105 protein-coding genes (2 of these 105 cut by a window edge) are annotated in these 113846 nt (G+C 63.3%); 37 read left to right on the forward strand and 68 right to left on the reverse strand.

Annotated elements, in window-relative coordinates; translation table 11 throughout:
- From JVX98_RS01525 to JVX98_RS01555, 7 genes are all read left to right on the forward strand, one after another.
- Nucleotides 1–763 carry the 3' portion of an alpha-D-ribose 1-methylphosphonate 5-triphosphate diphosphatase gene (locus JVX98_RS01525; protein WP_205236633.1) on the forward strand. 377 nt of this gene lie to the left of the window's left edge, so 763 of the gene's 1140 nt are visible here — the last part of the coding sequence; its start codon lies beyond the left edge, outside the window; its stop codon occupies nt 761–763.
- A complete protein-coding gene (gene phnN / locus JVX98_RS01530; RefSeq protein WP_205236634.1) occupies nt 760–1344 on the forward strand; it encodes a phosphonate metabolism protein/1,5-bisphosphokinase (PRPP-forming) PhnN in 585 nt (194 codons plus the stop codon). Before JVX98_RS01525 ends, phnN begins: the two co-directional genes overlap by 4 nt.
- A gap of 298 nt (nt 1345–1642) precedes the next feature.
- Nucleotides 1643–2887: an imidazolonepropionase gene (gene hutI / locus JVX98_RS01535; protein WP_205236635.1), complete on the forward strand. Its 1245-nt coding sequence runs from the start codon at nt 1643–1645 to the stop codon at nt 2885–2887.
- Nucleotides 2884–4419: a histidine ammonia-lyase gene (gene hutH / locus JVX98_RS01540; RefSeq protein ID WP_205236636.1), complete on the forward strand. Its 1536-nt coding sequence runs from the start codon at nt 2884–2886 to the stop codon at nt 4417–4419. Before hutI ends, hutH begins: the two co-directional genes overlap by 4 nt.
- 1 nt (nt 4420) lies before the next feature.
- Entirely contained in the window at nt 4421–5239 is an 819-nt protein-coding gene (hutG, locus tag JVX98_RS01545; protein WP_205236637.1) for an N-formylglutamate deformylase, read from the forward strand.
- A 2-nt stretch (nt 5240–5241) separates the two neighbouring features.
- Nucleotides 5242–6915 carry a urocanate hydratase gene (gene hutU / locus JVX98_RS01550; protein ID WP_205236952.1) on the forward strand — a complete coding sequence of 558 codons (1674 nt, stop codon included), beginning with the start codon at nt 5242–5244 and terminating at the stop codon, nt 6913–6915.
- Between the two features lie 267 nt (nt 6916–7182).
- Nucleotides 7183–7821, forward strand: a complete 639-nt coding sequence (locus JVX98_RS01555; protein ID WP_205236638.1) for a hypothetical protein — start codon at nt 7183–7185, stop codon at nt 7819–7821.
- Between the two features lies 1 nt (nt 7822).
- On the opposite strand, the gene JVX98_RS01560 is transcribed toward JVX98_RS01555, so the two are convergent.
- The 6 genes from JVX98_RS01560 to JVX98_RS01585 form a co-directional block, all read right to left on the reverse strand.
- A complete protein-coding gene (locus tag JVX98_RS01560; protein WP_192449709.1) occupies nt 7823–9043 on the reverse strand; it encodes an MFS transporter in 1221 nt (406 codons plus the stop codon).
- Between the two features lie 178 nt (nt 9044–9221).
- Nucleotides 9222–10664 carry a M81 family metallopeptidase gene (locus tag JVX98_RS01565; protein WP_205236639.1) on the reverse strand — a complete coding sequence of 481 codons (1443 nt, stop codon included), beginning with the start codon at nt 10662–10664 and terminating at the stop codon, nt 9222–9224.
- Between the two features lie 11 nt (nt 10665–10675).
- Entirely contained in the window at nt 10676–12595 is a 1920-nt protein-coding gene (locus JVX98_RS01570) for a beta-N-acetylhexosaminidase (protein WP_205236640.1), read from the reverse strand.
- Nucleotides 12596–12618: 23 nt separating this feature from the next.
- Complete coding sequence (locus JVX98_RS01575) at nt 12619–13395, reverse strand: SDR family oxidoreductase (RefSeq protein ID WP_205236641.1); 777 nt, start codon at nt 13393–13395, stop codon at nt 12619–12621.
- Nucleotides 13396–13416: 21 nt separating this feature from the next.
- Nucleotides 13417–14280, reverse strand: coding sequence for a MurR/RpiR family transcriptional regulator (locus tag JVX98_RS01580; protein WP_043613460.1), 864 nt, complete (start codon nt 14278–14280; stop codon nt 13417–13419).
- Between the two features lie 71 nt (nt 14281–14351).
- Complete coding sequence (locus JVX98_RS01585) at nt 14352–14741, reverse strand: RidA family protein (RefSeq protein WP_205236642.1); 390 nt, start codon at nt 14739–14741, stop codon at nt 14352–14354.
- Nucleotides 14742–14855: 114 nt separating this feature from the next.
- Between JVX98_RS01585 and JVX98_RS01590 the strand changes: the two genes are divergently transcribed.
- Together JVX98_RS01590 and JVX98_RS01595 are read left to right on the forward strand one after the other, a co-directional pair.
- A complete protein-coding gene (locus JVX98_RS01590; RefSeq protein ID WP_205236643.1) occupies nt 14856–15353 on the forward strand; it encodes a hypothetical protein in 498 nt (165 codons plus the stop codon).
- Between the two features lie 122 nt (nt 15354–15475).
- Nucleotides 15476–16951, forward strand: a complete 1476-nt coding sequence (locus JVX98_RS01595; RefSeq protein ID WP_205236644.1) for a M81 family metallopeptidase — start codon at nt 15476–15478, stop codon at nt 16949–16951.
- A gap of 36 nt (nt 16952–16987) precedes the next feature.
- Here JVX98_RS01595 and JVX98_RS01600 read toward each other — a convergent pair whose 3' ends face one another.
- The 14 genes from JVX98_RS01600 to JVX98_RS01665 all read right to left on the reverse strand — a co-directional run bounded on the left by JVX98_RS01600 (nt 16988) and on the right by JVX98_RS01665 (nt 29604).
- Nucleotides 16988–17344, reverse strand: coding sequence for a DUF1801 domain-containing protein (locus tag JVX98_RS01600; RefSeq protein WP_205236645.1), 357 nt, complete (start codon nt 17342–17344; stop codon nt 16988–16990).
- Nucleotides 17341–17745 (reverse strand): VOC family protein, encoded by a 405-nt coding sequence (locus JVX98_RS01605; protein ID WP_205236646.1) that lies wholly within the window; start codon nt 17743–17745, stop codon nt 17341–17343. Before JVX98_RS01605 ends, JVX98_RS01600 begins: the two co-directional genes overlap by 4 nt.
- A 55-nt stretch (nt 17746–17800) precedes the next feature.
- The gene (locus JVX98_RS01610) at nt 17801–18190 is read right to left on the reverse strand and encodes a VOC family protein (RefSeq protein ID WP_205236953.1); all 390 of its coding nucleotides are present in this window, start codon (nt 18188–18190) and stop codon (nt 17801–17803) included.
- Between the two features lie 95 nt (nt 18191–18285).
- On the reverse strand, nt 18286–19062 hold the full coding sequence (locus JVX98_RS01615; RefSeq protein WP_205236647.1) for a helix-turn-helix transcriptional regulator: 777 nt from the start codon (nt 19060–19062) through the stop codon (nt 18286–18288).
- A gap of 155 nt (nt 19063–19217) precedes the next feature.
- Nucleotides 19218–20351: an ABC transporter ATP-binding protein gene (locus tag JVX98_RS01620; RefSeq protein ID WP_192449698.1), complete on the reverse strand. Its 1134-nt coding sequence runs from the start codon at nt 20349–20351 to the stop codon at nt 19218–19220.
- Between the two features lie 92 nt (nt 20352–20443).
- Nucleotides 20444–21673: an ABC transporter substrate-binding protein gene (locus JVX98_RS01625; RefSeq protein WP_205236648.1), complete on the reverse strand. Its 1230-nt coding sequence runs from the start codon at nt 21671–21673 to the stop codon at nt 20444–20446.
- Between the two features lie 38 nt (nt 21674–21711).
- Entirely contained in the window at nt 21712–22569 is an 858-nt protein-coding gene (locus tag JVX98_RS01630; protein ID WP_192449696.1) for a carbohydrate ABC transporter permease, read from the reverse strand.
- Nucleotides 22566–23450 carry a carbohydrate ABC transporter permease gene (locus JVX98_RS01635; RefSeq protein WP_192449695.1) on the reverse strand — a complete coding sequence of 295 codons (885 nt, stop codon included), beginning with the start codon at nt 23448–23450 and terminating at the stop codon, nt 22566–22568. The genes JVX98_RS01630 and JVX98_RS01635 overlap by 4 nt, the downstream gene beginning before the upstream one ends.
- Before the next feature lie 13 nt (nt 23451–23463).
- On the reverse strand, nt 23464–24621 hold the full coding sequence (locus tag JVX98_RS01640) for a Gfo/Idh/MocA family protein (RefSeq protein WP_205236649.1): 1158 nt from the start codon (nt 24619–24621) through the stop codon (nt 23464–23466).
- 241 nt (nt 24622–24862) lie between these two features.
- Complete coding sequence (locus JVX98_RS01645) at nt 24863–25675, reverse strand: pirin family protein (RefSeq protein ID WP_205236650.1); 813 nt, start codon at nt 25673–25675, stop codon at nt 24863–24865.
- Nucleotides 25676–25753: 78 nt separating this feature from the next.
- Nucleotides 25754–26491, reverse strand: coding sequence for an ABC transporter permease (locus JVX98_RS01650; protein ID WP_205236651.1), 738 nt, complete (start codon nt 26489–26491; stop codon nt 25754–25756).
- Nucleotides 26491–27429, reverse strand: coding sequence for an ABC transporter ATP-binding protein (locus JVX98_RS01655; RefSeq protein WP_205236652.1), 939 nt, complete (start codon nt 27427–27429; stop codon nt 26491–26493). The genes JVX98_RS01650 and JVX98_RS01655 overlap by 1 nt, the downstream gene beginning before the upstream one ends.
- On the reverse strand, nt 27426–28595 hold the full coding sequence (locus JVX98_RS01660; protein WP_205236653.1) for an ABC transporter permease: 1170 nt from the start codon (nt 28593–28595) through the stop codon (nt 27426–27428). Before JVX98_RS01660 ends, JVX98_RS01655 begins: the two co-directional genes overlap by 4 nt.
- Nucleotides 28596–28692: 97 nt before the next feature.
- Nucleotides 28693–29604 carry an ABC transporter substrate-binding protein gene (locus JVX98_RS01665; RefSeq protein ID WP_205236654.1) on the reverse strand — a complete coding sequence of 304 codons (912 nt, stop codon included), beginning with the start codon at nt 29602–29604 and terminating at the stop codon, nt 28693–28695.
- A 333-nt stretch (nt 29605–29937) separates the two neighbouring features.
- On the opposite strand from JVX98_RS01665, the gene JVX98_RS01670 reads away from it, so the two are divergent.
- Both JVX98_RS01670 and JVX98_RS01675 read left to right on the forward strand, forming a co-directional pair.
- Nucleotides 29938–30405, forward strand: coding sequence for a DUF4126 domain-containing protein (locus JVX98_RS01670; RefSeq protein WP_205236655.1), 468 nt, complete (start codon nt 29938–29940; stop codon nt 30403–30405).
- Nucleotides 30402–31778, forward strand: a complete 1377-nt coding sequence (locus tag JVX98_RS01675) for an FAD-containing oxidoreductase (protein WP_205236656.1) — start codon at nt 30402–30404, stop codon at nt 31776–31778. The genes JVX98_RS01670 and JVX98_RS01675 overlap by 4 nt, the downstream gene beginning before the upstream one ends.
- Before the next feature lie 26 nt (nt 31779–31804).
- Here the strand turns inward: JVX98_RS01675 and JVX98_RS01680 are convergent, their stop codons facing one another.
- The 8 genes from JVX98_RS01680 to JVX98_RS01715 all read right to left on the reverse strand — a co-directional run bounded on the left by JVX98_RS01680 (nt 31805) and on the right by JVX98_RS01715 (nt 39066).
- The gene (locus tag JVX98_RS01680; RefSeq protein ID WP_205236657.1) at nt 31805–32956 is read right to left on the reverse strand and encodes a M20 aminoacylase family protein; all 1152 of its coding nucleotides are present in this window, start codon (nt 32954–32956) and stop codon (nt 31805–31807) included.
- A gap of 10 nt (nt 32957–32966) precedes the next feature.
- Nucleotides 32967–33731: an ABC transporter ATP-binding protein gene (locus JVX98_RS01685; protein WP_192449686.1), complete on the reverse strand. Its 765-nt coding sequence runs from the start codon at nt 33729–33731 to the stop codon at nt 32967–32969.
- Between the two features lie 36 nt (nt 33732–33767).
- Nucleotides 33768–34469: an ABC transporter permease gene (locus JVX98_RS01690; RefSeq protein WP_192449685.1), complete on the reverse strand. Its 702-nt coding sequence runs from the start codon at nt 34467–34469 to the stop codon at nt 33768–33770.
- Nucleotides 34469–35182: an ABC transporter permease gene (locus tag JVX98_RS01695; RefSeq protein WP_043613509.1), complete on the reverse strand. Its 714-nt coding sequence runs from the start codon at nt 35180–35182 to the stop codon at nt 34469–34471. Before JVX98_RS01695 ends, JVX98_RS01690 begins: the two co-directional genes overlap by 1 nt.
- Nucleotides 35183–35346: 164 nt before the next feature.
- Entirely contained in the window at nt 35347–36147 is an 801-nt protein-coding gene (locus JVX98_RS01700) for a transporter substrate-binding domain-containing protein (RefSeq protein WP_077964471.1), read from the reverse strand.
- Between the two features lie 28 nt (nt 36148–36175).
- The gene (locus JVX98_RS01705; protein WP_043613513.1) at nt 36176–36979 is read right to left on the reverse strand and encodes a dimethylarginine dimethylaminohydrolase family protein; all 804 of its coding nucleotides are present in this window, start codon (nt 36977–36979) and stop codon (nt 36176–36178) included.
- 31 nt (nt 36980–37010) lie between these two features.
- Nucleotides 37011–37982: a citrulline utilization hydrolase CtlX gene (gene ctlX / locus JVX98_RS01710; RefSeq protein WP_192449684.1), complete on the reverse strand. Its 972-nt coding sequence runs from the start codon at nt 37980–37982 to the stop codon at nt 37011–37013.
- Between the two features lies 1 nt (nt 37983).
- Entirely contained in the window at nt 37984–39066 is a 1083-nt protein-coding gene (locus tag JVX98_RS01715) for an ornithine cyclodeaminase (RefSeq protein WP_246764885.1), read from the reverse strand.
- A gap of 92 nt (nt 39067–39158) precedes the next feature.
- Between JVX98_RS01715 and JVX98_RS01720 the strand changes: the two genes are divergently transcribed.
- The 5 genes from JVX98_RS01720 (at nt 39159) to JVX98_RS01740 (ending at nt 42643) form a co-directional block, all read left to right on the forward strand.
- Nucleotides 39159–39584, forward strand: coding sequence for an Lrp/AsnC family transcriptional regulator (locus JVX98_RS01720; RefSeq protein WP_043613515.1), 426 nt, complete (start codon nt 39159–39161; stop codon nt 39582–39584).
- 50 nt (nt 39585–39634) lie between these two features.
- On the forward strand, nt 39635–40156 hold the full coding sequence (locus JVX98_RS01725; RefSeq protein ID WP_205236659.1) for a hypothetical protein: 522 nt from the start codon (nt 39635–39637) through the stop codon (nt 40154–40156).
- A gap of 106 nt (nt 40157–40262) precedes the next feature.
- The gene (locus JVX98_RS01730) at nt 40263–40697 is read left to right on the forward strand and encodes a GNAT family N-acetyltransferase (protein WP_371826516.1); all 435 of its coding nucleotides are present in this window, start codon (nt 40263–40265) and stop codon (nt 40695–40697) included.
- Between the two features lie 69 nt (nt 40698–40766).
- Nucleotides 40767–41162: a MarR family winged helix-turn-helix transcriptional regulator gene (locus tag JVX98_RS01735; protein WP_205236954.1), complete on the forward strand. Its 396-nt coding sequence runs from the start codon at nt 40767–40769 to the stop codon at nt 41160–41162.
- 185 nt (nt 41163–41347) lie between these two features.
- Nucleotides 41348–42643: an MFS transporter gene (locus JVX98_RS01740; RefSeq protein WP_205236660.1), complete on the forward strand. Its 1296-nt coding sequence runs from the start codon at nt 41348–41350 to the stop codon at nt 42641–42643.
- 86 nt (nt 42644–42729) lie between these two features.
- On the opposite strand, the gene JVX98_RS01745 is transcribed toward JVX98_RS01740, so the two are convergent.
- From JVX98_RS01745 to JVX98_RS01755, 3 genes are all read right to left on the reverse strand, one after another.
- Nucleotides 42730–43158, reverse strand: a complete 429-nt coding sequence (locus tag JVX98_RS01745; RefSeq protein WP_043613516.1) for an OsmC family protein — start codon at nt 43156–43158, stop codon at nt 42730–42732.
- A 125-nt stretch (nt 43159–43283) separates the two neighbouring features.
- Nucleotides 43284–44873, reverse strand: coding sequence for an ABC transporter substrate-binding protein (locus JVX98_RS01750; protein ID WP_205236661.1), 1590 nt, complete (start codon nt 44871–44873; stop codon nt 43284–43286).
- 10 nt (nt 44874–44883) lie between these two features.
- Nucleotides 44884–45567 (reverse strand): helix-turn-helix domain-containing protein, encoded by a 684-nt coding sequence (locus tag JVX98_RS01755; RefSeq protein ID WP_246764847.1) that lies wholly within the window; start codon nt 45565–45567, stop codon nt 44884–44886.
- A gap of 212 nt (nt 45568–45779) precedes the next feature.
- Between JVX98_RS01755 and JVX98_RS01760 the strand changes: the two genes are divergently transcribed.
- From JVX98_RS01760 to JVX98_RS01780, 5 genes are all read left to right on the forward strand, one after another.
- Nucleotides 45780–46769: an ABC transporter permease gene (locus tag JVX98_RS01760; protein ID WP_205236955.1), complete on the forward strand. Its 990-nt coding sequence runs from the start codon at nt 45780–45782 to the stop codon at nt 46767–46769.
- A 13-nt stretch (nt 46770–46782) separates the two neighbouring features.
- Nucleotides 46783–47688 (forward strand): ABC transporter permease, encoded by a 906-nt coding sequence (locus JVX98_RS01765; protein ID WP_192449678.1) that lies wholly within the window; start codon nt 46783–46785, stop codon nt 47686–47688.
- On the forward strand, nt 47688–48521 hold the full coding sequence (locus JVX98_RS01770) for an ABC transporter ATP-binding protein (protein ID WP_192449677.1): 834 nt from the start codon (nt 47688–47690) through the stop codon (nt 48519–48521). Before JVX98_RS01765 ends, JVX98_RS01770 begins: the two co-directional genes overlap by 1 nt.
- A complete protein-coding gene (locus JVX98_RS01775) occupies nt 48518–49258 on the forward strand; it encodes an ABC transporter ATP-binding protein (protein ID WP_192449676.1) in 741 nt (246 codons plus the stop codon). Before JVX98_RS01770 ends, JVX98_RS01775 begins: the two co-directional genes overlap by 4 nt.
- A gap of 67 nt (nt 49259–49325) precedes the next feature.
- On the forward strand, nt 49326–49832 hold the full coding sequence (locus tag JVX98_RS01780) for a GAF domain-containing protein (RefSeq protein ID WP_192449675.1): 507 nt from the start codon (nt 49326–49328) through the stop codon (nt 49830–49832).
- A 42-nt stretch (nt 49833–49874) separates the two neighbouring features.
- Here the strand turns inward: JVX98_RS01780 and JVX98_RS01785 are convergent, their stop codons facing one another.
- The 15 genes from JVX98_RS01785 to JVX98_RS01855 form a co-directional block, all read right to left on the reverse strand.
- Nucleotides 49875–50966, reverse strand: coding sequence for an ABC transporter ATP-binding protein (locus JVX98_RS01785; RefSeq protein WP_205236662.1), 1092 nt, complete (start codon nt 50964–50966; stop codon nt 49875–49877).
- Between the two features lie 86 nt (nt 50967–51052).
- On the reverse strand, nt 51053–52510 hold the full coding sequence (locus JVX98_RS01790) for an extracellular solute-binding protein (protein WP_205236663.1): 1458 nt from the start codon (nt 52508–52510) through the stop codon (nt 51053–51055).
- Nucleotides 52511–52550: 40 nt separating this feature from the next.
- Complete coding sequence (locus JVX98_RS01795) at nt 52551–53579, reverse strand: carbohydrate ABC transporter permease (RefSeq protein WP_205236664.1); 1029 nt, start codon at nt 53577–53579, stop codon at nt 52551–52553.
- Complete coding sequence (locus JVX98_RS01800; protein ID WP_192449671.1) at nt 53576–54451, reverse strand: carbohydrate ABC transporter permease; 876 nt, start codon at nt 54449–54451, stop codon at nt 53576–53578. Before JVX98_RS01800 ends, JVX98_RS01795 begins: the two co-directional genes overlap by 4 nt.
- A complete protein-coding gene (rbsK, locus tag JVX98_RS01805; RefSeq protein ID WP_205236665.1) occupies nt 54448–55380 on the reverse strand; it encodes a ribokinase in 933 nt (310 codons plus the stop codon). The genes JVX98_RS01800 and rbsK overlap by 4 nt, the downstream gene beginning before the upstream one ends.
- Before the next feature lie 101 nt (nt 55381–55481).
- Nucleotides 55482–55934 carry an RbsD/FucU family protein gene (locus JVX98_RS01810; protein ID WP_192449669.1) on the reverse strand — a complete coding sequence of 151 codons (453 nt, stop codon included), beginning with the start codon at nt 55932–55934 and terminating at the stop codon, nt 55482–55484.
- A gap of 135 nt (nt 55935–56069) precedes the next feature.
- Complete coding sequence (locus JVX98_RS01815) at nt 56070–58454, reverse strand: aldehyde dehydrogenase family protein (protein WP_205236666.1); 2385 nt, start codon at nt 58452–58454, stop codon at nt 56070–56072.
- A 5-nt stretch (nt 58455–58459) separates the two neighbouring features.
- Complete coding sequence (gene deoC, locus JVX98_RS01820; protein WP_192449667.1) at nt 58460–59473, reverse strand: deoxyribose-phosphate aldolase; 1014 nt, start codon at nt 59471–59473, stop codon at nt 58460–58462.
- A gap of 173 nt (nt 59474–59646) precedes the next feature.
- A complete protein-coding gene (locus tag JVX98_RS01825; RefSeq protein WP_205236956.1) occupies nt 59647–60378 on the reverse strand; it encodes a DeoR family transcriptional regulator in 732 nt (243 codons plus the stop codon).
- A 227-nt stretch (nt 60379–60605) separates the two neighbouring features.
- Nucleotides 60606–62408: an aminopeptidase P family protein gene (locus JVX98_RS01830; protein WP_205236667.1), complete on the reverse strand. Its 1803-nt coding sequence runs from the start codon at nt 62406–62408 to the stop codon at nt 60606–60608.
- A 24-nt stretch (nt 62409–62432) separates the two neighbouring features.
- Complete coding sequence (locus JVX98_RS01835) at nt 62433–63446, reverse strand: ABC transporter ATP-binding protein (protein ID WP_205236668.1); 1014 nt, start codon at nt 63444–63446, stop codon at nt 62433–62435.
- The gene (locus tag JVX98_RS01840) at nt 63443–64456 is read right to left on the reverse strand and encodes an ABC transporter ATP-binding protein (RefSeq protein ID WP_205236669.1); all 1014 of its coding nucleotides are present in this window, start codon (nt 64454–64456) and stop codon (nt 63443–63445) included. Before JVX98_RS01840 ends, JVX98_RS01835 begins: the two co-directional genes overlap by 4 nt.
- 1 nt (nt 64457) lies before the next feature.
- Entirely contained in the window at nt 64458–65327 is an 870-nt protein-coding gene (locus JVX98_RS01845) for an ABC transporter permease (RefSeq protein WP_246764848.1), read from the reverse strand.
- The gene (locus JVX98_RS01850) at nt 65324–66265 is read right to left on the reverse strand and encodes an ABC transporter permease (protein WP_205236670.1); all 942 of its coding nucleotides are present in this window, start codon (nt 66263–66265) and stop codon (nt 65324–65326) included. The genes JVX98_RS01845 and JVX98_RS01850 overlap by 4 nt, the downstream gene beginning before the upstream one ends.
- A 63-nt stretch (nt 66266–66328) precedes the next feature.
- Complete coding sequence (locus tag JVX98_RS01855; protein WP_205236671.1) at nt 66329–67906, reverse strand: ABC transporter substrate-binding protein; 1578 nt, start codon at nt 67904–67906, stop codon at nt 66329–66331.
- A gap of 227 nt (nt 67907–68133) precedes the next feature.
- On the opposite strand from JVX98_RS01855, the gene JVX98_RS01860 reads away from it, so the two are divergent.
- Nucleotides 68134–68754 (forward strand): helix-turn-helix domain-containing protein, encoded by a 621-nt coding sequence (locus JVX98_RS01860; RefSeq protein ID WP_205236672.1) that lies wholly within the window; start codon nt 68134–68136, stop codon nt 68752–68754.
- A 70-nt stretch (nt 68755–68824) separates the two neighbouring features.
- On the opposite strand, the gene JVX98_RS01865 is transcribed toward JVX98_RS01860, so the two are convergent.
- Nucleotides 68825–69856 (reverse strand): proline racemase family protein, encoded by a 1032-nt coding sequence (locus JVX98_RS01865; RefSeq protein WP_205236673.1) that lies wholly within the window; start codon nt 69854–69856, stop codon nt 68825–68827.
- 290 nt (nt 69857–70146) lie between these two features.
- On the opposite strand from JVX98_RS01865, the gene JVX98_RS01870 reads away from it, so the two are divergent.
- From JVX98_RS01870 to pbpC, 3 genes are all read left to right on the forward strand, one after another.
- On the forward strand, nt 70147–70812 hold the full coding sequence (locus JVX98_RS01870; RefSeq protein ID WP_052201650.1) for a GntR family transcriptional regulator: 666 nt from the start codon (nt 70147–70149) through the stop codon (nt 70810–70812).
- A gap of 217 nt (nt 70813–71029) precedes the next feature.
- Nucleotides 71030–76480, forward strand: coding sequence for an alpha-2-macroglobulin family protein (locus JVX98_RS01875; protein ID WP_205236958.1), 5451 nt, complete (start codon nt 71030–71032; stop codon nt 76478–76480).
- 8 nt (nt 76481–76488) lie between these two features.
- Complete coding sequence (pbpC, locus tag JVX98_RS01880) at nt 76489–78570, forward strand: penicillin-binding protein 1C (RefSeq protein WP_205236674.1); 2082 nt, start codon at nt 76489–76491, stop codon at nt 78568–78570.
- Here the strand turns inward: pbpC and JVX98_RS01885 are convergent.
- Entirely contained in the window at nt 78560–80266 is a 1707-nt protein-coding gene (locus JVX98_RS01885; RefSeq protein ID WP_246764849.1) for a hybrid sensor histidine kinase/response regulator, read from the reverse strand. The two genes, pbpC and JVX98_RS01885, sit on opposite strands and share 11 nt — an antisense overlap.
- Before the next feature lie 160 nt (nt 80267–80426).
- Here JVX98_RS01885 and JVX98_RS01890 point away from each other — a divergent pair, with 160 nt between their 5' ends.
- The 3 genes from JVX98_RS01890 (at nt 80427) to hpaH (ending at nt 82784) form a co-directional block, all read left to right on the forward strand.
- Complete coding sequence (locus JVX98_RS01890; RefSeq protein WP_205236676.1) at nt 80427–81086, forward strand: response regulator transcription factor; 660 nt, start codon at nt 80427–80429, stop codon at nt 81084–81086.
- 207 nt (nt 81087–81293) lie between these two features.
- On the forward strand, nt 81294–81908 hold the full coding sequence (locus tag JVX98_RS01895) for a LysE family translocator (RefSeq protein ID WP_205236677.1): 615 nt from the start codon (nt 81294–81296) through the stop codon (nt 81906–81908).
- Nucleotides 81909–81980: 72 nt separating this feature from the next.
- A complete protein-coding gene (hpaH, locus tag JVX98_RS01900) occupies nt 81981–82784 on the forward strand; it encodes a 2-oxo-hept-4-ene-1,7-dioate hydratase (RefSeq protein WP_205236678.1) in 804 nt (267 codons plus the stop codon).
- 39 nt (nt 82785–82823) lie between these two features.
- On the opposite strand, the gene JVX98_RS01905 is transcribed toward hpaH, so the two are convergent.
- The 4 genes from JVX98_RS01905 to gcl all read right to left on the reverse strand — a co-directional run bounded on the left by JVX98_RS01905 (nt 82824) and on the right by gcl (nt 87833).
- Nucleotides 82824–84092: a glycerate kinase gene (locus JVX98_RS01905; protein ID WP_205236679.1), complete on the reverse strand. Its 1269-nt coding sequence runs from the start codon at nt 84090–84092 to the stop codon at nt 82824–82826.
- Nucleotides 84093–84265: 173 nt separating this feature from the next.
- The gene (locus JVX98_RS01910; protein ID WP_205236680.1) at nt 84266–85150 is read right to left on the reverse strand and encodes a 2-hydroxy-3-oxopropionate reductase; all 885 of its coding nucleotides are present in this window, start codon (nt 85148–85150) and stop codon (nt 84266–84268) included.
- Nucleotides 85151–85155: 5 nt separating this feature from the next.
- Nucleotides 85156–85971 (reverse strand): hydroxypyruvate isomerase, encoded by an 816-nt coding sequence (hyi, locus tag JVX98_RS01915; RefSeq protein WP_060530281.1) that lies wholly within the window; start codon nt 85969–85971, stop codon nt 85156–85158.
- A gap of 77 nt (nt 85972–86048) precedes the next feature.
- The gene (gene gcl / locus JVX98_RS01920; protein ID WP_205236681.1) at nt 86049–87833 is read right to left on the reverse strand and encodes a glyoxylate carboligase; all 1785 of its coding nucleotides are present in this window, start codon (nt 87831–87833) and stop codon (nt 86049–86051) included.
- A 170-nt stretch (nt 87834–88003) separates the two neighbouring features.
- On the opposite strand from gcl, the gene JVX98_RS01925 reads away from it, so the two are divergent.
- Entirely contained in the window at nt 88004–88825 is an 822-nt protein-coding gene (locus tag JVX98_RS01925) for an IclR family transcriptional regulator (RefSeq protein ID WP_192449647.1), read from the forward strand.
- A 92-nt stretch (nt 88826–88917) separates the two neighbouring features.
- Here the strand turns inward: JVX98_RS01925 and guaD are convergent, their stop codons facing one another.
- Nucleotides 88918–90270, reverse strand: coding sequence for a guanine deaminase (gene guaD, locus JVX98_RS01930; RefSeq protein WP_205236682.1), 1353 nt, complete (start codon nt 90268–90270; stop codon nt 88918–88920).
- A complete protein-coding gene (locus JVX98_RS01935) occupies nt 90267–91505 on the reverse strand; it encodes a urate hydroxylase PuuD (RefSeq protein WP_192449645.1) in 1239 nt (412 codons plus the stop codon). Before JVX98_RS01935 ends, guaD begins: the two co-directional genes overlap by 4 nt.
- A 147-nt stretch (nt 91506–91652) precedes the next feature.
- Between JVX98_RS01935 and JVX98_RS01940 the strand changes: the two genes are divergently transcribed.
- A complete protein-coding gene (locus tag JVX98_RS01940; protein ID WP_192449644.1) occupies nt 91653–92567 on the forward strand; it encodes a LysR family transcriptional regulator in 915 nt (304 codons plus the stop codon).
- A 187-nt stretch (nt 92568–92754) separates the two neighbouring features.
- On the opposite strand, the gene JVX98_RS01945 is transcribed toward JVX98_RS01940, so the two are convergent.
- Nucleotides 92755–93354: a hypothetical protein gene (locus tag JVX98_RS01945; protein ID WP_205236683.1), complete on the reverse strand. Its 600-nt coding sequence runs from the start codon at nt 93352–93354 to the stop codon at nt 92755–92757.
- 269 nt (nt 93355–93623) lie between these two features.
- A complete protein-coding gene (locus tag JVX98_RS01950; protein ID WP_205236684.1) occupies nt 93624–94550 on the reverse strand; it encodes a LysR family transcriptional regulator in 927 nt (308 codons plus the stop codon).
- 95 nt (nt 94551–94645) lie between these two features.
- Between JVX98_RS01950 and JVX98_RS01955 the strand changes: the two genes are divergently transcribed.
- Entirely contained in the window at nt 94646–95455 is an 810-nt protein-coding gene (locus JVX98_RS01955; protein ID WP_205236685.1) for an NAD(P)H-dependent oxidoreductase, read from the forward strand.
- A gap of 12 nt (nt 95456–95467) precedes the next feature.
- Here JVX98_RS01955 and xdhC read toward each other — a convergent pair whose 3' ends face one another.
- From xdhC to uraH, 4 genes are read right to left on the reverse strand one after another with little or no spacing between them, the layout of a single operon-like run.
- Nucleotides 95468–96334 (reverse strand): xanthine dehydrogenase accessory protein XdhC, encoded by an 867-nt coding sequence (xdhC, locus tag JVX98_RS01960; protein ID WP_205236959.1) that lies wholly within the window; start codon nt 96332–96334, stop codon nt 95468–95470.
- Between the two features lie 18 nt (nt 96335–96352).
- The gene (gene xdhB / locus JVX98_RS01965) at nt 96353–98692 is read right to left on the reverse strand and encodes a xanthine dehydrogenase molybdopterin binding subunit (RefSeq protein ID WP_205236686.1); all 2340 of its coding nucleotides are present in this window, start codon (nt 98690–98692) and stop codon (nt 96353–96355) included.
- An 11-nt stretch (nt 98693–98703) separates the two neighbouring features.
- Nucleotides 98704–100185, reverse strand: coding sequence for a xanthine dehydrogenase small subunit (gene xdhA, locus JVX98_RS01970; protein WP_205236687.1), 1482 nt, complete (start codon nt 100183–100185; stop codon nt 98704–98706).
- Nucleotides 100186–100188: 3 nt separating this feature from the next.
- Nucleotides 100189–100560 carry a hydroxyisourate hydrolase gene (gene uraH, locus JVX98_RS01975; protein ID WP_205236688.1) on the reverse strand — a complete coding sequence of 124 codons (372 nt, stop codon included), beginning with the start codon at nt 100558–100560 and terminating at the stop codon, nt 100189–100191.
- Between the two features lie 172 nt (nt 100561–100732).
- On the opposite strand from uraH, the gene puuE reads away from it, so the two are divergent.
- The 3 genes from puuE (at nt 100733) to JVX98_RS01990 (ending at nt 103734) form a co-directional block, all read left to right on the forward strand.
- Complete coding sequence (puuE, locus tag JVX98_RS01980) at nt 100733–102148, forward strand: allantoinase PuuE (protein WP_205236689.1); 1416 nt, start codon at nt 100733–100735, stop codon at nt 102146–102148.
- Between the two features lie 10 nt (nt 102149–102158).
- Nucleotides 102159–103178 (forward strand): allantoicase, encoded by a 1020-nt coding sequence (gene alc, locus JVX98_RS01985; protein WP_192449638.1) that lies wholly within the window; start codon nt 102159–102161, stop codon nt 103176–103178.
- A 70-nt stretch (nt 103179–103248) separates the two neighbouring features.
- Entirely contained in the window at nt 103249–103734 is a 486-nt protein-coding gene (locus JVX98_RS01990) for an ureidoglycolate lyase (protein ID WP_034799348.1), read from the forward strand.
- An 86-nt stretch (nt 103735–103820) separates the two neighbouring features.
- Here the strand turns inward: JVX98_RS01990 and JVX98_RS01995 are convergent, their stop codons facing one another.
- Nucleotides 103821–104669 carry an AraC family transcriptional regulator gene (locus JVX98_RS01995; RefSeq protein ID WP_205236690.1) on the reverse strand — a complete coding sequence of 283 codons (849 nt, stop codon included), beginning with the start codon at nt 104667–104669 and terminating at the stop codon, nt 103821–103823.
- A gap of 111 nt (nt 104670–104780) precedes the next feature.
- On the opposite strand from JVX98_RS01995, the gene JVX98_RS02000 reads away from it, so the two are divergent.
- Complete coding sequence (locus tag JVX98_RS02000; RefSeq protein WP_205236691.1) at nt 104781–106034, forward strand: cytochrome P450; 1254 nt, start codon at nt 104781–104783, stop codon at nt 106032–106034.
- A 42-nt stretch (nt 106035–106076) separates the two neighbouring features.
- Nucleotides 106077–106397 (forward strand): 2Fe-2S iron-sulfur cluster-binding protein, encoded by a 321-nt coding sequence (locus JVX98_RS02005; RefSeq protein ID WP_192449635.1) that lies wholly within the window; start codon nt 106077–106079, stop codon nt 106395–106397.
- A 99-nt stretch (nt 106398–106496) separates the two neighbouring features.
- Here the strand turns inward: JVX98_RS02005 and JVX98_RS02010 are convergent, their stop codons facing one another.
- A complete protein-coding gene (locus tag JVX98_RS02010) occupies nt 106497–107789 on the reverse strand; it encodes an NCS2 family permease (protein ID WP_192449634.1) in 1293 nt (430 codons plus the stop codon).
- Between the two features lie 422 nt (nt 107790–108211).
- Between JVX98_RS02010 and JVX98_RS02015 the strand changes: the two genes are divergently transcribed.
- A complete protein-coding gene (locus tag JVX98_RS02015) occupies nt 108212–108409 on the forward strand; it encodes a heavy-metal-associated domain-containing protein (protein WP_034799336.1) in 198 nt (65 codons plus the stop codon).
- 69 nt (nt 108410–108478) lie between these two features.
- Here JVX98_RS02015 and JVX98_RS02020 read toward each other — a convergent pair whose 3' ends face one another.
- The 6 genes in view from JVX98_RS02020 to JVX98_RS02045 are tightly spaced (at most 9 nt apart) and all read right to left on the reverse strand, a layout consistent with a single transcriptional unit that may run on beyond the window.
- Entirely contained in the window at nt 108479–110149 is a 1671-nt protein-coding gene (locus tag JVX98_RS02020) for a dihydroxyacetone kinase subunit DhaK (RefSeq protein ID WP_205236692.1), read from the reverse strand.
- A gap of 9 nt (nt 110150–110158) precedes the next feature.
- Nucleotides 110159–111154, reverse strand: coding sequence for an ABC transporter ATP-binding protein (locus JVX98_RS02025; RefSeq protein WP_205236693.1), 996 nt, complete (start codon nt 111152–111154; stop codon nt 110159–110161).
- On the reverse strand, nt 111147–112244 hold the full coding sequence (locus JVX98_RS02030; RefSeq protein ID WP_192449631.1) for an ABC transporter ATP-binding protein: 1098 nt from the start codon (nt 112242–112244) through the stop codon (nt 111147–111149). Before JVX98_RS02030 ends, JVX98_RS02025 begins: the two co-directional genes overlap by 8 nt.
- Before the next feature lie 3 nt (nt 112245–112247).
- Complete coding sequence (locus JVX98_RS02035) at nt 112248–112436, reverse strand: hypothetical protein (RefSeq protein WP_034799314.1); 189 nt, start codon at nt 112434–112436, stop codon at nt 112248–112250.
- Entirely contained in the window at nt 112433–113374 is a 942-nt protein-coding gene (locus JVX98_RS02040; RefSeq protein ID WP_205236694.1) for a carbohydrate ABC transporter permease, read from the reverse strand. The genes JVX98_RS02035 and JVX98_RS02040 overlap by 4 nt, the downstream gene beginning before the upstream one ends.
- Nucleotides 113371–113846: the 3' portion of a carbohydrate ABC transporter permease gene (locus tag JVX98_RS02045; protein WP_205236695.1), read on the reverse strand. The gene runs 472 nt beyond the window's last position; only the last 476 of its 948 coding nucleotides appear in the window; the start codon falls outside the window, past its right edge; it ends in the stop codon at nt 113371–113373. Before JVX98_RS02045 ends, JVX98_RS02040 begins: the two co-directional genes overlap by 4 nt.

Below are 113846 nucleotides of genomic sequence, written 5' to 3' on the forward strand. Positions count from 1 at the left end.
GGGTCGCCTTCGCGCCGATCACCTGATCCACCTGCGCTGCGAGGTCTCGACCTCCGACGTGCTCGATCACTACGAGGACTTCCAGAACGACCCGCAGGTCAAGCTCGTCTCGCTGATGGACCATGCGCCGGGTCAGCGGCAGTTCCAGACGATGGACCAGTACACGCTCTACTACAAAGCCAAGCGCGGCTTCTCGGACGAGGAATTCGCGCGCTTCGTCGAGCGGCAGCAGGCATTGTCGGCAAAGTATGCCGGTCCGCACCGCACCGCGCTCGCCGAGGCCTGTGCGGCCCGCGGTATCACCATCGCCAGCCATGACGACGCGACCGTCGACCACGTCGAGGAATCGATCGGCTTCGGTATCAAGCTTGCGGAGTTCCCGACGAGCTTCGAGGCCGCCGAGGCGTCGCACCGCGCGGGCCTCAGCGTGCTCATGGGCGCGCCGAACATCGTGCGTGGCAAGTCGCACTCCGGCAACATCGCCGCCCGCGATCTCGCCGAGCGCGGCGTGCTCGACGTGCTGTCGTCGGACTATGTGCCCTTCAGCCTGATCCACGCCCCCTTCGTGCTCTCCGATGAACTCGACGCCGTCGATTTGCCAAAGGCAATCGCCATGGTGACGTCGACGCCGGCGCGCACCGTCGGTCTCGATGACCGCGGTCGCATCGCGGTTGGCCTTCGCGCCGATATCGCCCGCGTGCACCGCAAGGAAGGCATCCCGGTCGTGCGCTCCGTCTGGCGCGAAGGACGGCGTGTCGCATGAGCGCGACCGAAAAGGGCGGCGCGCTCGTCGTCGTTGTCGGGCCGAGCGGCGCCGGCAAGGACAGCGTCATGGGCTTTGCCGCCCGGCACTTTGCCGATTGTCACGACGTGCATTTCGTCCGCCGCGTCATCACCCGTCCGTCGGATGCCGGCAGTGAAGTGCATGAAAGCGTCTCGGAAGACGAGTTCGTCGAGATGCAGAAGGACGGCGCCTTCGCCGTCTTCTGGGATGCGCATGGGCTGCGATACGGCATCCCCGCCGTCGTGCTCAGGAATGTCAGGGACGGCATGACGGCGATCGTCAATGGCAGCCGCGGTGCCCTGCCGGCGTTCCGCGAAGCCTTCGGTGAGATCGCCGTCGTCGTTGTTACAGCCGAGACGCCGGTGCTTGCAAAACGACTTGCCGAGCGCGGTCGCGAGAGTGAAGAGGAAGTTTTGCGGCGCCTCAGCCGCCAGGCGCCTGACGTCACCTCAGGCCCCGATGTCAACGTGATCGACAACAGCGGGCGCCTCGACATTGCCGGAAACCGCTTTGTCGAGGTGGTCGAGCGGCTGCGCGCAAAGGCGGATCACGCGGTTTAGCGTGATCCACGTTCGCGGCCCGGCAGGCTTGCGAGTCGCAGGCACGCATCGCGATCTCCATTACAAGGACAGGCGAAGGCTCCGAACCTCAGGGTTCGGAGCCTTTTCTTTTTACCTGCCGTGATGACGAACCCACGAGAAGAAATTCCAGCGAAGTCAGAGTTCTACGGCCATTTTCTCAAAGCTCCCGCTCTGCTTCACTCGGCCGATCGCCCTTTCCTTTTCCGCAGGCTCCATAAATTTCCTCTTGTGAAGCAAGTTAATATGTATATACATTATATCCAGTGGAGGCGACCTGATGAACGAACTCTCGACCCGCAAGCCAGCATCCGGCATTTGGCGCAATGCGCGTCTCGTGACGCTTGGCGAATCCGTTGACGGTCTTGGCCTCGTCGAGAATGCGGCCGTGGCGGTCGTCGATGGGCGGATCGCCTATGCCGGGCCGGAGAACGGGGTGCCCGCCGAACTCGCACGCAGCCTCGAAGCTGCGGACTGCCAGGGCCGCGTAATGACGCCCGCGCTGATCGACTGCCACACCCATCTCGTTCACGGCGGCAACCGCGCCCGCGAATTCCAGATGCGGCTGGAAGGCGCGACCTACGAAGAGATCGCGCGCGCCGGCGGCGGCATCGTCTCGTCGGTCAAGGCGACCAATGCGCTGACGGTCGACCAACTGGTCGAAACCGCGCTGCCGCGGCTCGACACGCTACTTGCCGAGGGCGTCTCGACCGTCGAAATCAAATCCGGCTACGGCCTCAACGTCACGGCCGAGCTCAACATGCTGCGCGCCGCCCGCAAGCTCGAAACACTGCGGCCGGTGCGCGTTGTCACGAGCTATCTCGCCGCACACGCAACGCCTGCGGACTACAAGGGCCGCAACGGTGACTACATCACCGACGTCGTGCTGCCTGGACTAGACGCCGCCCATGCCGAGGGCCTGGTCGATGCGGTCGACGGTTTCTGCGAGGGCATTGCCTTTTCGACCACCGAGATCGCCCGCGTCTTCGACCGCGCCAAGGCACTTGGCCTGCCGGTCAAACTGCACGCAGAACAGCTTTCCAATCTCGGCGGCGCAAAGCTCGCGGCCTCTTACGGCGCGCTTTCGGCGGACCACCTCGAATATCTCGACGCAGAAGGCGCTGTAGCCCTTGCGAAGTCAGGCACGGTCGCCGTGCTCTTGCCGGGCGCCTTCTATGCGCTACGCGAAGAGCGCCTGCCGCCGGTCCAGGCTTTGCGTGACGCTGGCGCGCGGATCGCGATCGCCACCGACTGCAATCCCGGTACCTCGCCGCTGACCTCGCTGCTTCTCACGATGAACATGTCGGCGACGTTCTTCCGACTGACGGTTGCCGAATGCCTTGCCGGTGCAACGCGCGAAGCCGCCCGCGCGCTTGGCCTGCTGGCCGAAACCGGCACGGTCGAAGTCGGCAAGTCCGCCGATCTGGCAATCTGGAACATCGAGGATCCGGCCGAACTCGTCTACCGCATCGGCTTCAATCCGCTTCATGAACGCATCTTTAGAGGGCAAAGGACCGGTCAATGACCATCACTCTACACCCGGGCTCCGTGCCCCTCCGCGACCTCGAAACCATCTACTGGACCGGCGAGCCGGCCCGTCTCGATCCGTCTTTTGATGCCGGCATCGACAAGGCCGCGCGCCGCATTGCCGAAATCGTCGCCGGCAACGCCCCGGTTTACGGCATCAACACGGGCTTCGGCAAACTCGCCTCGATCAAGATCGACAGTGCCGATGTCGCAACGCTGCAGCGCAACCTGATCCTGTCGCATTGCTGCGGCGTCGGTGAGCCGCTTGCCGAAAATATCGTGCGCCTCATCCTGTCGCTGAAGCTCGTCTCGCTTGGCCGCGGCGCCTCCGGCGTCCGCCTCGAACTCGTACGCCTGATCGAAGCCATGCTCGAAAAGGGCGTCATCCCGGTCATCCCCGAAAAGGGCTCGGTCGGCGCCTCCGGCGACCTCGCGCCACTCGCCCATATGGCCGCCGTCATGATGGGCCACGGCGAAGCTTACTTCGAGGGCCGCCGCCTGGCCGGCGCCGAAGCGCTGACCGCCGCCGGCCTCAAGCCTGTGGTGCTTGCCGCCAAGGAAGGCCTGGCGCTGATCAACGGCACCCAAACCTCGACGGCGCTGGCGCTCGCCGGCCTCTTCCGTGCCCACCGTGCCGCACAGGCAGCGCTCATCACCGGCGCCATGTCGACGGACGCAGCCATGGGTTCGTCCGCGCCCTTCCATCCAGATATCCATACGTTGCGCGGCCATCGTGGCCAGATCGACACGGCCGCGGCTCTGCGCGCTCTGCTCGCGGGTTCCGCGATCCGCGAAAGCCATATCGAAGGCGACGAGCGCGTGCAGGATCCCTACTGCATCCGCTGCCAGCCGCAGGTCGATGGCGCCTGCCTCGATCTCCTGCGCTCAGTCGCACGCGTGCTCGAAACCGAAGCCAACGCCGTCACCGACAACCCGCTGGTTCTTTCGGACAATTCCGTTGTTTCCGGTGGCAATTTCCATGCCGAGCCGGTCGCCTTTGCCGCCGATCAGATCGCCCTTGCCGTCTGCGAGATCGGCGCGATCTCGCAGCGCCGCATCGCGCTGCTCGTCGATCCTGCCCTTTCCTACGGCCTGCCGGCCTTCCTCGCCAAGAAGCCGGGCCTGAACTCCGGTCTGATGATCGCCGAGGTCACCTCGGCGGCCCTGATGTCCGAGAACAAGCAACTCTCGCATCCCGCCTCTGTCGACTCGACGCCGACGTCGGCCAACCAGGAAGACCACGTTTCCATGGCATGCCACGGCGCGCGCCGCCTGCTGCAGATGACCGAAAACCTGTTCTCGATCGTCGGCATCGAAGCACTGACCGCCGTCCAGGGCGTCGAATTCCGCGCCCCGCTCGCCACCAGCCCCGAATTGCAGAAGGCCGCCGCCGCCCTTCGCGCCGTCTCGCCGACGATCGAAGAAGATCGCTACATGGCCAACGACCTCAAAGCCGCCGGCGACCTCATCGCCTCGGGCCGACTGAACGCCGCCGTCGCTGCCGGCATCCTGCCAAGCCTGGAGGCTTGAGATGGCTGTCGTCGAAGTCAAAAGAGGCAACTCGCCGATCATTCTCGGCTTTCCGCATACCGGCACCGACGTGCCAGCGGCGATCCGGGATCGGCTGAACGACAACGGCCGGATCCTCGCCGATACCGATTGGCATATCCATCAGCTCTATGATGGTCTTCTGCCGGAGGTGACCGTCGTTCGCGCCACCTTCCATCGCTATGTGATCGACGCCAACCGGGATCCCGAAGGCGTGAGCCTCTACCCCGGTCAGAACACGACCGGGCTGATCCCGGAAACGGATTTCGACGGCAAGTCGATCTGGAAGGATGGAGAGTCACCGACCGAAGCCGATATCGCCGAACGTCTCCAGGGGTTCCATGCACCCTATCACGCGGCCCTTGCCGCCGAGATCGAGCGGGTGAAAGCGATCCATGGCGTGGTCGTGCTTTATGATTGCCACTCGATCCGCTCGCACATCCCGTTCCTGTTCGAAGGCAAGCTGCCGGATCTCAACATCGGCACCGACATGGGCAAGACCTGCGCGCCCCAGATCGAGAAGGCGACGGCCGAAATCGCCGCCGGTGCCGAAGGTTACAGCAGCATTCTCAACGGCCGCTTCAAGGGCGGCTGGACCACCCGCCACTATGGTCGCCCGGAAACCGGCGTGCATGCCATTCAGATGGAGCTCGCGCAATCGACCCATCTCGCCGCCGAAGAACCGCCTTTCGCGCTCGACGCCACACGATCCGCCCTGTTGCGAAAGCCGCTGGGAGCGATCCTGAACCGCATCGAAACCATCGCATTTGACCTCAAGACACTGACAGGGAGCGAGGCATGACCATCAACAATCCGCGCCACAACATTCGCGACGTGCGCGCCCCTCAGGGCACCACGCTCAACGCCAAGAGCTGGCTGACCGAAGCGCCGCTGCGCATGCTGATGAACAATCTGGACCCGAACGTCGCGGAAAACCCGCACGAGCTGGTCGTCTATGGCGGTATCGGTCGCGCGGCGCGCACCTGGGCTGACTTCGACAAGATCGTCGAGACGCTGAAGGACCTCAACGACGACGAAACCCTGATGGTGCAGTCCGGCAAGCCGGTCGGCGTATTCCGCACCCACAAGGATGCGCCCCGCGTTCTCATCGCCAACTCCAACCTCGTGCCGCACTGGGCGAACTGGGACCATTTCAACGAACTGGATAAGAAGGGCCTCGCCATGTACGGCCAGATGACCGCCGGCTCGTGGATCTACATCGGCACCCAAGGCATCGTGCAGGGCACCTACGAGACCTTCGTGGAAGCCGGCCGCCAGCATTACGGCGGCAATCTCAAGGGCAAGTGGGTGCTGACCGGTGGTCTCGGTGGCATGGGCGGCGCCCAGCCGCTCGCCGCCGTCATGGCCGGCGCATCGTGCCTTGCCGTCGAGTGCAATCCTGACTCGATCGATTTCCGCCTGCGCACCCGTTATCTCGACGAGAAGGCCGAGACGCTGGATGAGGCAATGGAAATCATTGCCCGCTGGACGAAGAACGGCGAAGCCAAGTCCGTCGGCCTGCTCGGAAACACTGCCGAGATCCTGCCGGAGATGGTTCGCCGCGGCATCCGCCCGGACATGGTCACCGACCAGACGTCGGCGCACGACCCGGTCAACGGCTACCTGCCGAAGGGCTGGACGATGGCCGAATGGAAGGCCAAGCGCGAAAGCGACCCGAAGGCGGTCGAGAAAGCCGCCCGCGCCTCGATGCGCGAGCATGTCGAAGCGATGATCGCCTTCCAGGACATGGGCATCCCGACCTTCGACTACGGCAACAACATCCGCCAGGTCGCCAAGGAAGAGGGTCTCGAAAACGCCTTCGCCTTCCCGGGCTTCGTGCCGGCCTATATCCGCCCGCTGTTTTGCCGCGGCATCGGTCCGTTCCGCTGGGCGGCTCTGTCGGGCGATCCGGAAGACATCTACAAGACCGACGCCAAGGTCAAGGAACTGACCCCCGGCAACACCCATCTGCACAACTGGCTGGACATGGCGCGCGAGCGCATCTCCTTCCAGGGCCTGCCGGCGCGCATCTGCTGGGTCGGTCTCGGCGATCGCCACCGACTTGGCCTCGCCTTCAACGAGATGGTCAGGAACGGCGAACTGAAGGCGCCGGTCGTCATCGGCCGCGACCATCTCGACTCCGGCTCGGTCGCCTCGCCGAACCGCGAGACCGAAGCGATGAAGGACGGCTCGGACGCCGTTTCCGACTGGCCGCTTCTGAACGCTCTGCTCAACACCGCATCGGGCGCCACCTGGGTGTCGCTGCACCATGGCGGCGGCGTCGGGATGGGCTTCTCGCAACATTCGGGCGTCGTCATCTGCGCCGACGGTACCGATGATGCGGCCAAGCGCCTGGAGCGCGTGCTCTGGAACGACCCGGCAACCGGCGTCATGCGCCATGCCGATGCGGGCTACGAGATCGCGCTCGATTGCGCCAAGGAAAAAGGCCTGCACCTGCCGGGCATTCTCGGCAACTGAGCCGCGCCCGACCGACATAATCAAGGACCTACAGATAGGGGCGTCGAAAGGCGCCCCTATCACTTTTTGATGAGACTGCTGTCAGGAGTGCGTCTTCCAGGCTCCGGCGCCTTGCAGCCGTTGATAGCAATGCTAGAAAAATCGAGATGCCATCGCATTGCCCGCGACGCGTTGCAGGACGTCTCCGTTCGCTCACGCGCGCGCTGGCTTTGACGAGAAGGCTTGATGCGTTAGGGCACGAACAGGAGAAGAACCATTAGACATCTGATGTTTGCAACCGGGCTTCTTGCGAGCGTCTTTGTTGCCTCGTCCGCGCTCGCTCAGACCGTGAGTTTCTTCGGCCCTGTTCGCAACGGAGAACGGCATTTTACCGCCTTCCCGGAGTTTATCGGCGTCGGAATGAGCCAGGGGGAGACCAAGAAGAGGGACGTGGTCTTCTCGACAATTCAAATGATCGCCATGGCCGCCGGACTTGAGACCAAGGCTCAACCGGGCCTTGGAAGAAATACCATCGGCGTGATCTTCAGAAAAGACGTCGTCAAGAATGGGCGGGTCGACGTCAGAAAAATTGAAGACTTCGGCTTCGACGCCTACTACGAGCGCCTGCTGAACGATACTGCCGCAACTGGCGTACCGAATTGCGCTTCCGCCGTAAACTATTCTGCGGAAGGACGGTTTGACCGAGCCGTCATCGTTGCAAACAGCGATGTCCCCGACCAGGAATTGGCGACTTGCGTGGCGCAGGCCCAGGCGCACGCTCTGGGGATCGCCACCTTTACCTCCAGCAAAGCCGACTTTTCGCGCTTCTTCGCAAGGATCATGATCCTCGCCGATCAGAAGAAGAGATGTCTCCAGGACAACCAGACAAAGTTCACCTGCACTTTTGTCGACGAGCCCTGGGACTGACTCACGAGCGCCGGATTGTTTTCTTCCCTGATTTATCGCCGTCGAGCGCGAGCAGCAGCACCAGCCCGGCAAAGCCCCCGGCACCGCCAAGCAGGGCGGTGCCCGAGTAATCGCTGATCCGCGTGCCGAGTGCAAAAAGCCCGGCGCAAAGACCGCCGCTCAGGAAAAGGTTCACGGCGAGCAGCGAGCTTCCCAATCCCGGTCGGTCGGCAATCAGGTCTTGGAGGTAGCTGATCGGGATGGTGATCAACGCGGCGGCGCCAAAGGCGCTGATCAGCGTAAGCGCGTAGATTTGCCAGGTCGCGGTCGAGAAGCCGAGCAGCACCATGTAGCCAATATAGATTGCGGTCCCGAGCGCCAGCGCCTTGAATGGAACGAGGCTCAATTGGATGCGCGCCCAGACGAAGATGAACACGACTTCGAGGAAGGCGACAATGCCGACGATGATGCCGATATCGGTGACACTGCCGCCAATCTCGTCGGTCATGATCAAAGGCAGCACGGCGGCGTTGACGTGCAGCGACGAGGTGATGATCGCAACCGCGATCACGCGCAGGAAAATCCGCGGCGCCAGGATCTCCCGAAAAGACGTCCAGTACGAAAGCCGCTTGCCGAGCGATGCGTCGGCCCCGCTTTCGTTGGGCAGTTTGAAATAGACGATCAGCAGATTGGCAAGGCAACCGAGACAGGCGAGCAGGTAGGCCGGCAACATGCTGTCGCCGCCGGCGAGCGCAAAGCCGACCAGTCCGGGCACCAGAACCCAGGACACGGATATGGCCGCGCGGGCGCCCGTCGTCAGCGATGCAGCATCATGGCCGCTCATCCGCCGGGCGATACTGCGCACATTGGCGAAAAGCAGCGTGTAGACCGCGCCGTAGATCGGCAGCAGCAAGAGGACGCTGACGACGAAGCTCATCTGGTGCGGGAGCACATAGACGATGCCGTAGCCGACAACGCCGAAAAAGATCGCCGTCGACATCAGCAGTCGGTAGTTGCCGACGCGATCGGCCAGGATGCCGATTGAAACGCTGACGATGACGTTCACCGTCGACGCAAGCAGGATCAGCAGCGAATAGACAGCGTCGCTGAGCCCCAGCTCGTTGATACCGACGACCGACTGATAGGGCGAGGTGGCCGCACCGGCAAACCCGAACAGGAAGATTGCCAGCATGCTGATCCGCATGGCCGGGTTGCGCATGGCGCTGAGAATGGTGGAGGTCATGCTAGAACGTGTCCGCGAAGCGGGTGGAGGATATCGCACAATCGCTTAAATTGTGATCGATTTAAGGACGGTGTTATGCGGAAGGCCAAGGTTCTGCGCTTCTTGCAGGTCGAACGACACGCGGCGCTTTGATGAAAGCCCTACCCGGAAATCGGGGAGGGAAAGTGCAAAATATGTCTCAGGCGCCGCTCGACCAACGCGCCGAAAAACGGGCGACAGGTTCGAAGGCAAAGTCCTGGTCAAACGGATAGGCCGGTCGCTGACGGCGCAGACTCGCGAGCCCCTGTATGTCCTGATTGACGACCCCGTCAGTCAGGGCCATCAGGTTGGGGTTGGCGATCGGCGCCAGTTCAGGCGAAAGATAGCCCGACTTGACGACGAGCAGCCGAACGGCCTTGGGATCCAGGCCCAGCCGCCGGAAATCCTCGATGTTGTGGTAGGGCCTGCGGCGTGCCGCGATGACCACATCGATCGCGCCGACACGCACCACCGCCTGCCGCTCTTTCGCAGGCCCGGGATCATCCAGCGTGACGACCTCAGCCAGCATCTCTGCGCGAGGGCTTGCCGGATCGAGGCTGCCGCCGATCTTGAGCATCAACGTTTCGCCGATACCAGCGGCAAAGCAGGCTTCGACCGCAGGCAGGTCCGTGATACCTGCAATCAAGGCGCCCCGCCAGCCGCGGGCGAGCAGCGCCTTCAGCACATCGGCGCGGTCGCCGACGCCGCCGCCGGTCGGGTTGTCACCGGAATCCGCAAGAATGATCGGCGTCGTCGTTGCCCGCTCGGCGATATCGAGCATTTCGTTCAGTGGGCCCGTCGCCGGACCGAAGCGGAAGTTGCGACGCTCGGACCAGTAGCCGGCGGCAATCTCCTCCGCTGCGCGTTTGGCCGCCGCCCTATCCGTGGCAGTTACCACCGCACAGGCGGTCGCCCGCGGCTCGTCGGCCCAGACATAACCGACCATCAGGTTGGCATCGAGCACGCCCGGCCGCTTATCCATTTCGGGCAGTTGCGCGTAAAGCGACTTTGCCGGCTCGTCCTCGGTCGATGTGCATTCGCCGGGAAGCAGGACCGGAACCGGTGCCCAGGCGATGCCGGGACGCGTCCCGTCTCTCAGCGCCGAGACGAGCATCGACCAGGCACGGGTCATGGTCTCCGGCGTGTCGATATGCGGCGCGGTTCGATAGGCGGCAAAGATGTCGAGCTGATCGATGATCTTCTGGCTGACATTGCCATGCAGGTCGTAACTGGCCGCGATGGGGCAAGCGGGGCCGACGACAGCGCGGGCGGCCGAGATCCAGTCCCCTTCCGCATCGTCCACCCCATCGACCTTGATGGCGCCGTGCATGGCGAGATAGAGGCCGTCGATCGGCAGGGCTTCACGCAGCTTGTCGAGGAACTCCGCCTTGAAGGCGTCGTAGGTCGGGCGCGACACTGGGCCACCCGGAACGGCGCGCGCATGCAGCAGCGGCAGATGCTCGACGCCTTCGGCTTTCATGAACCCGAAGTACTCGGCGTCCAGCAGCGCCTTTCCGCGCAGCACGCGAAAATCTTCCTCCGTCATTAGGACAGGCGAGTAGGTGCTGCATTCGGTATGGATCCCACCAACGGCGATGCGCATGGGCGTTCCCCTCAGAGGTTCGGGCTGAGCGGCGCGATGGCCGCAAAGCGAAGCCAGTCCTTCGCCGACTTCGGTGTCCATGCCGCTTCGGCGATCGCTGGAAGCCGCGGGAAGACGAGACGGTTGAAGTAGCCGCGCGAAAGATAATGCTCGGACCAGATGCAGGCCTGCACGCCTCTGAGGCGCGCCTTCAATTCGTCCGGGAACTCGCCCTCGGCCTCGTAGCCATAGGTGTGCGCAGGTGTCGCCGTACCGGCCCAGCTTGCGCCCGGCTCCTGCCAGGCGTCAGCCTGCGCCATGTCGAGGTAATAGGCTTGGCCGGGGGTCATCACCACATCATAGCCTTCGCGGGCGAGTTCGATCCCGACCTCCGGTCGCTCCCAGGCCATCAGCAGCGTATCAGCGGTCGAGACACCGCCGCCATGCGCCACCTCGTTCCAGCCGGCGAGCTTGCGGCCACGCGCCGTCAGCATCTGCTTGACCCGTTTCAGGAAGTAGGATTGCAGCGCGAAGGTGCCGGAAATGCCTTCCTGCTCCATCAGCTTCTTGGCCAGCGGCGAAGCGAGCCATGACCCGTTCGCCACTTCGTCGCCGCCAATGTGGATGTAGGCGCTCGGGAAAAGCTCGACCATCTCGTCGAGGACCGTCTCCAGGAATTCATAGGTGAAGGCAACGGCCGGGTTGAGCGCGTTGTTGGGATAGCCCTGAACCGAGTGGTAGCTCTCCGGCGCCTCCTGGCCATCGGTCAGATCCGGCAGCGCCACCAGGGTCGCCGTGCTGTGGCCGGGAATGTCGATCTCCGGTACGACATCGACATGCAGGGCCGTCGCCTGCGCGACGATCGCCTTGACGTCCTCCTGACTGTAGAAGCCGCCGACGGGCTCAGCGCTGTTGCCGAGTTGCGGCAACAGCGGCTCATCCGGCCCGCGCAACACGCCAAGCGTCGTCAGTTGCGGGTAGGCCTTGATCTCCAGGCGCCAGGCCTCATCGTCGGTCAAATGCCAATGGAAAACGTTGAACTTGAACCAGGCGAGAATGTCGATTAGCCGCGCCACATCCGCCGTCGGATAGAACTGGCGGGAGACGTCGAGATGGCAACCGCGCCAGCTGTAACGCGGAGCATCCGAAATTGTGCCGCTCGCCGGAAAGCGGAACTTGCCCGGATGGTTGCGTGCCCCGTCCAGAAGCTGGACCAGACTGATCAAACCATATTGCCGGCCGGCGCTGCCGCCAAAGCTGAGGCGAATTTCGGTCTCGGAAAAGTCGAGCCGATAGGCCTCGGCCTTAAGACCAGTGTCGGCGGCAAAGACGATCGCCTGCCCCTGCTTTGAGGCCGCCAGGCTGAAGGGGGCGTGACCCGCAGTAAACAGGCGATGGTACATCGCCAGAACCGTATCGACGGCTGCGACATCTTCGCCCGACGCGCCGACCGCCGGATAGAGAACGACGGGGAATCCGTCTCCAGCACGAAGCTCGAGCTTCGCCGGCCAGGGCTGCAACGCATAGGGCTGATCGAGCTTGCCTTCCGGCAGCCGCACAGGCGGCGGCTCGCTGACAGCATTTTCAAGCAGCAGGTCGGAGACGGCAACCGGCACGTGCCGGCCATCGGCAAGCGTCAGATAGGCGGACTTCGCACCATCGGTGCAATGGCGCGCATTGCGGTGCAGGCCGCTGACAGTGAAGGTCCAGCTTCCACCGTTATCGATCGTCAGCCCCGCTGGCGGTGCGAATTCGTGAAAGTTGGCGTTGCGGCGCAGGAACACGGCATTGTCGCAGGCCTTGGGATCGATCACCCGGGTGAGCGAGGTATAGACGATCCTGAAACCGGAAAGCGGCGCTCCGGAGAAATTGAACAGCGTGAAGGTAAACCGCCCGAACGGCCCGCCATCCGGCTGCCAGGACGCCTCGAGACGGTAGGAAACCGGGTGCATGCTCATCCTCCAGTATGCTTATGTCAGTAGTGGCTTGATTGCGAGAACGTGCGGGCCAGCTCCGCCTGTCCGGCGGTCAGGCCGCAATCGACAGGCAAGCAGACGCCCGAAATGGCGGCCGCCAGCGGGCCTGCCAGGAAGTGCACGGCATTGGCGACGTCATCGGGATTGACGATGCGCTGCAGCGGATACCAGCGGCGCGCCTCTTCGAATACGTCCGGGTTCGATGCCGCCCTCGCCTCCCAGGCCTGGGTGCGCACCGTACCGGGCGCCACCGCATTCGAGCGGATGCCGAACTTGCCGTACTCGACCGCGATCAGTCGGGTCAGATGCAGGAGGCCGGCCTTGGCGGCGCTATAGGCCGGGTGGCCGAAGACGTTCATGCCGTTGACCGAGGCGATGTTGACGACCGAACCGTGGGTCTCTTTCAGCATGTCCTCGACGGCGCGAAAGGTGAGGAAGGCTGCCTCGAGGTTTAGCGCATTGTCCATGCGCCAGATCTCCGGCGTCGTGTCGTGCAGGCTGACGGCACGGGCGGCGCCCGCATTGTTGACGAGAGTGCGGACGGCGCCCTTCTCCGCGGCCTTCGCCGCCATCGCCGCCACGCTTTCGGCGTTGGTCACGTCACAGGCGACAGCGATGAAGCGCTTCTCGTCGCCAAGCGCCGTTGCTGCCTTTTCGGCGGCCTCCGCATCGATGTCGACGAGCAGGACCACGTCATGGTCTTCGGAAAGCTTGCGGGCGATAGCACGGCCGATATCGCCGGCGGCGCCGGTGACGATCGCGAGAGATTGCGTCATGCGTTGACCTTTCGCGGCACGTCAGTCTCCGAGAAGCTGGCGGTCGTCACCGTCGCGGTGCGTCACCAGTTGCTGTTTGATGCGCCGAAGTGTGGCCGTTGCCTGCGGCTGAACCCGGTAGGCGACGAGACTGGAGAGGATGTCGAGCAGCGCCAGATAGGCGATGCGGGTGGAGGTGGGACGGTAGATGTTGTTGCCCTCGGGCAGGTCGACCGGAACGGTGATGCTGGCAGCGTTGGCCACCGGGCTGCCGCTCTGCGTCAACGCGATGGTCGGCACTTTCAGTTCGCGGGCGAGCGTGAAGGCGCGCACCAGTTCGGCGTTACGGCCGGAAAAGGAGGAGCCGATCAGCACGTCCGTCGGCCGGGCCGCCGCCGTCATCATCAGTTGCATGCTGTGATCAGAGCTGGATGTGATGCGCAGCCCGAAACGAAAGAGCCGGTTTTGAAGCTCGCCGGCGATCATCGACGAATTACCACCGGAACCAAAGGCGTAGATCATTTCCGCTGAGGCGATGCGCTCGACCGCCTGTTCAATCGCGGCCAGATCGAGCGAACGATGCAGCAAGAACAGCGCGTTCTGCGATTTGGTGATGATGTCCTGGGCGACGTCGCCGGTCTCGCGGCTCTTCGGCTCCGGCTTCAGGTAGCGCATGCCGATGTAGGCGGTTCGCGCAAGCTGCACCTTGAAGTCGGAGAAACTGTCACAGCCCAGCCGGCGACAGAAGCGGGTGACCGTCGGCGGCGAAACGTCCGCCTTGCCCGCGAGCTCGATGATGGAGGCGTTCACCGCGAACTCGAAGTCGTTCAGGAGAATATCGGCAATGCGGTTTTCCGATTGGGAGAGCCGCCCTTTTTCTTCCTGCAGTGTCGCGAAGATGTCCATCGCCCGCTTACGCCTTGCTCGGATCACGAATGAGAGCGGGCTGCGGACCGAAAACCGCTCCCGCTCCAGGATCAACCTTCCTTCGGCTTATAGGCCACGCAGTCGATCTCGACCTTGCAATCGACCATCATCGACGACTGGACGCAGGCCCGTGCCGGCGGATGCGCGCCGAAGTACTCCTGGTAGATCTTGTTGAATGTCCAGAAGTCCCGGGGATCGTCGAGCCATACGCCGCAACGAACCACGTGCTCCGGGCCGTAGCCGGCTTCCGCCAGGATGGCCGTCACATTGGCGATCGTCTTGTGGGTCTGGGGGATGATCCCACCCTCGATGATCTCGCCGTTTTCCATGGCGACCTGACCGGAGACATAGAGCCAGCCGTCCGCCTCGACAGCGCGCGCAAAGGGCAAAGTTTTGCCGCCAGCGCCGACCTGTTCCGCACCATAGCGCTTGATCGTCATCTTGAGCCTTCTTGCAAATTATTTTCTTTGATCGTTGACAAGTGACCATAGAAAGCTGAATTTGGCTAGCGAAAAACACCATTCATGAAAAGAATTTCAATCCAGGGCGCGAATATGCGGGATCCTTTTCTCAATCCATTCCCCTCCTCCGATGCTGCACGCCACTCGATCTGGGAGATGCTGGTCTCCCGCGACATCACTGCCTTTCTGGCAGCCGACTGGTCGATGGTTGCAGACGATTTCGTCGGAGAGAGCTTCATCGGCATCGATGGACGCCGCGAAACCAATCCGGACAATTGGCGGCTGACGTTCCCGTCGCTCGCCGCCTATCGCGAAGAGTGGCTGCGCCAGGCGCAGGATTTTGCGACACAGAGCTTCGCCGAAGATCCGCGCACTGCGATCTTCACCACGACAACGCTCGAGGACATCGAGATCAACGGCGAGCAGGCGCTGGCGCGCAAGAAGTTCGATGGCAGCCTGAAGAAGACGGACGGCAGCGTCGACATCCTGAAATGGCAGACAGTCTATTACTGCCGTCTGCATGAAGGACGCTGGAAGATCGCCGGCTTTACCGGCTACCTGCCAAACCCGATGGACACGGCTTCCGCATAATTTCCTGGATCGTCACCCGTCCGGGAAAAATCATGCGCCAGACTTAGAGCTTGCAGCGGCTTTCGCTCATCCGGACGGATGAGCGGCGCTGCGGGCGTGACGTGATAGAAAAGGCAACGGCATTGCGGATCTTCACAGCGGCGCTTGCGACCGAGACCAACACCTTCTCTCCGATCTGCATCGACCGCAGGGCCTTCGAAGCCTCGCTCTACGCTCCGCCGGGAGAACACCCGGAGACGCCGACGCTTTGCACGGCGCCAATCACCGTCGGCCGGCGCGTCTGCGCGGAGAAGGGCTGGGACCTGATCGAGGGGACCGCGACCTGGGCGGACCCGGCTGGCCTCGTCAATCGCGAAACCTATGAAGACCTGCGCGACGAGATCCTTGGCCAGTTGCGCGCCGCCATGCCCGTCGACGCCGTGGTGCTCGGCCTGCACGGCGCGATGGTCGCCGATGGTTACGAAGACCCCGAAGGCGACCTGCTGACGCGCGTGCGCGCAATCGTCGGTCCCGATATCCTCGTCTGCGCCGAACTCGACCCCCATAGCCACCTGACCGCCAAGCGCGCCGCCGCGTCGACCTTCTTCGTCTACTTCAAGGAGTTCCCGCACACCGACTTCGTCGACCGGGCCGAGGATCTCTGGAAGATCGCCGTCGACACGCTCGAAGGCCGCATCACGCCCGTCATGTCGATCTTCGACTGTCGGATGATCGACGTCTATCCGACTTCACGCGATCCGATGCGCTCCTTCGTCGACAAGCTGATGCGAATCGAGAAAGAAGACGCTGACGTGCTTTCTCTTTCCGTGATCCACGGCTTCATGGCCGGCGACGTCCCGGAAATGGGGACGAAGCTGCTCGCCGTCACCAACGGCAAGCCGGAGAAGGGCGCGAACCTCGCGCGGGAACTGGGTCTCGAACTCTTCTCACACCGCGGCACCTTCATCATGCCGCAAATCGACGAGAAGCAGGCGGTCGACGAGGCGCTCGCGGCAACCAGAGGCCCCGTCGTCATCGCCGATGTCTGGGACAACCCGGGCGGCGGTACGGCCGGCGACGCGACGGTGCTGCTTGAAGAGTTGCTCGCCCGCGGCGCAACCGACGTTGCCGTCGGCACGATCTGGGATCCGATGGCGGTGCAGATCTGCATGGCGGCGGGCGAAGGCGCCGAAATCCCCTTGCGCTTCGGCGCCAAGTCGGCGCCGGGAACCGGCAATCCGGTCGATGGCACGGTCAAGGTGGTCAAGCTGGTGCGGAATGCCGAGATGCGCTTCGGCGAGAGCTTCGCTCCCTTCGGAGATGCGGCTCACATCCGTTTCAAGGGTATCGACATCATCCTCAATTCGACCCGGGCGCAAAGCTTCGATCCGAGCCTGTTTTCGGTGATGGGCATCGACCCGACGGAAAAGAAGATCCTGGTCATCAAGTCGACCAACCACTTCTACGCCTCGTTCTCCAAGATCGCTGCGGAGATCCTCTATTGCTCGGCCGGCACGCCCTACCCCAACAATCCGGCAAAGACCGACTACAAGCGCGCGCCGAAGAATATCTGGCCGAAGGTCGAGAACCCGCACGCAACCGAGAAGGGCGCGGCCTAACGATTTGTGGTAGCGTCGCCGGGCGCGATCGCTCCTTCAGCGATCGACGGCCTGGCGGGCCATCTCGATGTACTGTGCGACGTGTTTCTCATCCATATCCGCCGGGCTCAGGAGCCTGATGTGGCGACGAAGCTTGCCCGAACCCTCCAGGACAGCATGCGGATCGGGCAAGGCGGCGCCACGGCTAAATTCCAGCGTCACGTGCTGGGCGTAGGAAAAGACGCCGCAGAAGCTCTCAGCGGACGAAAACAGTATGCCGCCATACTTCACCTCTTCGGTGACCGCAGGGCCTGAAGCAAGCGCGATGTCCCGCAATCGGGTGACGATCGCAAGCTGATCGCCGCGATGAAGCTCGATCTCCCGCAGAAGGGCCTGGATCCGGTCATCGGTCATGCGGCACCCGAGGCGATGACAAACGGCCTGAACTCCGGCGCGGGTTCGCGGTTGGAGTAGATGTAGAGCAGCACGCCGTTCGGATCCTTCACCGCAAAGCCACGATCTCCCCAAGGGTGATCCTCGATCGGCAGTGCCGCGGCAAGGCCTGCCGCCGTGATCCGGCGATACTCGCCGTCGACGTCCGCGACGCAGAGATTATAGGTGAGGCCTTCGGTGTTGCACACGGGCTGCCCCAGTTGCGGCTCCATGAATTGCAGCGACAGGCCTTGGCCCAGTTCCAGGCTGATGTACCAGCCGCAGTCGAACGTCAGCCGCGCAGAGAAGTATGTCAGGTAAAAGTCTCGCGACGCGGCAATCCGGTTGGTCGTAATACAGGGCGAGGCTGTGGTCGGGCGCACAGGCGGGTTCCTCCTGAGTTATGGCGTTCGTGGGTTGCGCGGTCGTGCCGGGCCGCTAAGCGGGCATCGCGGAGCAGAGCTCGACAAGGCAGCCGTTGAGATCGCGGACATAGCCGACCACCTGCCCCCACGGCTTTTCTTCCGGCGGCTTCACCGGCGATGCTCCGGCAGAGACTGCCATCTCATAGGCCTCTTGCGGCACCGAGCAGACAAGCGCGATTTCGAAACCGGCAGCGAGGTCACCCTTGCGGTTCGCGCGAACAGCAAAACCATTCAGCTCCGCCATGGTCTCGCTGGCAAAGGCCAGAGCCGTTTCACCGGTCTGCATCTCCGCATAGAGGTTGCTTTCATGCACGAACCCGCGCTTCAGACCGAACGCCGCCTCATAGAACGAGACCGTTGCCGGCACGTCGGGAACATAGAGGATCGTGTATCCGAAACGGATAGTCATGTTTTCGTCTCCAAGAGTTGCCCGCCACTGAAGTCGGTCACGGGCTATCATCGTTCATTGCCTGGCTCCGTTCTTGAACAATTCGGACATCAGTCCGAGATCGTCACCAGCGTGACGTCGGGCAAGCGCGCCGGCGAGAACCCGCCCAACCGCCGGAAGACCCGGGTCATGTGGGATTGGTCGGCAAAGCCGGCTTCGAACGCGGCATCGGCTGGGCTGAGGCGGTGATCGCGCAAAAGACGCAGGGCCCGATGAAACTGGATGATCGCCGCAAACGCCTTCGGCGTAAGACCCGTCGCGTGAAGGAGGATGCGCCTGGCGGTGCGCTCGGAGACACCATGCATCGCGGCGAGCTCGGCGATGCGCAACCGACCGCCGGAAGCGTGCAGCGCGCTTATGATGTCGCGGCTGAGCGGTGCCACCTCAAAGTCACTCTCGGCATCGCGCTTGCGGACGAACCGCACCAGCCGACCGGCAAGTTCCTGCTGGTCCGATGCCGGCTCGCAAAGGGCGGCGAGGTCGGGCCATTGGCCCAGAGCGGCCGCGCCGATCAGCGCGTCACCGTGCAACCGGATCGGCTCCAGCCCGAGAATTCTCTGGAAATGGCCGGGCCTCAGCCGCACGCCGACGAAGGCGGCACCCGGTTTCAGCGGGACGTCGTAATAGCCAGTCGTTGGACCGGTCACGATCGGCGTCAGGTCGCGGATTGGCGAAGCCTTGAGCGCAAACCTGAGGATGATGTCGCATCGCCCATCCGGCAGGACCCGGTAACTGCCTTCGTTGCGGCTGACAGACGCCCAGACGGCTTCGATCCCGGCATTGGCGTCAACGAGATGAGGAAGCTCCGTATAGCGGCTAAGCGTCATGATGCCCTATCCCAGTGCGCTTGATCGCCTTTGAACAGGAGGAATGGGCGCCAGCGACGGGCGATTTTTACAGACAGAACTGACGGATATCCAGCTACACTACCAAGCACTGGCCGCGCCCTGATCGGACGCGACCGTGATCCTGGCCCCTGGTTTCAAGCAGCCGCGGGGTTGAGCACGCCCATATCGATGTCGGTCAACTCGACGCGACGTTCGAGCGCTATACCGGCCTCGTCGAAGAGGTGGCAATCGGGAGTACGGATACCGGCCTGCACAGTTTGTTCCGGCTGGATCGCCGCCGTTCCCGGCAACATGGCGCAGAAGTTCTCACCTTCTCCGCCGATCGCGGCATAGGCAACCGTGTGGGCACCGAGACGTTCGATGACCGTCGGCGTCACCTTCAGCGTCAGGTCGCCGGTGCCGAGCACGATATGTTCCGGACGAACTCCAAGTGTCAGCGTCCGACCGGCGAGGCCGGCTTGCGGGACGACCGGAACGATCACCGATTGCCCCTTGTAATCGACCTCGACACCCGCGTCGCTGACGCCCTTGCAGGTCACCGGCAGGAAGTTCATCTTCGGATTGCCGATGAAGCCGGCAACGAAGGTGTTGGCCGGCTTGTGATAGAGCTCGAGCGGCGCGCCGGTCTGGGCGATCTGGCCGGCATTGAGAACGACGATCCGGTCCGCCATCGTCATCGCCTCGACCTGGTCGTGCGTGACGTAGATCATCGTTGCCCGCAATTGCCGGTGCAGCTTCGCCAGCTCGATGCGCATGTCGGCGCGAAGCGCCGCGTCGAGATTGGAGAGCGGCTCATCGAAGAGGAAGATCTTCGGCTCGCGCACGATCGCCCGCCCGATCGCGACACGCTGACGCTGACCGCCGGACAGCATGCCCGGCTTTTGCTGCAGCCGCTGGTCGAGGTGCAGGATGCGCGCCGCATGCTCCACCTTTGCCTTCAGCTTCTCCTCGGCCATCTTTTCCACGCGCAGCGGAAAGGCGATGTTCTCAAAGACGCTCATGTGCGGATAAAGCGCGTAGGACTGGAAGACCATGGCGATGCCGCGCTTGACCGGCGGCAGGTCGTTGACGCGTTTGCCCTCGATCAGGATGTCCCCCGAGCTGGTCTCGTCGAGACCAGCGATCATCCTGAGCAAGGTCGACTTGCCGCAACCGGAGGGTCCGACGAAAACGACGAACTCACCGTTCCTGACTTCGAGATCGATGCCTTTCAGCACCTCGAATGTCCCGTAGAATTTCTGAACCCGATTGAGATTGAGCTGTCCCAAGAAACTGTCTCCGGCCACCGGCGAGAAGCGGCTCATTTATAGCAGAAGGAAGCAAGGGCCGCGAACCCCAATGGGATCGCGGCCCGGTGGCCTTACTTGTACTCTTCGAGGTCGGCAGCCGCCTTCTTCAAGGCGTCGGCCGGCTCGGCCTTGCCGGTCACGACCGACTGGACCATCTCGATGATGACGTTCTGGAAGCCCTTGTAGTCGGTAAAGAGCGGCTCGGGACCACCGAAGGCGATACCGTCGATGAACGGCTTCCAGTAGGGATCCTTCTTGACGAATTCATCGACCATCGGCGACGGACGAAGCGGCGTCAGGCCAGCAGCGCCCTGAAGTTCATACTCGCCCTGCGGGCCGGGCGACGTGATGAACTTGGCGAACTCGATCGCCTTCTCTTCGACGCCGGAGCCCTTGAAGACCGCCAGGCTGTCGGTGATGAGAAGTGTACCCTCGCCCTTGGCCGAGGGGCCGAGCGGCAGCGGCGCCACGCCCCAATTGACCTTGGTGTCCTTCAGGCGAACGGCAGCACCGGAGCCCGACTGAAGCATACCGACCTTGCCGTCGAGGAAGATGGCCCGCATCTCGTTCTGTTCGTAGGCGGTCGCGCCTTCGACAGAATAGGGCGTGATGTCCTTGTAAGCCTGGAGCGCCGCCAGAACTTCCGGGCTGTCGATGACGATCTTGTCGCCGTCGATGACCTTGCCGTTGTTGGTATAAACCCAATGCATGAACTGGTGCATCGTGTTGTCGAAGGTCTTGGCCGGAAGGCCATAACCGGCAACGCCCGTCTTTTCCTTGATCGTCTTGGCGAACTCGATTTCTTCAGCCCAGGTCTTCGGCGGCTTCTCGGGATCAAGGCCAGCCTGCTTGAACAGGTCCTTGTTCCAGTAAAGCGCCTTGGTCGAGAACGCGACCGGCACGCCCCACTGGTTGTCGTCGAAGGTCACCGTATCGACGATGTTGGGGTAGTAAGTCTTCTTTTCGTCGTCCGTCATCGGCACGGGTACGATGAGGTCGTTCTGGGCGAATTCCTTCAGCGTGCGCGAGCCGACATAGGCCATGGCGACCGGCGTGCCGGCGGCGGCAAGGGTCGTTGCCTTGTCCTGGCACTGGGCCCAGCCGACGACTTCCGGGGTCACCTTCCAGCCCGGGTTCTTCTCCTCCCACTGCTTGATGTACTTCTCGTGCACCGCATCCATGGTGTCGCCGCAGTAGATCCAGCTGATCTCCTGGTCGGCCGCCTTTGCGGTCACGGCGCCGAGCGCGGTCGAGCCGAGCAGGGCAAGGGCGAGCACCCCCGTCTTGAATTGGATAGACACGTTTTTATGCTCCCGTTCTCTGGTGGTTGACTTAAGTCTTATTGTTTCACCGCGCCCGCGGTGAGCCCGCTGACGAGATAGCGTTGCAAGAGGAAGATCACGACGACGGCCGGCGCGATACCGACGAAGCTTGCCGCCATCAGTTCGTTCCAGACCACCTCCTGGCGCCCGAAATAGGCAAACAGCCCGACGGGAAGCGGCATGTATTCGCTCTTGGAATTAAAGGTCAGCGCGTAAATGAACTGCTGGGCATAGGCGCCGATGAAGGTGGTGATCGCCACCACGGTAATGCCAGGCATGGCGATCGGCAGGATCACCCGGCGCAGCGTGTAGAAGTGGCTGGCGCCGTCGACGAAGGCAGCCTCGTCCAGTTCGCGCGGGATGCGCATCATGTAGGTGCGCAGCAACCAGATCGCCGACGGGATCAGGAAGGCGACGCCCGGCACGATCATGGCGAGATACGTGTTGAGCACGCCGAAGGTGCGCATCAGCCGGAACAGCGGAATGAGCAGCACCGCGCCCGAGAACATGTTGACGGCGAGGAATGCGCCGAGCAGCACGCCGGCGCCGCGGAAGTTGAAGCGGGCGAAGGCGTAGGCAGCCGGAATGACCAGCACCAGCACGATGGCCGTGACGATGGTGGAGATGAAGAAGGAATTGAAGATGTAGCGGGCAAAGCCCGGCACGCTCTGCCACATCGTAAAGTAGGCGGCGAACGAGCCGTTTTCCGGCCAGAAGCGATAGGGTGACGAGAACAGCAGCCCGAGCGGCTTCAGCGACACCAGAAAGCCCTCGACGAAGGGCGCCAGGATAAAGCACAGGAACACGAAGATACCGGCATAGATTCCGACAAGCTCGTACCAGCGGTAGCGATTGATCAGGGCCGGCTGGCTCATTTCTGTTCCCCCTGAGAAAGACGGCTGGTGACCCGGAAATAGGCAAAGCAGAAGATCGACAGGAAGATGCAGATCAGCACCGCACGCGCCGCCCCTTCGCCATACTTCTTCGATCCGATCGCGGTGCGATAGGTGTCGATGATCATCGTCGTCGTCTCACCATTGGGACCGCCCTGGGTGAGGATCCAGATGATGTCGAAGGAGTTGAAGGTCGCAATCAGCGACAACATCGACATGGTGATCAGCGACGGCACGAGCAGCGGCAGCGTGATGCGGCGGAAGCGATAGAAGCGCCCTGCCCCGTCGGTCCAGGCGGCCTCGTAGAGATCCTGCGGGATCGCCTGCATGGCCGCCAGCATGTAGAGCGTTACCAATGGCACGCCGATCCACACGTCGGTGACGATCGTCGCCCAGAAGGCGGTTTCGCCCCGCGCCAGGAAAGCGATCGGTCCATTGCTGAGGCCGAGGTTCTGCAGCACGCCGGAGATCATGCCGAACTGGCCGTTGTACATCCAGCCCCACATGAAGATGCCGATGGCCATCGGCACGATCCATGGCGGCATGGTGAGCAGACGGAACAGCGCCCGGCCGGGCACGGCGGCATTCAGCATCGTTGCGCCGAAAACACCGATGATCATCTTGATCGACACCGAGAAGAACGTCCAGACGAAGGTCCGGAAGATGACCTCGGCGAAGGTCTCGTTGAAGATCTTGTCGTAGTTGGTCCAGCCGACCCAATTGGTCGTCTTCTTCAGCGACGCGTCCGTAAACGACAGGATGAAGGTGTCGACCAGCGGATAGGCGACGATCACCGTGACGTAAAGAACAGCAGGAAGAAGCAGGATCCAGGCGAAGATGACTGTGCTGCGTTGAACACTCATCCGTCGCCTCCCCTTACGCCGCGCGGGAATGCAGGGCTTCGTCGAAACGGTCCCAGATGGGCCGGAGGTCTATGACGCTCTTCTTGCGCCGAGCCTCGTCCATGGAGAGCGCCAGGATGCCGGCTTCCAGCGCATCGCGCGTCGAAACCGGCAGCGGCCGGCCGTCGCGGACATGGCCGATGATATCGGTCGCCATCTGCTCGTCGGCACCGTAGTGCTGCGACAGTTCGGTGGCCTTGTATTTGTTCTCGATGACCTTCTTGCCGGTCAGCATCTCGTGCACGTCGAAGTAGCCGCGAATGAAATCGCCCTCGGCCATACCGCGCGAACCCATGATGCAGAAGCGGCGGAACTGGTCCGGCACGTTGAGATTGGTGTGGAAGTTCATGCCGACGCCATTGGCATATTCGACGATCGCAACCTGGTAGTCGATGATGTCGCCGTCGCTGTCGAAGACCTTTTCAGACCCCATCCAGCCGCTCGGCTTGCGGTGGAAGAGCTCGAGGTCGTTGATGCCTTCGCGGGCCGGATCGTTGGCGGGGATGAAGCTCTTGCGGCCACCGAAGCTCGCGACGCGTTCCGGGCGAGCACCGACGACGCCATTGTAGAGGTCGAGGTCGTGGCAGCATTTCTCCAGCATGAAGCTGCCGGAATAGCGCTCGTAGCGGCGCCAGTCGCGCATGAAGAAGGCGCCGTGATAGGGCTCGATATGCTCGGATGCCTCGATCGAGACCACCTGGCCAAGCTTGCCTTCGGCAAGCGCCTGGCGGAGATCGCGGTACATGGGCGCGTAGCGCAACACGAGACCGACCATCAGCCGCTCATGACCGAACTTCGCCATGAGCGCTGCGAGTTCCAGGCTCTCCTGGATCGTCGTCACGATCGGTTTTTCGCTGAAGACCTTCAGGCCGGCTTCGAGGCCGATCCGGATATGGTCGAGGTGCATGTGGTTGGGCGAGCCGATCATCAGGAGATCGAGCTTCTCGTTGGCGATCAACTCTTGCGGTGTAGCATAGGCCTTGCCGGGAGAGATGCCTTTTTCGGTAAGCGTGGCCAGACCGGCCGGGTTCGGATCGACGTATCCGGCGATTTCGAAGCTCTCGTCCATGGCCTTGAAGACATAGCCGAGATAACCCAAACGGAATCCGAGTCCGATGATGCCAACTTTCATGCTCGTCCTGTTCCCCTGCCTTTTGGCGTAATTTATTTTCGCAGACTGGGACAGTTTTTTCAGGCCGTCAACTCAAATCCGCATATTTCGTAAAATTGTGAAATTCATTTTCATATCTCAGGCAAATGCTGACAAAGCAGGCATTTCATGGACAACTAAAGAGGGTGCGCACAGCGCAACTCTACGGCAGGAGGAAAGCGGTCCAGACCACTGCACGTTGCGGAACGATCTTTTTCACGGCTCACGTTTTTCCGACCAGGCGGTCACGCCAGCGCAGAAGCCCGAGCAAGGGCCGGGCCAGATAGGGCGTCGGGATTTTTCGGTGGTCGCCGACCGTCCCTCCTCTTGCGACAGGCGCATCCGGCTCGATCAGGAACGCAACGACCAGCGCGTCGCGGGTGGCGACAAGGTCCAAAGCTTCATCGGAGGGAAACAGACCCTGCTCCGTCGCGCAGAAACTGGCTCGACCCGCCTGTATCGCACCGGAGAAGACATAGAAATAGAGGTGACGGCCTGCCACTCGGGGAAACGTTGTCCCTACCCCGGCCTCGAGCCGGAGATCGAAAATGTCGATGGCGTTGCGGACGAAGAAGGGAGCCGTCCCACCTTCTGGCCCGACAAGATGCCGCCACTCGTTGACCGCCCCGGCGGCAATCGGCCCATGCTGGATGTTCGGCGGCAGATCGAGGCCATGCGGGCGCACGAGGATCTGGAGCATCCTGAGCGGCGGATCATCAGGCAACGTCTCTTCGGAATGCCAGAAGCTCGTGCCCGCATTCATCACCATCAGGTGTCCGCTGTCGATGACCAGCTCGCCGATGGAGCGGTCGTTGTGGCGCATGACGCCATCCGGCACCCAGGACAGGATTTCGTCGTTGCGGTGCTCGTGCATGGCGATCAGCCGACCCGGCGAAAGCATCGATTCCACGACCATCGCCAGGGGACCATAACCATGATCGCGCGGCCAGGGCAGCAGCCATCCGGGCATGTTGAGCCTGGCGACAAACCCGCCGGCATCCCGGACGACAGGACTTCTGGCCCCTCGATAAAGCATCGTCCATTCTAACACGATGCTGCGGCTTGGCACGCCGACGAATGGCGAGCGCGCCCTGGGCCGTTCCGTGAGGCGGCTTCAGCGGCCCATGCGCGCGGCAAGCTTCCGCTCCGCCGCCTGCAACCCGTCGTGCAAAAGCACCGCAAGCGTTGCGACGATCAGGCCACCCTGAACGACGAAGGAAAGGTTGTTCGACTGCAACCCGGCGATGATCACTTCGCCAAGCGTTTTTGCGGCGACCGTCGATCCGATCGTCGCGGTTGCGAGGCTGATGACCACCGAAAGCCGGATGCCGGCCAGGATCACCGGCATCGCCAGCGGCAGCTCGACTTTGAGAAGCCGCTGGCCGCTCGTCATGCCGGCACCGCGCGCCGCCTCCATGACCGACGGAGGCAAGGTCGTCAGCCCCGTCAGCGCATTCTCGAAAATCGGCAACAGGCCGTAGAGGAAGAGCGCGATCAGCGTCGGCTTTTCACCGAAGCCGAAGATCGGAACCGCTAGCGCCAGGACCGCAACGGGCGGAAAAGTCTGACCGATATTCACCAGGCTTCGCGAGAGCGGCAGGAATTCCGCTCCCGAGGTGCGCGTGACGAGAATGGCAAGCGCCAGTGCAACCAGCGCGGCCGCTGCTACCGCCAGCGCCACCGTGCGCAGATGCAAGAACGTCAGCTGCAGCAGGCTTCCCTGGTTGTAGATGACAGGGGCGTTGTCCTGCACCAGCGGTCGCAGCAGCGGCTCGAACCAATGCGGCTGCAGCAGGAACGCGACCAGAGCCAGGAGAACCGCGATGCGAATGAGCGTGGCGAGCTTCGGCATCAGGCTGGACCGGCCGCGCGTTTGGCCAGCCCCTTGAGGCTGACCTTGCCGATCACGGCACCGTCGGGACCTGCAACCGGCAGGGCATCTCGTCCGGACCAGAGGAGTTCGGCCAAGGCTTCCCTCTGGCTGGCATCGCTCGAAATCGGCGCGCCTTCTGCGGCCCCGGGCTCCACCGCGCTCGAAACCGGCGCGATCGCCAGCAGACGATAGGGCCGTTCGCCCGACCCAATCAGGCTTTCGACAAAGGGGGTGGCCGGCTTCAGCAGCATTTCGGCGGGGGTCGCGTACTGAACAACTTTGCCCTTGTCCATGACGGCGATGCGATCGGCCAGGTGAAAGGCCTCTTCCATGTCGTGAGTGACGAGAATGATCGTCGTCTGAAAATGTTTCTGGATGGCAAGCAGGTCGTCCTGCGCCTTGGCGCGGATGATCGGATCGAGCGCCCCGAAGGGCTCGTCCATCAACAGCACCTTCGGCTCGGCGGCAAGCGCCCGGGCAACGCCGACACGCTGCTGCTGGCCGCCGGAAAGTTCGTGTGGGAAGCGTGGACCGAAATCAGCAGGATCGAGCTGGAAAAGGCGCAGGAGTTCCTCCACCTTCGCATCGATGCGCGCCCGCTCCCATCCGAGCAAGGTCGGCACGGTCGCAATGTTCTGAGCGACAGTGCGATGGGGAAACAGACCGTGCCCCTGGATCGCGTAGCCGATCCGTCGGCGCAACTCATAACCCGGTAGCGAACGATTGTCCTCGCCGTCGAGGCGGATTGTGCCCGAGGTCGGCTCGACCAGCCGGTTGACCATGCGCAGAAGCGTGGTCTTGCCGGAGCCGGAGGTCCCGACGACGACCGTGACCGTGCGCGGCGCGATCGTCAGGCTGACGTCATCGACAACGGTGCTTTCGCCATAGCGTTTGATGATGTTCTCGATCTCGATCATGCGGCCTCTGCCTGCCTGGTGTTGGGTGTGGCCATCTCGATGACCGCGTCGAGCACGATCGCCGCGGCGAACGCCAGCACGACCGTCGGGACGGCACCGAGTAGCACGAGGTCCATCGCGGTCTGGCCGACGCCCTGGAAGACGAAGACGCCAAAGCCGCCGCCGCCGATGAGCGCAGCGATGGTCGCAAGGCCAATATTCTGGACGAGCACGATGCGGATCCCGGTGAGGATCACCGGAAAGGCCAGCGGAAATTCGATGCCGACCAGCCGTTGCCAATCGGTCATGCCGATGCCACGCGCGGCGTCGTTCGCGTCTCGCGGAACGCCGGCCAGTCCGACGACGGTGTTGGCGACGACAGGCAGCAGCGAATAGAGGAAGAGGGCGACGAAGGCCGGGGCAACGCCGATGCCACGAATGCCGATCGAAGCGGCGCCCGGCACATGGAGGGCGATCCAGCCGAGCGGGGCGATGAGAATCCCGAAGAGCGCAATCGACGGGATCGTCTGAATCGCGTTCAGCACGCCGAGCAATCCGTCGCGCAGTCGCGTGACCCGGTGGCAGAGGATGCCGAGCGGGATGCCGACGAGGGTCGCGGCGACGAGCGAGCCGAGCGCCAGGGTCACATGCTTCCGGCCCTCCGCCCAGAACGTATCCACGCGGCTCGCGTACTCCTTCAGGATGGAAAGACCATCCCAGGTGCCTGAAAGCAAGAGTATCCCTGTAAAGCCAAGCACGGCGACGAGCACCACCACGCGCACGAAAGGCGCCGGGCGCAGTCGCGTCAAGGCGTCGGCCGCGAGCAGCCCGAAGGCAAAAAGCATGGTCCAGAAGCCCGAAGCGGGCGACACCCGGGCATAAGTGTTGGCTTCAGGCGTCAGATGCGTGGCGGCAACACCGATGCCGAGCGCCAGCGTGGCGAGCGTGACAAAGGCCGCAGCGAGACGCAGATAAGCGGGCGAGCGCAGTAGCGCGACGACGACCGCGCAGACCACGATGGCCAGCAGCACGGCACTCCCGCCCGCAGGCAAGGCGTCGGCCACCGACTTGACCTCACCGGCGACGATACGGTTGGCACGAAACGTTGCAAAAGGTGCGATGAAGGCACCGCCGAGCGCCAAGACCGCAATGATCGCTCCGAGCTTGTCAAAGCGGAGTGCTTTCAAACCACATCCCTCCCCGCCTGTGCCGGCGCGTCTCCGGCACCTGCAGGCCTATCCCGGAACGCCGGCCATCCGACCAGCGTCCCGGGTGTCCGTCAACTTATTTCAGGAAACCGTTCTTCTTCAGGAAGTCCTCGGCGACTGCCTTGGCCGGTTCGCCGCCGACCTGCACGCGGCCGTTCAGCTCCTGCAGCGTCACCAGGTCCAGCTTTTCGAACACCGGCTTCAAGAGTTCCTCGATCTGCGGGTTTTCCTTGAGCACCGCTTCGCGGATGATCGGGGCCGGCTGATAGACGGGCTGCACCGCCTTGTCATCCTCCAGCACGACGAGGCCGGACGGCGCGATGCCGCCGTCGGTGCCATAGACCATGGCCGCGTTCGCGCCGTTCGTCTGGTTCGCCGCGGCCGCAATCGTTGCCGCGGTATCACCGCCGGAAAGCGTGATGAGCTGGTCCTGCTTCAAGGTGAAGCCGTAGGTCGTCTGGAACGCCGGCAGTGCGGCGGCCGAGTTCACGAATTCCGACGATGCCGCCAGCACGAGCTTACCGCCGCCGGCGACATACTTGCCGAAATCGCTGAGCGTCTTCAGCTTGTTTTCGTCGGCCACTTCCTTGCGCAGGCCGATCGCCCAGGTGTTGTTGGCCGGTGACGGCGTCAGCCAGACGATCTTGTTGGCGTCGTAGTCGAGCTTCTTGGCCGTCTCATAGCCCTTGGCCGCATCCTTCCAGACCGGATCGTCGGCCTTTTCGAAGAAGAAGGCGGCATTGCCCGTATATTCCGGATAGATGTCGATCTCGCCGGCGGTGATCGCCTTGCGCACGACCGGCGTCGCCCCAAGCTGGACGCGGTCGACCGTCTTGATGTTGTTGGCGTTGAGCACCGCAAGGATGATGTTGCCGAGCACACCGCCCTCCGTGTCGATCTTCGAGGATACGACCACATCGGCACTCGCCGCGGCAGCAGTCAGCGTGAAGGCAAGGGCAGTTCCGATAAGCAGTCTGGTCAGGCGCATGATGGGTCTCTCCTCGAGTTTCGCTCCGCAAGTTTGATCACGGAACGCCCGCTCCGTCGGGGCAAGGCATTCCATATATGTCAGGCCCCGGCAAAAAATAGGGTTGCACGCAGAGACTGTAGCAGGTGAATAATCTCGCCGGCGACTAAGACGATCGAAAGCATAGACTAAGAGAAACCGCCGGTGATTGCGCGATTGCAAAGGCCGGCATTGTCGGCCACTCTGATTGTGGCCCGCCAGAAACAACCGCTTTCATTCTTGGTCGCGAAGCCGCCCGACCCGACCCGTCTGGGGCTGACGGCCGGGCTCGCCCGGCGAACGTTCGGGGAATTCATGTCGATCTATCTTCTCGCGCTGCTTATCGGCGTGGTTTCCGGCCTGCGCACCATGACCGCACCTGCCGCCGTCAGCATTGGCGCAGCCGCCGGCTGGCTGCCGCTCAGCGGCACCTGGGCGGCCTTCATGGGCTTCCGGTTCACGCCCTATGTCGCCGGCCTTCTGGCGCTCGTGGAGTTCGTCGGCGATCAGTTGCCGAGCACGCCGAGCCGCAAGGTTCCCCAGCAGTTCGGCGCCCGCATCGTTTCGGGCGCTTTCTGCGGCGCCGTGCTTGGCACGGTCGGAGGTGCTATGCTCCCCGGACTGGTTGCCGGCGTCATCGGTGCAATTATTGGAACGCTCGGCGGCTATGAAGCGCGCAAGCGCCTCGTTGCGGCCATCGGCGGCAAGGACCTGCCGATCGCCCTTCTCGAGGATGCTGTTGCCGTTCTCCTCGCACTCTGGGTGGTGTCCTCGGTCTCATGACGAAACATTTCGACGCAATCATCATCGGCGCTGGCCAGGCCGGCCCATCGCTTGCCGGGCGGTTCACGGCGGCCGGCAAAACCGTCGCCCTGATCGAGCGCAAGCACTTCGGCGGCACCTGCGTCAACACCGGCTGCATGCCGACCAAGGCGATGGTCGCGAGCGCCTATGCCGCACATTTGGCGCGACGAGGCGCAGACTATGGCGTGACGACCGGCCCCGTCACCATCGACTTTGCCCGCGTCATGGCGCGCAAGGACACGGTGCGGTTCACCTCCCGTGGAAACATCGAAAACTGGCTGAAAGGTATGGAGAACTGCACCGTGTTCCAGGGCCACGCGCGCTTCGAAAGCCCGCATGAGATCCGGGTCGGCGACGCGCTGCTCTCGGCCGACCAGATCTTTCTGAATGTCGGCGGGCGCGCCGCGACCCCGGACTTCCCTGGTGTCGCGGAGGTGCCCTATCTCACCAACGTCTCGATCATGGATCTCGACACCCTGCCCCGCCACTTGATCGTCGTCGGCGGCAGCTACATCGGGCTCGAGTTTGCGCAGATGTTCCGTCGCTTCGGCTCCGAAGTCACCGTGATCGAGAAGGGGCCGCGGCTGATCGGCCGCGAGGATACGGACGTTTCCGACGCCATTCTCGCGATCCTCGAAAAAGAGGGCATCCAGTTTCGCCTCAATGCCGAGTGCATCCGCTTTGCCAGGAGCGGCGACGATGTCGTCGCCGGCGTGGATTGCACGGCGGGCGCACCCGAGATCGTCGGCTCTCACCTGCTGCTCGCGACCGGGCGCCGGCCGAACACCGACGATCTCGATCTTAACCGCGCCGGCGTCAAGACCGACGCTCGCGGCTATGTCGAAGTCGACGAGACGCTTAACACCAACGTCTCGCATATTTTCGCGATGGGCGATTGCAATGGCCGCGGCGCCTTCACCCATACGGCCTATAACGACTTCGAGATTATCGCCGCCAATCTGCTCGACGCAGAGGCGCGGAAGGTCAGCGATCGCATTTCGACCTACGGCCTCTTCATCGATCCGCCGCTCGGACGCGCCGGCATGACCGAGACCGAGGCGCGCAAGTCGGGGCGCAAGCTGCTCATCGGCACGAGGCCGATGACCCGCGTCGGCCGCGCCGTGGAAAAGGGCGAGACCGAAGGCTTCATGAAAGTGATCGTCGACGCCGAAAGCAACGAGATCCTCGGTGCATCGATCCTCGGAACGAGCGGCGACGAGGCGGTACAGAGCATCCTCGACGTCATGTATGCCGGCAAGCCCTACACGACAATTACGCACGCGGTTCATATCCACCCGACCGTGTCCGAGCTGATCCCGACGGTCTTCGGCGACCTTCACCCGGCCACCTGAGCGGCCGGGCGTTTGATGCCGCGCGCTTAAACGAGCGCTGCGCGTGCGAGCTGGTAGAAATAGGTCGCGCCGCGCTCAAGAATGTCGTCGTTGAAATCGTAGCGGGTAGTGTGCAGCCCGCTGCTGTCGCCATTGCCGATCAGCACATAGGCGCCCGGCACCTTTTCCAGCAGGAACGAGAAGTCCTCGCTGCCCATCAGTGGCTCAGGCAACTCGACATAGGCATCCGCGCCGAACGTGTCGGCGATCACCGCACGCGCGTCCTCGACCGCCTCGGCATCGTTGATCGTCGCGGGATAGCCGACCTGCCAGTCGAAGACGGCTTCGGCGTTGTAGCTTTCCGCCTGCAGGCGGGCGATCTGCTCGACACGCTCCTGCAACTGCTTGCGGACGACAGGGTCCATGGCGCGCATGCTGATTTCCAGCACCGCGGTATCCGGAATGATGTTGGAGGCGGAACCTGCCTGGAACGAGCCGACCGTCAATACGGACGGCTGGTGCGGCGAGACGTTGCGCGAGACCAGCGTCTGCAACGCCATCACCACGCTGGAACCGACGACGACCGGGTCGACCGTCAGTTCCGGCTGGGCGCCGTGGCCGCCTTTGCCCTTGATCGTCAGCGTCAGCACGTCGATCGACGCCGCCATGGCGCCGGCGCGGCTGGAGAACTGGCCGACCGGAAGACCCGGCCAATTGTGCAGCGCATAGACCCGTTCGCAAGGGAAGCGCTCGAACAGGCCGTCTTCGATCATCAGCTTGCCGCCACCGAAGTTTTCCTCGGCCGGCTGGAAGATCAGGTGAACCGTGCCGTTGAAGTTCTCGTCCTTCGACAGCGCCCAGGCCGCGCCGAGCAGCATGCTGGTGTGGCCGTCATGGCCGCAGGCATGCATCGCGCCCGGATGCTTGCTCTGATAGGCAAGGCCGGTCTCTTCCTGCATCGGCAGCGCGTCCATATCGGCGCGAAAGCCGATGGCGCGGTTGCTGTTGCCGCGCTTCAGCGTCGCAACGATGCCGGTTGTCGCAAGACCACGGGTGACCTCGAAGCCCCAGGACTGCAAGAGGCCCGCGACGAACTCCGAGGTCTTGACCTCGGAGAGGCCGATCTCCGGCATTTCGTGCAGCCTGTGGCGGATGTCGACGAGCTCGGGCAGGAATTCGGAAAAATTGGCGTCGCGCATTTCGGCCTCCTCAAGCCATCTGCAGGAACTGGCGCAGCCGCGCCGATTGCGGATCGCGCATCATCTGCGAAGGCGCGCCGCGTTCTTCGACCAATCCCTTGTGCAGGAAGATCACTTCACTCGAGATATCACGGGCGAGTGACATTTCATGGGTGACCATCACCATGGTGCGGCCCTCTTCGGCGAGCTTCTTGATGACGAGCAGCACCTCGTTGACAAGTTCCGGATCGAGCGCCGAAGTCGGCTCGTCGAAGAGCATCACTTCGGGCTTCATCGCCAGCGCCCGGGCGATTGCCGCGCGCTGCTGCTGGCCGCCGGAAAGCTGGTTGGGATAGTGATCGCGCTTCGGCGTGATGCCGACCTTTTCCATCAAGAGCTCGGCTTCGCCGATCGCATCCTTCTTCGTCATGCCGAGCACATGGATCGGCCCTTCAATGATGTTTTCAAGGATGGTCTTGTGGGACCAGAGATTGAAGCTCTGGAACACCATGCCGAGACGGGTGCGGATATGTTCGAGCTGTCGCTTGTCGACGGCATGGAACTTGCCGTCCTTGCCCTTGACCGTCCGGATGACCTCGCCCGAGACGGAGATCTCCCCCTCGTCCGGCGTCTCCAGATAGTTGATGCAGCGCAGAAGCGTGCTCTTGCCGGAGCCGCTGCTGCCGATCAGCGAGATGACGTCGCCGGACTTTGCCTCGAAGGAGACGCCTTTCAGCACCTCGACGGACCCGAAGCTCTTGTGAATGTTCTTCACCGAAAGCGCTGATGCGACCATGTTCGTTCCTCTCGCGCGCCTTGGCGCGCCTCCTCTTTATGCCTTCGCCGTGCGGTAGCGGGTGAGCCGCTTCTCGACGACGCCCATGATGCGCGTCAGGATGAAGACGACGGTGAAATAGATGATGCCGGCGGCAATCAGCGGCTCGAAGGTCAACAGCGACTGGCGCTGCAGGATGCGGGCGGTGCCCATCACCTCAAGCACGGTGATCGTCGAGGCGAGCGACGTCGTCTTCAGCAGGATGATCAGGTCGCCCGTCAGCACCGGCAGGCAGGAGCGGAACGCCTGCGGCAGGGTGATGCGGCGAAGGATCATCGACGAGCGCATGCCGATCGATTTTGCCGCTTCGATCTGTCCGCGCGGGATTGCCTTGATCGCACCGCGGATAACCTCGGCGTTATAGGACGCCTGATTGAGGCTGAGCGCAAAGATCGCATACCACAGGCCATCACGCAGATAGGGCCAAAGGAAGCTGTGGCGCACCCAGGTGCCGGGCAGGACCTGCCCGAGGCCATAGTAGATCAGATAGATTTGCACGAGCAGCGGCGTACCGCGGAAGGCGAAGGTGAAAACATAGGCCGGGACCGAGAGTGCGCGGCGGCCGGACAGCCGGGCGAGCGCGACCAGCGTGCCGAGGACGAGACCGAAGACGCCGGCGACCGCCGTCAGCAGCAACGTCAGCGGGGTGGCCTTGAGCAGCGCCGGCAGAAAGCCGAGGACGTTGGAGATCGTATCCATCAGTGGTGCCCCCGGTTGAGGCGGCGTTCGATCTGCGCGATCACCAGCACGGAAACGAGCGTGATCGCCAGGAACAGGATGGCCGTCAGCCCATAGAAAAAGATGTACTGCTTGGTGCCAGCAGCAGCGCGATAGCCGGTGTAGAGCAGCTCGCTGAAGGAGCCGAGCACGCTTATGATGGCGCTTTCCTTGGTGATCGACAGCCAGAGATTGCCCATGCCGGGAACCGCGTGGCGCATCATCTGCGGGAAGACGATACGGGTGAAGATCTTCTGCCTGGACATGCCGATCGAGACCGCCGCCTCGATCTGGCCCGGTGGCACCGAAAGGAAGGCGGAGCGCAGCACCTCGGTCATGAAGGCGCCGGAAACGAAGGCGAGAGCGATGATGGCCGCCCAGAACGGGCTGAACTGGAAGCTCTCGGCAACGAGGCCGAAGTGTTTCAACAGCCGTTCGGCGCCGCTTGCTACCGAGAAATAGAGAAGCAGGATGACGAGCAGCTCAGGAAGCGAGCGCACCACCGTCGTGTAGATGTCGGCGAGAAACCGCGGGACGCGGTGTTTCGACAGTTTACCGGCAGCCCCGAGGAAACCGAAGAGAACCGCAACCGCATAGGCGACCACGGATACCTGCAAGGTCATCAGCAGGCCCCAGGCGAAATCGTCGCCCCAGCCCTCGCCGCCCCAGGCAAGCAATTGCCAGTAATAGTCCATCCGTCGTTACCTGTTCCCGAGTGTCTCGTCAGCCCCGGCGCCGCCCGCCCTCAGGTCGGGAAGGTGCTGTCGCGCCTGCTGCGATGGTGCCCCGACGCTGCGGCCGGTTTGGCGATCGAGGCCGGCGGCGATCCAAGACCGCCGCCGGCTTCCAAATCATGCGATCACTTCTTGCCGAAGATCCACTTGTCGACGAGCTTCTGCGTCGTGCCGTCCTTTTCCAGGGCAGCAAGGCCGGCGTTGACCTTGTCGAGCGTTGCGGCATCGCCCTTGCGCACGGCATAGGCGACACCTTCGCCGAGCGTGACGTTCTTCGGCACTTCGACCTTGACCTCGTAGTCCGCACCTTCAGGCGTCTTCAGGAACGTCTGGATGTAGAGATCGGGGATCAGCACGTAGTCGACGCGGCCAGCAATGAGGTCTGCGACCGAATTGTCGGCGGTGTCGTAGCTCTTGGCTTCGGCGCCGGTCAGGTACTTGGTGACATAGGCCGACTGGACGCTCGACGCCTGCACGCCGATGATCTTGCCCTCGACGCTTGCCGGATCGATGATCTTGCCGGAACCGTCAGCCGCGTCGATTGTCTTGATCTCGCTGGTATCACCCTTGGAGCCGACGAAAGACGTGCCCTCGGTGTAGTACGGCGCCGAGAAATCGACGACCTGACGACGCTCGTCGGTGATCGAGAAGGCGCCGATGATGAAGTCGATCTTGTTTTCCTTGAGCGACGGGATCAGTCCGTCCCAGGCCATCTGGTTGATGTCGCACTTGACGGCCATCTTCTCGCAAAGCGCACGGGAAAGGTCGGCTTCCAGGCCCTCCCACTCACCGCCGGCGTTGACCTGGGTGAAAGGCATATAAGGCTCCGGCGTCATGCCGAGGCGCAACGTGTCCTCGGCAAGGGCGCTGCCCGCAGCCATGGAAAGGGCGATCCCTGCGAACAGGGCGGTCTTCAACGTCTTCATAATGTTCCTCCTCGGGGATTGCGTCGGATCAGAGCGTGTTGCTGAACCAGCGCAGCGACATGCAGGACAGACCTGCGTCGATCTTGCCGATCTCCGTCGTCTTCATGGGCACGACCTTGTAGCCGAGCTTGTCGAGCATCTCGATCGTGCGCGGGAAGTCCGAGCCGACCATGACGACGTCGTTGACGCGCAGTGCGTTCGCCGCAGGCTCTTCGCCCTCGGGAATGATCACCTGCTTGAAACGCTCAAACGCACCGGACTTCGCAAGGCGGGCGGTCGACAGCACGGTCTCGTCATCAAGCAGCGAGCAATCGGTCTTGAAGTGCAGCACGCCTTCCGGCGTCGCGACGATCTCGCTCTTGCGGCCAAGCTTGGTGAGGCAAGCCTGAAGGGCTTCGGCGCCGACCTTGTTGGTGCGGGCCGAAAGGCCGATCATCACGCTTTCGCGGGTCGTCAGCACGTCGCCGCCATCAGCAAAGCCTTCGCCCGGCAGATCGAGCACAGTCTCGAACATGGCGCGCAGCGTCGGCTCGATCTCGGGCGTTTCCTTGACGCGGGTCTCGGCGCCCGGACGCAAAAGGATTGCTCCTTCGGTAAAGACCAGCGCCGGATCCTCTACGAAGATCGAGTCCGGGAAGGCTTCGAGCGCCGGCAGCACCGTGACCTTCACGCCAGCATCCTTCATCGCCGCGATATAGGCGTCGTGTTCAGCCTTCACGCCCTCAAAGGTTGGGTTGCCGCGGTCGTCGGCACGCAGGCCGTTGACGACCGACTTCGACGGGGTGCGCACAATGATGTTGTTGAACTGGTAGACAGGGCGTGACTGCGACATTTGTAATACCTTTGGCTTGGATGAGGTGCTTCTAGCGATCGGACATGGCGGCGTAAAGCGGTTGCTTGTTCACGTTTTCCCGACGAGACAGGTGAATGCCAGCGAGCATGCAGCGCACGGACCCGCCGGCAAGCTCTATGGTCGGAACGTCGAAGGCGAGAACACGCGCCGAGACTTCCAGCGCCTTGATCTGGTCGGCGCGGAGCGAAGCGAGTGCGCGGGCCGACATGACGACGACGCGGCCGTCGGCCCCATCGAGTTCGATGGCATTGCCGGCGAAGTTTTCGATCTGCTCCAGCGTCAGGTCGATGACCTGGCGGCCGGTCTCTTCCAGGCGGGCGCAGATTTCCCGGCGGCGGGCCGCATCCGGGATCATGCTCGTGCCGATCAGCGCAAACTCGGTGCCGATGCACATCAGCACGTTGGTATGGTAGATCGAGTTGCCCTGGCGGTCGATCGCGCCGAAGATCATCGGCTCGAAATTGAAGTGGGTACAGAAACGTTCCAGCGCCACTTCATTGGTACGGTTGGAGCGGGCGGCATAGGCGACGCGACCGATATGGTCGAGCACCATGGCGCCGGTGCCTTCGAGATAGACACCGTCCTTTTCGAGGCCGGAATAGTCGATCACATCCTGAACGCGGTATTCGTTCTTCAGCATCTCGATGATGTCGGCGCGGCGCTCGCTCTGGCGGCTTTCCGAATACATCGGATAGATCGCGACGTGACCGCCCGAGTGGGTCGAGAACCAGTTGTTCGGGAAGACAGAGTCTGGACGGGTCGTCGTTTCGTCTTCGAAGAGATGGACCGCGACGCCAGCATCGGCGAGCCCGTCAGCCATGCGGCTGACTTCGTCATAAGCCTCCTTGGCGATTGCCGATGGCTGGCGCGCCGCGTCGGTTGCCTGGAAGGCGTTGTCCTCGGCCGTCATCGGGTTCGGGCCGAAATGGTGCGGACGGATCATCACGACGCCCTTCGGCGCCTGCACGGACAGTCTCTTCATCTTACGCAGCGCTCCGCTCGACGGGGGCCGTCGGCTGCTGCCGGAACAGGCCATAGAGATCGCGCGGATGCTCGGGCTGCGTCGTCAGGTCGAGTTCGGTATAGAACGGGGTGCCCTGGATCTTGTCGCGCAGGAAACGCAGCGCCGAGAAATCTTCGGTGGCAAAGCCGACGGAATCGAAGATGGTGATCTGGGCGCTCGAGCGACGGCCTTCGGCCTCGCCGGCAATCACCTGCCAGAGTTCGGTGACTGGGAAGTCCGGCGCCATCTGCTGGATCTCGCCTTCGATACGGGTCTGCTCCGGATATTCGACGAACACGTCGGCGCGACGCAGGATATCGCCCTGCAGTTCAGTCTTGCCGGGGCAATCGCCACCGACCGCATTGATGTGCACGCCGGCGCCGACCATGTTGTCGGAGAGGATCGTGGCGTTGCGCTTGTCGGCCGTGACGGTCGTGATGATGTCGGCGCCAGCAACGGCTTCTTCCGCCGTGGCTGCGACGACGATGTCGAAGTCCATATCCGCGAGGTTGTTGCAGAACTTGGTCGCCGCTTCGCTGTCGATGTCGAAAACCTGCAGCCGCTTGACGCCGAGAAGCGCACGGAAGGCGAGCGCCTGGAATTCGGACTGGGCGCCGAGACCGATGATCGCCATCGAGCGGGCGTCGGGACGAGCGAGGTACTTCGCAGCAAGCGCCGATGTCGCCGCCGTGCGCAGGCCCGTCATGATCGTCATCTCGGAAACGAGACAGGGGTAACCGGTGCTGACATCGGAGAGAACGCCGAAGGCGGTCACCGTCTGCAGGCCGACATTCGGGTTTTTCGGGTGGCCGTTGACGTATTTGAAGCCGTAATGCTCGCCATCGGAGGTCGGCATCAACTCGATGACGCCCGTCTTCGAGTGGCTCGCAAGCCGCGGGGTTTTCTCGAATGCGTTCCAGCGGCGGAAATCGTCCTCGATATATTCCGCAAGACCCACAAGGAACGTCTCAATGCCGATCGATTTGACCAGCTCGATTACGTTGCCGACACCGACATACTGAACCACGTTTAAAACTCCATCGGAGAAATTCGATGAAGTCAGCGTAGGCTCGCAAGAAGTGAGTTGAAATTTTAAACTTGCGCAAAATTGAAGGGTATATTGAGCAATTTGCGCAATCGTAATATACATCTTTCATGCATATCTTCGATGACCTCGATCACCAGCTCATCTCGCTCCTGCGAGAAGACGGCCGCGCGCCCTACTCCAAGATCGCTGCGGTGCTCGGCATATCGAGGGCGACCGTGCAGACGCGCATCGACCGGCTGCTCGAGAGCGGGGCGGTGCTCGGCTTCACCCTGCGCGTGCGGCAGGATTATGACGATCGCGCCATCCGTGCGATCATGATGATCGAGGTCAGCGGCCGCAACACCACCAAAGTGATCAAATACCTGCGCGGCCTGCCGGAACTTTATGCGCTGCACACCACCAACGGCGGCTGGGATCTGGTCGCCGAAATCCGCGCCAACAGCCTCAGCGATTTCGATCGCATCCTGCGCGAAGTGCGCGACGTTGACGGCGTGTCGAACAGCGAAACGAGCATTCTGCTCAGCACCGTCTAACGCTTCTAACCATCATCTGCGCAGCTCGCGCCACCAAGACAGGCATGACCATGACCCATATCCCCCAGATCGACTACGACACCGCTTCCGACGATATCCGCGCCGCGCATGACGAGGAGGTCCGCGTGCGCGGCCGCATGACCAACATGAAGCGCACGCTTTTGCATTCACCGGTCGCGCACCGCATCTATGCGGAATGGTTCACGTTGCGCGAGGAACTGCGCCCGGCCCTCGACGACAGGGCGATCTGGTTCCTCTCCCATTCCATTTCAGAAGCGATGAAGTCGCCGATCGCCATGGGCTTCTTCCGCCGCGCCTTTGCCAATGCCGGCATCGATTTTCATACCGTCGTGCCGAGCGAAGACGAACAGCGGCTGATCGCCTTCGGGCGCGCCATCGTCGCCGACAGCAATGCCGTTCCGGAGGAAATCTGGACGGGCCTCAAGGCGCGCTACAACGCCAAGGCGCTGGTCGATCTCGTCGCCTTCGCCGGCATCATGGTGGCGACGGCGCTCTTCAACAACGTCGTCGAGGTCGAGTTCGACAAGGAACTCGAAGCCTTTGTCGATTGAGACCGAGAAGAGCCGCGTGACGAACGAGACGACGACCAGACGCGCGACCATGGCGGACGCATCCAGCCTTGCGGCGATCAGCCTGGAAGTCTGACTACATAGGTACATCAGGGAAGGCGTCAACGCATTCTTTGCCGACTATGCGCTAGAGCAGTTTACCACCGCGCGCTTCGAAGAGATCCTGCGCGACGGCAACGAGACCGTCTGGGTTTCGCAGAACACCGTCGGCATCGACGGCTTCTTGCGCATGTCGGCAAATTCACAAGCGCCGGTGGACATCGCCTCCGAGCTGGAAATCACGACGCTCTACGTCCAGCCCCGCCACCATGGTCGCGGCCTCGGGAGAACTCTTCTGAAATCCGGCCTGCAATTCTGCCTGGACGCTGGCCAGCCAGGCACGTGGCTGGCGGTGAACGCTGTAAATGAAAAGGCAACGGCCTTCTACCTCGCGAACGGTTTTGAGAGGGCAGGACAAACCCATTTCATCATCGGCGACCAGGCTTATCCCAACCACGTTCTTCAGTTTCGCTTGAACCGCTGATCGCTCCGAACAGCGCCCTCGCGCCACGGAACGCTTGACGCCGATCATTTGCGTGTATATACACACATCATGTCTTGTTGCTACTGTGCCCTCCTACGCAAAGCCACCCGGCGAGTGACGTCCGTCTATGACGATGCACTTCATCCGATTGGCCTCAACCTTGCTCAGTTCAGCCTGCTTCGGCACATCGCGCGCGATGAACCGATCTCGATGACCGAGCTTGGCAGGAAGATTGAGCTCGAGCGATCAACGGTCAGTCGCAACGTCAAGGTGTTGGAGGGAATGGGATTGGCCGCGACGGGAAGCGGAAAGGACCAACGGGAGGCCATTGTCGAACTGACCGAGAGCGGCCACCGGATACTGGCTGACGGCGCACCGCTCTGGCAGGCCGCCCAGGACAAGATCGAGGCGCGGCTGGGAGCCGACGCCACCGCCCAGCTGGAGGACCTGCTGCTGGCGCTTTAGCGCCTCGATTCCAGATCAACTTTCCGGTCGCAGTCTGCGACTTGTGGCCAGGATAATCCAGGCAGCCTGCGCTGCCCGGAACCGGAAGAATACTGCCAAACAACGGTTCAATCTGCGACCTGCGCTCCCAACCGCCCGCGCAGCGCTGTCGCATGCCCGAAAACATAGACAGAAGGAAATCGACGATGCTCGGTCCGGCGCTTTCGCGTTATCTTGCCAGACGCAATATCCATTACGGCTGGGCTGTCGCCGCCGTCACCTTTCTGGTCATGCTGTCAACCGCCGGCGCCATGGGCTCGGCCGGCGTACTGATCAAGCCGCTCGAGACTGAATTCGGCTGGACCAATGCGCAAATCTCGCTGGCGCTCGCCATCCGGCTTTGCCTCTTCGGCCTGCTCGGTCCGTTCGCTGCATCCTTCATGAACCATTTCGGCGTGCGCCCGGTCGTTTCAACCGCGCTGATCCTCATCGTCTCCGGCATCGCCGTCTCCTTCTACATGACGGAACTCTGGCACCTGGTCGCTATCTGGGGCGTGGTGCTCGGCATCGGTACCGGCATGACGGCGCTGGTGCTTGGGGCCACGGTCGCGACGCGCTGGTTCGACAAGCGACGCGGGCTCGTCGTCGGGCTGATGACCGCCAGCAACGCCACCGGGCAATTGGTCTTCCTGCCGCTCCTTGCATCCCTCACCGAAACGATCGGCTGGCGCTCGGCGCTGACGCTGATCATCGTCATCCTGCTTGCGGCCTTCACGCTGGTCCTGCTTTTCATGCAGGATCGCCCTGGCGACCTCGGCGTGGCGCCCTTCGGCTCGAAGCAGATGGCTCCGACACCGCCAAAGGCGAAGAGCTTCGGGGAACTGCTGATCGCACCGATCCGGGCGCTCGCTGACGCCGCCAGGACCAACACCTTCTGGGTGCTGTTTGCCACCTTCTTCGTCTGCGGCTTCAGCACCAACGGACTGATCCAGACCCACTGGGTTTCGATCTGCGGCGATGTTGGTATTGCCCCCGTTGCCGCGGCCAGCCTGCTGGCACTGATCGGCGTGTTCGACCTGATCGGCACCATCGGCTCCGGCTGGCTGTCGGATCGTTACGACAACCGCTGGCTGCTCTTCTGGTTCTATGGCCTGCGCGGCCTGTCGCTGATGTTCCTGCCGTTCAGCGGCTTCAACATCTACACGCTGTCGATCTTTGCGATCTTCTACGGCCTGGATTGGGTCGCCACGGTTCCACCGACCGTGAAGCTCTCGGCCGAACGCTTCGGACCGGAGTGCGCTGCCCTTGTCTTCGGCTGGGTTTTCACCGGCCATCAGCTGGGAGCCGCCAGCGCGACCTTTCTCGCCGGCGCCAGCCGGACGTCGCTGGAGACCTATACGCCGGCCTTGATCGCGGCCGGCATGCTCTGCATCGTCGCGGCCCTCTTGGTGTTGACCATTGGCCGGCGCCAACCGGAGGCGCTCACCCCGCAACCGGCCTGAATGGGTCTCGGCAGTGGGTGCATCGAAAAGGGCGGGCTGCCAATGGCAGCCCGCCCTTTTTGTTATAGATCTGGAGACCCCGAAGATCAGTGGCCAAACGTCGTGACGAATTCCGGATTGCCGCGAATCGTGTTGCTGACGGTACAGATTTCGTTTTCGGCCGCTTCCGCAATCGCATGGCGGACCGTGTCGTCGAAATCACCCTTGATATCGAAGACGATATTGAACTTCGCCACACGGGAGGGCTCGTCATAGGCCTTCTCGCCGGTCACCTTGGCGCTCACTTCCGTCAGCCGATCGAGCACGCCAAATCGGCTGGCAGCAATGCGGGCGCTTAGCACCAGGCAGCTTGCGAGCGACGCATAGAGCAGGTCGAGCGGGCCGTAGCCGGCCTGCGACGGGCCGGTGACGATATCGAGTTCGCCACCGGTCACCGACGTCACATGCGGAAAGCCGGTCTTGCCGACGACCGCCGTCGCACCGGTTTCCCGCGTTCTCACCTTCACATCCGCCATTTCGCAAACCTTCCCAGAACTTGATCAAACCAATCGGTAGAAACACGTCGCCCCGGGCCGGGAGGCCCAGGGCGTTTTGATATGTGCGCCTTTTTCTCATCGGCGCAAGGGCGATCGGTGGCCGATCAGTTCTTCTTCACCAGGCGGTAGAAGACGAAGTCGGAGGTGGCGCCGTTGACGTAGCCTTCGACCTTGTCCTTCATCGCGACCTGGGTCGCGGCCTGGAACATGATCACGATCGGCGACTTTTCCTGCACCTTGCGCTGCAGGTCGACGTAAAGCGCGTCGCGCTTGGCGGGATCGGCTTCCTTGAGGGCTGCCTTGGTCGCATCGTTGAGTTCGGCCGGAACCGCCCAGCCGTTACGCCAGGTGGTCGTCGACTGGTACTTGTCGTCGGCATTGTCTTCGTTATAGGCAAACGCCTTGGCGTTCGAATGCGGGTCCATGAAATCTGGGCCCCAATAGAGCAGCATGGCTTCATGCGTGCGGGCACGGTACTTGGTGATGACCTGGCTGCCTGTGCCTGGGACGATTTCGAAGTTGATACCGGCTTCGGCAAACGAGGCCTGCAGCGACTGCGCCATGTCGGTGAACGGCGTCGAGTTGATGACGTCGAGCGTCACCTTGATCGGCGTCTTGATGCCTGCGTCGGCGAGGATCTTCTTCGCCTTTTCGACGTCATAGCTGTAGGGCGTCTCATCGAGCGAACCCGGGAAGCCCTTCGGCCAGAAGGCCTGGTGAACATCCATCTGGCCCTTGAGGAAGCTGTCGGTCATGCCCTTGTAGTCGACGAGATAGCGGGCGGCTTCCCAGACGGCCGGCGGCTGCAGGGCTGCGTCCTTCTGGTTGAACGACAGGAAGTGCACGGCGGCCTGCGGGTAGGATTCGACCTTTACGCCGTCCTTGCCTTCGAGACCCGACACTTGGTCCGGCGTCAGGTTCTTCGCCATGTCGACGTCGCCGGTCTGCAGCATTAGCTGCTGCGTCGCGGCTTCGGCCACGTGGCGGATGATGACGCCCTTGATTGCCGGAGCGCCGCCGAAGTAGTTCGGGTTACTGGCAAGGTTCAAGAGTTCGCCGGCGCGGAAGGCCTTGAGAACGAACGGACCGGAACCAGCCGAATTGGCCTTCAGCCAGGCATTGCCGAAGTCGCCGTCGGCCTCGTTGGCCTTGACGGTTTCCGCGTCGACGACCGAAGCCGGGCGGGCGGCGAGAACGTTGAGAACGAAGGCCGACGAGAAGTCGCCTTCGTACTTGATCGTGACCTTGTTGCCGTCGGCGGTCACCATCTTGTCGATGTTCTCAGGTGTCCAGCCGAGCTGCGTCAGGATGAAGGCCGGCGCCTTGTTGAGAACGACGACGCGCTTGAAGGAGTAGACGACGTCTTCGCCGCGCAACGGGTTGCCCGAGGAGAAGGTGACGCCATCACGCAGCGTGAAGGTGATCGTCTTTGCCGCATCGTCGGCCGTCCATTCGGAGGCCAGACCCGGCGCCAGCTTCTTCACGTCAGGCGCATCGTACTGCACCAGGCGGTCATAGGTCTGGGTGACGTATTCGCCCGAGGAGAACTCGTAGGCCTCGGCCGGATCGATGCTGACGATGTCGTCGATGTTCTGGGCGACGACCAGCACATCCGCTGGCGTTTCGGCGAGTGCGGCCGGCGCCACGCTCATCATCAGGGACGCCGCGAAGACCGCGGCCTTGAACATTCTCATCATCATTCTCCTATTTTCGATGAGGCTTGGTTTTTGTGGGTGCCGGCTTCAGCGCCGATTGCGGCGTGCCGGTCTCGTTGAATTGGGAAGCGCGCAGGCGGAAGAGCGGCAACGTGCCGGTCCAGATCAGCCGCACCGGCCTGTCGGTCTTGTTCCACCAGTAATGCGGCTGGATGCCGCGAAAATGCAGGCCGTCTCCGGGCGAAAGCACGGTGTCGTCGCCGTCGAGCCCGAACAGGATTTCGCCTTCGAGCATGTAGACGAGCTCTTCGCCCTCGTGGCTGAAGACCTCGGACCGATGCCCCGGCGGAATGGTGATGACAAAGCTCGACAGCTGGTTGCCGGCAAAATCCGCACCGATGCGCTCATAGGAAACCGGCGAACCGCCGACCGAAAACACCATGCGGCCTTCGGCACGCGACAGGCCGGTATCGATCGCCGGCGCCAGGATGAAATGGTTGAGTTCGGCGCCGAGCCCTTGGGCTATTTGCGCCAGGGTGCCGAGTGACGGCATGGCGAGATCGCGCTCGATCTGGCTGAGATAGCCGACCGAAACACCGGCCGCATCGCTGAGCGCCTGCAATGTCATATGCATCTGCCGGCGGCGCGCACGCACCAGCGCGCCCACCTTCGGCTGCCCTGCCCCGGCCGATTTGCCCGAAGCGGCTTGCGTATCCTCAGACGGATCGCTCACAGCGGTTATTCCTCCCGTTTCCGCCCAGTAAAATTTTTTTGATTTAAGCAAACTTATTTATATACTCCAAGCGAATTTTTGCGGTATCGACAATTCAGACCGCAAGCGAAGAGGGATGGAATCGCCACGTGGCAAACAACAGCACCACAGCAGCAGCGCCTGTACGACGCGCCGCTCGGCCCAGCCGGGCACGCCAGCGCCTTTTCTCGTTCATGGGCTTCCTGGTTACGCTTGCGATAACCTTCCTTGGCCTGCTTGCCATCACCTTTTTCATCGGCCGCATTGTCCCGATTGACCCGGTCCTGGCCGTCGTCGGCGACCGCGCGCCCGTTGCCGTCTATGAGCGCGTCCGCCAGGAAATGGGCCTCGACCAGCCGCTGATCACCCAGTTCGTCAGCTATGTCGGCGATGTCGCCACGGGCAATTTCGGCACCTCTGTTTCGACCGGTAAACCTGTCATCGAGGACCTCGCCCGCGTCTTCCCGGCGACGCTCGAAATGGCGACGCTCGGCATCATCCTGGGCGTCTTGATCGGCGTGCCGCTCGGTGTGTTTGCCGCCGCCCGCCGCGGCTCCTGGCTCGACCAGGGCATCCGCGTCATCGGTCTGCTCGGCTATTCGGTGCCCGCCTTCTGGCTCGGTCTCGTCGGCTTGGCGATCTTCTACGCGAAGCTGAAATGGGTCGGCGGGCCCGGCCGTGTCGACATCTTCTACGACGGCATGGTGTCGCCCGTGACCGGCCTGATCCTCGTCGACAGCATCATTGCCGGCGAATGGGAGATCTTCCGCAACGCCGTCTGGCACCTGATCCTGCCGGCCTCCTGCCTCGGTTTCTTCTCGCTCGCCTACATCGCCCGCATGACGCGGTCCTTCATGCTCGACCAGCTGAGCCAGGAATATGTGACGACCGCCCGGGTCAAAGGCGTGCCGGAGCGCCTCGTCATCTGGCGCCATGCCTTCCGGCCGATCCGCGTGCCGTTGATCACGGTCATCGGGCTTTCCTATGCCGGCCTGCTTGAAGGCTCCGTGATGATCGAGACGATCTTCTCCTGGCCCGGCATCGGCAACTACCTGACCGTCGCTTTGCTCAACGCCGACATGGCCGCCGTCCTCGGCTCGACCCTCGTCATCGGCGCGGTCTTTATCGGCATCAACAAGATTTCGGACGTGCTCTACCGCGTGCTCGATCCGCGTGCACGCTAAGGGAGGAGCGACCATGACCGCACTTCGTGAATGGCTGATAGACGACAGCCCCGCTTCGCCGATGCAGGCGCGCCTCGGGCGCTTCTACCGCATCTTCGGCGCGCTGATGCGCAATCCGCTGGCTGTCGTCGGCGCCGTCATCATCCTCGTTCTGGTGCTGAGCGCGCTCTTTGCCCCGTGGCTTGCCACCCATGACCCGCTGCGCCAATCGCTCGGCGAACGGCTGCTGCCACCGAGTGCGGCCCACTGGATGGGAACCGACGAGCTTGGCCGCGACATCTGGTCCCGTGTCGTCTACGGTTCACGCATCACGCTCGCCATCGTCACGCTGGTCGCCGTGCTCGCTGCACCCGCCGGCCTGGTGATCGGCGTTGCCGCCGGCTACTTCGGCGGCTGGGTCGACCGTATCCTGATGGGCATCACCGACATCTTCCTGTCGCTGCCGAAGCTCATCCTGGCGCTCGCCTTCGTCGCAGCCCTCGGCCCCGGCATCGAGAACGCGATCATCGCCATCGCGATCACCTCCTGGCCCGGCTACGCCCGTGTCGCCCGCGCCGAGACGCTGACCTTCAAGAACTCCGAGTTCATCTCGGCCGTGCGCCTGCTCGGCGCCTCCAGCCTGCGCGTCAATCTCGGCCATGTGCTGCCGCTCTGCACCTCCTCGATGATCGTGCGCGTCACGCTCGACATGGCCGGCATCATCCTGACCGCCGCCGGTCTTGGCTTCATCGGACTTGGCGCCCAGCCGCCGCTTCCCGAATGGGGGGCGATGATCTCACGCGGTCGCTCCTTCATTCTCGATCAGTGGTGGGTCGCGACCATGCCCGGCTTTGCCATCATTCTCGTTAGCCTCGGCTTCTGCTTCCTGGGCGACGGCCTGCGCGACGTGCTCGACCCGAAGAGCGGGGAGCAACGCTGATGAGCAATCTTCTCGAAGTCGAAAACCTGCGCGTTACCTTCCCCACACCCCGCGGCGATCTTGAGGTGGTGCGCGGCATCTCCTTCACCCTCGGCCGCGAGCGCCTCGGCATCGTCGGTGAGAGCGGCTCCGGCAAGTCGATGACTGGCCGCTCCATCCTGCAGCTGATCCGCGCGCCGGGTCGCGTCACCGCCGACAAGCTCGTCTTCGATGGCATTGACCTTCTGAAGCAGTCCGAGCGGCAGATGCGCGCCATCCGTGGCGCCCGCATCTCCATGGTGATGCAGGATCCGAAGTTCTCGCTAAACCCGGTCATGACCATCGGCGAGCAGATCGCCGAAGCGCTGCTGACGCACCAGAAACTGCCGCGCCGCGAGGTCAGCAACCGCGTGCTCGCCATGCTCGAATCGGTGCGCATCGCCGATCCGGAACGTGTCGCGAAACTCTATCCGCACGAAGTCTCGGGCGGCATGGGCCAGCGCGTGATGATCGCGATGATGCTGATCCCGGAGCCGGACCTTCTGATCGCCGACGAGCCGACCTCGGCGCTCGACGTCTCCGTTCAGGCGCAGGTGCTCGACATCATCGACGAACTGGTGAAGCGCAAGGGCATGGGGCTGATCTTCATCAGCCACGACCTCAACCTCGTCTCCAGCTATTGCGACCGCATCCTGGTGATGAACACCGGCGAGGTGGTCGAGGAATGCAAGGCCGGCGAACTGATGGCGGCAAAGCATCCCTACACGCGCGGGCTGATCGCCTCGATCCCGCGCCTTGATGAAACACGGGACGAGCTGCCGGTGCTCGACCGCAGCGCATGGGCCAAGGCATGACCGCGCTTTCTCTGAAAAACCTCGACATCTCCTATGGCGACGTGCAGATCACCCACGACGTCAATCTCGACATTGCCGATGGCGAGAGCTTCGCGCTTGTCGGCGAAAGCGGCTCGGGAAAGTCGACGGTACTGAAAGCGATCGCAGGTCTCGCGCCGGAGTGGACCGGCGAGATCACCGTGCTCGGCGCACCGCGCGGCCACGGCATAGACCGCGCCTTCTCGCGCCAGTGCCAGATGGTGTTCCAGGATCCCTACGGCTCGCTGCACCCGCGCAAGACGGTCGATGCGACGCTCGGCGAAGCGCTGACGATCCACGGGATCGGCGACCGCAGCGCGCGCATCGAAGAGGTCATGACCTCGGTCGGCCTCGACCGCAAATTCCGCTTCCGCTTCCCGCACCAACTCTCGGGCGGCCAGCGCCAGCGCGTCGCGATTGCCCGTGCATTGATGCTGAAGCCGAAGGTGCTTCTGCTCGACGAGCCGACCTCGGCGCTCGACGTCTCGGTCCAGGCCGAAATCCTCAACCTGTTGAAGCGCCTCAGGCGCGAACAGAACCTCACCTTCCTGATGGTCACCCACAACTTGGCCGTCGTCTCCTTCCTCTGCGATCGCCTGGCCGTCATGCGCCAGGGCCGGATCGTCGAGATTGCCGATGTCGCCGATCTCAAGCGCGGCGACCTCAAGGATCCCTATTCGCGTGAACTGATGCAGATCAGCGCCGCGCATGCCAACTAGGATGGGACAACAGGACGATTTCTCGTCCGTCCCCTTCTAAGATATCGAGTAACCCCAAGGACATAGCATGAACAGTGAACAGATCGCTGCCGCGCTGGCGGAATTCGACGCGGCGATTGCCAAAGCCACCGATGCCGATACGGTATGGACCGCATTGCAGACGCTTAGCCGCCAGGTGATCGGCGCCAAGCTCTTCACCATCATGACCGTCGACATGGTCAATGAAGTCGCCCGCCGAGCCTATACCTCGCATCCCGAGGAGTATCCGACCTCGGGCACCAAGCCGATCCGCTACGACAGCTGGTTCGACATCGTGCACAAGGCGCACCAGACCTTCGTCGCCAACACCATCGTCGACATCTCGAAGGTCTTCGGCGACCACGAAACCATCTGGTCGCTCGGCTGCGGCTCGGTCGCCAACATCCCGGTCGTCGTCGGCGGCGAACTACTCGGCACCGTCAACTGCCTCGACGTCGAGCACCACTACACGCCCGAGCGTGTGGCACTCTCCAAGCATCTGGAACTGCCTGCCAAGCTCGCCTTCCTCGCCGCAGCACGCGCCGAGAAGAAGTAAGACAGCAGGCCGGAGGCGTCATCGCCTTCGGCCATTTCCCGGTCAGCGGCCGATCGCCCCACCGGTATCCTTCAGGAAAAAGTGCATCTTCTCCGCCTCGATCGGCACCGCGATCTGGTCTTCGGGGCCTATACGTGACGCAGCGTGAACCTGCGCTGTGAAGGCTGCGGGCCCGACTCGGCCGAGCGCCAGCGTATGCGGGCCGAGTGGTTCGATGTCGCGAACGGTCAGCCTGACTGTCGGCACATTGGCGTCCGTCGCCATCGTATGTTCCGGCCGGATGCCGAGCACGACGGCCTTGCCAACGTATGCACCGAGCTTTTCGGCACGGCTTTCCGGGATAGCAACCGCCACATCGCCATCCGCTATAAACTGCATCCCGCCATCGCCGCGTTCCAGCCGCCCCTCGAGGAAATTCATGCTTGGCGCGCCAATGAAGGCGGCGACGAAAAGATTGGCCGGCGCTTCGTAAAGCGTGATGGGATCCGCCGCCTGCTCGATACGGCCCTGGTTCATGACGACGACGCGGTCGGCCATGGTCATGGCTTCCACCTGGTCGTGGGTCACGTAAACGGCAGTCGTCTGAAGACGGCGGTGCAAGAGCTTGATTTCCGTGCGCATTTCGATGCGCAGCTTGGCATCCAGATTGGACAACGGCTCGTCGAAGAGGAACACATCCGGTTGGCGCACAATCGCCCGGCCGATCGCCACGCGCTGGCGCTGGCCGCCGGAAAGCGCGCTCGGCTTGCGATCGAGATAGGCGCCGAGATTGAGGATGCGCGCGGCATCCGTCACGGCCTTGTTGATTTCCACCTTCGGCGTGCCGCGCACTTTCATGCCGTAACCTATGTTCTCGGCGACGGTCATGTGCGGATAGAGCGCGTAGTTCTGAAACACCATGGAGCAGTTGCGCAGGCCTGGCCTAAGGTCTGTCACGTCGCGGTCGCCGATCCGGATCGAACCCGAGGTCGCCGTCTCAAGGCCGGCTATCATCCGGAGCGTCGTCGTCTTGCCGCAGCCGGAAGGACCGACAAGCACCACGAACTCGCGGTCGGCAATGTCGAGATCGAGCGGCGGGATGACGGTGACGCTCCCGAAGGACTTGGTGATCTGCTGCAATCGGACCTGTGACATGCTGTAGCCTCTGATGCTGACGGTGCCCGGTCTCGTCCGGGAAAATTGGAGCCCGCCCCGATCGTCTCGGGGCGGGCGCGGTCCTGTTATTGCTGCGGCAAGCCCATCGACGCGCGATAGGCGGCGAGCTGCTTGTCGCGGCCGAACTCGTCGGTCAGCTTGTTCCACTGTTCCGCGACGCTATCGAGCGCCTGCTGCGGCGTCACTTCGCCGGCAAGCGCCTTGGAAAGCTCGATCTCCAGCACTTCGGTGTAGGAGAAGTAGCCGGGCAGGCGCATGTCGAGCGCGATGTTCTTGGCGGTCACCGCCTCCTTCTGCGCACCGAGATACTCCTTCGCTTCACGCTCCGAGAAAATCTTCGACCAGAGATCGAGATTGGTCGTGTGCGAGATGCGATAGGGGTTCACACCGGTGCCGCCGGTGATCGCCGCCTGGCCGGAAACGGCCGGGCTCGTCAGGTACTGGATGTAGTTCCAGGCGGCTTCCTGCTTGGTCGAGGTCGCAGGCACTGCCGCCTGCCAGCCGCCGAAGGCCATGAACGAGGTCTGGACGACATGGTCGAACTTGTCCCACTTCTTGGTCTTGTAGTTCCAGATCTCGTCCGATCCCGGCAGCGATGCCGAGCCGACATTGCCGGCGACCTTCGATTGCTTCGGGTCGGCGCCGATGACACCGGTGTCACCCCAGCCGATCGATTCCGCCACCTGGCCACCGGCAAAGGCAGCGTTGACTTCTCCGAAGGAGAAGTTCAGCGCGTTCGGCGGCGCAAGCTTGGAGGCGCGGATATATTCCTCCAGACCGCGAACCCAACCGGGATTGTTGACTTGCGCGTCCATCGTCTCGGGATTGAAGAACATGGCGCCGGGGTTGTCCGGATGGCTGGTGTAGCCGGCCACGTGGCTGAACAGGAACCAGAACTGCTGGCCGCCACGACGGAAGGCCTCGGCCGTGCCCCAGAGGTTGTTGGCCGGCTGATTGAAGTATTCGGCAATGTCGAGATACTGCTTCCAGGTCTTCGGCGGCGCCAGATCGTAGCCGTATTTCGCCTTGAAGGCCTTCTGGTTGTCGGCGTTTTCGAAGAGATCGATACGGTAGCTATAGGTATGCGCGTCGCCGTCCATCGTCTGCGACAGGACCTTGCCGTTCCAGACCATCAACTGCTCGCGGTAGACGGGGGCGATGTCGTCCCAGTCGGCGCCCTTCTGCATATCCGCCGGCATTTCCGACAGGAAGTCGGTGAAGTCGGGTGCCCAGGCAGGCGCGAAGGCGATCACGTCGAAGGCGTCTTCGCCCGAGGTAAGCGACGTCACGATCTTCGGATAGAGTTCCGACCACGGGAACTCGACGACCTTGACCTTGCCGCAGGTCTTTTCTTCCCAGCCCTTGGCCGCAAGCTGCAGCGCCGAGGCAATGTAAGGACCGGTCTGTGTGGTCGCCGTCAGTTCGACGCCGGTGTAATCCGGATCGCAGGCGGCCAGCGCCGCTCCCGCGCTCCCCAACGCAAGCGCGGCGAGAGATGCAGATGCCAGTAGCAATTTCCTCATTCTATCCTCCTGTTGAATGAATTCATGCCAAAGCGGTTGATTACTTGATCGCTCCAAGAAGCAGGCCGGAGCGCATGAGCCGGCTCAAAAGCCCGGCCATGACCATCATCGGAATGATGGCAACGAGAGCGGCAGCGGAAATTGCCCACCATTCGTCGCCGCGCTGGCTGTTCTGGCCGGCAACGAGAATGGGTAGCGTCTGCCATTTGGAATTGGTCAGGAACAGCGCGAACAGGAACTCGTTCCAGACGAAGGCGAGCGTGATCATGAAAGTGGCAATCAGCCCCGGCTTCGACATCGGCAGAACGATGCCGAAGAAGATCCGCCAAGACGGCACGTTGTCGACCATCGCCGCCTCCTCGACTTCTACCGGCAGCGCCTCGAAGAAATCGCGCATCAGCCAGATGACGATCGGCAGGGAGAAGGCGATATAGGCGAAGGTGAGGCCGACGTAGCTGTCGACCAGCTTGAAGCCGAGTTTGCCCATCTCCGTGTACATCAGGTAGAGCGCGAAGGCCGCGACGATCGGCGGGAACATGCGCTGGCTGACGAACCAGAAGACGATGTCGTTGTTGCCGAGTTCCGGGCCGGGCAGACGGAAACGGCTGGAAATGACCGCAAGTGCAAGTGCTGCAACGAAGGCATAGACCAGCGAGATCCCCTGGCCGTAGCCAAGCACATGGCGACCGAGCAAGAAGCCACCGAAGGCGATGACCACGAAGATCAGTGCCGAGAGCAGCCGGAAGCGGAAGGTGAAACGCACCAGCGCATAGGCCGCCATCGCGCCAATGAAGGTCGCGGCAACCGAGGCCGACAGCCCGATGATCGTCGAGGCCCAGAAGGTGCTGAAGAACTGGCCGCGCTGACCGGACAGCAGCTCGCTCCAGGCCGTGAGGCTCGGCTCGAAATCGACGAACGGCAGATAGGTCGGCCCGCCGACGACGGCGATCGGCGTCTTGAACGAGGTGATCAGCACCCAGTAGAGCGGAAAGAAGGTGATGGCGAGCCAGACGAGGCAGCCGCCGAGCGCCAGCCAGCGCCGTTTTCCCTTGAGAGTGCGCACGCTCATTTGTGCTTCTCCAGATAGGGCTTGAGGATGGCGAGATAGACGAGACCGATCACGGTGATAACGATCAGGAACAGGAAGGAAAGCGCCGAGGTGTAGCCAAGATTGAACTTCTTGAAGCCCTCCTGGTAGGCAAAGAGCGTCAGCGTCTCGGTCGAGATCCCGGGGCCGCCGCCGGTCATGACGAAGACCGTGTCGATGATCTTGTAGCTTTCGATTAGCCGGATGAAGACGACGGCGACCGAGATCGGCAACAGCATCGGGAAGGTGATGTCGCGGAACTGCTGCCACGGCGTGGCGTTCTCGAGAGCCGCCGCCTCATAGACATCGTCAGGCAGCGTCTGCAGTCCGGCGAGCAGCATCAGGATGACAAAGGGCGTCCACTGCCAGACCTCGACCGCGATGATCGAGCCGAGCGCCCAACTGGTCTGGGTGAGAAAGGGCAGATTGGGGAAGCCGATTGCCGTCATCAGCTCGTTGAGCGGGCCCATCGTCGGGTTCAGCACCTGGCGGGCGATCAGCGCGACGGCGACCGGCGCCACCAGCATCGGCAGCAGGAAGCTGACGCGGAAGATGCCCTCGCCCGGCACCTTTGAGTTCAGCGCCAGCGCCACCGAAAGACCGATGACATATTGCAGCCCGACCGAGATGAAGGCGATCAGCGTCGTCGTGCCCGCCACATGCCAGAAGCGCGGGTTCTGCAAGAGGTCGAGGTAGTTGCCGAAGCCGACGAAACGGGCCGGCGTCGGCGGCACGAGCCGCATGCTCATAAAGCTCGTCGTCAGCGAATAGACGAGCGGGAAGATCGAGATCATCAGGACGATGATCAGGGCCGGCCAGATGAAGAAGTGCTTGATCGGGTCGTTTCGCGTCATGCGGCCGGACCTCTGGCAAGCAGCGCCTCGATCTCTGCCAGCCTCGGCATGGCAGGCGCCGTGCCGCGGCGGGTGACCGCGATGCCGGCCGTGGCGCAGCCGAATCGGACCGCCTCGACCGGAGCAAGGTCCCGCGCCAGTGCGGCGGAGAAGCCGCCGACAAACGCATCCCCTGCCCCGGTCGTGTCGATCACCGGTCCGCTGGCGATCGCCGGAACGAGCACCGATTGCTCGTGGTTGTGATAGAGCACGCCGCGTTCGCCGAGCGTGATCAGCGCCGTCTTCGCGCCCTTCTTCAGGATGGCGTCACCGGCACGCCGAATGTCGTCCTCGGAAGAAAGCTTAAAGCCGACGATGGCTGCGGCTTCCGTCTCGTTCGGCACGAGGTAATCGCAGAGCGGATAGATCGCATCCGCGAAGGCTTCCGCCGGCGCCGGGTTGAAGACGGTGATGACGCCGGCCGCATGGGCGATTTCGAGCGCACGCTGCGCGGCGGCAACCGGCTGTTCGAGCTGGGTCACGAAGATGCGCGAGCCCTCGATCGTCTCGCGCGCGGCTTCGACATCATCGACCCCGATCGAGCCGGCGGCACCGGGATAGACGATGATCGCATTCTCGCCGTTCTGGTCGTTGACGTAGATGAAGGCCGCTCCCGTCGGCAGGTCGTCCATCTCGACGATCTGCGGCGTCACGCCGGCCTCCGCATAGGTGCGGAGCGCCATCTCACCGAAGGTGTCGCGGCCGAGCTTGGAGATGAAGGAGACGGGACTTCCTGCCCGAGCGCAGGCAACCGCCTGGTTGGAGCCCTTGCCGCCCGGCCCGACGGAGAAGCCGCTGCCGGTGATCGTTTCACCGACAACCGGCATGCGCCGCGCCAGATAGGCCGTGTCGGCCACGAAGATACCCAGGATCGAAACACCAACCTTCATTCAAGCCTCCCCCTGCAACCGCACCGGTGTGAAACGGTGTGCCCAGGCAATCTCTCGCGATTTCATTCATTTATTCGAGCGCTGCGTTGCGCAGCGGATCGTCAGGTCTTCGGCGGTATGACGCCCTTGGTGAAGAGGAAGCAGCCGTAGAAGCGCGTCTCTCCCGTCGTGATGACGCAATAGGCTTTCTTCGCTTCCTCGTAGAACTTGAAGCGTTCGATGCCGTACATCGGCGCCGATCTGCCTTCGGCGCGATCGATCGCGGCCTGGACTTCCTGCTGCACCGGTAGCACTTCGTCGGGCGCACCCATCACCTCCATGCGGCCGGCCGAGGGCTGCAGCGGCGTATCGAGTGGCAGCACCGAAAGCACCGCCTCGACAGCGCGCGCGGCCGAGACATTGTCGATACGCAAAAGCGTGCCGAGCGTGGTCTTGCGGGCAATGGCGTCGGACGGGAAATTGGTGTCGGAGATGACCAGCGTGTCGCCGTGTCCCATGGACCTCAGCGCGTGCAGCACGTCGGCATTCAGCGCCGGATCGATATTCTTCAGCATACAATTCTCCTCCTGGCGCGCTCCGGTTTCCGTGGCGCGCAATGCATTCCCCTTACAGGTGAACGCGTCTCCCTAACTGCTCACGTTCCTCCACCGCGCGGACCGGCTCCCCCCGCCCCGCACGTGGCTGGCCCCCTACTCGCCGTAGGGGATCCAGATGTTCTTGACGTCCGTCGCGCGGCGCAGATAGGCCGGGCCTTCCGCCGCCTCGCGGTCGAGCCAGTTCGTTGCCTTGCCGTAGTCGACGAAGGTGCGTTTCAGGTTGCCCACCGAGAGCTTCTCGACAAGGGTCGAGAGTTCCACCGAGCCGAAAGCCCAGAGCGCATCCACGTCGTTGTGGCTTGCGAGCGTCTTGGCCAGTTCGATCGTCGAACCGGTGACGATGTTGACGACACCGGCCGGAACGTCGGATGTTTCCAGAACCGTATAGAAATCGGTTGCTGCAAGCGGATGCTGTTCGCTCGGCACGACGACGACGCGGTTGCCGGTGGCGATCAGCGGCGCGACAAGACTGATCATGCCGAGCAGCGGCGCTTCCGGCGGGCAAACGACGCCGACGACGCCGATCGCCTCGGGGATCGCAAGTGCGACGCCGCGAAGCGGCGGCTGGTGGATCGCGCCCTCGTACTTGTCGGCCCAGGCACCGTAGGTGAAGAGCCGCGCGATCGAGGCTTCGACCTCTGCCTTGGCGTTCGCTGAGGACGCACCGGTCATGTTGGCAATGCGATCGGCGAATTCGCCTGCGCGGCCACTCAGGTTTTCAGCGATGTAATAGAGGATCTGCGCGCGGTTGTGCGTCGTTGCCGAGGACCAGGCGGATGCGGCTTGCGCTGCGACGACCGCGTTGCGGATGTCCTTGCGGTTGCCCTCGCCGACCTCGCCAAGCACCTTGCCCTTCGGCGAAAGCACGTTGCGGTTATAGTTGCCATCCGGCCGCGCCTGCTTGCCGCCGATGAAAAGCTTGGCGGTACGGTCGACGTCAGGCATGGCGAAATCGCCGGCGACGGGCTTCAGCACCGGTTCGGCGACGGCGGGACGCAGCTTGCGGCCGAGCCATGCCTTCGGCTTCAGGTATTCGTAGCAGCCCTCACGACCGCCCTCGCGGCCGAAGCCGGATTCGCGCTTGCCGCCGAAACCGGCAGAAGCATCGAAGAGGTTGGTCGCATTGACCCAGACGACGCCGGCCGCGAGCTTGGCCGCGACATGCAGAGCCAGACCGATGGTCTCGCTCCAGACGCTGGCGGCAAGGCCGTAGCGCGTGTGGTTGGCAAGCTGGATCGCCTCTTCCGGGGTGCGGAAAGTCATGGAGACGGCGACGGGACCGAAGATCTCTTCGGTGGCAACGATCGAGGTCGGCTGCACACCGGTGAGCAAAGTCGGCGGATAGAAACTTCCGCCCTTCGGCAATTCGATCTTCGGCTGATGCAGGGCTGCCCCTTCGGCGACACCCTTGGCGACCAGGTCTTCGATCCGCTGAAGCTGCACCGGCGCGACGATCGCTGCCATGTCGATGGCCTTGTCGAGCGGATGGCCGACGCGCAGCGTCTGCATGCGGCGCTTCAGCCGCTCGTAAAAGAGCGGCGCCACGCCTTCCTGCACGAGGATGCGCGAGCCGGCGCAGCAGACCTGGCCCTGGTTGAACCATATGGCGTCAACCACGCCTTCGACCGCGCCGTCGATATCGGCGTCGTCAAAGACGATGAACGGCGACTTGCCGCCGAGTTCGAGCGTCAGCGACTTGCCGGTTCCGGCAGTGCGCTCGCGGATGAGGCGGCCGACCTCCGTCGAGCCGGTAAAGGCGATCTTGTCGATGTCCGAGTGCTCGACGATCAGTGCGCCGGTTTCACCTTCGCCGGTGACGACATTGAGCACGCCGGCCGGAAGACCTGCGGCAGCCGCGAGTTCGGCAAAGAGCAGCGCCGTCAGCGGCGTGAATTCCGCCGGCTTCAGGATGACGGTGTTGCCGAGCGCTAGAGCGGGCGCGACCTTCCAGGCCAGCATCAGGAACGGGAAGTTCCACGGAATGACCTGACCGACGACGCCGACCGGCAGCTGATCGGCAAACTCGGATTCCTGCAGCTGCGCCCAGCCTGCATGGTGATAGAAGTGGCGAGCGGCGAGCGGCACGTCGATATCGCGGGTCTCGCGGATAGGCTTACCGTTGTCGATCGCCTCGACGACCGCGATCAGGCGCGCGTGGCGCTGGATCATACGGGCGAGTGCATAGAGATGGCGGGCGCGGGCATGGCCCGGCAGCTTTGCCCAGGGGCCTTGCGCCTTGCGGGCAGCGGCAACCGCGTCGTCGACGTCCTTGGCACCGCCGAGCGCGATCTTGGCAAGCAGCTTGCCAGTTGCCGGCTCGTTGGTCTCGAAGGTCTTGCCGGATGCGGAAGCGACGAAGGCGCCATTGATGAAGTGGCCGAACTCGCCTTTGTGGCGCGCCAGCCACTGACGGGCTTCGGTGTCGGCCTCGGGTGCTGGACCATAGGACATTTCGTCAAAATACCTTGCGACAGTCATCGGGATCATCCAATCGGGTGACGGTTGAGGGCCGAGTAGGCGCCGGTAACGTGGTGTTCGAGCTGACGTTCGATATCGGCAAGCAGGCTCGATGCGCCGATGCGGAAGAGATCCGGCTCGAGCCATTCACGGCCAAGCTCGTCCTTCATCAGGAACTGGTAGTTCAAGATGTCCTTGGCGGCCGAGATGCCGCCGGCCGGCTTGTAGCCGACCTTGAGGCCGGTCTGCTCCTGATAGGCGCGGATCATGCGCAGCATGATGAGCGTTACCAGCAGCGTCGCATTGACGCCTTCCTTGCCGGTCGAAGTCTTGATGAAGTCGGCGCCGGCCATCATGCAGACGAGCGACGCGCGCGCGACGTTGCGCAGCGTCTTCAGGTCGCCGGTCGCAAGGATAGCCTTCACATGGGCGTCACCGCAGGCGGCGCGGAAGTCGCGCATCTCGTCATAGAGCGCCTGCCAGTTGCCGGTCAGCACATGCTCGCGGGTGATGACGATATCGATTTCCTTGGCGCCATCGGCAACGGAAGCCTCGATCTCGCGCAACTTGACGTCATGCGGGATAAGACCGGCCGGGAAGCCGGTGGAGACGGCAGCAACGGGGATACCGGACCCATCCAGCGCCTCGACGGCGGTCGAGACGAAACGATGATAGACGCAGACAGCGCCCGTCGTGATGCCACGGCCGCCCATGCCGAGCGCATCGAGCAAATCCTGGCGCACCGGCTGGCGCGCCTTGGCGCAGAGGCGCTTGACGCGCTCCGTCGTATCGTCGCCATTGAGCGTCGTGAGGTCGATGCAGGTGACGGCCTTCAAAAGCCAGGCGGCCTGCGCGTCCTTCTTCACCGTGCGGCGACCGGGCAGCGTCGCAACGCGACGCTCGGCGGCCGACAGGTTGACGCGCTGATCCAGCACCCAGCCAAGATCCAGATCGATGCCGTTGTTGCGCGGCCAGTTATGGCCCGCCGCCGGCGAATGCGCGGCCTTCGGCGCGCCAGTTTTCACAGCAAGGTCTTCCAAGCGATGGCTCCTTGAACTCCCTGTCACGACCAGCCGCACTCGAGCACAGCCGCCGAGAACTCATTTTTGTTATTTTTCTATCGAATTTTTGTGACTATTCCATCAAGAACAGAGAGTGTCAAGCGAGACACTGCCGTTTTGACGATTTCGTAATATTTTTGCGGATGCCGCCATCACAGGCCCGGCAGCTGCGTTTCGCCCTCTTCGGTGATGATAGAGCGAAAAACGCAGATTGGCGCGAAAAAAGCCGGCTTCAGCTTGCCGATCTTGCTGAGATCGACGACCAGATGGCTCTCGCGCGCCAGCGAGATGACCTTCTGCTTCACCGAAACTTCGTGGAAATGGACACAGGTCGCGCCACGCGCCGGGTCGACGCCGGCGGCTGAAAGGAAGGCGACGTTGATGCCGAGCGAATCGAGCGTCTCCAGACCGGAGTTACCGGAGAAGGACGCCGACGAGGGATGATAGACGCCACCAAGCATGACGATCCGGACATTCGGCTTATGGGTCAGCTTCTCCGCCACGTTCAGGGAGTAACATACTGCCGTTATTGAATAATTCTCGGGAATGAGGTCGACGAGATATTCGAGCGTGGTGCCGCAATCAATGAAGATCGTCTCGTCCGGGCGGATGTGGCGCGTCGCGTGGACGCAGGCCTCGCGCTTGGCGGCCGCGTGGCTGTCGGCCTCACGTGCCAGCTCATAGGGCGCGTCGCCTTCGATCTCAGACGCCGGGACGATATGTCCGCCGAGAAAGGCGAACTGGCCGGGATTGTCGGCAACGTCGCGCCGGATCGTCATTTCCGAGACGCCAAGTAGGGCCGCGGCGTCGCGCAAGTGCAGGACTCTCCGTCCTGAAAGGGCATCGGCGAGCTGGATGATGCGGGCTGTCTTGCGGCTGACCATGATTTCTTCCGTGTCCGACGTGTTCGGCAGCCGTATGCGGAGCGAACAGGTTTTGTGAAAAATATCACAAACACTCTTCTCCAAGCAAGAGGAGTCACATTGATTGAAAGCGACCGCCGCGAACGCCGCCAGGCGGCTGATCGCCAAGAAATGACAACGGCGGGCCAACCGGCCCGCCGCTCCACTGACGTCATGTCAATCCGCGCAAAGAAGCGGACGAAACGCGATCACGCGCCGATCGGCGCCGTCCGCTCGGCAAGCCAGCCGACCGTCTCCGGCTCAAGCAAGCCGTCGAGCTCCTGCGCGACGCGACGGTGATAGGCATCAATCCAGGTCCGCTCAGCCGTCGTCAGCAGGCCCAGATCAGCGAGCCGCAGGTCGATCGGCACCAGCGTCAGGCTCCGGAAGCTCAGGAACCCGTCGCCGTCGTCCACCACCTCCACCTGGTTCTCGATGCGGATGCCGTAGGCGCCGGCCTTGTAGTAGCCCGGCTCGATCGTCGTCACCATGCCCGGCTTCAGCTCGATCTCGTTGACGCGCCGATCGAAGCGCTGCGGCTGTTCGTGTACCGAGAGAAAGTGACCGACCCCATGGCCAGTTCCGTGGTCATAGTCGAGACCGAGATCCCAGAGCGGGCGGCGGGCAAAGGCGTCGAGCTGATGGCCGAAGCTTCCCCTGGGGAATTTCAGCGACGCCATGGAGATCAGCCCCTTGAGGACGGCTGTGTAGGCGCGGCGGATCTCGTCGCTGACCGGACCGATCGCCGTCGTGCGCGTGGCATCGGTGGTGCCGGTCAGATACTGCCCACCGGAATCGAGCAGATAGATGCCATCCTTGAGGATCAGCCCGTTGCTCGCCTCGGTGGCTGCATAATGGCACATCGCCGCGTGGCCGCCGGCCGCCGAAATCGACCGAAAACTCGGCTCGACGAAGCTTTCGGCCATCTGGCGATAGGCGAGGATGCGCTCTTCCGCTTCCAGTTCGCTCACCGGTTTGCCGCTCGCCTCCCGTTCTTCGGCGTGCCGCTCGAGCCAGGCAAAGAAGCGAACCCAGGCGGCGCCATCCAGACGGTGACAATCCCGGAAGCCCGCAAGCTCGGTCGCGTTCTTATGCATCTTGGCGAGCGTGATCGGGCTCTTCGCGAGCTGCACGGTGCCGCCTGCGGCGCGTGTGGCATGCGCGGTCGCCGACGGGGCGAATCCGGGATCGATCAAGGCGGTGCGCCCCGCCGCCATCACCGTGACACGATCAAGCAGCTGCCCAGGCTCGGCAATCGCAACATCCTCAAGCTCGAAGTCCGAGAGATCGTTCGGGAGCTTGCGATGATCGACCAGCCATTCCGTCTGCCCGGCGCGATCGAAGATCAGGAAGGATTGCGGCATCGGGTTGAAGGCGACGTCGCGGCCACGGACATTGAGGAACCAGGCGATATTGTCCGGCTGCGCTTCGATCAGGAGGTCGGCTCCCTGCTCCGCCAGCATGGCGGCGATGCGGCGCTTCTTCTCAGCAACGCTCTCGCCGGAATTGGCGACCGGGAAGGCGGTGATCTTGCCGAGCGGCTTTTCCGGCTGGTCGGTCCAGATCGCATCGACAAGGTCCCCATCGACAGGCATCCAGACGCCGCCGGCCAGTTCGACCGAACGGCTGCAATCGGCATCCCAGGTGGACGGCAAAAGCATGGCGTTGAAACCGACACGTTCGCCCTTGCGCAGATTGTTCTTCAGCCAATCCTTGAGCGGAGCGTCATAGAAGTGCTCGATCGTGAAGGTGCCGAGATCCACTTCGTCTCGCACCTGCACCTGGTAGCGACCATCGACGAAGATCGCCGCGCGGTCGCGCATGACGATCGCCACGCCGGCCGAACCGGTAAACCCGGAGACGAAGGCCAGGCGATGGTCATGCGGCGCGCAATACTCGCCCTGATGTTCGTCGAAGCGCGGCACGACGTAGCCGTCGAGCCCGGTTTCCGCAAGTTTGCGGCGTAGCGCGCCGATGCGGCCGGAGATGTCCGGCCTTGCTCTCGTATCCATGATGTCTTTCCTATCGAGTGAGTTTCAGGCGTCGCCGACCGTCTCGGCGAAATGGCAGGCGGTCATGCCGGATCCGACCGGACGCAGCGCCGGCTTTTCGTGGCGGCAAAGCTCGGTCGCGTGCGGGCAACGCACATGAAAGGGGCAGCCGGGCGGGATGGCGAGCGGGCTCGGCAGTTCGCCCGACAGTGCCGGCGCACGACGCCTGGCGCCCGGGTCGAGCGATGGTGCGGCCGCAAGCAGCCCCTTGGAATAGGGATGCATCGGCTTCGAAAACAGCGCCTCCGACGGTCCGATCTCGACGATGGCGCCGAGATAGATGACGGCGACGCGGTGCGAGACATGGCGCACGAGGCGAAGGTCGTGCGCGACGAACAACACCGTCAGGCCGAGCTCGTCCTGAAGCTCGATCAGCAGATTGACGACCTGCGCCTGCACCGAAACGTCGAGTGCCGAGACCAATTCGTCCGCGACGAGACAGGTCGGCTCCAGCGACAGCGCCCGCGCAATGCCGATGCGCTGCCGCTGGCCACCGGAGAATTCATGCGGGAACTTGTCCGCGGCTCCATCGGGCAACCGCACGAGCTCGAGCAGCTCGTCCACCCTGCGGTCGATCGCCGCACCCTCGCGCATGCGGTGCACCGTGATCGCCTCTCGCAGGGTATCGCGCACGGTCATGCGCGGATTGAGCGAGGTGTAGGGGTCCTGGAACATCATCTGGACGCGCCGGTTGTAGGCGCGCCGCCGTGCCCCCTTGAGGCCCACGACACTCTCGCCCTCAAACAGGATATCGCCTGATGTCGGCCGGTGCAGGCCGGCGATCAGGCGCGCGAGTGTCGACTTGCCGCAGCCGGACTCGCCGACGATCCCGAGCGTCTCGCCGGGCATCACATCGAGATCGATGCCGTTAACCGCCGAGACGACCTGCTGCGGGCGCCGGGCCAGCGTGTCCGACAACGAACGCCGTTTCTCGAACTGGATCGATAGCGCACGGAGCGAGAGCAAGGGAGCGCCGCTGGTTGACATAGGCATAGTCATTGCGCCGCCTCCCGCGGTCCGAAATGCGCTTGGGCATCCTCAAGATGATGGCAGGCAACGAGCCGCGACGAGCCGATCGCTTCGAGCGACGGGCGACGATCGGGACATTCACGCCCAGCGACCGGACAGCGGGCGCTAAAGGCGCAGCCGGGCGGCAGCGCGTTTAGCGCCGGCGGCGCACCGGGGATCGAATAGAGCGGCGTTCGCGGGGCGACGTCGCGCGGGATCGAACGCAGCAAGCCCAGGGAATAGGGATGGCGCGCATCGGCGATCACATCCGTCGTCGTGCCGACTTCGCAAAGCCTGCCGCCATACATGACGGCGACACGATCGCAGGTTTCGGCAACGACGCCCATGTCGTGGGTGACGAGGATCACCGCCATGCCGAGATCGCGGCTCAGCGACTGGATGAGCCTGAGGATCTGGTCCTGAATGGTGACGTCGAGCGCCGTCGTCGGCTCGTCTGCAAGCAGCAGCTTCGGATTGGAAGCAAGCGCAATCGCAATCATCACCCGCTGGCGCATGCCACCGGAGAACTCGTGCGGGAAATCGTCGAGACGATTGCGCGCGCCGGGAATGCCGACGAGATCGAGCAGTTCGATCGCGCGCGCCTTGCGCGCCCTCGCATCGAGATCCGTATGGGCCACGAGGTTTTCCGAGATCTGCAGGCCAACGGTCAGCAGCGGATTGAGCGACGACATTGGCTCCTGGAAGATCATCGCGATCTCACGGCCGCGAATGCGGCGAAGCCGGGCCTCGTCGAGCGGGACGAGGTCCTGGCCGTTCCAGAGGATCTCGCCGGACACGCGGCCGCGCGGTCGGATGATACCGAGGATCGAGCGCAGCGTGATGCTTTTGCCCGAACCGGATTCGCCGACGAGCCCGAGGATCTCGCCCTGCCCGACCTGAAACGAGACGTCGTCGACCGCCACCAGCGGCCGCTCCTTCGTCCCGAACTCGGTTCGCAGATGCCTGACATCGAGCACGACGGATTTTTCTGTACTTCTCATCTCAGCGCCCCTTCGGTCGAAGCAGATCGGCGAGCGCGTCGCCGACGAGGCTGAAGCCGAGCCCGGTCAGGACGATGGCTATGCCCGGCATCAGGCTCATCCACCAGGCCGTCATCAGGAAATTGCGTCCCTCGGCGATCAGCACGCCCCATTCGGCGGCCGGCGGCTGCGCGCCGAGGCCGAGATAGCCGAGCGACGAGCCGAGCAGGATCGCGAGCGCCATGTCGGTCATCCAATAGACGAGGATCGGCGAGATCGCGTTCGGCAGCAGATGGCGGAAGATGATGCGGCGATCGGAATAGCCGAGCACGCGACCGGCGGCGGCATAGTCGTTGGCCTTCTGCGCCATGATTTCGGCGCGCGTCAGCCGGGCGTAATAGACCCAGTTCACCGCGGTGATCGCCACATACATGTTGACGAGGCCCGGGCCGAGGACGGCGACGATCGCGATCACCAGGACCAGGAACGGAAAGGTGATGATCGCGTCGACGCAGCGGCCGAAGATCACGTCGGCGATACCGCCGTAGTAGCCGACGAACGCGCCGACGGTGAGCCCGATCAGGAGCGCGAAGATCGTCGCGAAGAAGGCCATCTGCATATCGACCCGATAGGCCCAGATGACGCGCGAAAGCACGTCTCGGCCGAAATTGTCGGTGCCGAAGGGATGCGCAAGGCTTGGTCCCTGTTGGATCGCCTGGAGATCGAAGGCCAGCGGATCATAGGGCGCAAAGAGCTGAGGAAACAGCGCAAGCGCGAGCGACAGGCCGAGAATGGCGATGCCGATCACGAAGGACGGGCGGGCGAAGGCGCGTGCCAGAAAGGCGGTCAGCCGCCCCTGCGTCCGCGCATGGGATTGCGTCAGAACCGTCATGATTGGCGAAGCCTCGGATCGAGCCAGGATTGCACGACATCCGTCAAAAGGAAGACGACGGAGACGAGCACGGCAAAGGTGAGCGTCAGGCCCTGGATCAGCGGATAGTCGCGGGCAAAGATCGCCTCCAGCATCAGCCGTCCGACACCGGGAATGGCAAAGACCGTCTCAGTCACCAAGGTGCCGCTCATCAGGTTGCCGATCGAAAGCCCCAGCAGCGTCACCGTCGAGACCAGCGCATTGCGCAGCACATGCCGGGTCATGATGATGCGCGGCGACAGGCCCTTGGCACGGGCGAATTGCACGTATTCCGCGTCGAGCACCTCGATCAGAGAGGCCCGGAGATTGCGCAGGATGATCGCCGAGGTATAGAGCGCGACGCTGAGTGCGGGCAGGATCAGGTGGTAGAGGTTGGCAAGAAAGCTCTTGCCGTAGCCGCCGACCGGAAACCAGCGCAGATGCGCCGCAAGCACGGTCAACAGCAGGAGCCCGATATAGAAGACCGGCATGGACAGGCCGACCTGAAAGACGCCACGGATGGCGACATCGACCGGACTGTTGACGCGCGATGCCGCAAGAAAGGCGAGCGGACCGGCAAGCAAGACCGCGAGCACCACCGAATAGAGCGCCAGGAATATCGTCGTCGGCAGCCGGCTGAGAATAACCTCGGTGACCGGCGCCTTCAGCATGATCGAACGGCCGAGATCGCCGGTCAGCGTGTTCTTGACAAAGACGAGGAACTGCATCGGCAGCGGCTGGTCGAGACCGAGATTGTGCCGGATCTGTTCAAGCTGAGCATCGGTCGCCTTGGCCTCGGCCATGGCGATCGCCGGGTCACCCGGCAGCATGCGCACGAGCAGGAAGATGAAGATCATTACCAACAGGAACGTCGGGATGATCTGCAGCAGCCGTGCCACGAGATAGGAAAGTGAGGGCATGGTTCCAACCTTCAACGGAAAACCGGGCGGCTTGCCGCCCGGCTCTCTCGGATCGTTCCGCTATCAGTCGGCGCGCCAGGCTTCAGAGAAGTCGTTGGCGCCGAGCGGCGTCTGGACGTAGCCTTCGATCGACTTCGACACGGCGACGGCAAAGGGCGTTTCGAACAGGAAGAGCAGCGGCGCTTCCGCCGCGTAGATCTCCTGCATGCGCTTGTATTCGTCCTTGCGCTTGGCCGGATCGGTCTCGACGTTGGAGGCTTCAAACAGCGTGTTGAATTCCTGGTTGTTCCAGCCGGTGCCGACGGCCTGGCGCTGCTTGTAGTAGCCGAGCCAGCCGGTCACCTGCGCCGGATCGTTGACGTCGTTCGCCCAACCGTAGGTATGGATGTCGAAGTCGCCGGACCGGTTCTTCTCGCCGCGGGTCGGGTTGTCGACCTGCTCGACCTTGAGGTTGACACCGAGCGGCGCCCACATCTGCTGGAGTGCGGTAAACAGCGTCGCATCGTCGGCGCTGCCTGCAAGCGTGGTAAGCTTCACCTCGAAGCCGCCGCTGAGACCGGCTTCCGCCAGCAGCTGCTTGGCCTTTTCCGGATCATAGGGATAGAGCGGCTCGGGGCCATAGTGAAGCTGCGTCGCCGCCGACATCAGCGAGGTCATCGGCTTACCCGTATCGAAGGTCACGAGCTTGATCAGCACGCTCTTGTCGGTCGCATAGTTCAGCGCCTGGCGCACCTTGGCGTCGGCAAGCGGGTTCTTCGATCCGTCCTTCGTCGTCTCGCGCGTGTTGATAGGCGCGTAGACGATGCGGGTCGAGGGGAAGAGCTCCATCTTCAGGTTCGGATCGGCACCGAGTTCGCCGACGCGGGCAAACGGAATGAACTCGGCGGCATCGACCTCGCCGGCCTGCAGCTTGAGGATACGGGTCGCATCGTCAGGAATGACGAGGAATTCCACTCGGTCGAGATAGGGCAGCGGCTTGCCGTCTTCGCCCTGGCGCCAGTAGTTCGGGTTGCGCTCGAAGCTCATGCTCGAGCCCTGCACATGGCTCTTCATCACGAAGGGGCCAGATGTCACCGGACCGGACGAGAAGAAGGCCCGCGCCTTTTCCTGGTCGGTGGCACCTGCCGCCTTTTCGAAGGCCGCCTTCGGCATGATACCGGTGTTGAAAGTCGCAAGGATCGAGATGATCGTCGGGTCGGGGTTCTTCAGCGACACGGTGATCTTGTTGCCATCGGTCGTGACCTTGTCGACCGCGCCGAGCAGCCCGGCCCAGGGGCCGAGTTCGGCATTGCGCGCCCGGTCGAGCGAGAAGACGACGTCCGCGCCGGTCAGGTCTGAGCCGTCAGAGAACTTGAGCCCGTTTCTGAGAGTAAGGGTGATGGTCTTGCCGTCGGCCGAAACCTCGTGACCCTCGGCGAGACCCGGCACGATCGAACCGTCAGGACCGTTGCGCAGCAGCGTCTCGTAGAGACCGTTGACCATCCAGAGATCGGGATTGCGGTCGGCGTAAACGGGATCGATGACGGTCGAGTCGTCGTAGCGCGCGAAGGTCATTGCGCCGCCGCGCTCGATCGCAAAGGCCGAGGTGGCCGCAAGCAGACCCAGCGTCGTGCCGAGCAGAATAGGCAATATACGTTTCATCTCACTCCTCCTTTTGACCGCAGCCGTCATCGATCGTGTGCCAAACACGCTTATTGGATATTGGATCCAATTTTTCTTAGTGTTTTTTGCCGCCGACGGATTGCCGCGAAGACGTTCTTGTAGTTCCCCTTTTCAAGAAGGCCGGCACGCGATCTGATCGGCTTGCCGAACCAACTTTAGCTGGACTAAAGTACATCGATAGACGTGAGTCAAGCGGAAAGAAAGTCATGCCCCTGAAGATCGAAGAGGCGCCCGAAGCCCATGAAGGCGCCTCCCTCCCCGAAGCCTCGACACCCGCCTCGCTCGGGCAAATGCTCAGAGCCCGCCGCAAGGAAATCGGCAAGACCATGAAGGACGTGGCGCGCGAGGCCGGGCTGACGGAGGGCTTCATCAGCCAGATCGAGCGCGGCATTTCCACCCCGTCGCTGATCTCGCTTTACAACGTCGCCAACGCGCTCGGCACCAGCGTCGATACCTTCCTGTCGCAGCCGCCGCAGCATTCGCATTCGATGGTGTCGCATGCCGGCGAACGCCCCGGCTACAATGTCGAAACGAAAGAACGCGTCTACGAACTGATCGAGCGCGGCTTTCCGGGCGCTGCGCTCAATGGCTGCATCACCCATATGCCGCCGGGCTATGCGTCGGAACTGACCAGCCACGAGGGCGAGGATTTCCTCTACCTGATCGAGGGCGAGATGCTCTACCAGATCGACGGCAAGGACTATCTCTTAAAGGCCGGCGACACGCTGCACTTCCCCGCCTCGCTGCCCCACCGCGCCCGCAATGTCGGCGCGGGACCGGCCCGCGAACTCTGGGTCGGCACAACCCGGATCATCAAGGAAGACTGAACCAGCGGAACCATCCAAAGGACTGGGCGGAAAGGTACGGGCCGCACAAGGCGGCCCGCAAGGTCAGGCCTTACTGCTTTCGCGGCCAGGTATCGGCGAGACGGTAGCCGGCCGGCCACGGATCGGCCGGGTCGAGCATCACTTGGTGGGTGCCGGTGATCCAGGCACGGCCGGAGATTTCGGGCACGATCGCCGGGCGTCCGCCGACGGTGGTTTCGCCGACGATGCGGCAATTGAAGGTCGAATCGATGATCGAGTGACCGTTGAAGCGCTGGCCGACCTTCATCAGCCCGCGCGCGTGCAGCACCGCCATGCGCGCCGAGCAGCCGGTACCGGTCGGCGAGCGGTCGAGCTTGGCCGGCTGGATGACGACCGTGTTGCGACCATGCAGAACGCCGTCCTTTTCCTCGACCGGCAGCGTCAGCTGGCAGAAGGAAATGTGAGCCCATTCCGGATTTTCCGGATGGGTGAAGCCGAGCTGTTCGTTGGCCGCGCGGGTGATCTTGATGCCGGTTTCGGCAAGTTCGCGCGCCTCGTCCGGCGTCACCGAGAAACCAAGAGCGCGGGCGTCGGTGATGACGAAGCTATCGCCGCCGTAGGCGGTATCGACGGTCAACGTGCCCAGACCCTCAACCTCGAGCTTGGCGTCCAGCTTGTCGGCAAAGGACGGCACGTTGGTGACGGTGATGCGCTCGGCTTTGCCGTTACGGCACTCGGCAACGACGTTGACCAACCCGCCCGGCGCTTCCAGCACCATGCGCGTTTCCGGCTCCTGCATCGGCACGATGCCGCTGTCGAGCAGGACGGTCGAAACGCAGATCGAGTTGGACCCCGACATCGGTGGGGTATCTTCGGGCTCCATGATGATGAAGCCCATCGTCGCGCGCGGGTCCTTCGGCGGCACAAGCAGGTTGATGTGGCGGAAGACGCCGCCGCGCGGCTCGTTGAGCACGAAATTGCGCAGCGTCTGATCTTCGGCAATGAAGCGGCGCTGTTCCCAGAGCGTGTTTCCGGGCGGCGGCGCGACGCCGCCGACGATGACGTCGCCGACTTCCCCCTCCGCGTGGCAAGAAACGATGTGAACGACCTTGTTGCTGCGCATGCCCTTCTCCTTCGGTGCTGGTGGACGGGCGCCACCCGGGCGCGCCATGCTTTCGCGCTGGCTACGCTCCGCTCTTCGCCGGAGATGATAGCGCGTCCGCGCCCGCCCGGCGAAAACAGTCATAGAAAAATTGGATCCAATATACAATCTGAAATATTCGAATTTGCTGCGAGAACCGAACGCGTCTGTTGCCCGGCGCCTGAATTGGACCTATGACCATTGGCCAAGCGCGCGAAAACGCTTCCGAATTCGCCGAGCCCTCACGGTTCGGCCAGCAGGATTTGAACACGATGAAACTCGACGCCGTCGATGTCAGGCAAGCCGCCTCCGCCGCCGATATCGTCTATGAGGCCCTGCGCAAGGCGATCATCGAAGGTGACCTCGCCGAGGGCGAGAACCTGCGTCAGGACCACATCGCCCAGATGTTCAACACCAGCCGCATTCCAGTGCGCGAGGCGCTTTCGCGGCTGGAGCAGCATGGGCTGATCACCACGGAGCGCTACAAGGGTGCCGTCGTCGCCGGCCTCTCGATCGAGGAAATCGAGGAGATCTTCGAGTTCCGCGCGCTCATCGAGGCGGAGGTCATTCGGCTTGCGATACCCAATCTCGACCGCCGCACACTCGATCTTGCACGCCAGCATTGCGAGGAGTTCGAGCGGGAGGAAAATTCCGACCGCTGGGGCGAAATCAACCGCAATTTCCACTACAGCCTCTACGAGGCAGCCCGTCGCCCCTATTACCTGCAGATTGTCCGCGCCTCGCTCGATCGCATCGACCGTTACCTGCGGGCGCAGCTGACGCTGACCTCGGGCGTTGCGCGCGCGCGCCGCGAACACAAGGCGATACTGGATGCCTGCATTGCGCGCGACGCGGAGCGAGCCAGCGCCTTGACGCGTGACCATATCCTCGACGCCGGTCGCTCGCTGACCGTCTTCCTGAGAGACCAACGAGGCTAGCGGCGCGGTTTTCCCGTGGCTTTGGCCGACCATCATAATAGTTTGATTTACATATCGTTTTATCGTGTTTCATTCCGGATCGATGTTCGATCTTTCACAGCAGTGCTCCCGCTGAAATTGCGCCGCACGTCGACTGCTCTTCGGTTGACAAGCGGGGCGGAAGCCTGAAAAGTGAAGCCTCTATCGAGACCGGCAGCGTTGGGAGGACTTGATGTCTGTGCGCGCGTTTTTCGGCCTTTCCACCCTTTTCCTGTCGCTTGTGACCGCCGGCGTCCCCGCCGTTGCCCAGGAGAGTGGACGGCAGATCGAGATCACCAAGGACGGCGACTATTTCGGTTTCGACCTCAGGACCGAACAGAACGTCTCGCTCGACGAATGCCAGCAGACATGCATCGCGGACCAGTCCTGCCGCGCGTTCACCTACAATCCCAAGGTCAAGTGGTGCTTCCTCAAGTCCGATTATAACCAGCTCAACACTTTCCCCGGCGCGATTGCCGGCAAGGTCGTGCAGCCGCAGGCCACACAAGCCGATATCGGCGCACCGCCGCGCCTGAATTTCCTGTCGGATCAGCTGCTGCAGGACGCCCGCAACACCAAGGCCAATCTGGCGCTCGCCGACGACCAACAGGGCATGGGCGTGAATACGCTCATCGACATGGCGCGCGGTCAGGCCGGCATGGGCAATATCGAGAATGCGTTGAGGGCCTTCCAGGGCGCGCTGGCGATCAATCCGGATGACGGCGAACTCTGGCTGGAGGCGGCGCGCACCGCGAACCGCATCACCAACAATTCAAGCGTATCGATCCAGGCGGCCATCGCCGCGATCAACGGCTATGAACTCACCCGCACCACCGAGAGCCGGGCGCATGCACTCGCCGTCATGGCGAAATCGCTGGAAGGCGCCGAGAATTTCCGCGCCGCATTGAACGCCTACAAGGCGAGCCTCGAATTGGTGAAGGCGAAATCGGTCGAGGCGGCCTATCTCGACCTCAAGCAGCGCAAGGGCTTCCGCGTCGTCGAACATACGATCGATTCCGACGCTGCGACGCCGCGCGCCTGCGTGCAGTTCTCCGAGCAGCTTCTAAAGAGCGGCGCCGACTATGCCTCGTTCGTCACCGTCAATGGCGCTGCGCCAAAGGCGCTTGAGGCCAAGGGCGACCAGATCTGCATCGAGGGCCTTTCGCATGGCGAACGCTACAAGCTGACCGTTCGCAGCGGCCTGCCCTCCACCGTCGACGAAGTGCTCGAAGCGCCCGTGACCCTCGACATCTATGTCGCTGACCGTGCGCAGATGGTGCGCTTCACCGGCGACAGCTTCGTGCTGCCGTCGACCGCGCGCCGCGGCATCCCGCTCGTCTCCGTCAACACCGACAGCGCCAAGCTGAAACTCTACCGCGTTGGCGACCGCAGCATCGCCCAGGTGCTGCAGAGCTCGCAGTTCCTGACGCAGCTCGATGGCTACAGCGCCCAGCGCATCGAGGATGAGATCGGCGAACTCGTCTGGCAGGGCTCGATCGATATCGAGCGTGACGTCAACAAGGAGGTTGTCACCAGCTTCCCGGTCGACGAGGCGCTGCCCCAGCGCAAACCCGGCGTCTATGTGCTCACCGCCGCGCCGACAACCGGCGTCAGCCAGGAATGGGACGCGCGCGCGACACAGTGGTTCGTCGTTTCCGATATCGGCATCTCCACCTATGCCGGCACCGACGGGTTGAACGTCTTCGTGCGTTCGCTTGCCACAGCCGAGCCGATCGAAGGCGTAGAACTGCAGCTCGTCGCCAAGAACAACGAGATCCTCGGCACGGCCGTGAGCGATGACGACGGCCGCGTCACCTTCACCGCCGGCCTGATCCGTGGCACGGCCGGCCTGACGCCTGCGGTGATCACGGCCAAGAAGGGCGAAGACGATTACGTCTTCCTCGACATGAGCCGCGCCGGCTTCGACCTTTCCGACCGCGGCGTCACCGGACGCGCGGCGCCCGGCGCCATCGACATTCTCGCCTGGACCGAACGCGGCATCTACCGCGCCGGCGAAACCGTGCATGCGGCAGCGCTTGCCCGTGACGTCGACGGCATGGCGATCGAAAACCTGCCGCTCACCTTCGTCTTCCTCCGCCCGGATGGTGTCGAATACCGCCGCATGACCAGCGCCGGCGGCAAGCTTGGAGGCCATACACTCGAACTCGACACCCAGGCAAACGCCATGCGCGGCACCTGGACGATGCAGATCTTCACCGATCCGAAGTCGCCTGCGATCGGCGAGAAGCAGTTCCTCGTGGATGACTTCGTGCCGGATCGCACCGAATTCGACCTCACCAGCGACGCCAAGGAAATCGCTGTCGGCGAGACGGCGAGTGTGGCGGTCGACGGGCGCTATCTCTATGGCGCGCCGGCTGCCGGGCTCGAACTCGAAGGCGAAGTGACGATCAAGCCGACGCGCGAAAATGCCGCCTTCAAGGGCTACTCGTTCGGACTTGCCGACGAAGAGGCAAGCGAAGACACGCGCCTGCCGCTCGAAGAGCTTTCGTCGCTCGACGAGGAAGGCAAATCCAGCTTCGACGTCCTCATCGACGAAGTCCCCTCGACCACGCAGTTGCTTAATGCCACGGTGACCGTCCGCATGCGCGAAGCCGGTGGCCGCGCCGTCGAGCGCTCGCTGAAACTGCCGGTGCGCGCCGAAGGCCCAATGCTCGGCATCAAGCCGGAATTCGAAGGCGAACTGGCTGAGAACTCGGTCGGCAAGTTCCGCATCATCGCCGTCGATCCGGCCGGTGCCAAGCTCGCCATGCCCGGGGTCCTCTGGAAGCTGATCAGCGTCGAGCGGAACTATCACTGGTACCGCGACGGCAGCGCCTGGAAGTACGAACCCGTCGTCACCACCAAGCAGGTGGCCAACGGCAGCGTCGATCTGACGGAAGACGGCGGCGACATCTCCGTGCCCGTTGGTTGGGGGCGGTATCGCCTGGAAGTCGAGACGGCCGCGGTCGATGGCCCGACCTCGAGCCTCGAATTCGACGCCGGCTGGTACGTTGCCGCCACCTCGACGGAAACGCCTGACGGCTTGGAAATCGCGCTCGACAAGGAGAAATACGCAGTCGGCGACACGGCCAAGCTCAAGGTCTCGCCGCGTTTTGCCGGTGAGCTGCTGGTGACCGTCGGTACCGAGAACCTGATCACGACGCAGACGGCATCGATTGCCGCGGAGGGCGGCGAAGTCGAGCTGCCGGTCACCGACGCCTGGGGCGCCGGGGCGTATGTCACGGCCACGCTCTATCGGCCAGGCGACGCCCAGGAAAGCCGCATGCCGATGCGCGCCATCGGCATCAAGTGGCTTTCGGTCGATCCGGCCGATCGCGCACTTGCCGTCACGCTCGGTGCGCCCGAGAAGATGGAGCCGCGCCAGCCGCTCGATATCAGCCTTCAGGTCGCCGGTGCCGGCGCCAATGAAGAAGCCTATGTGACGATCGCCGCCGTCGACGTCGGCATCCTCAACCTCACCCGCTACGAGCCGCCGAACCCCGAATCCTGGTATTTCGGACAGCGCCAACTCGGCCTTGAAATCCGCGACCTCTACGGCCGCCTGATTGACGGCTCGCTTGGCGCGACCGGAAAACTGCGCACCGGCGGCGACGGCGGCCAGGTGGCACTTCAGGGCAGCCCGCCCACGGAAAAGCTGGTCGCCTTCTTCGAAGGGCCGGTTCAGCTCGACGGCGACGGCAAGGCAACGGTTAGCTTCGACATTCCGCAGTTCAACGGTACGGCGCGGCTGATGGCCGTCGCCTGGACGAAATCCGGTGTAGGCCACGCCACGCGCGACGTGGTGATCCGCGATCCGGTCGTCGTCACAGCCAGCCTGCCGCGGTTCCTGGCACCCGGAGACCGGTCGGACCTGAGACTCGATATCGCCAACACCGACGCACCAGCCGGCGACTACCAGATCCATGTGACGACCAGCGGCCAGGCGACCGTCGAGCAACCGGGCACGGGCAGCACCGTCACTCTGGACCAGGGCGGCCGCTCCTCGATCACCTTGCCGGTGGTCGGGCAATATCCCGGCAGCGGCGTCGTCACAGTGGCACTGACCGGCGCCAACGGCCTTTCGCTCGAGCAGTCGCTCGACCTGCTCGTGCGTCCGGCAACCCTGCCGGTGACTGAGCGGCGGGTGGTATCGATCGCGCCGGGAAGCAGCCTGACGGTCGACGGGCAGTTGCTCGCCGACAGCATCCTGCAGGGCGCCTCGGTCAACCTCAGCGTCACCCGCTCCGCCGCCTTCGACATGCCGGCGCTGCTGATGACGCTCGACCGCTATCCCTACGGCTGCACGGAGCAGACGACCAGCCGCGCGCTGCCGCTGCTCTACCTGAGCGAACTCGCCAAGCAGTCCGGGCTTGCCGACGACGAGGGCGTGACCAAGCGGGTGCAGGAGGCGATCTATCGTGTGCTCTCCAACCAGTCTTCGTCGGGAAGCTTCGGCCTTTGGGGGCCGGGCTACGGCGACCTGTGGCTCGACGCCTATGTCACCGATTTCTTGACTCGGGCCCGCGAGCAGAAATACGACGTGCCGGAGGCCGCGATGGTTCAGGCGCTCGAAAACCTGCAGAACGGCGTCAGTTACGACACCAATGCCAAGGATCGCGGCAACGAGATCGCCTATGCGCTCTACGTGCTTGCCCGCAATCGCAAGGCGGCGATCAACGATCTTCGCTATTACGCCAACACGCTGATCAACGACTTCCCGACGCCGCTCGCCAAGGCCCATATCGCCGCAGCGCTTTCGCTGTATGGCGATGCTCAAGGGGCGCAGGACACGTTTGCCAACGCGGCGAACATGTCGACGGGTCTCGTCAATGTCAGCCTGTCGCGCTCCGACTACGGCTCGTCGCTGCGTGAGGGCGCGGCGGTGCTGGCGCTCGCAGCCGAAAGCCGACCGGTCCCGCCGATCGTTCCGGAGCTGTCGAAAATGGTCGCCCGCGAATGGGAACAGAAGACCTATACCAGCACCCAGGAACAGGCCTGGATGCTGCTTGCCGCCCGCGCCATCCAGAATGGCGACGAGGACATGGCGCTCGACGTCAACGGCGCATCGAAGACCGGCAGCTATGCCGCCCAGATGACGGGCGACGCGCTCATCACCCATCCGGTGGTGATCCGCAACCAGGGGGCAGATCCGGTCTCGGCCGTGGTCACCACGGTGGCCGCCCCAGCCCAACCGCTTTCGGCCGGCGGTGACGGCTTCACCATCGAGCGCACCTACTACACGCTCGACGGTGCCGAGGCGAACGTCATGGAAGTGCGGCAGAACGAACGCTACGTCGTCGTGCTGAAGGTCACGGAAGCCAACGACTGGCCGTCGCGCGTGCTGGTTACCGACCTTCTGCCGGCCGGTTTCCAGATCGACAATCCGAGCCTCGTCGACAGCGCACAGCTCAGCAATTTCGAGTGGCTCGGTGAAATCACCGCGACCCACACGGAATTCCGCAACGACCGCTTCGTCGCAGCACTCGACCGCAGCATCGGATCCGGCCGCGAAGTTACGCTCGCCTATGTCGTGCGCGCGGTAACACCGGGCACCTACGATCATCCGGCCGCAACCGTCGAGGACATGTACCGGCCGCAGCTTTCGGCCCGCACAGCGACCGGGCGCATGGAGGTGCTGGCGGCGCAATAGGCAAAATCATGTCGATTGGGCGCAAACTGCTGATCGCCTTGCCCGTCTGCCTGCTTCTGACGGGGCTGACGGGCTTTGCGATCGAGAAGGCTGACGAGGCCTTCCCGCCACCGCTTGGCGAGGCGGACGTCGTGTCGCGCGAGGTGGACGACGCCAACGGACAGCTCTTGCGCGCCTTCGCAACGCCGGATGGTCTCTGGCGGTTGAAGACGACCGTCGACGATGTCGATCCGCAGTTCCTGAAGATGCTGATCGCCTACGAGGACCAGCGCTTCGAGGAGCATTCCGGTGTCGATCTGCTGGCGCTCGGCCGCGCTGCTTTGCAATTCGTCAGCAACGGCCGGATTGTCTCGGGCGCTTCGACGCTCTCAATGCAGGTCGCCCGCCTCATCGAGCCACGGCAGCAGCGCTCGATCACCGCCAAGCTGCTGCAGATCGCCCGCGCGATCCAGATCGAGCGACGGTTATCCAAGGACCAGATCCTCAATCTCTATCTCACCCACGCGCCCTATGGCGGCAACATCGAGGGCGTGCGCGCCGCAAGCCTCTCCTGGCTCGGCAAGGAGCCTAAACGGCTGACGGCCGGCGAGGCGGCTCTGCTCGTCGCCCTGCCGCAACTGCCGGAAAAGCGCCGACCGGACCGCAACCATGCCGCCGCCGTCGCTGCGCGCGAACGGGTGCTGACGCGGCTTGCGGTTGCCGATGTGATCGGAGACGGCGAAGCGGAGCGCGCGATCGCCACCTCCGTCCCGTCGCGCCGGCTGCAGCTTCCCGCCTATGCCGCCCATCTCGCCGAGAGGGCGTTGCGCAAGGCCCCGCAGGCAGTTCGGCACCAGACAAGCTTGCGCCTTGCCGTCCAGCGCAACCTCGAGGGCGTGGCGAGGGAAGGCGCTGCCAAGCTCGGACCGAAGGTGTCGGTCGCCATGCTGATGGCCGATGCGAAGACCGGCGAGATCGTCGCTTCGGTCGGATCCGCCGACTATTTCGATGCGAGCCGCTCCGGCTGGATCGACATGACCCGCATCACGCGCTCGCCGGGCTCAACCCTCAAGCCGTTCATCTATGGTCTTGCCTTCGAAGAAGGGCTCGTCAGCCAGGAGACGATCATCGAGGATCGACCGGCCGACTTCTTCGGTTATCGCCCGCGCAATTTCGACATGAGCTACCAGGGTGATGTCAGCGTGCGCGAAGCGCTGCAATTGTCGTTGAACGTACCGGCAATCCGCCTTCTCGACGCGGTCGGTCCGGCCGAACTGATGATGCGCTTTCGCCGTGGCGAGGTGAAGCCGGCGCTTCCTGCCGGCGAAGCACCAGGCCTTGCGATCGGTCTTGGCGGCGTCGGGCTCTCGTTGCGCGATCTCGTGCAGCTCTATGCGGCGCTTGCCAATCGCGGCTTCCCGCTCCGGCTCGGCGACGGCGTCGAGGGCAAGGCCGGCCTGATCGAAGCGGAGCCGGTGCTTTCGCCGGTCGCCGTCTGGAATGTCTCCGACGCGCTTTCTGGCGTCTTGCCGCCCGCCGGCAGTCGCCAGCGCGGCATCGCCTACAAGACCGGCACCAGCTATGGCTACCGCGATGCCTGGTCGGTCGGCTACGATGGCCGCCATGTGCTCGGGGTATGGGTCGGACGGCCCGACAACGGCGCAGTTCCCGGCCTGACCGGCTATGGCAGCGCCGCTCCCATTCTCTTCGAAGGCTTCGCCAAATCGGGCTTCGGCATCACGCCGCTGCCCGATGCGCCGGCCGGGGTGGTCCGCATTTCTCAAGCCGAACTGCCGATCAGCCAGCGCCGCTTCTCATTGACAGCAAGCGGCCTCGTCAACGCTTCGGCCCGCGAACCGGCCCCGCAGATCGTGTTTCCGCCCGAGGGTGCGCGCGTCGAGCTCGGCGCGGATCACCAGACGCTCTCGCCGCTGACACTCAAGCTCCAGGGCGGACGCGCGCCGTTCCGCTGGCTTGCCAACGGCAAGCCACTGCCGGAACTCACCCGCCGGCGGGTGACGCAGTGGCAACCGGACGGAGCCGGCTATTCAACGCTGACGGTCATCGATTCCGTCGGCCGCGCCGCCAGCGTGCGCGTCTTCATCGAGTGACGGTGCGGATCTCGCGCGCCGCGTCGTCAGGCCGCTCGGCGAGAAGCGCTTCGATCTCGTCTTCGAGCCGAACTGCATCGAGCGGCTTGTGCAGAAGACGGTGGCCGCTTGCGGTCACTTCCTTCAGCCGCGCCGGCGAGGTATCGCCGGAAAGGATCAGCGCCGGCACCTCCCACCCAAGATAGGCTCTGATCTCCCGGATTGCTTCGATCCCGGTCTTGCCGGCCTCAAGGCGGTAGTCGGTGATGACGAGATCGACCGGCGTCTCTCTCAGGCGCGCAGCCTTCTCAAGCTCCGTTCGGGCCGCCGCGGCCGAACGCCCGGCATAGACGGCATAGCCGAGCGTGCGGAGCAGCAACGTCGTGGCATCCAACGCGTCGCGTTCGTCGTCGATGACGACGATGCCCCCTTGCTGGGTCGCGGCGGTCGGGTGGGCGCGTCCGGGCTTTGCCAGCGACGGCGGTGAGACCACCGGCAATGTGATGGAGAACATCGAACCGCGCCCCTCCGTCGAGACCACCCGAACCGGATGGCCGAGCAGTACGGCGGTGCGCTGGACAATGGCAAGGCCGAGCCCGAGCCCTTGCGATCGATCGCGCGCCGGGTTTTGAAGCTGTACGAACTCCTCGAAGATCGCCTCCTGCTCGGACGCCGGGATGCCGACGCCGGTGTCCCAGACCTGCACCTCCACCGCAGCAGCGCGCCGCCGGCAGCCGATCAATACCGTCCCGGTGCGGGTGTAGCGGAAGGCGTTGGACAGCAGGTTGTCGAGGACACGCTTCAGCATCATCGGATCGGTATCGACCCAGACATCCGTCATGACCACGCGCCAACCGAGATCCTGGTCTTTGGCGATGCCGGAGAACTCGTCCTTGAGATCGGAGAGCAACCGCCGCAAGGATAGCGGCTCGCGCGCGACGGTGACGATGCCTGCATCGAGCTTGGAAATGTCGAGCAGCGCGTCGAGCAGACCGCCGAGACTGCCCACGACCGAGCGCGCGCGGTCGGCGAGATCGCGGGCGCTCTTCGCCGGAACGTCACCGTTTCGGCCGAGCGCTGCCAACGTCGAGATGAAGAGGCTCAGCGCGTGGATCGGCTGGCGCAGATCGTGGCTTGCAGCAGCGAGGAACCGCGACTTCGAACGATCGGCACTTTGCGCCTTGTCGCGCTCTTCCTGGAGGCTGGTAATCAGCGACAGGTTCTCGAAGCGCAGCCGCACCGTTTCGGCGAGCGTCCTGTGGGTGACCCGGCTGTAGTAGAGATCGACGCCGAAGAGGCAGATGGTGAAGATCAGATAGGTGTCGTAGATCGGCCCCTCGCCGAGGAAGCAACGGATGGCGAAAGGCAGCAGGATCGCGACCAGCGAACCGGCATAGGCGAGCGGAAAGGCAGACAGCGACGGCACCGCGCCGCTGGCAATGCCGGTGATCACGATGCAGATGAAGGCAAGCGTCTGCGGCTCGTCCGGATGGAAGGCAAACCACCCGAGCGCGCCCCAGAGGCCGCTGGAAGCCCACGAAAGCAGCGTGAAGCGCCAAGCCCATAGCCTCCAGTCCCGCGTCCGCCCTTCATCCGCCTGCCGCCTGTATCGCCAGTCGAGAAGAATGCGGGCGAATGTCAGCAGATAGAGTGCGGCACCCCAGGAAAGCAGCAGATCCCAGGCCACGAGGTCGCGCAGGACATAAGCAACCGGCAATGGAATTGCGAAATTGGCAAAAAGCACCGCGTAAGATTGACGAAATAATAAGCCTATCAGGAGAGGTTGCAGGTGTTCGCGAGTCTCCATTGCCGCTCCTCTCTCGATGCAACGCGGATATCCGCGGAGAATTGCCTGAATTCGATGAAGGATTGCTTACATGCGCAAACTGCTGACGATCGTGGTGGCAGACGATCACGCCATCGTTCGCGAGGGCCTGAAGCTGCTGCTCTCCACCATGGACCCCGTATCGGTGGTTGCGGAAGCGGCCGACGGCGAGACGCTTACGACCATCGTGCGCGCCAGCAGTCCTGATCTGGTGATCCTCGACCTCGGCATGCCGGGGGTTGCCGGCGTGCAGTTCATCAACGAACTCCGGGCGGTCGCGCCGCGCATGAAGATCCTGGCGCTGACCGCAAACATCGAGCCGCGAACCGTGCGAGCCGTGATCGCGGCCGGGGCCAGCGGTTACCTCACGAAGACCGGCGACCCGGCCGAACTGAATGCAGCACTCGATGCAATGCTCAGAAACGAAATTTATCTCAGCCAATCGGTTCGTTTCGCCATCGACGATCCCCGCAGCCACCAGCCGCCGCCGACAACCGATACGGCGCTCTCTCCCATCCCCCTCACCCGCCGCGAAATGCAGATCCTCTCTCTCGCCGCCCAGGGGCTGACCGCGCGCGAGACCGCCGATCGCCTCGGTATCAGCCCGCTGACCGCCCGCAAGCATCGCGAGAACCTGATGCGCAAGCTCAGTCTGCACAACACGGCAGAGATCGCGGCCTATGCGCTGCGCATCGGCCTGCCGATCGGTTGATATCGCGGTCCTCGCCGGTCTTTCCGGAAATCACCTTCCCTTAACCACGGCAAAACAGGCGATCCTGCCACAACGCCGAAATACGGCACCTGCCGTATGTCAATCGGATACAACCAAGCGTAGTTCTCCCGCTCTATCGCGCCACCGAGATGGTTCGACGCCAAGACGTCGGCCCGGGGCGTTCCGGCTATTTCGGGAGGAGCCGCCATGCCGTCGCTGGAGCATTGGATTTCGTTCGCACTGGCAACGGCGATTTTCGCCTTCATGCCGGGTCCTGCCATTCTCTATATGACGGCGCAGACGTTGGCGCATGGCCGCAAGGCCGGCCTCCTGGCGGCGCTCGGCATTCATATCGGCTGCTACGTCCACATCGCCGCCGCGGCGCTCGGGCTTGCCGCCCTGCTTCACCATGCACCGCTTCTCTATGGGGCGATAAAGCTTGCCGGCGCCGTCTATCTGGTCTGGCTCGGCGCGACCATGCTGCTCGGGGTCGGCAAACATGCCGCCCACGCCGAGGCTGCGAAACCCGGCGTCCTGCGCGACAGCATCGTGGTGGAGGTCCTCAATCCCAAGACCGCCTTGTTCTTCGTTACCTTCCTGCCGCAGTTCGTGGATCCGGCCGTGGCGATGCCGATGTCGCTGCAGTTCCTGATGTTCGGCCTGCTGGTGAACCTTGCCCTGTCGGTCGCCGATGTCGCCGCGGTCTTCCTCGCCTCCTTCACGCTCGGTCGGCTGGCCGGCAGCGCCGGCAATCTTGTTCCGCGCGCCTGCGGTTCGATCCTCATCGGCCTCGGCTTGATGCTGGCGAGCCAACCGATCTGATCGCCCAAAGACGGTACGCGCGCCGGGCGCCACCTTGGTGTATCCTAAAAGACGCTGAAGTCGGGGGGCGCCATGCTGAATGCAACCGAGATCGCCAAGGCCGCCGAGAGCCTGCATCAGGCCGAGCGCGATCGAAAACAGATCGGGCTCCTCTCGATCAAGCATCCCGAAATGACGGTCGACGACGCCTATGCGATCCAGGCTGCCCTGATCCGGCGCAAACGTGACGACGGCCACCGCATCATCGGCTGGAAGATCGGGTTGACCTCCAACGCCATGCAGCAGGCGCTCGGCATCGACACGCCGGATTCCGGCGTGCTCTTCGACAACATGCTGTTTGATGACGGCGCAAGCATCCCCGCCGACCGCTTCATCCAGCCGCGCGTCGAAGCGGAGATCGCCTTCATCATGAAAACCGGGCTCAAGGGTCCGCGCGTCAACATCGTGCAGGTGCTGAACGCCACGGATTATGTGATGCCGGCGCTGGAGATCCTCGACAGTCGCATCGTCCGCACGGATCCGAAGACAAAGAAGGCGCGCATCCTCGTTGACGCGATCGCCGACAATGCCGCCAATGGCGGCCTCATCCTCGGCGGCCGGGCCGTCCGTCCCGATACGGTCGACATGCGCTGGATGGGAGCGATCGTGTCACGCAATGCGGTGATCGAGGAGACCGGGCTTGCGGCCGGCGTGCTCAACCATCCGGCCCGCGGCATCGCCTGGCTTGCCAACCGGCTGGCGCAATGCGGCGACGCGATCGAGCCTGGCCAGATCGTACTTTCGGGCTCGTTCGTCCGCACCCTCGAAGCCAAGAGCGGCGACACGATCGTCGCCGATTTCGGCGTCTACGGCTCAGCGAGTTGCCACTTCGCGTGAAATGGCTAGCGGCAGGCTATTGCACCCGCCACGCGCGTATCACTGCACCAGGATGGCGCGGAAATCGTTGACGTTGGTGCCGGTCGGCCCCGGCTTGAAGAGATCGCCCAGCGCGTCGAAAGCCGACCAGCTGTCGTTCTTCTGCAGAAATGCCGCCGCATCCAGCCGTTGCGCCACAAGGCGGGCGATCGTCGTGTCGTCGGCAAAGGCGCCGGCATTGTCCTCGGAGCCGTCGATGCCGTCGGTATCAGCGGCCAGCGCCGAGACGCCCTTGGCGCCGTCGATGCCAAGCGCCAGCGCCAGCAGGAACTCGCTGTTGCGGCCACCCTTGCCCTTGCCGCGGATGGTGACGGTCGTCTCTCCACCCGAGAGAACGACGACGGGTTTGGTGAACGGCCGACCACGGCCGGCGACTTCGCGGGCGATCGCCGCATGCACGCCGCCAACGTCGCGCGCCTCGCCCTCGATCGCATCGGAAAGAATGATCGCCTCGATGCCCGCGGCGCGCGCCTCGGCAGCCGCGGCTTCAAGCGAGACGGAAGCGGAGGCGATCAACCGGACTTCGTTGCGTGCAAAACGCGGATCGTCAGGCGAAGGCGCGGCGCTATCCGGGCTGTTGATCCAGGCAATGACCTTGGCCGGCAGGTCCAGACTGTAGCGCTCGATCAGCGTCAGTGCATCTTCGCGCGTGCTGGCGTCCGCCAGTGTTGGGCCGGAGGCGACCAGCGCCGGATCGTCGCCCGGAATATCGGAAACGATCAGCGAGACGACCTTTGCCGGATAGGCTGCAGCGGCCAGGCGACCGCCCTTGATCATAGAGACGTGCTTGCGCACGGCATTCATGGCGCTGATCGGCGCGCCGGAGGCCAAGAGCGCGCGGTTGACGGCGATCTCGTCTTCGAGCGTCAGACCGGGTGGCGGCGAAGGCAGGAGTGCCGAGCCGCCGCCGCAGACGAGCGCCACGACAAGATCATCCTCCGTCAGGCCACTGACTTCAGCGAGCAAGCGCTTCGAGGCCAGCAGGCCGTTTTCATCCGGCAGCGGGTGCGATGCTTCCAGAACTTCAATCTTCTCGCAAGGAGCAGCATAGCCATAGCGGGTGACGATCACGCCGGAGAGCGGACCATCCCAGTGCCGCTCGAAGGCCGCCGCCATCTGGGCGGCACCCTTGCCGGCCCCAACCACCACCGTGCGCCCTTTCGGTCGCGCCGGCAGGTTGGCGGCAATCACCTTCTCCGGATCAGCCGCGGCAACGGCCGAGGTGAACAGCGCTTCGAGGAAACGGCGTGGATCGGTGATGGCTGGCATTGGTCTCCCCCTGGAGGATGTCGCGTCGCTCCATCCATACATGTGATCCCAACCCAAATCACGGTTGGAACCTAATGAAAGTCTCGGGCGGCGGTTCCTCCAACCGCCGCCCGGACGCATGACCGGCCCGGAACAATGGGACGCCGGACGAGCCATGCGCAGTCAAGGTCGCCTCACGCGACCTGGTGGTTCGCCATGCGCTCCAGTGCCCGAACGAGGCCGGAGTGGTCGAGACCGCTGTCGCCGTTGGCGGCGCAGTTGTTGAAGAGTTCCTGCGTTGCCGCCGTGTTCGGCAGCGAGATGCCGAGCGACTTTGCACCCTGGAGCGCCAGGTTCAGGTCCTTCTGGTGCAGCGAGATGCGGAAGCCCGGATCGAAGGTGCGCTTGATCATGCGTTCGCCGTGCACTTCGAGAATGCGTGAGGAGGCGAAGCCGCCCATCAACGCTTCGCGAACACGCGCCGGATCTGCACCGGCCTTGGACGCGAAGACGAGGGCTTCGGAAACCGCCTCGATCGTCAGCGCGACGATGATCTGGTTGGCGACCTTGGTGACCTGGCCGTCGCCGCAGTCACCGACGAGCGTGACGTTCTTGCCCATCAGCTTCAAGAGCGGCAGGGCGCGGTCGAAGCTCTCCTGGGCGCCGCCCGCCATGATCGACAGCGAGGCGTTCTTGGCGCCGACTTCGCCGCCGGAGACCGGGGCATCGATGTATTCGGCACCGGTCCCGCGAACCTTCTTGGCGAATTCCTTCGTCTCGATCGGCGAGATCGAGCTCATGTCGATGACGAGCTTGCCCTTGGAAAGGCCATAGGCAACGCCGTTTTCGCCGAAGAGAACATCCTTGACCTCAGGGGTGTCCGGCAGCATCAGGATGATGGTGTCGACGGTCTCGGCGAGCGCCTTCGGCGAGTCGACGAACTTGAGGCCGTTGTCGAGCAGCTCCTGGCGCGGCGGAATGACGAATTTCGAGGTAACGATGGTGTGGCCGGCATCCTGCAGGTGGCGCGCCATCGGCGTGCCCATGATACCCAGTCCAATGAAACCGATTGTTGCCATGGTGCTTAGCTCCTGATCTTGATGATGTCTGCGGATTGGGTGCGCTGGCGCTCGGCGCCGAGCCAGCCAAGGCCCTCGGCCGTCGTGGTGCGCGGCTTGTATTCGCAGCCGATCCAGCCGTCGTAGCCGGCTGCTTCCAGCGCGTCGAAGACGAAGGGATAGTTGATCTCGCCGGTGCCCGGCTCGTTGCGGCCCGGATTGTCGGCAAGCTGAACGTGGACGATGCGATCGGCAAAGCGCTTGTAGGTGCCGATCAATTCGCCCTGCGTGCGCTGCTGGTGGTAGAGGTCGTACTGGATGAACAGGTTGTCGCTGCCGACCTCCTCGATGATCGAAGCCGCCTGTTCGACCGTGTTGAGGTAGAAGCCCGGAATATCGAAGTCGTTGATCGGTTCGATCAAGAGGCGAATGCCCTGCTTGCCGAGTTCGCTCGCGGCAAGCTTGAGGTTGGCGACCAGCGTGTCGCGCAGCACCTGTTCAGAGACACCGTGAGGCGCGATGCCAACCAGGCAGTTGACCTGCTTGCAGTCGAGCGCCGTCGCGTAGTCGATGGCGCTCGCCACGCCTTTGCGGAACTCGTCGACCCGGTTAGGCAGGATGGCGATGCCGCGTTCGCCGCTCGCCCAGTTGCCTGCCGGCAGGTTGTGCAGAACTTGGGTCAGGCCATGGCGCTGAAGCTCTGCGCGCAGGCTTACCTTTTCGAATTCGTAGGGAAACAGATATTCCACGCCCTCGAAGCCGGCCTTGGCAGCAAGGGCGAAACGATCGAGGAACGGCACCTCGTTGAACAGCATTGTCAGGTTCGCAGCGAACTTCGCCATGCGATGTTTCCTCCTTGTGTTTGTCTTGTGAGCGATGCGGGCGGCGGAGCGTCCGCATCTCCTCAGTCATTCGGGGCTCAGTCGAGCAGGGCCGTAATCGCAGTTGGTACGTCTTCACCGCGCAGCGCCAGTTCCTCGAACTCGACGACGGCATTGATGTCGGCGCCCATGGAGATGTTGGTGACGCGCTCCAGGATGAACTCGATGACGACGGGCACCTTGTGCTCGTCCATCAGGGCACGGGCACGGTCGAAGGCTTCCTGGAACTCGTTCGGGCTGCGCACCCGGATCGCCTTGCAGCCGAGACCTTCGGCAACCGCGACGTGGTCGACGCCGTAGCCCTTCTCCGCATCGCCCGACGCGTTGATGTTGTCGAAGGCGAGGCTGACCTCGAAGTCCATGTTGAGGCCGCGCTGTGCCTGGCGGATGAGGCCGAGGTAGGAATTGTTCACGACCACATGCAGGTAAGGCAGCTTGTGCTGGGCGCCGACGGCGAGTTCCTCGATCAGGAACTGGAAGTCGTAGTCGCCCGAGAGCGCAACGATCGTCCGGTCCGGGTCGGCGGCGCGAACACCGAGCGCTGCCGGCAGGGTCCAGCCGAGCGGGCCGGCCTGGCCGCAGTTGATCCAGTTGCGCGGCTTGTAGACGTGCAGAAACTGGGCACCGGCGATCTGGCTGAGGCCGATGGTCGAGACGTAGCAAGTGTCGCGGCCAAACGCCTTGTTCATTTCTTCATAGACGCGCTGGGGCTTGAGCGGCGTCTGGTCGAAGTGCGTCTTGCGCAGCATCGTGCGCTTGCGCTCGCGGCACTCTTCAGCCCAGGCGGACCAGTCGCGCAGCTTGCCGGCTGTCTTCCATTCGGTCGCAACGTCAAGGAACAGCTTCAGCGCGGCGCCGGCATCCGAGACGATACCGAAGTCAGGCGCGAAAACGCGGCCGATCTGGGTCGGTTCGATGTCGACGTGAACGAACTTGCGGCCTTCCGTGTAGGTCGGAACGTTGCCGGTGTGGCGGTTGGCCCAGCGGTTGCCGACGCCGAGAACGAAGTCGGAGGCGAGCATGTTGGCATTGCCGTAGCGGTGCGAGGTCTGCAGGCCGCACATGCCGGCCATCAGCGGATGGTCGTCCGGGATCGCCCCCCAGCCCATCAGCGTCGGGATAACCGGAATGCCGGTGATTTCGGCAAACTCGGTCAAGAGATCGGACGCGTCGGCGTTGATGATGCCGCCACCGGCGACGATCAACGGACGCTCCGCCTCGTTCAGCATCGCGATCGCCTTTTCGGCCTGGGCGCGCGTCGCCTTCGGCTTGTAGGCCTCGAGCGGCTGGTAGGTGTCGGGATCGAACTCGATCTCGGCAAGCTGGACGTCGACCGGCAGGTCGATCAGGACCGGACCGGGACGGCCGGAGCGCATGATGTGGAACGCCTTCTGGAAGACGAAGGGAACGAGCGCCGGCTCCATGACGGTAACGGCCCACTTGGTGACCGGTGCGGCGATCTTGGCAATATCGACAGCCTGGAAGTCTTCCTTATCCAGGCGGGCGCGCGGCGCCTGGCCGGTGATGCAGAGGATCGGGATCGAATCTGCCGAGGCCGAATAGAGGCCGGTGATCATGTCCGTGCCGGCCGGGCCCGACGTGCCGATGCAGACGCCGATATTGCCGTGCTTGGCGCGGGTATAGCCCTCGGCCATGTGGGAAGCGCCTTCGACGTGGCGCGCCAGGATGTGACGAACCGAGCCGCGCGCCTTCAGCGCCGAGTAGAACGGATTGATGGCCGCACCCGGTACGCCGAAGGCGCAATCGATGCCTTCCTTCTCCAGAACGTAAACAGCCGCGTCAACGGCACGCATCTTTGCCATGGAAACTCCTCCTATTTCCTGAAAACATAATCCATAATTCGCGATACACAACACATAAATGGAATTCATTTCCATCATGTGGAAATAAAGATTTTCAACAATTCGGAGAAAATCGCAGCGGGGCCTGATAGAGGATGATGAGCAGAGATGTGATTTGCAGAGAGGCTTCGATGGACGGCAACGGCAGGGGAAAACGCGGGCGCAAGGCGGGTGAGAATGCCGCCCCTTCATCCGTCCAGGTGCTGGACCGCAGCCTCGCTCTGCTGACGGTGGTGGCTGAAGGCGACGGCTCGACCTTGACGCAGCTCGCCGACGAGACCGGCATGGCGCCGTCCACGGTTCACCGCCTGCTGACGACGCTTTCCGGCCACGGCATGGTGATGAACGACCCGGATACCGGCGCCTGGACAGTCGGTTTAAAGGCATTCGAGATCGGCAATGCCTATCTTCGTTTCCGCAAGCTCGGAACCATCAGCCGGCCATTTCTGAAGGGCCTGATGGAAGAAAGCGGCGAGACGGCGAATATCGGCATCGAGGAAGGCGGCGACGTCGTCTTCATCTCGCAGGTCGAAAGCCACGCGCCCATGCGCGCCTTCTTCCGTCCCGGCCGCCGCGGCCCGGTGCACGCCTCCGGCATCGGCAAGGCCATCCTGTCCACCTGGTCCGACAAGGAGATCGCCCAGTTGCTCCACGGCCGCGAGCTTGCCCATTTCACCGACAAGACCCGCGATACGCTGCCGGCGCTCTTGAAGGATATCCAGGAGATCCGCCACCGCGGCTGGTCGGTCGACGACGAGGAGCACACGCTCGGCATGCGCTGCGTCGCCGCCCCGATCTTCAACGAATATGGCGAAACGATCGCCGGCATCTCCATCTCCGGTCCGTCGGTCCGCGTGAGCGACCAGAAGCTCTCGACCTTCGGCCCCATCGTTCGCGAACGCGCCGATGCGCTGACCAAGGCGATGGGCGGCAAGCGGCCGGAAGAGCTTTAGACCCCGACCAACAGTAACGCCGCGCGTCCGATCCGGACACGCGGCGTAATAGCAAGCAACGCGGGCGAGCCCGCGGCAGGGGCATATGCGCCTTAGGCCGTTTCGAGGCTCTTTGCCGTGGTCGTGGCTGCATCCTTCGAAGCGCGTGCCGTCCCCTTCATCGCCTTTCCGGCGACATAGGTCTCGGCGACACAACGGTCGTCACCCATCGTCTGCAGGATGAAGAGTTCCTCGACAAGCGAACCGGCAACCCGCATGCGCAAGTCCATCGACGGCTTGGCGCGGCTGTCGAGTACGACGATATCGGCATCGGCGCCGACATGCAGCGAGCCGATACGGTCATCGAGGTCGAGCGCCCGGGCGTTGCCGAGCGTCATGCGGTAGAAGGAGTTGAACGGCGTCAGCCGCTGGCCCTGCAGGTGCAGCACCTTGTAGGCCTCGTCCATCGTTTCCAGCATCGAGAAGCTGGTGCCGGCACCAACATCGGTTGCGACCGACCAGCGGGCGCCGAGCTTGTCGAAACGATCTCGGTCGAAGAGACCCGAGCCGAGGAACAGGTTCGACGTCGGGCAGAAATTGCCGACGGCACCGGTTTCGGCCAGCACCGAGATCTCGCGATCGCTCAGATAGATGCAGTGACCTAACAGGGTCTTGCGCGTCAGCAGGTCGTAGCGCGCGTAGATGTCGGTATAGTCCTTCGCCTCCGGATAGAGCGACGTGGCGAAGGCGATTTCGTCCCTGTTTTCGGAGAGATGCGTTTGCACGTAGCATTCCTGATGCTCGGCAACGAGCGTGCGGCTCGCCTCCATCTGCTCCGGCGTCGAGGTGATGGCAAAGCGCGGGCAGATGGCGTAGTGCGCGCGGCCGCGGCCATGCCACTTGGCAATCAGCGCCTTCGTCTCGTCATAGCCCTGCTGCGGCGTGTCGCGCAGCGCGTCGGGCGCGTTGCGGTCCATCATCACCTTGCCGCCGATCATCAGCATGCCGCGGGCTTCGGCAGCACCGAAATAGGCGTCGACGCTTTCGGGATGCACCGAGCAATAGGCGGCCGCCGTCGTCGTGCCGTTCGCCAGAAGCTCATCCAGGAAACGGCCGGCGATGAAGTCGGCATGCTCCGGTTTACGGAACTTCTGCTCCTCGACGAAGATGTAGGTGTTCAGCCATTCGAGAAGCTGGGCGCCGTAGGAGGCGATCGCCTGCGTCTGTGGGAAATGAAGATGCGTGTCGATCAGGCCGGGCAGCACCAGATGGGGGCGATGGTCGGCGACCGTGACGCCGGCACCGGCACGGCGGGCGACATCGGCATGATCGCCGATGTCGGCGACCTTGCCGCCGCGCACCAGCACGGCGCCATCTTCGAAGTAGCGATAGGAGGCGGTGTCATCGATGCCCTTCGGTTCCTCGACGAAGGTGAGCACGCGGCCGCGGATCAAGAGATCGGTCATTGGGTCTTTCCTCCATTCACGACCGACTCGTACCAGGCGACGAGCAGCTGCCGCTCTTCGTCCGACACGGCGGTCACGTTGGCGGGCGGCATCGCGTGGCTGCGGCCGGCCTGCAGGTAGATTTCACGCGCGTGATTGGCGATCTCCGCATCGGTCTCGAGCGTCACGCCCTTCGGCGGGACGATCATGCCCTCCCAGCCGGGCTCCTTGGCATGGCACATGGAACAGCGGCCAAGCACCGTGTCGCGCACCTTCGGGAAGGCCTCCGCCGTCACGAAGGGTTGCTGTGCGGCGGAGATTTTTTCTTCGCCGCCGCCCGAGAGAATCTTCGGCACGGTCGAAAGCCACATGATCGCAACGAAGAGAAGTGCGGTCACGAGCCAGGTCCAGGTCGGATTGCCCTTGTTCGCGTGGCGGGTGTTGAAATAGTGGCGGATGGTGACGCCCATCAGGAAGACCAGCGAGGCGATGATCCAGTTGTACTGGGTACCGAACGCGAGCGGGTAGTGGTTCGACAGCATCAGGAACAGAACCGGCAGCGTCAGGTAGTTGTTGTGGGTCGAGCGCTGCTTGGCGATCACGCCGTACTTGGCGTCGGGCGTGCGGCCGGCGATCAGGTCGCCGACGACCACCTTCTGGTTCGGGATGATGATGAAGAACACGTTGGCCGACATGATCGTTGCGGTGAACGCACCGAGATGCAGGAAGGCGGCGCGGCCGGTGAAGAGTTGCGTGTAGCCCCAGGCCATCGCGACCAGGATGAAGTAGAGCAGCACCATCAGTCGCGTGTTGTCACGGCCGAGTGGCGACTTGCAGATCGTGTCATAGGCGAGCCAGCCGAAGGCGATCGAAGCAAGCGAAATGGCAATCGCCACCGGCTTCGAGACATCGAGCACGTTCGGATCGATCAGATAGAGGTCGGCGCCTGCGTAGTAGACCAGGCAGAGCATGCCAAAGCCGGACAGCCAGGCGACGTAGGACTCCCATTTGAACCAGATCAGGTGCTCGGGCATGTTGGCCGGTGCAACCAGGTACTTCTGGATGTGGTAAAAGCCACCACCGTGCACCTGCCATTCTTCGCCATAGGCGCCGACGGGAAGGCCGGGATGTTTCTTCAGACCGAGGTCAAGGGCGACGAAGTAAAAGGACGAACCGATCCATGCAATGGCGGTGATGACGTGCAGCCATCTCACGGCAAAGGTCAGCCAATCCCAGGCGATGGCATAGTCGTACATGAAATTCTCCCATTTCTCCTCTCGCCATTATGTGTCATTGCTGGAGGTCGCGGGAACGTCGCTGCTTCACCAACACTTTCAAAAAAATCTATAAAATAGCGACGGAATGGATAGGCTAGAGAGAGCCCGGAGGAGTGGGACGAAGGCATGTCTTATCTGGACAATGTGCGCGTCTTCGTACGCGTCGTAGAGCTTGGAACCCTATCGGCGGCCGGTCGCGACCAGCGCGTGACGCCGGCAGTTGCAAGCAATAGAATCAAAGAGTTGGAACGCCACATGGGCGTTCGCCTGTTCAATCGGACGACGCGCAAGCTGACCCCGACAGAGCACGGTCGCGTCTTTTACGACGGTGCGGTAAAGATCCTCGAGGCGGTCAACGAAGCGGAAAATGCGATCGCCGATCTCTCGCGCAATCCGAAGGGGGCGCTCAAGATTACTGCTCCCTTAGGGATAGGTCGGCGGCTGATTGCGTCGGGCATTCCGGAGTTTCACGACAAGTATCCCGACATCGAAGTGCGGCTTCGCCTGTCGGACCACAATGTCGATATCCTGTCGGAAGGCGTCGACGTCGCCTTCAAGCTCGGCATCCTCGAAGATTCGAACCTGCGCATGCGCGGCATCATGAATTGCGAGCGCGTTGTCTGCGGTGCACCGGCCTATTTCGAGAAGCGGGGTATCCCTCAGACGCCCGACGCACTCATCGCCGACAAGCACGACTGTCTGCTGCTCAGGTATCCCGGTTCGAAAGAGTATTTCTGGACGCTCCAGACCATGGAAGGCGTGCGCAAGCTCGAAGTCACCGGCCCCTATGATTCCGACGATGGCGATGTGCTCACCCAATGGGCGCTCGACGGCCGCGGCATCATCAACAAGCCACTCTTCGAGGTGAAGGCCCACATCAATTCCGGTGCATTGGTGCCGATCCTCACCGAAACGCCGCCGCTCAGCGTGCAGCTTGCGGCGATCTATCCGCACAAGCGTTTCCAGGACCCGAAGGTGCGGCTAATGATCGATTACATGGCCGAGCGCTGTCAGCGTCTCATCAACGGAATGCTGGCCTGACCATTCGCGTTCCGGCCCCTTCGGCCTGAGCTTTGGAGCAGGGCGTCAAGGCCTAAGCATCGCTACAGGCTGCCGGCCACTCCGACCGGAGGGGTCCGGTTCGTTCGCCCGGGGCGGGGTCCCACGTGGTTCGCAAAATAACAAAGAGGGCGCGCCGATGCGGCGCGCCCTCGATATTTTCCAGAGATCAGCGTTTCACGTCGCTGTGCTTCGACTTGCCGGGAACGCCGTCACCGCCGCCGTTGCCGAAGCCGTTGTTGGCGTGCTTGGGCTTGCCGCCACCGCCGCCGTCACCGCCGGTGCCGCCGCCATCGCCACCGGTGCCGCCACCGTCACCACCCGTGCCGCCACCGTCACCACCCGTGCCGCCGCCATCGCCGCCCGTGCCACCACCGTCACCGCCCGTGCCGCCGCCATCGCCGCCGGTGCCGCCGCCATCACCGCCCGTGCCACCACCGTCACCACCGGTGCCACCGCCATCGCCGCCGGTGCCACCACCATCGCCGCCCGTGCCGCCATCACCACCGGTGCCGCCCGTGCCGCCATCGCCCCCCGTTCCACCGTCACCGCCGGTACCACCCGTACCGCCATCACCGCCCGTACTACCATCACCACCGGTTCCTCCGGTGCCGCCCGTCCCGCCGTCGCCACCGGTGCCGCCCGTGCTGCCTTCACCACTGGTAGTACCCCCATCGGCGTGGGCAACGCCGATCATGAACGGCGCGCTATAGTGCGTCAGCACCGCGAATGCCGTGGACAAGAGCAGAGCACGCGTCAGTTTCTTCATAGTCGTCTCCCGATCTGATGCGTCCCCGTCTCTGTGCAATTGCGTAAAACGCGATTTGTCTGAAAAGCACTAAAGAAAATCCTGGACGCGTTACTTCCGCTAAGGTCGACCTCAGCGTCAACCTTATTTTAGAAACTACTGATGATAGACAGATCCGGAAGCAAAGGGTAAGCGACACATTTGTGGTATGGCTTACGGCGCACGGGTCATGCGACCGATCCATTCGGGTTAGGGATCACGCTGTCGCAGCTGGCGGACGGCCGAGGCCGCTAGGCTCTGGACCTCTCGATCCCCGGAAGGTTGCCGATCGCCTCGACCAGGAAATCAACCAACAGACGAACACGGGCGATGCCAGAGCGTTCCGGCACGATCAGCAGGCTGAGCGGCACCGCAGGCAATGAATAGTCCGGAAGCAGCGGTACCAACACGCCGGCCTCAATCAGATCGTCGACGAGCCATCGGTGGGCAGGCGCGATGCCCCGGCCGGCGACGAGAGCCTCACGTGCGGCAAGCCCGTGGTCGACGCGAAGACGCCCACCGAAGGGGACGGACAGATGCCGCCCGTCCGCGGCTTCGAAGTTGAGCCTGTCACTGCCGGCGATGTTCGACATGCGGATCCCCTCATGCGCCGAGAGGTCGCTTGGAGCGCGCGGATATCCACGCGCGGCCAGGTACGCCGGCGCCGCCACAAGCAGACGCCGGCTTTGCCCAAGCGGCCGTAGCTTCATCGAGCTGTCGCTGAGAGGTCCAAGACGCAGCGCGACATCTATGCCTTCCCGCACGAGATCGATGCGCTCGTCGGTCAGGCTCAGATCGACGCCAATGTCGGGATGCCTGTCCTGGAAGGCAAAGATCAGCCGGCTGACGTGCAGCACCCCGAATGCGGAGGTACAGGACACACGAATGGTGCCGGCAGCCGCGCCGCGGGCGCCGCGCGCTTCGTCGCCGGCCTGTTCTACCAGTCGCAGGATCTGGACGCTATCGGCGTAGTAACGGCTGCCTTCGTCGGTCACCGTGACGCGACGGGTGGTGCGGCTAAGCAGCGGCACGCCGATCGCTTCCTCAAGCTCCCGCAGCTGCCGCGTCACCGTCGACTGGCCGATGCCGAGCTCACGGGCAACGGCCGAAAGGCTGCCCCGCTCGGCGACGCGCACAAAGCTTCGCATGCGTTCGAGCGTGACGTCAGATTTATCCATTTTATGGCACAATCCTATGCATTTCGAATATCTACCGCATAGGCACGCAGCGGTCTACCTAGAGTCTCAGTTGATGAGACCAGGGAAGACCGACCATGAAAGTTCTGATTGTTTATGCCCATCCGGAACCGCGCTCGCTCAATGGCGCGCTGCGCGATGTCGCCGTCAGCGCGCTTGAGGCCGAAGGCCATGAGGTTCGTATCACCGATCTCTATGCCGAGCGATGGAAGTCCGAAATCGGTCGTTCCGATTTTCCGGCCCTTGACGCGGACGCCCGTTTCAAGCCGAGCCGCGCGTCGAAGGAGGCCTTTGCCACCGATACACTCACCGCCGACGTCAAGGCCGAGCAGGAAAAGCTGCTCTGGGCCGACACCCTGATCCTGCAATTTCCGCTGTGGTGGTATTCCATGCCGGCGATCCTGAAAGGCTGGGTCGATCGCGTTTATGCCTACGGCTTTGCCTATGGCGTCGGCGAGCACAGCGACAAATACTGGGGCAAGCGCTTCGGCGAGGGCACGCTTGCGGGAAAACGCGCCATGCTGGTGGTAACGACAGGCGGCTGGGAGGAGCATTACTCCCCGCGCGGGGTAAACGGGCCGATCGACGACCTGCTCTTCCCGATCAATCATGGGATCCTGTTCTATCCCGGTTACGACGTGCTTCCGCCGTTCGTCGCCTACCGCGTCGATAGTCTGGACGAGGTCGGTTTCGAAGCGACGGCCGAGCGTCTACGGCAGAGGATGCACACGCTTGGAACGACCGCACCCATTCCCTATCGCCGCCAGAACGGCGGGGACTATGCAATCCCGACCCTTGAACTTCGACCGGAGGTCGCCGAACCGCACATCAACGGCTTTGCGCTCCACCTCAATGGCGCACACCTGGTCGAAACAGCGCTACGTTGACGGGCCGACTGGCTAACGAGCCAGCTTGGCGGCAGCGGGCCGACGCGAGATTTCCGCTTGCGCCGGCTGTCGGAAATTGAGCGCCGCCGCCATCAGCTCAGCGGCGGCAAGCGCGGCAATGACCGCCGGCCGCTTGTCCTTTACCGTCGTGCCGCCGATCGGGCAGACGAGCCTATCGAAGAGATCCGGGCGACCGATCTCGCGCGACAGCCAGTTCTTGAAGGTCGAGCGCTTGGTCTTCGAACCGATCATGCCGACATAGGAGGCATCGTCGCGGCGAAGCGCTTCCGCGGCGATCAGGAAGTCGAGCGCATGGTCATGAGTGAGGATGACGAACGCGCTGCCGGGAGGCGCGTCGCGCACCACCGCCTCCGGCATCGCCGTCAGGCAGGTCTCGATGCCGGGAATGTCGGCAACGGCCGAAAGCTCGTTCTCGCGGGTATCAACGAGAACCGTGCGCACCGGCACCAGGGAAAGCGCCATCGTCAAGGCATCGCCGACATGGCCGGCGCCGAAGACATAGACATGCGGCCGGCTGGCGATTTCCAGGTCGCTACGTTCAATCAGCATGGCTGCTCTCTCCCGATCGATGCGTGTGAAGGCAAGCGCCACGCGCCCGCCGCAACACTGGCCAATCTCCGGTCCGAGCGGGATCGTCATCGCCTCCGGCGCGTCGCCACGCTTCAGCGCCCGCCGACCATGATCGATCGCCATGTATTCGAGCTGCCCGCCGCCGATCGTGCCGAAGAGGCTCTCAGGCGCGACGAGCATCCAGGCGTCGGTGTCGCGCGGTGTGGACCCCGCAGCACCGGTCACCTCGACGAGAACGCAGTCGCGCTCGCGTCGGAGAAAATCCCTGATATCCTCGCGGCTCGCCACCATGACAATCAGCCCCTGTTACCCTTTCTGCCGTGCAGCCGCCCGCAGCCGCTCGATCGCCATCAACACCCGTTCCGGCGTTGCCGGCGCGTCGAGGCGCGGCGCTATACGATACTCCGCAACGCTCGCCGCCGCCATCGACAAGGCTTCCAGAACCGAAATGCCGAGCATGAAGGGCGGTTCGCCCACCGCCTTCGACCGGCGGATGGTTTCCTCGCGGTTGACCGACCATTCGGCAAGGCGGGTGTTGAAGACGCGCGGACGGTCAGAGGCCAACGGGATCTTGTAGGTCGAGGGCGCGTGGGTACGCAGACGGCCCTTGGCATCCCACCAAAGTTCTTCCGTCGTCAGCCAGCCCATGCCCTGAACGAAGGCACCTTCGACCTGTCCGTGGTCGAGGGCCGGGTTCAGCGAGCGGCCGACATCGTGCAGGATATCGGTGCGATCCACCTGGTATTCGCCAGTCAGCGTATCGACGCTGACCTCCGAGCACGAAGCGCCGTAGGCGTAGTAGAAGAACGGCCGGCCCCGGCCTTCGGCGCGGTTCCAGTGGATCTTCGGCGTCTTGTAGAAGCCGGCGGCCGAAAGCTGGATGCGGGCGCCATAGGCGATCTTGATGAACTCGTTGAAGCTCAGGCGCTCAGCACCGATCCGCACCACGTTCGGTTCGAAGGCGACATCGGCCTCGGCGACGTTCCAGCGCTCGGCTGCGAACTTGACCAGCCGCTCCTTGATCTGCTGGGCGGCGTTGGCGGCGGCCATGCCGTTGAGATCGGAACCGGACGACGCCGCGGTTGCCGACGTGTTCGGCACCTTGCCCGTCGTCGTCGCCGTCACCTTGATCCGGTCGAGATCGACCTGGAACTCGTCGGCCACCACCTGGGCGACCTTGGTGTAGAGCCCCTGCCCCATCTCGGTGCCGCCATGGTTCAGATGGATCGAGCCATCCGTATAGACATGCACGAGGGCGCCGGCCTGGTTGTACTCCGTCTTGGTGAAGGAGATGCCGAACTTCACCGGCGTCAGCGCGATACCGCGCTTCACCACGTTGCTCTCGCGGTTGAACGCGATCACCGCTTCGCGACGCTTGGCATAATCGGCCGAGGTTTCCAGTTCCTCGATGATCCGCCCAATGATGTTGTCTTCCACCGTCTGGTGATAGGGAGTGAGATTGCGCCCCTCGCCGCCGTAGAAGTTCAGCTTGCGGATTTCGAGCGGGTCCTTGCCGACGGCATAGGCGATGTCCTCGATCATGCGTTCGCCGCCGACCATCCCTTGAGGGCCGCCGAAACCGCGGAACGCGGTGTTGGAAACGGTGTTGGTCTTCAGCGGGCGCGAACGCAGGCGGACGTTCGGATAGAAGTAGCAATTGTCGGCGTGGAACAGCGCGCGGTCGGTGACCGGGCCGGACAGATCGGCCGAGTAACCGCAGCGGGCCGAAAAGACGGCGTCTACCGCCTCGATGCGACCTTCGTCGTCGAAGCCGAGCTTGTAGTCCACGTGGAAGTCATGACGCTTGCCGGTCGCGCTCATGTCGTCGTCACGATCGGGCCGAACCTTGACCGGGCAGCGGTATTTCTTGGCAGCGACCGCGGCCACGGCTGCGAAGATGTTGGCCTGCGTTTCCTTGCCGCCGAAGCCGCCGCCCATGCGGCGCACGTTGACGGTGACTGCGTTCGACGGCACGCCGAGCACGGTCGCAACCATGTGCTGCGTTTCGGCCGGATGCTGGGTCGAGGAATAGACGAGCACCTCGTCGTCTTCGCCGGGAATGGCAAACGAGATCTGGCCTTCCAGATAGAAGTGATCCTGGCCGCCGATGCGCATCTCGCCTTCAAGAATGTTCTTCGACTTGGCAAAGCCCGCGTCAATGTCGCCGCGCTCGAGCTTCAAGGGGTCGATGACCAGCGGATAGTTAGCCGCTGCCGCTTCGAGCACGTCGGTCACATGCGGCAGGTCGCGATACTCGATCTTGACCTTGGCGGCTGCGCGCCGGGCAGCCTCGCGTGAGGTCGCAACGACTGCGAAGATCGGCTGGCCGTGGAACTCCACCTTGTCGGTGACGAAGATCGGCTCGTCATGCTTATGCGCCGGGCTGATGTCGTTCTCGCCGGGAATGTCGGCCGCAGTCAGGACGCCGACCACGCCTTCGCTAGCGTTCACGGCCTCAAAGTCAATCGACAGGATGTCGGCGTGCGCCCGCTGCGAGAGGCCGAGATAGCCGTGCAGGGTGCCCTGGGGCTCAGGAATATCGTCGATATATTCGGCCGTTCCGGACACATGCTTGTGGCCGGACTCGTGCCGTTCGTTTTCGTGTACGCCACCGCGGATGCGGTCGATGGGCTGCATCACGTTCATGGCTTCCTCCCTTAAACCGCGACAGCAATGGTGCGATCGAGACGGAGCTGGCCGCCACTCGACTGCGTTTCGAGATAGAAGCGGCGAAGCAGGTTCTTCGCCACCAGTTGGCGGTACTCCGCCGAGGCGCGCCAGTCCGTCAGCGGCGTGAAGTCCTGATCGAAGGCAGCGACAGCACGCTCGATCGTCTCCTCGTTCCACTCGGCACCCTTGAGCACGGCCTCGACATGGGCGGCGCGCTTCGGCGTAGCGGCCATGCCGCCGAAGGCGATGATGGCGTCGCTGACGCGACCTGCCTCGAAGGCGATGTTGAAGCCGCCGCAGACGGCGGTGATGTCTTCATCCAGACGCTTCGTCACCTTGTAGACGGCAACACGGGCATTGTCGGAAACGAATGGAATGCGCACGCTTTCGACGAACTCGCCCGGCTCGCGGTCCTGCTTGCCATAGGCGATGAAGAAGTCCTCGAGCACCACCGTGCGGCGGCGATCGCCCTTGCGCAGCGTGATCGAGGCGCCAAGCGCGATCAGCGCCGGCGGCGTGTCGCCGATCGGCGAGCCGTTGGCAATGTTGCCGCCGACGGTGCCCATGTTGCGCACCTGTTGGCCGCCAATGCGGTCCCAAAGTTCGGTCAGTTCAGGGAAGTGTTCGACGATAACCGGATAGGCTTCGGCATAGCTGACGCCCGCGCCGAGCGTCACGCCGTCGGCATCGACGGTAATGCGGCGCAGTTCTTCGAGATGGGTCAGGTGAATGACCGGCGAGATGTCGCGCATGAATTTGGTGACCCAGAGCCCGACATCGGTCGAACCGGCGACGATCGTCGCCTTCGGGTTGGCTTCGAGCACGGCGGCGAAATCGTCAACCGAGCCAGGAAGGATGAAACGTTCCGTCTCCGAGCCGACTTCCACCCGGCGGCCATCCTGAAGGGCGGCCAGTTCGCCGGCGATCCGGTCGCGCTCTGCCACCAGCGGGTCCTTGCCGACGTCGCCGATCGTCGAGATCGCCTCGGCGGCGCGGATGATCGCGGCATAGCCGGTGCAACGACAAAGGTTACCCTGCAGCGCCTTTTCGATTTCGGCGATCGACGGCTTCGGGTTCTCCATCCAGAGGCCATAGAGCGACATCACGAAGCCTGGCGTGCAGAAGCCGCACTGCGAGGCGTGGGTGTCGACCATTGCCTGCTGCACCGGATGCAACGGGCCGGCCGGCTGCGCCAGACTATCCACCGTCACGATGTGGCAGCCATCAAGCGAGCCGACGAAACGGATGCAGGCATTGACGGATTCATACTTGAGCTTGCCGTCGAGCAAACGGCCGATAAGCACCGTGCAGGCGCCGCAGTCCCCTTCGGCGCAGCCTTCCTTGGTGCCCTTGAGGTTGCGGTCGATGCGCAGGAAATCGAGCAGGGTCTGAACCGGCGAAACATCCGAGAGTTCGACGAGGCGGTGGTTCAGGATGAAGCGGATCGTGTTGCGGATCTGGATCGTCATTGTTCAGCTCCCGCGGTAGGTGGAGTAGCCATAGGGCGAAAGAAGCAGCGGCACGTGGTAGTGTGCGCCCCGGTTATCGATGCCAAAGCGGATGGGGATCACGTCGAGGAACGGGTTTTCGCCACGCTTGGCTGCTCCGCCGAGATAATCGCCTGCATGGAACTGCAGCTCGTAGGTGCCGGTCTGCATGCGCTCGCCGCTCAAAAGCGGCTCGTCACAGCGGCCGTCGTCATTGGTCTTGACGGACTTGATGTGCGTCTGGCGATCGCCCTCGACCCGGTAGAGCTCGATGCGCAGCCCTTCGGCCGGCTTGCCGCTGGCCGTATCCAGCACGTGCGTCGTCAAACGGCCGGCGTTTCCACCCTGAGATTGCATAATTTTCGCTCCTCCCGAAGTCAGCTTTCCACCTCGCAGTATTCCGGCATTCCCACCCGCTTGGTAGCGACCGGATCATTCGAGACTTTCAAATTTTTTGGGGGGAATGGCTCGAAACAAATGCCGCTAGAAATTGGATGCAGAGACGAAAATGTCTGGAGGAGCTGCTTTCATGAGATACCCCCGCGATCTTCACGGCCACGGCCCGAACTTCAAGATCACCTGGCCCGACGGCGCGCGGATCGCCGTGCAATTCGTCATCAATTACGAGGAAGGCGGCGAAAACTGCGTGCTGCATGGCGACGCGGCCTCCGAAGCATTCCTGTCGGAAATCGTCGGAGCGCAGGCCTGGCAGGGCCAACGCCACTGGAACATGGAATCGATCTATGAGTATGGCGCGCGCGCCGGCTTCTGGCGTCTGCATCGCATGTTCACCGAGCGCGGTGTGCCGGCCACCGTTTATGGTGTTGCCACGGCGCTGAAGCGCTCTCCGGAGCAGGTCGCCGCCATGCAGGACGCCGGCTGGGAAATCGCCTCGCACGGCCTGAAATGGATCGAGCACAAGGATTTCTCGCCCGAACGCGAGCGCCAGGAGATCGCCGAGGCGATCCGGCTGCACACGATCGTCACCGGCGAACGCCCACGCGGCTGGTACACGGGGCGCTGTTCCGACAACACGCTCGACCTCGTCACCGAGGCCGGCGGCTTCGACTACGTATCGGACGCCTATGCCGACGACCTGCCCTATTGGCATGAGCATGCGGGGCGCCATCAGCTGGTCATCCCCTATACGCTCGACAGCAATGACATGCGCTTCGCCACACCGCAGGGTTTCAACAGCGGCGACCAGTTCTTCAGCTACCTCAAGGACAGCTTCGACGTGCTCTACGCTGAGGGTACCGCCGGTGCGCCGAAGATGCTGAGCATCGGGCTGCATTGCCGCCTCGTCGGCCGCCCCGGCCGGGCCGCGGCACTCGCCCGCTTCCTCGATTACGTGCGGAGCCACGAGAAGGTCTGGCTGGCAAAACGCGTCGACATCGCCCGTCACTGGGCCGAGAACTACCCGTACAAGGCCTGGGACGATCGCCCGTCGCGGCTTGGCGAAGAGGCGTTCGTCGCCAAGTTCGGCGGCGTCTTCGAACATTCCAAGTGGATCGCGAAGCGCGCCTTCCAGGGTGAGCTCTCGCCGGCCAACGACACGGCGATCGGCCTTGCCGCCGCCCTTTCCGCAGTCTTCCGCGAAGCTTCGGCCGAAGAACGGCTTGCCGTCCTCATCGCCCACCCCGATCTCGCCGGCAAGCTGGCGCAGGCCAAGCGCCTGACCGAAAGCTCGACCAACGAGCAGGCCGGTGCCGGGCTCGACGCGCTGACCGATGCCGAGCGCGAGCGCTTCACCACGCTCAACGCCGCCTATGTCGACAAGTTCAAGTTCCCGTTCATCATGGCGGTCAAGGGACGCAGCAAGGACGAAATCCTCGCGGCCTTCGAAAGCCGGATCGGCAACGATCGCGACACGGAGTTCGAGACGGCATGCAGGCAGGTGGAGCGCATCGCCTATCTGCGCCTCAAGGACATGCTGCCGAGCTGAGGGCCTCGTGATGACGACCGACGGCGTGAGCCCGCCCGAATTCGCGCTGAACGCGATCAACCTTGCCTCCGCCGGTCTCGGCGCACGGCCGGTCTTCGCAACCGACGAGTTCTTCGCGCCGCTCGAGCGCATGTTGCAGGATGCGCCTCCGGTCTATCATCCCGGCGTCTATGACGAAAACGGCAAGTGGATGGACGGCTGGGAGACGCGGCGACGCCGCGGCCCCGGCAACGACCATGCCATCGTGGCGCTCGCGACGAACGGCCTCATCCGGGGCTTCGAGGTTGATACCGCTCATTTCACCGGCAACTACCCGAGCGCTTGCGCCATCGACGCCTGCCTGGCACCGGATGGCCCCGACGATCGGACGGTCTGGACGGAACTGGTCTGTCCTCGGCCGCTCGGCCCGAGTGCGCCGCATCACTTCGAAGCGCGGTCGGATTCCATCTGGAGCCATGTGCGCCTGCGCATCTATCCCGACGGCGGCGTCGCCCGCCTTCGGGTTTACGGAGCGCCAGCGCTTGACCAGGCAGCGATCGGCGACACCGTGGTCGACCTGGCCTCATGCTTGCTTGGCGGGCGCATCATCGCCTATTCCAACGGGCATTACGGCCATCAGCGGCTGCTTGCGCCCGGACGCGGCATCAACATGGGCGACGGCTGGGAGACGCGCCGGCGGCGCGAGCCCGGCAACGACTGGATCGTGGTGAAACTCGCAGCGCGCGGCGAGATCGACCGGATCGTGGTCGATACCGCCCACTTCAAGGGCAACTACCCGGACACCTGTTCGCTGCAGGCGGCCGACCTCGGAGCGACCGCTTGCGAAGTGGCTGCATCCGTCACGGCATCGTCGATGTTCTGGCGCGAGGTCCTGCCGCCGCAGAAACTCGCCGCTGACAGCATCCACACCTATGAAGCAAGCGCACTCGCGATCGCGGGTCCGGTAACCCACGTGCGCTTCAACATCTTCCCCGACGGCGGCGTCAGCCGGCTGCGTGTCTTCGGGCGTATTGCGAAAGCCGGCATCTAAATCGTTTCGCCGAGGAGGCGAACCGACCGAACTTCCAGGCAACCATCAACATTGGACGGAGGAGCGTCACATGAAGGAGATCGTCATACAGCCGTTGACCCGGGAGGCCTTTGCGCCTTTCGGCGACGTGATCGAAACGGAGAATGCCAACAACTTCCCCATCAACGGGGGCAATGCAACCCGCTACCACGATCTCGCCAAGATCGATACAACAGGCGAAAAGGCCCGGCCCATGATCAGCCTGGTGCGCGGTGTACCTTATCCGCTGCCGCTGAAACTCACCATGGTCGAGCGCCATCCGCTCGGCAGCCAGGCCTTCATCCCCTTGAGCGACAATCCGTTTCTGATCGTCGTCTCCCGGGAAACCGATGAGGGACCGAGCGAACCGATCGCCTTCAAGACCACGCCTGGCCAGGGCGTCAACATCGCCCGCAACGTCTGGCACGGCATCCTGACGCCGCTCGATGACGTCTCGGATTTCGCGGTAGTCGACCGCGGTGGCGAGGGCGTCAACCTGGAAGAGCATTTCTTCAAGGAGCCGTTCCTGATCGTGTGAATGAATGCATGACCCGGTCGTCCGGTCGGGTTATCGGTGCGCCAGGGCCTCGCTGGCCGCCGAAATCGGACGATAAGACTGCGGCCTCAATAGCCGCCATCCCGCCTGAACTTCGTCGGCGTGTATCCCGTCAGCCGCCGGAAATCGCGGGAGAAATGGTAGGGATCCGGATAGCCGCAGACGGCGGCCACCGCCGACACCTTGGCATCGGGACCCACCAGCAGGCGTTTTGCCTGGTTGATGCGCTCGTGGCGCAGCCAGTCCATCGGCGTTGTTCCCACCATGTCGCGAAAGCGGCGAAAGAGTTGCGACGGGCTCAGCCGCGCAAGCGCCGCAAGATCGTCGATCGTCCAGGGTCTCGCGAGATCGCCGCGCATCACCGACAGCACCTGAAGCAAACGGTCTTCACCGGCCCTCTCCTCAGCCGGCTCGGCCCCAATCAGCCGTGGCGCGATCATGTCCGCCATCAGCCCCGCGATCGCGGCGCTCGACAGGGCGTCGGTCGCCGGCGAACGCTCGGCAAGAAATCCGCTCACACTTTCGAATGCCGCCTGTGCCCTGTCCGTGTCTCTCGGCACGAACAGTGGCGACTGCTGCACGCCGAGAAACTGGTAGAGCGCATCAAGCCCGTGCCCCTCGATCCCCATCCAGAGATAGCGCCAGCTTTCGCTGTCGGGTGCGCAGCTATGCGCATAGGCCTGAGCAGTATCGAGCCAGGCGACGCTGCCCGTTTCGGCCAGGAAACGTTGACCGCGCACCTCGATCAACCCGCGTCCGCCCGTTGTGTAGACGAAGACATGCTGGTGGAACCGTTTGCGGATCGGCGCCTCGTCAGGACGCGTCGTCCGGCTTCCGGCCACCAGCGCCAGATAGGGAAACGCATCGGCGAATTTTGCCGGGGTGTGAAAATGGAGCTCTTCGCTTTCGGGCAACATGCCATTTTCTGGCATCCGATGCGAGTTTTGTCCATCATCTTGCGACAGGGCGCCATTCACAGAGCTGATCCCGTGACGTTATCATGCAGCTTTATGCACGGAGATTTGCCCATGCCCGAAACCGCGCCGAACGGCGACGCCGCGAATTTCACCTTCGCGCCGCTGTCACCGGATTTTGCTCGCGATCCCTATCCGACCTATCGCGCGCTGCGCGAAAAGGAGGGGCTGCACTACTTCGCGGACTTCGACATCTGGCTTGCCTCGCGCTTCGAGGACGTCTCGGCGATCGTCATGGACAAGCGCATGGTGCGCTCGCTCGAAGACCTCGCAACCAAGGAAGAGCTTGCAAAACTGCAACGCGCCGCCAATTGGCACGACATGCCGCATCACGAGCGTTTCGTGCAGTTCAGCTTGCTCGACAGCGATGGTGCCGTGCATGACCGGTTACGCAAACAGGTGTTCAAGCTGTTCACGCCGGCGATGATCGCCAAGCTCCGCGACCAGATCCAGGCCTATGTCGACCGGCTGATCGACAGCCTCGCCGATCGTGGTGAGATCGACTTCGTCGATGATCTGGCCGCCCATGTTCCGGGCCACATCATCGGTCGCCTGCTCGGCGTTCCGGACGAGGACTGTCCGCAGCTACGGATCTGGTCGGAAAACATCGTGCAGTTCTTCGACGTCGACCGCTCGGATGCGCGCAAGGAACTCGCCGAGCACAACACGACCGAGTTCTACGAATATCTGACGGCACTGAAGGCCGAGCGCGAGCGGGCGCCGAAGGATGATCTCATCTCGGTGCTGATCGAGGCGGAACGCTCCGGCGCCATGAACTTCGACGAGTTCATCTCGACCTGCCTGCTGATCCTGATGGCAGGGCACGGCTCGACGATCGACGTGCTCGGCAGCGGCATGCACGCACTGCTGCGTTTTCCCGACCAGATGGCGAGGTTGCGCGCAGAGCCCGGGCTGATCCAGACCGGCGTGCAGGAGATGTTCCGCTACGAGTCGCCGCTCCCGTTCTTCCACCGCCATTGCGTCGAGGACGTCGAGATCTTCGGCCGGCGCTTCGAGCGCGGTACCAAGTTCGGCCTGCTCTATGGCGCCGCCAACCGCGATCCCAAGCAGTTCGAGAACGCCGACACGTTCGACATCGGCCGCACGCCCAATCGGCATCTGGCCTTTGGCGGCGGCGTGCATTTCTGTCTCGGCAACCACCTCGCGCGCCTCGACATGGATATCATCTTCAGCACCCTGCTTCGCCGCTTCCCGACCATCGAACTCGTCGACCGGGAACCGGAGTACAAGCGCGGGCTTTCAGTCCGCGGACCCAAGCGGCTGAAGATCGCCATCCGACCCGCCTGATCCCCCATCCTCGATACCAACATACGCAATCGGAGAATACCCATGCCCAAGATCGTCTTCATCGACGCGGACGGCACGACGAAAGAAATCCAGGCGGAGATCGGCCAGTCGCTGATGTCCGCAGCCGTGCAGAACGGCATCGACGCCATTGCCGCCGAATGCGGCGGCTCCTGCGCCTGCGGCACCTGTCACTGTTACATCGACGGCGAATGGAGCGACCGCCTGCCGGCACCCGAGTTCCAGGAACAGGACATGATCGAGTGCGTAGTCAACCCGAACGAACGCAGCCGGCTGAGCTGTCAGATCACGGTGTCGGCTGACCTGGATGGGCTCGTCGTGCATCTGCCCGCCGGCCAATACTGAGACGAAACAGAAGAAGACCGGAGCAACATTTCGTTGCTCCGGTCAGCACTTACGGGGAAGTTCTGATCGGCCGACGCGACATGCTCCGGCCGATTTTCGTTATTCGGCGAAGAACGCGAAGCGCACGATGAAGAGTGCTGCAACGAGCTGGGTTGCCGGATGGATGACGCTCCACTTGCCGGTGAAGACCTTCAAGACGACGTAGCTGACGAAGCCGAAGGCGAGACCGTTGGCGATCGAGTAGGTGAAGGGCATGGCAAGGGCGGTGAGTGCCGCCGGAGCCGCTTCCGTCAGATCGTCCCAGTCGACTTCCGTCAGTTCGCGCATCATCAGGCCGGCGACATAAAGCAGAGCCGGAGCCGTCGCATAGGACGGGACGGCAGCTGCCAGCGGCGAGAAGAACAGCGCGGCGAGGAAGAGCACGCAGACGGTGAGCGCGGTCAGACCCGTGCGGCCGCCTGCCTGGACGCCCGAGGCGCTTTCGACATAGGCGGTCGTGCTGCTGGTACCGATCAGCGAGCCGGCGACGATCGCGGTGCTGTCGGCCAGAAGCGCGCGGCCGAGGCGGTTCGGCTTGCCTTCTTCGACCAGCTTGGCGCGCTTGGCGACACCGATCAGCGTGCCGGTGGCGTCGAAAACTTCGACGAGCACGAAAACGAGGATGACGTGCAGCAGACCGCCATGCAGGGCGCCCATGATGTCGAGTTGCAGGAAGGTCGGTGCGATGCTCGGCGGTGCCGAAACGATGCCCTTGAACTCGCTGACGCCGAGGATCATCGACAGGACGGTGACGACCAGGATGCCGATCAGGATCGAGCCGCGAACTTTCAGCGCATCGAGCACGGCAATCACGAAGAAGCCGAGGATGGCGAGAAGCGGGCCGGTCTGCTTGAGGTCACCGAGACCGACGAGCGTCGCCGGATTGTCGACGACGATGCCGGCGTTCTTCAGGGCGATGATGCCGAGGAAGAGGCCGATACCGGTGGCGATCGCGCTTCGAAGCGAATGCGGAATACCGGCAATCAGCCAGCTTCGGACCCCCGTCACGGTCAGGATCAGGAAGATCACGCCCGAGATGAAGACCGCGCCCAGCGCCTGTTGCCAGGTAAAGCCCAGCGCCGCGACGACGGTGAAGGCGAAGAAGGCGTTGAGGCCCATGCCCGGGGCCATGCCGATCGGCCAGTTGGCGACGAGCGCCATGACGGCGGAGCCGAGTGCGGCGGCGATACAGGTTGCGACGAAGACGGCATCCCTATCCATGCCCGTGCTCGACAGGATGTCGGGGTTGACGAAGATGATGTAGGACATCGTCAGGAATGTCGTGATACCGGCGATCACCTCGGTGCGCGCCGTCGTCTGATGCTCTTTCAGCTTGAATAGTCGTTCAAACATCTTTCCTCCCTTGGCGGCGTCACCACGACGCAGCCGAACGACAATGAGCGGGAAACCGTCTCCTCCAGTTCCCGACCAGTGCATTTCGAACGCCCGGACAGTCCGGAGCGATCGCTTCGCTTTAGGCTTCGTGCCGGCTGGCGATCGTCCGCCCTCTCTCGGACGACGCGAATGCCTCTTGCACAGCCTTGGGATTGTGCGACTTCCGGACGCAGACCGCTAGCCGTCCATTCCCGGGATCGATGATGAAAGACTTTCAAATTTTTCGGAGAATTTGAGAGGCCGTTGGCCTAGACTTTCGGGAGTACTTTCCACCATTCGTGCGACTGAAAATGCCGCGAACAAATATCTCGAAGGCCCTATTGACCTTCCAACGGTGGGAGACGCCATGTTTGTCTCACAACCGAACCAAGGAGACAAGCATGCAGAACTACAAGATCGACAACATGACCTGTGGCCACTGCGCCGGCGTCGTCCAGAAGGCGATCTTGAGCGTCGACCCGCAGGCAACGATCAAGGTCGATCTCGGCAATAGGGAAGTCAGCGTCGAGACCGCCGCAGCGGCAGGGCCGATCGCAGACGCCCTGAAGGCGGCCGGTTACGAAAGCCGCGCGCTCTAAGACCACGCTCCACTGACACCTCCCGTCACGAAACGCCCCGGCTTGCCGGGGCGTTTTGTTGTCTGGCTGTCAGCCGGCGACGGCTGCGGCGCCTTCGGGCTGGCGCCCGAGCATATCGGGATGGCGTGCCAGGTGCTCGAACAGACGGGCGACTGCTTCGGCGCCGGGATCGATGTGCCCTTCGAGCTGTTTGGCGTTGATATAGGCGGCCCGCCCTGCCCTTGCCCGCACGAGCGTCGCCGTCAGATTGGCGCCGTCACGCGCTGCCTTGGCAGCCGCGCCGATGCTCGCGTCGAGCGCATCCAGCGCAGGGGAAAGCGCGTCGACCATGGTGCGGTCGCCGATCTGCGCGCCGCCGATTTCCTGCATGCGCGCCAGCCCGGCTTTCAGCGCTTCGCGGATCGAAAGCCCGCTCGAGGCGCCATCACCGGCGGCGGCGAAGAAGATCGCCAGAAGCACGCCCGAAGAGCCACCCATCGTCTGGCTCAGCTCCTGCCCGATGGCGCGGAAGAGCTGCGTATGGTCGGAGAGCGGCAGGCGATCGAGCGCCTGAATGAGTGCCCGTGCCGCGCCAGCAAGCGTCGAGCCGGTGTCTCCATCGCCGGACTTGGCATCGAGTGCGTTCAGGTCCTTTTCCGCATCGATCAGCAGGTTGCAGCAGGCAAGCAGGAACTGCCGCGTCGCATCGTGTCGTGAAGGCAGAGGCGAAATCGGCGTCAGGCCATCCGGCAGGGCCAGAACATTCACCGGCCTGACGGCGGTCACGCCCGGCCATGCCGGAAGCGCCACGGGCCGGGACAACAGCTCCAGTTCGGCCTTGTCGGCCGGATAGACGGAGACGGAAAAGCCACGCATGTCCAGCGACGTCATCATCGGCGCGGGCCCGACAAGGTGCACGATCCGGTCGGCGATGTCAGACTGGGCGAGTTCATGCATGAGGACAGACATTTCCAGGATCGACGTGCCGCCGAGATTGTTGACGAGCGCCACGTGCGGCGTGTCCTCCATCGCCGCCTGCAGTCGCTCGACCATGGCGGCAACGGCGCCTCTCGCATCCGAATGGACGATCTGCTCGACGCCGGCTTCGCCATGGATGCCGAGGCCGAGTTCCGCATGTCCTTCGGGGATACGGTGTTCCTTCGGCGAGCCCGGAACGGTGCAGGTATCGAGCGACATGCCGATGGTGCTCGTGCCGGATATGACCTTGCGCGCCGCATGGGCGATCGCATCGAGGTCTGCCCCGCTTTCCGCGAGCGCTCCGGCGATCTTGTGGACGAACAGGGTGCCGGCGACACCGCGGGCCTGCGGAAGGTCCGGCAGCGCAATGTCGTCATCGACGATGACCATGCTCACATTGAGGCCGTAGGCGCGGGCGCGTTCGGCCGCGAGGCCAAAGTTCAGCCGGTCGCCGGTGTAGTTCTTGACGATCAGCAGGCAGCCGGCAGGCCCGGTCACTGCCAGAATGCCGGCGAGGATCGCATCCACGCTCGGCGACGCGAAGACGTCGCCGCAGACGGCAGCCGTCAGCATGCCCTTGCCGACGAAGCCGATGTGCGCGGGCTCGTGTCCCGAGCCGCCACCTGAAACCAGCGCAACCTTGCTCCTGTCCCAATCCGAGCGCAGGACGACGCGAATGTGCGGATATCCGTCGAGGCGGCTGAGCGCGCCGCCGGATGCGGCAAGAACCCCTTCGATCGCTTCCGTAACCGCATTTTCCTTGCGGTTGATAAACTGATTCATGTTCGCCTCCTAAGCGATGCGCATTCCGGCCGCGTCGAAGAAGAGCGGCTTGTCTGGCTGGATCTTGATGGTCTCGCCGCCGCGGAACCCGGTGTGGGGATCCGTGACCGTCACGAGGTTGTGCTGCTTGAACGTGAGATGCAGGCGCGTCTGGTCGCCCAGATGTTCGACACGGGTCACAAGGGCATCCTCTCCGGCGCCCTGGACGATGTTTTCGGGGCGAAGGCCGATCGACTGCGCCCTCTCCGGCGCCCCCGCAAAAAGCTTGGCAGGCAGGACGTTGATGCGCGGCTGGCCGAGACGGGTCGCGGCGTAGACGCTGACCGGCGCTTCGTAGACCTCTCGTGGTGAACCGAACTGAACGAGCCTGCCCTCTTCGAGCACGCCGATATGCGTTGCCATGGTCATGGCTTCGATCTGGTCGTGGGTGACGTAGAGAAGCGTCGCCCCGGATTTTGCCTGGATGTTCTTCAGTTCGACGCGCAGGTCGGCCCGAAGCTTCGCGTCGAGCGAACTCAAGGGCTCGTCCATCAGGTATATCTGCGGGTTTCTGACAAGCGCTCGACCGATCGACACGCGCTGCATTTCGCCGCCGGACAGGGCCGTCGCCTTGTTGTCGAGCTTGTGCGAGATCTGCAAGACCTCGGCGATGGCGTTCACCTTTTCGTCGATCGTCTTTTGCGGCGTTTTCAGAAGCGGGGATTTTAGCGGAAACTCCAGGTTCTGCCGCACGGACAGATGCGGGTAGAGCGAATATTGCTGGAAGACCATCGCCACGTTGCGCTGCGCCGGCGTCAGTCCTTGCATGGACATCCCGCCGATAAAGATCTCGCCGCTGTCGGGCGTGTCGAGACCCGAGACCATGCGCAACGTCGTCGTCTTTCCGGCACCAGTCGGCCCCAGCAGCACGACGAACGATCCGTCCGGGATCGTCATCGAGACCTCGTTGAGCGCCGCATGAGTGCCGAATGTCTTCGTCACGTTTCTTAGAATGACTTCAGCCACGGCGCAGCACTCCCTCGTTGGCTTCGGAGACAAGAGCACGCCCCGTCTCCGCATTGAAGAGCGTCAAGGTCCGTGCGTTGAAATCGAGACCGACAAGCTCGTCGGTGCGGGCTGCTTGACTGGAGGGCGTGCGCGCCTTGATCTCGCCGTTGGGCGTTTCGATCGTGACGATCTGGGTGGTGCCCAGATACTCGACGGCGATCACGCGGCCTCTATAGCTGGAGTCGTCGACGAAACGGACGTGCTCGGGACGTACACCGAGCGACAGCGTACCAGCCCTGCCCTCACGCGATGCCGGCACTGCCACCTTTTTCCCGCCGAGGTCGATGCTGTCGCCACCGACACCGATCATGCCCTCGAACTCCAGAAAGTTCATGGACGGGGAGCCGATGAACTTGGCGACGAATTTCGTCGCCGGCCAGTCGTAGATCTGCTGCGGTCGGCCGAACTGCTCGATGACGCCGTGGTTCATGACGACGATCTTGTCGCCCATCTGCATCGCTTCCAGCTGGTCGTGGGTGACGTATACGGTGGTGGCGCCCATGCGATCGTGCAGCGCCCGCAGCTCGCCCGCCATATGTTCGCGGAACTCCGCGTCGAGCGCGCCGAGCGGCTCATCCATGAAGAAGGCCTTCGGGTTGCGCACGATCGCCCGGCCGAGCGCGACGCGCTGGCGGTCGCCGCCTGAGAGCCCGCCGACGGGCTTGTCGAGGATGCCTTCAATTCTGAGGATCCTTGCCACCTCGGCGACGCGCGTCGCCACATCCGCCTTTTTCATGCCCTGGCTGACGAGGGGATAGGAGATGTTCTTGCGCACGTTCATGTGGGGATAGAGGGCGAACATCTGGAAGACGAAGGCGATATCGCGCTCCCTTGCCCGCTTCATGCCGACTTCTTCGCCGCCAATATAGATCTGGCCGCTCGTCGGCAGTTCCAGTCCCGCCATCATCCGAAGCGTCGTCGTCTTGCCGCATCCGGAAGGGCCGAGCAGCATGAAGAACTCGCCGTCTTCCACCGTGAAGCTCGAGGACTGGACAGCCGTGAACGCCCCGAACTCCTTGCGCACATTCTCAATTCTGATCTGTGCCATGGGTCACTCCGGAAAATGGCTGACGATGATGAACATGACTGTTCCAAGCAGCGTCACGAGGAAGGAGAAGGAGTAGAGCGTGAGCGAGACCGGCTGCATCAGCATGACCACGCCGAGCGCGATGAGCACCGATGCCACCATTTCCCATGCGCCACGGCGAAGGCGGAGCAACTGATTGAGGAAAGCTGTCATTTTCTTACCGCTCCGAAGGTGATGCCGCGCAGGAGGTGTTTACGAAGCAGGATCGTGAACACCATCACGGGGACGAGGAAGAGGGTCGCGCCGGCCGCCACCGCCGGCCAGTCCTGGCCGCCGACGCCGATGATCGTCGGAATGAAGGGCGGTGCGGTCTGCGCTGTGCCGGACGTCAGCAGCACGGCGAAGGCGTATTCGTTCCAGGCGAAGATCAGGCAGAAGATCGCTGTCGACGCGATGCCGGTCGCCGCCTGGGGTAGCACCACCTTGTAGAACGCCTGGAAGCGCGTGTAGCCGTCGATCAGCGCCGCCTCTTCATACTCGATCGGGATCTCGTCGATGAAGCCCTTGAGCAGCCAGACCGAGAGCGACAGGTTGACCGCCGTGTAGAGCAGAATCATGCCGGCATGGGTGTCGTTCAGTCCGAGCGAGCGGAACATCAGGAAGATCGGTATGGCGACCGCAATCGGCGGCATCATCCGTGTAGAGAGGATGAAGAACAGCAGGTCGTCCTTGAGCGGCACCTTGAAGCGCGAGAAGGCATAGGCCGCAGCCGTCCCGAGCACGATGCACAGCACCGTCGAACCGAACCCGATGATGACGGAATTGTAGAAACGCTCCGGGAAGCGCGACGGGCCGGCGATGATCAGCCCGTCCTTGCGAACCAGACGCTCGTACCAGGTCTTCGGTTCGCCCATCTCCTTCAGTTGATCTTCAGAAACGCGGGTGCGCGTGGTGAAGAGGTTCACATAGCCCTCGAGCGTCGGCTCGAAGAAGGTTTTCGGCGGATAGGCGATCGCGTCCGAGGGCGACTTGAACCCCGTTCCGATGATCCAGAGCAGCGGGAGAATGGTGATCACCGCATACATCACGACCAGGGCGCCTGCGAACCACTTCTGCCGTGCGGATGGCTCCGTTACAGAAAAGCTGCTCATCTCTGCTTCACCTTGTTGAGTGCTTTGACATAGATCGACGCGAGGCCGAAGACGGTCACGAAGAGGATGACGGCATAGGCGGACGCGTATCCGGTGCGCCATTTCTCGAAGGCTTCGCGCTTCAGGTTGATCGACGTCAGCTCCGTGATCGAGCCCGGGCCGCCGCCCGTCAGTTGCACGACCAGGTCGAACATCTTGAAGTTCTCGATGCCGCGGAAAAGGATAGCCAGCATCAGGAACGGCAGCACCATCGGAATGGTAATCGTCCAGAACTGGCGCCAGTTGCTGGCCCGGTCGCATTCCGCCGCCTCATAGATGCTGCTCGGAATGGAGCGCAGCCCGGCAAGGCAGATGAGCATGACGAACGGCGTCCACATCCAGGTGTCGACGATGATGATCGCCCAGGGCGCCAGCGACGTGTCGCCGATCATCGAGAAGCTGGACGGGTCGGCTCCGGTCAGGAACCCGATCG

The sequence above is a fragment of the Ensifer sp. PDNC004 genome (genome assembly GCF_016919405.1).
Taxonomy (GTDB): domain Bacteria; phylum Pseudomonadota; class Alphaproteobacteria; order Rhizobiales; family Rhizobiaceae; genus Ensifer.

What these genes read in the sequence shown, in the direction of transcription:
- JVX98_RS01600 (WP_205236645.1), bottom strand. Translation starts at nt 17,344, where the DNA reads ATGACCGATGACCGGATCCAGGCCCTTCTGCGGGAGATCGAGCTTCAT.
- JVX98_RS02040 (WP_205236694.1), bottom strand. Translation starts at nt 113,374, where the DNA reads ATGAGCAGCTTTTCTGTAACGGAGCCATCCGCACGGCAGAAGTGGTTC.
- JVX98_RS01825 (WP_205236956.1), bottom strand. Translation starts at nt 60,378, where the DNA reads ATGGTCAGCCGCAAGACAGCCCGCATCATCCAGCTCGCCGATGCCCTT.
- JVX98_RS02005 (WP_192449635.1), top strand. Translation starts at nt 106,077, where the DNA reads ATGCCCAAGATCGTCTTCATCGACGCGGACGGCACGACGAAAGAAATC.
- JVX98_RS01680 (WP_205236657.1), bottom strand. Translation starts at nt 32,956, where the DNA reads ATGCGCGACGCCAATTTTTCCGAATTCCTGCCCGAGCTCGTCGACATC.
- JVX98_RS01790 (WP_205236663.1), bottom strand. Translation starts at nt 52,510, where the DNA reads ATGAGGAAATTGCTACTGGCATCTGCATCTCTCGCCGCGCTTGCGTTG.
- JVX98_RS01650 (WP_205236651.1), bottom strand. Translation starts at nt 26,491, where the DNA reads ATGCCGAAGCTCGCCACGCTCATTCGCATCGCGGTTCTCCTGGCTCTG.
- JVX98_RS01850 (WP_205236670.1), bottom strand. Translation starts at nt 66,265, where the DNA reads ATGCCCTCACTTTCCTATCTCGTGGCACGGCTGCTGCAGATCATCCCG.
- JVX98_RS01840 (WP_205236669.1), bottom strand. Translation starts at nt 64,456, where the DNA reads ATGAGAAGTACAGAAAAATCCGTCGTGCTCGATGTCAGGCATCTGCGA.
- JVX98_RS02000 (WP_205236691.1), top strand. Translation starts at nt 104,781, where the DNA reads ATGCCCGAAACCGCGCCGAACGGCGACGCCGCGAATTTCACCTTCGCG.
- JVX98_RS01575 (WP_205236641.1), bottom strand. Translation starts at nt 13,395, where the DNA reads ATGACGCAATCTCTCGCGATCGTCACCGGCGCCGCCGGCGATATCGGC.
- JVX98_RS01745 (WP_043613516.1), bottom strand. Translation starts at nt 43,158, where the DNA reads ATGGCGGATGTGAAGGTGAGAACGCGGGAAACCGGTGCGACGGCGGTC.
- JVX98_RS01645 (WP_205236650.1), bottom strand. Translation starts at nt 25,675, where the DNA reads ATGCTTTATCGAGGGGCCAGAAGTCCTGTCGTCCGGGATGCCGGCGGG.
- JVX98_RS01925 (WP_192449647.1), top strand. Translation starts at nt 88,004, where the DNA reads ATGGACGGCAACGGCAGGGGAAAACGCGGGCGCAAGGCGGGTGAGAAT.
- JVX98_RS01765 (WP_192449678.1), top strand. Translation starts at nt 46,783, where the DNA reads ATGACCGCACTTCGTGAATGGCTGATAGACGACAGCCCCGCTTCGCCG.
- JVX98_RS02030 (WP_192449631.1), bottom strand. Translation starts at nt 112,244, where the DNA reads ATGGCACAGATCAGAATTGAGAATGTGCGCAAGGAGTTCGGGGCGTTC.
- JVX98_RS01695 (WP_043613509.1), bottom strand. Translation starts at nt 35,182, where the DNA reads ATGGACTATTACTGGCAATTGCTTGCCTGGGGCGGCGAGGGCTGGGGC.
- JVX98_RS01890 (WP_205236676.1), top strand. Translation starts at nt 80,427, where the DNA reads ATGCGCAAACTGCTGACGATCGTGGTGGCAGACGATCACGCCATCGTT.
- gcl (WP_205236681.1), bottom strand. Translation starts at nt 87,833, where the DNA reads ATGGCAAAGATGCGTGCCGTTGACGCGGCTGTTTACGTTCTGGAGAAG.
- JVX98_RS01860 (WP_205236672.1), top strand. Translation starts at nt 68,134, where the DNA reads ATGCCCCTGAAGATCGAAGAGGCGCCCGAAGCCCATGAAGGCGCCTCC.
- JVX98_RS01630 (WP_192449696.1), bottom strand. Translation starts at nt 22,569, where the DNA reads ATGAGCCAGCCGGCCCTGATCAATCGCTACCGCTGGTACGAGCTTGTC.
- JVX98_RS01565 (WP_205236639.1), bottom strand. Translation starts at nt 10,664, where the DNA reads ATGCGCATCGCCGTTGGTGGGATCCATACCGAATGCAGCACCTACTCG.
- JVX98_RS01555 (WP_205236638.1), top strand. Translation starts at nt 7,183, where the DNA reads ATGTTTGCAACCGGGCTTCTTGCGAGCGTCTTTGTTGCCTCGTCCGCG.
- JVX98_RS01895 (WP_205236677.1), top strand. Translation starts at nt 81,294, where the DNA reads ATGCCGTCGCTGGAGCATTGGATTTCGTTCGCACTGGCAACGGCGATT.
- JVX98_RS01580 (WP_043613460.1), bottom strand. Translation starts at nt 14,280, where the DNA reads ATGGACATCTTCGCGACACTGCAGGAAGAAAAAGGGCGGCTCTCCCAA.
- hutH (WP_205236636.1), top strand. Translation starts at nt 2,884, where the DNA reads ATGACCATCACTCTACACCCGGGCTCCGTGCCCCTCCGCGACCTCGAA.
- JVX98_RS01720 (WP_043613515.1), top strand. Translation starts at nt 39,159, where the DNA reads ATGCATATCTTCGATGACCTCGATCACCAGCTCATCTCGCTCCTGCGA.
- hutG (WP_205236637.1), top strand. Translation starts at nt 4,421, where the DNA reads ATGGCTGTCGTCGAAGTCAAAAGAGGCAACTCGCCGATCATTCTCGGC.
- JVX98_RS01775 (WP_192449676.1), top strand. Translation starts at nt 48,518, where the DNA reads ATGACCGCGCTTTCTCTGAAAAACCTCGACATCTCCTATGGCGACGTG.
- JVX98_RS01950 (WP_205236684.1), bottom strand. Translation starts at nt 94,550, where the DNA reads ATGGATAAATCTGACGTCACGCTCGAACGCATGCGAAGCTTTGTGCGC.
- JVX98_RS02010 (WP_192449634.1), bottom strand. Translation starts at nt 107,789, where the DNA reads ATGTTTGAACGACTATTCAAGCTGAAAGAGCATCAGACGACGGCGCGC.
- JVX98_RS01750 (WP_205236661.1), bottom strand. Translation starts at nt 44,873, where the DNA reads ATGAGAATGTTCAAGGCCGCGGTCTTCGCGGCGTCCCTGATGATGAGC.
- JVX98_RS01990 (WP_034799348.1), top strand. Translation starts at nt 103,249, where the DNA reads ATGAAGGAGATCGTCATACAGCCGTTGACCCGGGAGGCCTTTGCGCCT.
- JVX98_RS01855 (WP_205236671.1), bottom strand. Translation starts at nt 67,906, where the DNA reads ATGAAACGTATATTGCCTATTCTGCTCGGCACGACGCTGGGTCTGCTT.
- JVX98_RS02015 (WP_034799336.1), top strand. Translation starts at nt 108,212, where the DNA reads ATGCAGAACTACAAGATCGACAACATGACCTGTGGCCACTGCGCCGGC.
- JVX98_RS01725 (WP_205236659.1), top strand. Translation starts at nt 39,635, where the DNA reads ATGACCCATATCCCCCAGATCGACTACGACACCGCTTCCGACGATATC.
- JVX98_RS02035 (WP_034799314.1), bottom strand. Translation starts at nt 112,436, where the DNA reads ATGACAGCTTTCCTCAATCAGTTGCTCCGCCTTCGCCGTGGCGCATGG.
- JVX98_RS01935 (WP_192449645.1), bottom strand. Translation starts at nt 91,505, where the DNA reads ATGTACGACTATGCCATCGCCTGGGATTGGCTGACCTTTGCCGTGAGA.
- phnN (WP_205236634.1), top strand. Translation starts at nt 760, where the DNA reads ATGAGCGCGACCGAAAAGGGCGGCGCGCTCGTCGTCGTTGTCGGGCCG.
- JVX98_RS01705 (WP_043613513.1), bottom strand. Translation starts at nt 36,979, where the DNA reads ATGTCGCAGTCACGCCCTGTCTACCAGTTCAACAACATCATTGTGCGC.
- JVX98_RS01905 (WP_205236679.1), bottom strand. Translation starts at nt 84,092, where the DNA reads ATGCCAGCCATCACCGATCCACGCCGTTTCCTCGAAGCGCTGTTCACC.
- JVX98_RS01740 (WP_205236660.1), top strand. Translation starts at nt 41,348, where the DNA reads ATGCTCGGTCCGGCGCTTTCGCGTTATCTTGCCAGACGCAATATCCAT.
- JVX98_RS01945 (WP_205236683.1), bottom strand. Translation starts at nt 93,354, where the DNA reads ATGAAGAAACTGACGCGTGCTCTGCTCTTGTCCACGGCATTCGCGGTG.
- JVX98_RS01815 (WP_205236666.1), bottom strand. Translation starts at nt 58,454, where the DNA reads ATGACTGTCGCAAGGTATTTTGACGAAATGTCCTATGGTCCAGCACCC.
- JVX98_RS01785 (WP_205236662.1), bottom strand. Translation starts at nt 50,966, where the DNA reads ATGTCACAGGTCCGATTGCAGCAGATCACCAAGTCCTTCGGGAGCGTC.
- rbsK (WP_205236665.1), bottom strand. Translation starts at nt 55,380, where the DNA reads ATGAAGGTTGGTGTTTCGATCCTGGGTATCTTCGTGGCCGACACGGCC.
- guaD (WP_205236682.1), bottom strand. Translation starts at nt 90,270, where the DNA reads ATGACCGATCTCTTGATCCGCGGCCGCGTGCTCACCTTCGTCGAGGAA.
- JVX98_RS01560 (WP_192449709.1), bottom strand. Translation starts at nt 9,043, where the DNA reads ATGACCTCCACCATTCTCAGCGCCATGCGCAACCCGGCCATGCGGATC.
- JVX98_RS01615 (WP_205236647.1), bottom strand. Translation starts at nt 19,062, where the DNA reads ATGACGCTTAGCCGCTATACGGAGCTTCCTCATCTCGTTGACGCCAAT.
- JVX98_RS01590 (WP_205236643.1), top strand. Translation starts at nt 14,856, where the DNA reads ATGCGGGATCCTTTTCTCAATCCATTCCCCTCCTCCGATGCTGCACGC.
- hutI (WP_205236635.1), top strand. Translation starts at nt 1,643, where the DNA reads ATGAACGAACTCTCGACCCGCAAGCCAGCATCCGGCATTTGGCGCAAT.
- JVX98_RS01770 (WP_192449677.1), top strand. Translation starts at nt 47,688, where the DNA reads ATGAGCAATCTTCTCGAAGTCGAAAACCTGCGCGTTACCTTCCCCACA.
- JVX98_RS01800 (WP_192449671.1), bottom strand. Translation starts at nt 54,451, where the DNA reads ATGACGCGAAACGACCCGATCAAGCACTTCTTCATCTGGCCGGCCCTG.
- xdhA (WP_205236687.1), bottom strand. Translation starts at nt 100,185, where the DNA reads ATGACGATCCAGATCCGCAACACGATCCGCTTCATCCTGAACCACCGC.
- JVX98_RS01760 (WP_205236955.1), top strand. Translation starts at nt 45,780, where the DNA reads ATGGGCTTCCTGGTTACGCTTGCGATAACCTTCCTTGGCCTGCTTGCC.
- JVX98_RS01675 (WP_205236656.1), top strand. Translation starts at nt 30,402, where the DNA reads ATGACGAAACATTTCGACGCAATCATCATCGGCGCTGGCCAGGCCGGC.
- hyi (WP_060530281.1), bottom strand. Translation starts at nt 85,971, where the DNA reads ATGGCGAAGTTCGCTGCGAACCTGACAATGCTGTTCAACGAGGTGCCG.
- JVX98_RS01665 (WP_205236654.1), bottom strand. Translation starts at nt 29,604, where the DNA reads ATGCGCCTGACCAGACTGCTTATCGGAACTGCCCTTGCCTTCACGCTG.
- hpaH (WP_205236678.1), top strand. Translation starts at nt 81,981, where the DNA reads ATGCTGAATGCAACCGAGATCGCCAAGGCCGCCGAGAGCCTGCATCAG.
- ctlX (WP_192449684.1), bottom strand. Translation starts at nt 37,982, where the DNA reads ATGAAGAGACTGTCCGTGCAGGCGCCGAAGGGCGTCGTGATGATCCGT.
- JVX98_RS01865 (WP_205236673.1), bottom strand. Translation starts at nt 69,856, where the DNA reads ATGCGCAGCAACAAGGTCGTTCACATCGTTTCTTGCCACGCGGAGGGG.
- JVX98_RS01700 (WP_077964471.1), bottom strand. Translation starts at nt 36,147, where the DNA reads ATGAAGACGTTGAAGACCGCCCTGTTCGCAGGGATCGCCCTTTCCATG.
- JVX98_RS01955 (WP_205236685.1), top strand. Translation starts at nt 94,646, where the DNA reads ATGAAAGTTCTGATTGTTTATGCCCATCCGGAACCGCGCTCGCTCAAT.
- JVX98_RS01685 (WP_192449686.1), bottom strand. Translation starts at nt 33,731, where the DNA reads ATGGTCGCATCAGCGCTTTCGGTGAAGAACATTCACAAGAGCTTCGGG.
- JVX98_RS01995 (WP_205236690.1), bottom strand. Translation starts at nt 104,669, where the DNA reads ATGTTGCCCGAAAGCGAAGAGCTCCATTTTCACACCCCGGCAAAATTC.
- JVX98_RS01910 (WP_205236680.1), bottom strand. Translation starts at nt 85,150, where the DNA reads ATGGCAACAATCGGTTTCATTGGACTGGGTATCATGGGCACGCCGATG.
- JVX98_RS01690 (WP_192449685.1), bottom strand. Translation starts at nt 34,469, where the DNA reads ATGGATACGATCTCCAACGTCCTCGGCTTTCTGCCGGCGCTGCTCAAG.
- JVX98_RS01780 (WP_192449675.1), top strand. Translation starts at nt 49,326, where the DNA reads ATGAACAGTGAACAGATCGCTGCCGCGCTGGCGGAATTCGACGCGGCG.
- uraH (WP_205236688.1), bottom strand. Translation starts at nt 100,560, where the DNA reads ATGCAATCTCAGGGTGGAAACGCCGGCCGTTTGACGACGCACGTGCTG.
- JVX98_RS01870 (WP_052201650.1), top strand. Translation starts at nt 70,147, where the DNA reads ATGAAACTCGACGCCGTCGATGTCAGGCAAGCCGCCTCCGCCGCCGAT.
- JVX98_RS01655 (WP_205236652.1), bottom strand. Translation starts at nt 27,429, where the DNA reads ATGATCGAGATCGAGAACATCATCAAACGCTATGGCGAAAGCACCGTT.
- JVX98_RS01845 (WP_246764848.1), bottom strand. Translation starts at nt 65,327, where the DNA reads ATGACGGTTCTGACGCAATCCCATGCGCGGACGCAGGGGCGGCTGACC.
- JVX98_RS01635 (WP_192449695.1), bottom strand. Translation starts at nt 23,450, where the DNA reads ATGAGTGTTCAACGCAGCACAGTCATCTTCGCCTGGATCCTGCTTCTT.
- JVX98_RS01810 (WP_192449669.1), bottom strand. Translation starts at nt 55,934, where the DNA reads ATGCTGAAGAATATCGATCCGGCGCTGAATGCCGACGTGCTGCACGCG.
- JVX98_RS01795 (WP_205236664.1), bottom strand. Translation starts at nt 53,579, where the DNA reads ATGAGCGTGCGCACTCTCAAGGGAAAACGGCGCTGGCTGGCGCTCGGC.
- puuE (WP_205236689.1), top strand. Translation starts at nt 100,733, where the DNA reads ATGAGATACCCCCGCGATCTTCACGGCCACGGCCCGAACTTCAAGATC.
- JVX98_RS01570 (WP_205236640.1), bottom strand. Translation starts at nt 12,595, where the DNA reads ATGCACCCGGTTTCCTACCGTCTCGAGGCGTCCTGGCAGCCGGATGGC.
- xdhB (WP_205236686.1), bottom strand. Translation starts at nt 98,692, where the DNA reads ATGAACGTGATGCAGCCCATCGACCGCATCCGCGGTGGCGTACACGAA.
- pbpC (WP_205236674.1), top strand. Translation starts at nt 76,489, where the DNA reads ATGTCGATTGGGCGCAAACTGCTGATCGCCTTGCCCGTCTGCCTGCTT.
- JVX98_RS01670 (WP_205236655.1), top strand. Translation starts at nt 29,938, where the DNA reads ATGTCGATCTATCTTCTCGCGCTGCTTATCGGCGTGGTTTCCGGCCTG.
- JVX98_RS02020 (WP_205236692.1), bottom strand. Translation starts at nt 110,149, where the DNA reads ATGAATCAGTTTATCAACCGCAAGGAAAATGCGGTTACGGAAGCGATC.
- JVX98_RS01940 (WP_192449644.1), top strand. Translation starts at nt 91,653, where the DNA reads ATGTCTTATCTGGACAATGTGCGCGTCTTCGTACGCGTCGTAGAGCTT.
- JVX98_RS01585 (WP_205236642.1), bottom strand. Translation starts at nt 14,741, where the DNA reads ATGACGATCAAGCGCTATGGTGCGGAACAGGTCGGCGCTGGCGGCAAA.
- alc (WP_192449638.1), top strand. Translation starts at nt 102,159, where the DNA reads ATGACGACCGACGGCGTGAGCCCGCCCGAATTCGCGCTGAACGCGATC.
- JVX98_RS01835 (WP_205236668.1), bottom strand. Translation starts at nt 63,446, where the DNA reads ATGACTATGCCTATGTCAACCAGCGGCGCTCCCTTGCTCTCGCTCCGT.
- JVX98_RS01830 (WP_205236667.1), bottom strand. Translation starts at nt 62,408, where the DNA reads ATGGATACGAGAGCAAGGCCGGACATCTCCGGCCGCATCGGCGCGCTA.
- JVX98_RS01735 (WP_205236954.1), top strand. Translation starts at nt 40,767, where the DNA reads ATGTCTTGTTGCTACTGTGCCCTCCTACGCAAAGCCACCCGGCGAGTG.
- JVX98_RS01640 (WP_205236649.1), bottom strand. Translation starts at nt 24,621, where the DNA reads ATGAAAGTTGGCATCATCGGACTCGGATTCCGTTTGGGTTATCTCGGC.